Genomic DNA, 112453 nt, shown 5'->3' with positions numbered 1-112453 from the left:
CGGGCCAGCGAGGCGGCCAGTTCGCGGATGGAGTACCAGGTGACGCTGTCGGCGACTTCGAGGTCCCCGGTGGTCCGGGACCAGTAGAAGCTGTCGCCGCTGAAGCAGTACCGCTCGTCCGCGAGGTAGAGGACGCTGCCCTCGGTGTGGCCCGGCAGCGGGAAGGCCGTCACCCCGGTGGCGATCTCGGTCGGCTCGGTGCCGCGCAGCACCTGGTCGGCGTCGGGCGCGGCGGCGAGGTCGCCCTCGTGGATCCACAGCCGGGCGCCGAACTCGTCGGCGTAGCGGCGGCCGTGCGCGGCGTGGTCGCGGTGGGTGAGCAGCACGTCGGTGACGCGGCCGAGCGCCTGGTAGCGGGCGGTCAGCGCGGCGCTCCACCGCGGCGTGTCCACCATCATCGCGCTGCCGTCGGGGCGGGCCAGCAGGTAGGAGTTGGCCCCGGCGGTGCGCGGCGAGTTGTGGCCGCACAAGCGCACGCCCGCGTCCAGCGCCAGCGGGAACGGGTCCAGGACCGGGTCCAGCCGCCCCTCGGGCGGGCGGATCGACCGGGTGGGGCAGGCGTGCGCGGCGCTGTGCAGGGCCTCCCGCTCGGCCTGGTCGCGCGGCTGGCGCAGCACCACCGAGCGGCCCTCGGCCTCGCCGATCAGGCCCGGGGCCAACTGCCGCGCGACGTCGCAGTTGGTGCACCGCTCGTCGACCCGCCAGCCCTCCGTCAGCTGTTCCGTCCCCATGCTCTCGACCTCTCCCGTCGGCGGGCACCCGCGGTCGGGCGCCCGCCTCCAGAAGTACCGTGCGCCGAACGGAAACCGGAAGGGGGCGCGGATCTTGTGGTTACGCCGCGGGGCCGCTCTACGGGCCGGCCGCACGACCGGTCGCAGCGGCGTACGCCCCCGGCCGGGTCGCCCTCACCGCGGCGGGCGGCCGGTGGCGTGTCACCGGCCGGTCCCGGTCCCGTCCCAACCGTGCGCCCGGCCTTGGCCGGCCCCGGGCGGCGGCGGTAGCGTCCAGGGGCGAGGTGGCGTCGGACCGCCTTCGGCGGTACGCCGGGCGGCAGCGCCGCCCGGCAGGGGGAGGGGCTCGGGATGCGGGCGGTAGTCAAGGGCAGCACCATGCCGGTGCTGGAGGTCGAACTGGAGGCGGGCGAGAGCCTGGTCTCCGCCCACGGCGAGCTGTCGTGGATGTCGGCGAACATGCAGATGTCGCAGACCACCAACGCCGGTGGCGGGCGCGGCGGCCTGATGAACACGCTCAAGCGCGCGGTCGGCGGCGGTGGCATCTTCCTGACGCAGTACCAGGCGCACGGCGGCCCGGCCCTGGTGGCCTTCGCGGCCAAGGTGCCGGGGCACATCGTGCCGGTGGACATCGCGCCGGGGCGCACCATGCTGGTGCACCGGCACGGCTGGGTCTGCGGCACCCCCGGGGTCAGCCCCACCGTCGCCCTCCAGCAGTCCTTCCGGGGCGGCCTGTGGGGCGGCGAGGGCTTCGTGCTCCAGCGCCTGCAGGGGCAGGGGCTGGCCTGGGTGGAGCTCTCCGGTGAGCTCACCCAGTACACCCTGGGGCCCGGCCAGACGATGCTGGTCCACCCCGGGCACGTCGGGATGTTCGAGGAGTCGGTGCAGTTCAGCATCACCCGGGTGCCGGGCATCGCCAACAAGATCTTCGGCGGCGACGGCTACCACCTGGTGGCACTGACCGGACCGGGCCAGATCTGGCTGCAGAGCATGCCGCTGTCCAACCTGGCCCACGCGCTGGAGCCCTACCTGGCCCGTGACGCCGCCACCGCCGGTGCCGAGGGGGTCGGCCTCGGCGGCATCGTCGGCACCATGATGCGGAACTGACGGATCGTCAGGCGATCTGCGGCAGCAGGCGGGCGAGCGGGCGGGGCAGCCACCAGTTGAGGTTGCCCAGCAGCTCCATGATCGCGGGCACCAGCACCATCCGGACCACCGTGGCGTCCAGGAAGACCGCGACCGCCAGACCCAGGCCGAACTCCTTGACGGCGATGTCGGGTGTGGCGAGCACCGAGAGGAAGACGGTCACCATGATCGCGGCGGCGGCGGTGATCACCCGGGCGGTGCGGCCCAGGCCCTGGGCCACCGCCTCCCTGGTCGGCGCGCCGGCGTCGTACTCCTCGCGGATCCGGGAGACCAGGAAGACCTCGTAGTCGGTGGAGAGCCCGAACAGGATCGGGAAGATGAACAGCGGCACCCAGGCCGTGATGGGCGCCGTGGTCGGGAACCCGAGCAGGCCGCCGAGCCAGCCCCACTGGACGATGGCGACCAGCACGCCGAAGGCCGCGCCCACCGACAGCAGCGTCATCACCGCCGCCTTCAGCGCGATCGCCACCGAGCGGACCAGCACCAGCAGCAGGACCAGCGCCAGCCCGATCACGGTCGCGATCAGCCAGGGCAGCCGGGCCGACACCTCGGCGGCGAAGTCGGTGTCGCCCGCGGTGGGACCGCCGATGTGCACCACCAGCCCGGTGCCCCGGACGGCGTCGGGGATCACCTGGCCGCGCAGCCGGTCGAGCAGCTTCGGGGTGGCCGCGTTCTGGTGGGCGGTGGTCGGGTAGGCGATGAAGAGCGCGGCCATGCCGTCCTGGCTGGTCTGCGGGGGCGTGACCGCCGCGACCCCGGGCGTGCGGGCGACGGCGGCGACCACCGGGTCCAGCTGCGCGCCGCCGCCCGGTGCGCCCGGCGGGGGCGCGGCGGGCAGCGCGGCGACGATGACGAAAGGCGCGTCGAAGCCCGGCCCGAAGCCCTCGCTGAGGATCCGGTAGGAGGCGTAGCCGCTGGTGTCGTGCGGCTCGGTGCTGTTGTCCTCGAAGCTCAGCCGCATCGAGAAGGCGGGCACGGCGAGCACGATCATCAGCGCGGCGCCCGCCACCAGGCCGGTCACCGGGCGGCGCTGGATCACCCGGGCCCACCGCTCGGCCATCGGGCTGCGCGAGCCGGTCCGCCCGAAGTAGGGCAGCTTGAACCGGTCGATGCCGCGCCCGGCGAAGCCGAGCAGCGCGGGGAGCAGGGTGATCGCGGCGACCATCGTCATCAGCACCGTGACCGAGGCCGCCACGGCGGTGGCGTTGAGCAGCTTCTGCTGCACCACGAAGAGCCCGAGCATCGCGATCACCACGGTGGCCCCGGCGAAGAGCACCGAGCGTCCGGCCCGCGCGATCGCCACCACCACCGCGTCCTCGGGCGTCAGCCCGTCGGCCAGGCCCTCGCGGTAGCGGGTGACGATGAACAGCGCGTAGTCGATGCCCACGCCCAGGCCCAGCAGCGTGGAGACGATCGGACTGAACGACGGCGCGGGGAACAGGTGGCCGAGCAGGAAGATGAGGGCCAGCCCGGTGCCGATGCCGAACAGCGCGGCGAGCATCGTCAGACCCGTCGCCAGCAGTGAGCCGAACGCGACGAGGATGACCACCATCGCGGCAAGGCCGCCGATCGCGTCCGACGCACCGCCGTAGGGAGTCTCGGCCGCCACCACGTCGGCGCCGCCGAGCGCGAAGGTGACGCCGGTGCCGCCGGCCGCCTTCACCTGGTCGACGAGGTGGCCGACCTCGCTCGCCGGCAGCGGGGTGACGGCGGACTGCAGCGTCGCGAAGGCGATCGTGCCGTCCGCCGAGATCTGCCCCGGGCTGCTGTACGGCGAGTGCACCGTGGTGAGGTGCGGGGCGCCGGACAGCTGGGTCAGCAGGGCGTCCACCCGGTCGCGCACCGCCGGGGCCGCGACGCCCGCCGGGGCCTGGACCGCCAGCGTCAGACCGCTGCCCTGGCGCTCGGGGAAGTGCAGCTTGATCAGGTTCTGGGCCTGCGCGGACGGCGACCTCCCACCGGTGAAGTTGTTGTCGGCGGGGGCCTTGAAACCGAAGCCGACGAGCAGCAGCAGGACGGTACCGACCACCCAGAGCAGCAGCACGAACCGACGGCGGCGGTAGCAGAAGCGGCCGAGCCGAGCCATCCGTCCTTGACGGGCGACCGCTGATGCCATGCCGGGACCACCTCGTCCGCTGCCGAGCGCCTCGGTCGCGCCGGACTGGCGCAACCTCCTGATCAAAGCGCGCCGGCCAGGCGGGCGCACGCCCGGCGAGCCGATCGGCCGACGGGTGGGCGGACTGGGCACCGGTCAGCGTTGAACGCCGCGGCGGCCCCGATCCGTCCCACAGAATGCCGGAACCGAGACAGTGGAGAGAGGACGCACCCATGAACGACGTCGTCGAGGTGACCCAGCTGGTCCTGCACGAGCGCCAGGCGCGCGACCGCGGCTGGTGGGAGCAGATGCGCGCCTGCTTCGCGCCCACGGCCACGGTGCGACTGAGCTGGTTCCGCGGCAGTGCGGCGGACTTCGTCACCGCCTCCGAGCAGATGGTGGCGAGCGGCGACCTGGCCGCCCACCGCCTCGGCCCGCCGGTCGTCGACGTGCACGGCGCGCGGGCGGTGGTGGAGCTGCCGGCGGCGATCGAGCTGCGGGCCGAGCTGGACGGCGTCGAGGTGGACCTCACCTCCTACGCCAGGCTGGTCTACCGCGTGGCGCGGCACGAGGGGCGGTGGCTGGTCGAGTCCTTCGACCCGGTCTACGAGCGGGACACGCTGCTGCCCAGCCACCCCGGCGCCCGGCTGGTGGTGGACCCGGCGGAGCTGAGCGGGCTGCGGCCCGCCTACCGGCTGCTCGGCCACCTGCTCGGCCGCCGCGGCTACCGGATCGCGGACGACCTCTACGGCGACGACCGGCCGGAGCCGGTGGCCGCCTTCTACCGGGAGACCTTCGCCTGGCTGCACGCCTGAGCGGGCGTCAGCCAGGGAGTCAGGGACGGCCCAGCCGTCGCGCACCGCCCGGGGCGGTGTCGTAGGCCAGCTCGTAGTGGGCGAAGACCGCCGCCTCGTCCTCGGCCGGCAGCACGTCGTCGGTGCCGATTGACGGCGCGTCCTTGACCTGGTCACGCGGGTAGCGGACCTTCAGGTAGCCCGGCCCCACGCTCGCGCCGGCCAGCGGCACGAAGGTCAGCCGTCGCCGGGTCGGCATGCCGACCACGACGGTGGCGAAGGCGGGCTGGTCGCTGAGGGTGTCCACGTAGACGGCCTCCAGCTGGCCGATCCGGCGGCCCTCGACGTCGACCACGTCGTGGCCGCGCCACTCTCTGATGTCCTCGGGCTCGAACACTGCTCGACCTCCTCGCGCGTATCGCATTCCATGGTCTCGCGGGTCCGCCGGAGCGGCGCGTCCACCCGGGCTCCTGCGGAGACCGGTTCAGAACAGGCGGTTGGCGAACTCCTCGGCCGTTTCGGGCCAGCACAGCCGCTCGCTCTCGGTGCCCGGCGGCACCAGCCGGTAGCTCGCTGCCAGGAAGTCCTGCAGGTCGGACGCCTCCAGGTGGAAGGCCGCGAAGCCCTCCGCCGAGTGGAAGGTCAGGCGCACGGTGCCCGCCGACGGCAGCGGCCGCAACCGCAGGTCCCCGAGCCCCGCCGGGGTGTGGCTGCCCTCCGCCAGCAGCTCCCGGCCCACCGTCCAGGACAGGCCGCTGCCCGCGCCCGGCTCCTCGTCGAACCGGGCGCCGCTCGGGAAACAGAGGTGGACGGCGTACGGGTCGTCGGCCCGGTAGCGCAGGACGACCCGCAGGCGGCGTGGAAGTGGGCCGGTCAGCTCCCCCGAGGTGAGGAACTCCACGGTCTCTGGCATGCCCGGCCTCCTGCGGCGAACGGTGGTTCGTGTTGTCTCCAGAGTCGCGTCTGCCCGGAATCACGCGCTCCATGCCGGGCGTGTCGCGAGGCGCTGCCGCTGCCCCCCGGCGTGCATCCGGGCGGCGTCACGGGCGGGCGGCGGAGGTCGGGATCTCGTCCCAGGACCGAGCCGGTTTCGGAACAGAGCCGTTGCTGCGCCGGGCTCGTTCCCTAGGATCCTTGCCATGCTCGCCTATCTGCTGGCCGCCCTGCTGGGCGCCGCGTTCGTCGTCCGGACCCGCCGAGACCGCAGGCGGTTCGGCAACGGCGTGCTGCTCGGCCTGGCCCTGTGCTGCCTGGCGCTGGGCCTGCTCGGCGAGCTGAGCCGGTTCCCGCTCCGGGCGGCGCACGTGGTGCTGGCGGTGCTGCCCACGCTGGTCGGGCTCAGCGTGCTGGCGACCGCGATCCTGCTGGTGGCCAACGGGGTCACCATGGTCCGCCGGGAGGGCGGCCGGCTGCCCAACCTGCTCTCCGGGCTGGCGGGCCTGGGCATCTTCGCGCTGCTGGGCCTGCTGCTGGCCGCCGTGCACCTGGACAGCCGTCCGCTGCGGATGCTGGCGGTGGTGCTGCTCCTGCTCGCCGGCTACTTCGGTTTCCTGCTGCTCTGCTTCGTCGGCTACGCGCTCCTCTACAGCCGCCTGATCCGCCGGCGCCCGGTGGACTTCGTGGTGGTGCTGGGCGCCGGGCTGGTCGACGGCTCGCGGGTGCCGCCGCTGCTCGCGGCCCGGCTGGAGCGCGGGCTCGCCCTCTACCAGGCACAGGCGGGGCGCGGCTCGGCGCCGCTGCTGCTGGTCTCCGGCGGCAAGGGCTCCGACGAGTCCCGCTCCGAGGCCGACGCGATGGCCGACTACCTGATCGGTCGCGGGCTGCCCGCCGAGCGGATCAGGCGCGAGGGCCGTTCGGTCAGCACCGAGCAGAACCTGGAGTTCAGCCGGGCCCTGATGGAGGCCGAGCGGCCCGGCTACCGCTGTGCCGTCGTCACCAGCAGCTTCCACGTGCTGCGCGCGGCGGTGATCACCCGCCGCGCCGGGGTGCGGGGCCAGGTGCTCGGCGCGCCGACCGCGCCGTACTACTGGCCGAGCGCGACGCTGCGCGAGTTCGTCGCCGTCCTGGTCGGCCACCCCGTGACCAACCTGGGGGTCTGCGCGCTGCTCGTGCTGCTGGGCACGAGTGCCGGCTGGCACCGCTGAGGGCTGCCGACGGGCAGGCGCGGCGCGCGCGGGAAGCGCCTGCCCGCCGGCAGCCCTCAGCCGGCCGGCAGGTCGATCTCGGCCCAGACCGCCTTGCCGGGCCCGTCGGTGCGCGGGGTGTGGCCCCAGCGGCTGGCGAGCAGGGCGACCGTGTGCAGCCCGTGGCCGCCGGGCCGCCCGGGGGTGTGCGGCAGGCGGGGGACCGGTGGGGCGGCGACCGCGTCGAAGACCTCGATGTGGATGGTGCGGGCGCTCGCGCGCAGCACCAGCTGGTCCGCGCCGCCGGTGTGCTGGCAGGCGTTGGTGACCAGTTCGGAGACCACCAGCAGCAGGTCGTCCGCTCTGGCCTGCTGGTCCGGGTCCTCGGTGGGCAGCAGCCCCCAGTCGTTCAGGGCCTGGCGGGTGTGGTCGCGGCACCGCCCGACCGTGCCCTGGGTACCGGCCAGGGTCAGCCGGCGGATCTGCCCGGAGGCGGGCAGGCCGGGCAGCGTGGGCAGACCGGGCGGCGCGGTCCGGTCGCTGGTCCGGAACTCACTGGCGCTCATCTGTCCTCACTTCGGCGGCCTGGTGAAGTGGCGGTGGTCGACACTCGCTGTCTCGTGTGCCCGCTGGAACTCACCGGACACCTGGTGCTCCGGTGCCCGGTGCGAGCGTGGCGGCACGGCCGGCGGACGGTCATCCGCGGACGGCCGCGGGGACGTCGGGGCGGATGTCGAAGACCGCGTCGGTGCCGGTGAGCTCGAAGACCCGGGCGACGGTGGCCTGCAGGTCGGCCAGGACCAGGGTGAGGTTGGCCTGCTGGGCCTCGATGCGGGTGGTGAGCAGGAGGTTCAGGCCGGTGGAGTCGCAGAAGGACAGGCCGTGGCAGTCCACCACCACGCGTTCGGTCGCGGCACCGATGGCCTCGCGCAGCCGCTCGTGCAGCAGGCCGGCGCTGTCGAAGTCGAGCTCGCCGACCGGGGCGACGACCACGGCGCCGTCCGTGGCCCGCACCTCGGCGGTGAGCCGTGCTGCCGGCTGCCGCCCGTGGGGCGGTGTGCCGGCCCCGCCCTGGGCGGGGACGCTGTTGCGCATGGTGCTCCTTCGTCGGGCCTTCGCCGGGGCCACCGCCGTGCTGGAGCCGGCCGCGCGACGCACTGCTTTAGACCATACGGGTGTGGTCCCGCACGGGGTAGGCAACAGTAGCCCGGTCGGCGAGCCAGGCGCCTGCTCCGTGAAGTCCTCGGGTGGGATGTGAGGGAAGTGTGTCGTATTGGTGGAACATCGGAGAAGTTCGGAGCAATGAGGTCTGGCCTCGCCGAACCGGGGCACCCGACCCCCTGTTGCCAGCAGCGAGCGACTTCCAGCAGAGGAGAGAGAGCATGCCGACCATCGTGTCCGGCCCTTCGACCACTGCCCAGCGCGAGGGCGCCCGGCCGAGCGACCCCGCGCCCGCGGCGTCCGTGACCGGCCCGGCGGACCTGAGCAGGCTCGCGGCCGACCTCGGGATCGACACCGAAGACCTGGCGCGGGTCTGCCCGGCCGACGCGCGGGCGCTGTCGAAGGTGCTCTTCGACCGGCTGCGCGCGGCGGAGGAGGGCACCGCCGAGTACTCCTACGTGCGCGGCACCCTGATCGAGCTGAACATGGCGCTGGTCAGGTTCGCGGCCGGCCGGTTCTCCCACCGCAGGGAGCCGGTGGCCGACATCCTGCAGGTCGGCACGATCGGCCTGATCAAGGCGATCGACCGCTTCGACCCGGCGTACGAGGTGGAGTTCTCCACCTTCGCGCTGCCCACCATCAGCGGCGAGATGAAGCGCTTCTTCCGGGACACCGGCTGGATGGTGCACGTGCCGCGCCGGCTGCAGGAGCTGCGGCTGACGCTGGCCAAGGCCTCGGACGCGATGGAGCAGCTGCTGGACCGGGTGCCGACCGCGGCCGAGCTGGCCGCCCATCTCGATCTGACGGAGGAGGAGGTGCGGGAGGGCCTGACCGCCTCCCAGGCGCAGAGCACCAGCTCGCTGGACGCGCCGGCCGGTGCCGACGGGTCGGTGGACGGCTGCCCGCTGGGCGAGCGGCTGGCCGTGGAGGAGCGGGCCTTCGAGACGGTGCTCTGCCTGGAGGCGCTCAAGCCGCTGATCGCCGCGCTGCCCGAGCGCGACCGCACCATCCTGTCGCTGCGCTTCGGCACCGAGCTCACCCAGGCCGAGATCGGGCGCGAGCTGGGCATCTCGCAGATGCACGTGTCGCGGCTGCTCAACCGGATCCTGGCCCGGCTGCGCACCGCGCTGCTCGCCGAGAGCTGAGCCGCCGCTCGCCGGGGGCCGGGCCGCCGCTCGCCGGTGGCTCGGCCGCGTCCGTTCCCCGTTCGGGGTTCGGTGCCCGGGTTCGGTGCAACTCGTGGTGCTGGTGGCACGGTTGCGCCTATCGTTGCGCCATGGCGGGATTCGACGGTTATGGCGTGCTGGTCACCGGCGCCGGGCAGGGCATCGGCGCGGCGATCGCCCGGCGCTTCGCCGCGCAGGGTGCCGGGGTGCTGGTCACGGACCTCGACCCGGCGCGGGCCGAGCGGGTGGCCCGGGCGATCCGGCAGGACGGCGGCGCGGCCGAGGCGGCGGGCTGCGACGTCGGGGACGGCGCGGCGGTGACGGCGGCGGTGGACCGGGCCGTGCGGGCCTTCGGCGGCCTGGACGTGCTGGTCAACAACGCCTATGCCTGCCACCCGGATCCGGAGCTCTTCGAGGACCACCAGGACGCGCCCTGGTACCAGGACTTCGAGATCACCCTGCACGGCGCCTACCGCTGTGTGCGGGCCGCGCTGCCCAGCCTGGTGGCGGCCGGCGGGCGCGGCGCGATCGTCAACATCGGCTCGGTGAACGCCGAGCGCTGGTTCGGGGTGCACGCCTACAGCGCCGCCAAGGCCGCGCTCGCCTCGCTGACCCGCACGCTCGCGGTGGACTGCGCGCCGCGCCGGGTGCGGGTCAACCTGGTCGAGCCCGGCACCGTCGGCACCAGCGTCTGGGACGACCGCCCCGGGGTGCTGCAACGCGCCGCGACCCAGTACCCGCTGGGACGCGTCGGCCGGCCCGAGGACATCGCGGCGGCCGTGACCTTCCTGGCCTCGGCGGACGCCTCCTGGATCACCGGGGTGACGCTGCCGGTGGACGGCGGGCTGCTGGTGAGCAACCTGGGGCTGAACCGGGCGATGTCGCCGCCCTTCGACTGAGCCCGCTCCGGCCACAGGCCCTCGGGCCTGTCAGCACGCCCTATGGCCTGGCCCGGCCAGGGCGGCGCTCCGCCGCCGCCGGCGGGTCGGGGGTCAGCGTCCCGGGGCCGAGCGAGTCGGGCTGCGGGATCTCGCGGAGGTCGAACTCATCCATCTTGACCGGGAGTTGTTCGATCACGGCGGCCAGGGCCGGAGGCAGCTGGGGCGCCAGGCCGCGGTGGCAGCGGGCCAGGATGTCGCGGCGCACGGCGTCCGGCAGCAGCGGCTGGCTGGAGCGCAGCGGCCGCGGCGGCGGGGAGGCCTCGGCCAGCTCCGCGCGCTCGGCCAGGTCGCGGGACCAGGCCTGCCAGTAGTCGGCGTCGCTCAGCTCGCCCAGGTGCAGGTGGTGCAGGTGCAGGCAGTAGGCGGAGATCCGGCTGCCGGAGCCGGCGGCGAAGCGCCACCAGAACTCGGCCCCGTCGATCCGGCCGGTGGCGTACAGCAGCGCGGCGAACACCTCGGCGCCCTCGGGCTGGATCTGCTGACTGTTGACCAGCAGGTCCAGGCCGCTGGCCGCCTCCGGTGCGTCCAGCACCAGCGCGACCACCAGGCCGAGCTCGAACCGGGCCTGCTCGTGCTCGGAGTGCAGGTTGACCGGGGCCGCGGTCAGGCGGGCCTCGCGGGCGGTGGCGATCCGCTCGTCGTACGGGCGCGGCGGCGCCGGCACCACCAGCGGGCCGGCGCTCGCCGCCGCGTCCGCGCCGGGCCGTGCGCCCCGGTCCGGCGCCGCGGGCTCGGGCGGCTCGGCCGGGTCCAGGCCCAGCCAGCTCTCCAGCGCCTGCGGTTCGCCCGGGCTCCGGTGCGGGCCGCTCATCGCTCGGCCCTGCGATCCGGCAGGTCGGCGATCCCCAGCCGGCGCGCCAGGCGCTCGCGGGCGTGCCGCAGGCTGGAGCGGACGGTCTCCACCGGCCGGTCGAGATAGGCGGCGATCTCCTGGTCGTCCAGGTCCAGGACGTAGCGCAGGATCACCGCGTCGCGCTGGCGGTCGGGCAGCGCCAGGATCGAGCTGTAGAGCCCGATCTGGTCCTCCTCGGTCCGCAGGCTGTCGCCCGCCAGCTCCTTGAACCCGCCGATCACCGCCGCGAAGGTGGTGGCCTCGACGGCCAGCGCGTCCTCGTCCCAGGACCAGGAGTGCAGATGGGACTTGAGCAGCCGCCAGGCGTAGGCGGCCGGCAGCGGGTGGCGCAGCGCGTGCGACCACTGCTCGGCGAGGTCGGTGCGCATCGCCGTGACCACCAGCTCGGCGTCCGCGCGGTTGCCGATCCTGGTGCGGGCGAAGGCGAGCCAGGCCCGCCCGTGGATCTCGCAGAAGACCTGGTAGGACAGACGCAGCCGGGCACTGGCCGCGTCCTTGCCGGTGCTGTCCACCGCCTGCCCTCCCTGGCGTCCAGCGGTCTGGCCGCCCCTGTCGAACGTCATGGGTCCTGCCTTTGTCGGTCGTCGGCGCGGCCGGGCCGCTGCGGGAAGCCTCGGTCATACCCTCGCGGACCTATGGAACCAGAATGGACACGCTCTGGTGCAAGACAAGAACAGTTTGTGATGCTCAGACAGTCCTACAGTCCGAGAACTGGTCGGGCATCCCACTCTGACATATTGTCATATGCTTTTGGCACAAGCCTCCTTGGGGCCCCCGGTCCTGATGGTTGCGGCGCTCGGTCCCGGGAACCATGATGATCGGATCATGACGGAACGTCCGTCCGCGCTCACCTGGGGGGAAGCCGATGACCGACTACGACGGGGTCAACCTGGAACTGCACCGGGCGCACTCGGCCCGGATGTACGACTACTTCCTCGGCGGGGTCACCAACTTCGCGGCCGACCGGGAGGCCGCGGGCAAGGCCAAGGCGGTCATGCCGTGGATCGAGACCACGGCCCGGATCAACCGCGCCTTCATGCACCGCTCCACCCGCGCGCTGGCCGAGGCCGGAATCGACCAGTTCCTCGACGTCGGCACCGGTATCCCCACCTCGCCCAACCTGCACGAGGTCGCCCAGCAGGTGAACCCGGGGGCCACGGTCGTCTATGCCGACAACGACCCGATCGTGCTCGCGCACGCCAAGGCGCTGCTGGTCGGCACGCCCGAGGGGCGCACCGCTTACCTCCAGGCCGATGTGACCGATCCGGCCACGTTGCTCGACTCGGCCGAGCTGCGCGAGGTGCTCGACTTCTCCCGGCCGATCGGGCTGAGCCTCAACGCGCTGCTGCACTTCGTGCCCGACGAGCTGGGGACCTACGAGATCGTCGAGCACTTCAAGAGTGTGCTCGTCCCCGGCAGCACGCTCACGATGACCCATGTGACCTCGGACTTCGCGCCCACCGAGATCGCCCGCCTGGTGGAGATCTACCAGGCGGCCGGCACTCCGCTGCAGTCGCGCAGCGAGCAGGAGTTCACCCGGTTCTTCAGCGGCTGGGACGTGGTGGCGCCCGGTGTGGTGCCCACCCAGCGCTGGCGTCCGGGCACCCCCGAGGTGGCGGCGGCCAGCGACGTCGAGTCCTCGGTCTACGCCGCAGTGGCGCTCAAGCCCTGACGGTGCGTCCGCGGGGTCGGCGGTTCTCCGGCCCCGGCCGGCGCAGGGCCCGGAACGCGCCGGTCCGGTGCGGTCGGCAACCCGCCGACCGCACCGGACCCCCGGGGCGCGTGCGTCAGGCCGCCCCGGCCGCCGCAGGTGCGGCCGCCGCCGGCTCGCGTAGCGGGAAGTGGCAGGCGGCCAGGTGGTCGCCCGCACCGAAGGCCACCAGCGGCGGCTCGGTGCTCGCGCACAGGTCCTGCGCCGCCGCGCAGCGGGTGCGGAACCGGCAGCCGGACGGCGGGTCGATCGCGGACGGCAGCTCGCCGGCCACGCCCTGGCTGCTCTTGGCCTTCTCCAGCACCGGGTCGGCCACCGGGACGGTGTCCAGCAGACCGCGGGTGTAGTGGTGCACGGGGGAGGAGTAGACCGACTCCGCCGGGCCGACCTCCACCAGTTTGCCCAGGTACATCACGCCGATCCGGTCGGCCAGGTACCGCACCACCGACAGGTCGTGCGAGATGAACAGGTAGGACAGCCCGAACTCGCCGCGCAGGTCGCTCATCAGGTTGAGCACCTGGGACTGGATCGAGACGTCCAGCGCCGAGACCGGCTCGTCGGCCACGATCAGCCGCGGCTGCAGCACCAGCGCCCGGGCCAGCCCGATGCGTTGGCGCTGCCCGCCGGAGAACTCGTGCGGGTAGCGCTCCAGCGCGCTGGACGGCAGGCCGACCACGTCGAGGATCTCGCGCAGCCGCTTGTCCCGCTCGCTGTGGCTGCCGACCCGGTGGATGTCCAGCGGCTCGCGCATGATCGTGCGCACGGTCATCCGCGGGTTCATCGCCGCGTACGAGTCCTGGAACATCAACTGCAGTTCGCGGCGCAGCCGGCGGCGTTCCGGGCGCGCGGCCCGGGTCAGGTCCTTGCCGTCGAAGAGCAACTGGCCGCTGGTGGGCGCCTCCAGGCCGACGATGAGCTTGCCGAGGGTGGTCTTGCCGCAGCCGGACTCGCCGACCACGCCCACCGTCTCGCCGTGACGCACCGTCAGCGAAACGTCCGCCACCGCGCTGACCGCGCCCACCGCCCGTCGCAGCAGCAGGCCCGAGGTGATCGGGTACTCCTTGACCAGGTTGGCCACCCGCAGCAGCGGCTCGCCCTCGGCACCGTCGAGTTCGCGCACCGTCCTGGTCCGCTCGGTGGCCTGCGCCACCGCCTCCCGCGGCAGCGCGGCGGCCTCGCCGCTCTCCGGCGCGCCGACCGGATGGAAGCAGGCGAAGCGGTGTGCGGGCACCTCGCCGCCGAGCGGCGGCTCGGTGCTGCGGCACTCCTCGGTGGCGTAGCGGCAGCGCGGGGCGAACCGGCAGCCGGCCGGCGGCCGGGTCAGGTCCGGCGGCAGGCCGGGGATCGAGTACAGCCGTTCCCCGGACTCCGCGCCGCGCTCCGGCAGCGAGGCGAACAGCGCCTCGGTGTACGGGTGGCGCGGGTTGGCGTAGAGCGTCTCGGTGTCGGCGGTCTCCACCACCTTGCCCGCGTACATCACCGCGATCTGGTCGGCCCGGCCCGCGATCACCCCGAGGTCGTGGGTGACCAGGATGACGGCCATGCCCAGCCGGTGCTTCAACTGGTCGATCAGCTCCAGGATCTGCTTCTGGATGGTGACGTCCAGCGCCGTGGTCGGCTCGTCGGCGATCAGCAGCTTGGGCTCGTTGGCCAGCGCCATCGCGATCATGGCGCGCTGGCGCATCCCGCCGGAGAGCTCGTGCGGATAGGCGAGCGCGCGCTGCGCGGGACTGGGCATCCCCACCAGCGAGAGCGCCTCCACGGCGCGTTCGTGCGCCTCCTTGCGGGAGGCGTGGCGGTGGATCCGCACCGACTCGGAGATCTGCTTGCCGATGGTCATGGTCGGGTTCAGCGAGGTGGCCGGATCCTGGAAGATCATGCCGATCTCGTTGCCCCGGACGTGGTCCATCGCCGCGTCGTCCAGTTTCAGCAGGTCGCGCCCGTCCAGCAGCACCTGGCCGCCGACCACGTCACCGCCGTTGGGCAGCAGTTGCATGATCGACATGGCGGTCATGGTCTTGCCGCACCCCGACTCGCCGACGATGCCGAGGGTCTGCCCGGCATCGACGCGCAGGCTGACCCCGTCCAGTGCGTGCACCACCGAGCGCTTGAGCCGGATCTCGGTGCGCAGGTCGGTCAGTTCTAGAAGGGCCACGGCTCACCGCTTCTGTAGACGGGTCTCGAAGGCGTCGCGCAGGGCGTCGCCGATCACGTTGAAGCACAGGATGATCAGGATGATCACGACGGCCGGCGGATAGATCATCCACCAGTACCCCTGGCTGGCGAAGGTGGTGCCGATGTCGAGCATGCCGCCCAGGTCGTTGTTGGGCGCCTGCAGACCCAGGCCGATGTAGCTCAGGGTGGAGAGCGCGAAGACCGCGTCGGCGATCGAGAACGTGGTGTTGACGATCGTGGTGCCGATGGTGTTCGGCAGGATGTGCCGCAGCACGATCCGGCCGCCGTTCGCGCCCATCATTCGGGAGGCGGAGACGTAGTCGCGGACCTTGAGGGTCAGCGCCTCGCCGCGCACCAGACGGGTGATGCCGAACCAGGAGGTGAAGCCCACCTCCATGATCAGCATCGTCTTGCTCTTGCCGTAGACGCCGCTCAGGTAGATCAGCAGGAAGATCAGCGGGAAGGACATCAGCGAGTCGATCACGCGCATCATCAGCGCGTCGATCCAGCCGCCCAGGTAGCCGGCGATCGCGCCGTAGAGGGCGCCCGCCACCGCGGCGATCAGACCGGCGGCCAGACCGATCTCCATGCTGGTCTGCCCGCCGACCATCATCTTGCCGAGCTCGTCGATGCCGTCGTTGTCGGTGCCCAGCGGGTGTCCGGTACCGGGCGGCTGGGTGACGGCGTGCAGGTCGACCACGGTGGTGTTCGAGTGGTAGAAGAGCGGGCCCAGGAAGCAGAACCCGACGATGACCACCAGGATGCTCACCGCGGCCAGCGCCAGCTTGTTCTCCGCGAAGACCTCCCAGCCGCGCCGCAGCATCGAGCGGGGCCGCTCGATGGGCTCGGTGCCGGGCGCGGGGACCGGAGTGTCTGACGCCGTGTCAGTTGTCGTTGTCATCAGGCGAGCCTCACTCGGGGATCGAGCACGGCGTAGCTGAGGTCGGCGATCAGCGAACCGACGACCGTGACCACCGCGGTCAGCAGGGTTGCCGCCAGGGTGATGCTGTAGTCGTTCTGCTGGGCCGCGCGGGTGGTCAGCAGGCCGATCCCCTGGATGTTGAAGACGTACTCGACGATCAGCGAGCCGCCCACCAGGACCGGCAGCGACAGGCCCACCAGGGTGACCATCGGGATCAGCGCGTTGCGCAGCACGTGGGCGTAGAGGGTGCGCCGGCTGGAGGCGCCCTTGGCCTTGGCGGTGCGCACGTACTCCTGGGTGATCTGGTCCAGCACCCCCGAGCGCATGTAGCGGCTGTAGCCGGCCACCGTCGTGATGGTCAGGGTCAGCACCGGCAGCACGACCGCCTCGGGGTTGCTCAGCGCGTCGCCGAAGGTGGAGACCTGGTTCTGCACCGAGACCCACTTCAGGTCGTCCTCGAACCACTGCTGGATCAGGAAGCCGAGGAAGAAGGTCGGGACCCCGTAGGCCACGAAGGAGAAGACCGTGAAGCCGTGGTCCAGCGCGCTGTTGCGCTTGATCGCCTGCGCCATGCCGACCGGCACGGCGATCAGCAGGGCCAGGACCAGCGCGGCGCCGACGATGAAGGCGGAGGCGCCCAGTGCGTTGAACAGCAGGTCGGAGACCGGGCGTTGCTGGGCGTAGTCGAAGCCCAGGTTGCCGTGCAGCAGGCCGTCGAGCCAGTTCCAGTACTGCACGTAGACGGGGCGGTCCAGGCCCATCTGGTGGGTGAGGTGTTGGATGGTGGTCGGGGTGGCGCGTGCGCCGAGGATCGCTCGCACCGGGCCACCCGGCATGAGTTGCATCAGGCCGAAGGAGATGACGGTGACCATGAACACCGTGACCAGGGCCTGGAACAACCGACGGACGAGGTAGGCCGTCACTGCGACCCCCCGAAAAACAGGGGGGCCGCAGCGGGCAGTTCAGCGGTCAGAGTCATTTGGTGTAGTACCAGTACTCCGGCTCGTAACCCTGGAACGGGTCACCCGCGTCGATGTGCAGGTTCTTGCTCACCTCGCCGGCCGCCAGCAGGTTGGGGTTGTAGATCACCGGCTGGTCGTTGGCGATGTAGTCCTCGTAGGCGTACATGTCGTTCACGTCGTTGCTCGTGGTGACCTTGGCCGCGAGCGCGTCGAGCTTCGGGTCGGAGAAGCCCCAGATGTTCGGGCCGGCGCCGGTGGCGAAGAGCGCGTCGCCGGTCGGGTAGTAGTCGGGGTTGAAGACCCAGCCGCCGTAGAGCAGCGCCTGCCACTGGCAGCCCGCGGGCTGCGACGGGGAGCAGGCCACGCCCTCGTTGCCGATGGTGTTCTGCGCCTGGCTGACCGTGTTGATGCTGATCCCGGCCTTGGCCGCGTCCGAGCGCATGTCGGCCGCCATGGTGTCCAGGGCCGGCTCGCCGGAGGGGTAGTCCAGGGTGAAGGCGGCCTTGGTGCCCGCGGCGATGCCGGCGCCGCACTGGCTGTCGCCGGTGCCCGGCGAGGTGCACACGGCCGGGGACTGGCTGGTGTCCCAACCGTGGCTGGTCAGCGCCTGCTTGGCGGCCGAGGGGTCGTAGTTGACCTGCTCGGAGGCGCTCTTGGGCGACAGGGGGTTGCCGGACGGCTGGGAGGGCACCGCGCCGGTGGTCGGGTAGGCCCAGCCCTTGTAGATGCCGTTGATGATGCCCTGCTGGTCGACGGTCTGCTGCAGGGCCTTGGTGAAGTAGGACTGCTTGAAGAGCGGGCCCACGTTCGGGTTGGCGAAGTTGATCTGGTAGTACGAGATCGAGTCCAGGTAGGTCGGCGCCGGGATGTAGTAGCCCTGGCCGCTCAGCGGGTTGCCCGCGTCCGGGTTCTTGGCGTTGTACTGCGGGGTGTCCTGGGCCGGGAGGTAGCCGACGTTGATCGCGTTGGCGCCCGAGCTGCCGGCCTGCAGGTCCGCGAACTCCTTGGTGTCCGAGGTGTAGGGGACGAAGTCCACCTCGTCCAGGTAGGGCTTCTGCGGGCCCGAGTAAGTGGCATTGGGCGCCATGGCGTAGGCGCCGGAGGTGCCGTCGTAGCTCTTGAGCTTCCACGGGCCGTCGACCACGGACCAGAGCGGGCTGCCGACGTAGCTGCTGCCCTTGGTCGACTCACCGCTGAGGTAGGCGTAGTCGGCGGCGCAGTCGCTCTTCATCGCGTCCGAACCGTAGGTGTCCGTCGCGCACTTGCCCTGCTTGCCCGCGCCGGTGACGTCCCAGGCGAGCGGCATCGGGACGATCTGGCTGAGCTCGTTGTCCAGGAACCAGGTCTGGTTCACCTGGGTGTTCAGGGTCAGCGTCAGGGTCTGGCCGGAGGCGGTGGCCGAGGCGATGTTGTCCGGGAAGTACTTGGCACCGATCGCGGGGTTGGGCGGCGTGTAGTTGCCGCTGTTGCTGGTCTCCGCCGCCGACATGTTCACCCAGAACAGCGCGTCCTGGGCGGTGACGGTCTCACCGTTGGACCACTTCCAGTCCTTGAGCTGGATGGTGACCGTGTTCCCGTCCGCGCTCCAGCTGGGCGTCTGGCCGATCGACACGTCGGGGTCGAGCGAGATCTTGTCGTTCAGGCCCCAGTAGTACAGCGGGCGGTACATGAGCTGCTGGAACTGGGTGGTGTTCACCGTGGATTCCTGCGGAGCGGTGTCGAACGGCCAGATGGCGTTCGGGAAGGCGGAGGGCGTTTCGGCCACGCGCACCACGCCGCCCTGCTTCGGCGTCCCGGTGGGGCCGTTCGCGTTGTTGCCGCCACCGCCGCTGCCCCCACACGCGGCCGTGGTCGCAAGTGCCGCGATCAGCACCGCGGCCTTGGAGAGCCTGCGTGGCCCCACGGATTTCCTCATTGCGTGACACGCCCCTTATCCCCTTGGACATCAGCGGGTTGCCGCCCTGCGCGTCCGGCCGGGTCTCGGCGGGCGCGAGGTGATGTCTCCTCATAAATGGTTTGCTGCCGTGCGGTTGAGCGAAGTACAACTGACCCGGAGGGCCTGGTGCTCGCCGTGCTGGGCTGTGCGAGGTGCGAGTACGTACGGGCGCGTGCGCTGTCCCGGCGACGGGTCGCCCCCAGGTTCGAGGGCGCAGGCCGCCATCGGCCAAACAGCTGATGCGCCGTCAAGCCGCAGTGCCGCGAGTCGGGTACGACCGATCGTAGGCGTCGCAGCCCGGACTCCTCGCGGGCCCGATACTGCTGAGCCTGATCGCGAGTTGTGCTACCTAGTTAGACCGATTTCCGAACCGGAGAGAAGAGGCCGGAAGGACACGGCTGGTCACGTTTCCATCAAGGAGTGGACCATGAACCGGAACCTGCGGCGCCTGGCGTGAGCATGCCGGATGGCTGTCCCGCTCGCCATCCGGGCCTTGATCAGGTCGTCTTCACTGGTGGATCGTCCAGGGCCGGGGTGGATCACTGGTGCGGTGCACCACTGCCCGCCATCCGGACGCGTTGCTTCAATCCTTTCATCGATCTGGTGGAGGACGGTGAAGAGCGTGGACCTGAACACGGTGCTGGAGGTGCGCGATGCCCGCAGCCGCGGGGTGTGGCGGCCCGGTGATGCCTGGCTCGGTGGTGGGACCTATCTGTTCTCGGAGCCGCAGCCGCAGCTGCGCCGGCTGATCGACCTGAGCCGCACCGGCTGGCCGCCGCTGCGCATGACCGCCGAGGGCGACCTGGAGATCGCCGCGACCTGCACCATCGCGCAGCTGTCCCGGTATGCCGCGCAAGCGGGTTGGGCGGCCGCGCCGCTCTTCGAGCAGTGCTGCCGGGCCTTCCTCGCCTCGTGGAAGATCTGGAACATGGCCACCGTCGGCGGTAACCTGTGCAACTCGCTGCCCGCCGGGCCGATGATCTCGTTGACCGCGGCGCTGGACGGGCGCTGCCGGCTGCTCTCCCAGGGCGGCGGGGTGCGCGAGGTGCCGGTCGCGGACTTCGTCACCGGGGCGGGGCGCAACGTGCTGCGCCCCGGCGAGCTGCTGCGTGCGGTGACGCTGCCTGCCCGCGCGCTGGCCGCGCGCACCGCCTTCCGGCAGGCGTCGCTGTACGGGCTCGGCCGGTCCGGCGCGTTGCTGATCGGGGCGCTCGAACCGCCCGCGGCCTCCGGCCGTCACGGCATCCTGACGCTCACCGTCACCGCTGCCACCGTGCGTCCGATCCAGCTGCGGTTCCCGGTGCCGCCCAACGCCCGCGCGGTGCGCGAGGCGGTGGAGAACGCCGTCGAGCCGGGCGAGTACTTCGACGACATCCATGGACTCCCGGCCTGGCGACGCCACATGACGCTGCGTTATGCCGAGGAGATCCGCACCGAGTTGGGCGGGGAGGAGGATCGATGAGCTTCTCGATCCGGGTCAACGAGCAGTCGTTCGACAACGATCCGCGCCCCGGTCAGTGCCTGCGCACCTATCTGCGCGAGCGCGGCTGGTTCGGGGTGAAGAAGGGGTGCGACGCCGGGGACTGCGGCGCCTGCACCGTCCAGGTGGACGGCGAGCCGGTGCACAGCTGCCTCTATCCGGCGGTACGGGCCGACGGCCGCTCGGTGACCACCGTGGAGGGGCTGGCCGAGGACGGCGAGCTGCATCCGATGCAGCGCAGGTTCCTGGACGCGCAGGGCTTCCAGTGCGGTTTCTGCACGGCCGGCTTCCTGATGACCAGCTCGGCCCTGACGGAAGATCAGCTGACCGACCTGCCAAGGGCCTTGAAGGGAAACCTGTGCCGCTGCACCGGGTACCGGGCGATCGAGGACGCGATCCGCGGCGTCACGCACACCGAGCAGCCCTGCGCCGGGCAGGCGGTGGGCCGCAACCTGGGCGCGCCGGCCGGCCCGCAGGTGGTCACCGGAACCGCCCGCTACACCTTCGACCTCGAAGTCGAGGGCCTGCTGCACATGAAGCTGCTGCGCTCCCCGCACCCGCACGCCAGGATCGTCTCGATCGACACCTCGGCCGCACTGCGGGTGCCCGGGGTGCACGCCGTCCTCACCCACCGCGACGCCCCCGAGCGCCTCTACTCCTCGGCCCGGCACGAGCACCCCACCGAGGACCCGGACGACACCCGGGTGCTGGACGACGTGGTCCGCTTCGCCGGGCAACGGGTGGCCGCCGTGGTCGCCGACAGCGAGGGCGCCGCCGAGGAGGGCTGCCGGCGGATCGTCGTGGAGTACGAGCGACTCCCGCACGTCATCGACCCGGAGCTCGCGATGGCCCCCGGCGCGCCGGTGCTGCATCCCAAGGGCCCCGAGTCGAGGATCGCCCGCGCCGAGGCCAATGTGTGCGGCGAGGTGCACGGCGAGACCGGCAGCGTCGAGCAGGGCATCGCGGCGGCCGACCTGGTCTACGAGGAGACCTTCCGCACCCAGCGGGTGCAGCACGCCAGCCTGGAGACGCACGGCTGCGTGGTGTACTTCGAGCAGGACGAGGAGGGCACCGAGCGGATCGTGGTCCGCTCCAGCACCCAGGTGCCGTTCCTGACCCGGCGCGCCCTGTGCGACCTCTACGACCTGCCGCAGGAGTACGTCCGGGTGGTCGCGGGCCGGGTCGGCGGCGGGTTCGGCGGCAAGCAGGAGATGCTCACCGAGGACATCGCGGTGCTGGCCGCGCTGAAACTGCACCGCCCGGTGAAGCTGGAGTTCACCCGTGCCGAACAGTTCCACGGTGCCACCACCCGGCACCCGTTCACCATCGGGTTCAAGGCGGGGGCCACCAGGGCAGGGGTTCTGACGGCCCTTCAGCTGAGAGTGGTTGCCAACACGGGCGCCTACGGCAACCACGGCCCGGCCGTGATGTTCCACAGCGTCGGGGAGTCGATGGCCGTCTACCGGGCCCCGCACAAGAAGGTCGACGCCTACTCCGTCTACACCAACTGCGTGCCGGCCGGGGCCTTCCGCGGCTACGGCCTGGGCCAGGTGACCTTCGCCGTGGAGTCGGCGATGGACGAGATGGCGCGCCGGCTGGGCATCGACCCGCTGGTCTTCCGCGAGCGCAACATCATCGGCCCGGGCGAGCCGATGGTCAGCCCGGGCGGCGAGGAGGAGGACCTGCACATCGCCAGCTACGGCCTGGACCAGTGCCTGGGGGTGGTCCGCCGGGCCGTCGCCGAGGACCGCAGCACCGCCGACGCCCCCGAGGGCTGGCTGGTGGGCCACGGCGCCGCGCTGTCGATGATCGCCACCGGGCCGCCCGGCGGCCACTTCGCCGACGCCACCGTCAAGCTGCTGGAGGACGGCGGCTACGACATCGCGGTCGGCACCGCCGAGTTCGGCAACGGCACCACCACCGTGCACAAGCAGATCACCGCGGGCGCGCTGGGCACCACCGTCGACCGGATCACCATCCGGCAGTCGGACACCGACGTGGTCCGGCACGACACCGGCGCGTTCGGCTCGGCGGGCACGGTGGTGGCGGGCAAGGCGGTGATGAAGGCCGCGAACGCGCTGGCCGAGCGGATCCTCAGCTTCGCCGCCGAACACGCCCGCACCCCGCGCGCCCTGTGCCGGCTGCTGGCCGACGCGGTGGACTGCGAGGGGCGCCCGGTCACGCTCAAGGAGCTCTTCGAGGCCGCGCGCGAGCAGGGCGTGGCGCTCTCCGCGGACGGCCACTGGGGCGGCTCGCCGCGCTCGGTGGCGTTCAACGCCCAGTGGTTCAGCCTGGCCGTCGACCCCGACAGCGGGGAGATCAGGATCCTGCGCAGTGTGCACGCGGCCGACGCGGGCAAGGTGATGAACCCCATGCAGTGCCGCGGCCAGGTGGAGGGCGGCGTCGCGCAGGCGCTCGGTGCCACGCTCTTCGAACAGGTCCTGGTGGACGAGGCCGGCCAGGTCACCACCGCCGCGTTCCGTCGCTACCGGCTGCCGGCCTACGCGGACGTGCCGCGCACCGAGGTGCACTTCATGGAGACCTCCGACGCGATCGGGCCGCTGGGCGCCAAGTCGATGAGCGAGAGCCCGTTCAACCCGGTCGCACCCGCCTTCGCCAATGCGCTGCGCGACGCCACCGGAGTGCGGTTCACCGAGGTGCCGTTGCTGCGGGACCGGGTCTGGCAGGCGCTCGCCGAGCGGCGCGACCGGCCGTGACGCCGCACGCGCCCGCCCGGCCCGCGGTCTCAGTGCCCGAGCAGCGCGGCGAAGTCGGTGCCCAGGTTGGCCACCTTGGTGAGGTCGCCCAGGTCGGAGACGGCGCCGACCGGAATGCTGTAGGTGTGCTCCTGCTTGGACGGCGCCGGGTAGTTCGGGTCGCCGGCGGTCGCCGCGGCCGCGCCGCCGACGGCGGCGAGCACGGCGGTGCCGAGCAGGAGGGTGGTGACGGTGATTCGGGCGGCGGTGCGCATCGGGCCTCCGTGGTCAGGGACGGGCTGACCTGATCAACCGTCGGCGGCGCCGCAGGTTACGGGCGTGCCGCGGGGTACGACCGGCCGGTCGTACCCCGCGCTCTGTCCGGTGGTGGCGCGAATCAGCTGATCGGATGGGGCGAGTCGCCGGCCAGCAGCATCTGCGGCACCTGCGTGAAGCGCCAGCCGGTGCCGTCGGCGGTCAGCACCCAGACCACGTCGAACCGGTTGTCCGGCCAGTCGGTGGGCGGCGCCGGGGTGATGGTGCCGAGGCCGGCGAGGATGGCCGCGATGCTCTCGTGCTCCCAGGCGACCAGCTGGGGGCCGCTGGTGGCCAGCAGCGCCGCCGCGAGACCGGCCTCGTCGCCCTTGGCGTACCGGGTGTCGAGGGTCAGTCCGAGGGCCGCGGTGAGCGGGGTGGCGGTCTCGGCCGGGCGCTTGCTGCCGCCGGTGGTCGGGTCGGCCGCGTAGACCGTGGCGGGCCGGGTCAGGCCCGTCGGTACCGGCGCAGCCGCCCCGCCGGCGGTCCGCGGTGCGAAGAGCGAGATCAGCGCGCCGGCCCGGGTCCAGCCCTGGACGGTCAGCGACTCGGAGTCCTTCTTGCCCTGGTCGGTGACGCCGTCCGGGGCGCCGGAGCCGGTGGGCTTCTCGGCATGACGGATGATCATGATCACACTGGAGGCGTCGGCGGGTCTGGCGGGGGAGACCGCGGCGGCCTGGACGGCCCGGGTGGACCGGTGCTTGGGACTCTTCGTCTCCTCGGCGCCGCAGGCGCCCAGGGCGGGCACCGCGGCGGTGGCGAGGATGCCGAGGACGGCGCGACGGGCCGTCATGATGTTCTTCACCATTCTCCGAACGTCCTGTCCGATCACGGGGTGGCGGAGACTGCTGCCATTGCTGACAAGGTACTGAGCGAACCTGTGGATCGGATGAGAGCGGTGGGCGCAGCCCGTCGTACAGGCCCTATGCTGCCTCCCATGCGCGATCGAGCCCCGGACCAGCCCGAGGCGCTCCTGCCCGCCCCGGCGGACGAGGAGCGCCTGACCGTGCGCGTCACCTGCCGCGGCTGCGGCCGGGTGCTGCACGACCCCGAGTCCCGGATGCTGCGCCTGGGTCCCGGCTGCCGGCACCCCGCCGAGCCGGTGCGGCGCCACGAGGTCGACCAGGACACGCTGCCGGGCCTGTGAGGGCCAGGGCCTGACGGTCTGCCCGGCAGGCGCTAGCGCAGTCGCGGGTCGCAGGCGTCCCGGACGGCGTCGCCGAGCACCATGAAGCTCAGCACGGTGGCCGACAGGAAGAGTGCGGGAAACAGCAGCAGGTGCGGGAAGTCGAGGAAGTAGGCCTGCGCGGCGTTGAGTTCGAGCCCCCAGGAGACCGCCGGGTACTGCAGCCCGACGCCCAGGAAGTCCAGCGTCGCCTCGCCCGAGATGACGTTCCCGACGCCCAGCATCGCGACCACCAGCACCGGTGTCACCGCGTTGGGCAGGATGTGGCGGAGCATCAGACGGCCTCCGCCTGCGCCGGTGGCCCGCGCGGCCCGGACGTAGTCGGCCTCCTTCACCCCGATCACCTGGGCGCGCATCACCCGGGTCATGGTCGTCCAGCCGAGCACCACCAGCACCAGCGTCATGGCACCGAGCCCGTGGTCGGGGAAGGCCACCAGCACGACGGTGGCGCCGAGCACGAACGGCAGGCCGAAGAAGACGTCGGCGATCCGGGAGACCAGCCCGTCCACCCAGCCGCCGTAGAAGCCGGCCAGCAGCCCGAGCAGCACCGACAGGGCCAGCGCCCCGGCCGTCACCGCGAGGCCGATGAGCAGCGAGGGGCGGCTGCCGCGCACCGTCTGGGCGAGGTAGTCGCAGCCCTGCACATCGAAGCCGAACGGGTGCGAGAGGCTCGGCCCGACCCGGGAGTCGGCCAGCTCGCAGCGCCCGGTGTCGTGCGTCAGCAGCGCGATGAACGGGTCGGGGAAGGCCGCCATCAGGGCGACCAGCAGCAGCACCGCGGCGGCGGCCAGCGTGCCGGGACGGGCGCCGAGCACCGGCAGGGCGCGGGCCCGGAGCCGGGCCCGGGTGCGGGTCCCGCCCAGGCCGCCGGCCCGCTCGCGGCCTGCTCGGCCGGCGGGCGGCGGCGGCTCCTGGGGGCCGGGCGGCGCGGTCACGGGCGGGGGACTAGTCATGCCGGATCCTCGGGTCGAGCAGGCCGTACAGCAGGTCGACGGCCAGGTTGGCCAGGCAGAAGACCAGCACCAGCACGGTGGTGATGCCCACCACGGTGGGGCCCTCGCGCAGTTGGATGGCCTGGAAGACCTGCTGGCCGATGCCCGGCAGGTTGAAGATGTACTCGGTGACCACCGCCCCGGCCAGCAGCGAGCCCAGCTCGATCCCGAGGAAGGTCACCACCGGCACCAGCGAGTTGCGCAGCGCGTGCACCACCACCGTCCGGCGCCGGGACAGCCCCTTGGCGGTCGCCGTGCGCACGTAGTCGGCGCCCAGGCTCTCCAGTACCGAGGAGCGGGTGAGCCGGGCCACGTAGCCGGCGCCGAAGCAGGCCAGCACCAGGCCGGGCAGCAGGTAGGCACCCGGCCAGCCCGCCTCCGCGCCGGCCACCGGGAACCAGCCGAGCCGGACGCCGAGCACCAGTTGGGCGAGGTAGCCGAGGATGTAGACGGGTACGGCGGCGGCCAGCGTGGTGCCGCCGAGCACCGCGCGGTCGGCCCAGCGGCCGCGGCGCAGCGCGGCCCAGACGCCGAGGCCGATGCCCAGCACCGTCTCCAGGAACCAGGCGGTCAGGCCCAGGCGCAGGGTGACCAGCCAGTGCCCGGCGAGTGCGTCGGCCACCGGCTCCCCGGTGAAGGTCCGGCCGAGGTCGCCGCTGAGCAGGCCGCGCAGGTAGCGGGCGTACTGCACGAAGAGCGGGTCGTCGAGGTGGTAGCGCCGGTGCAGCTCGGCGACGACGGAGGGGGAGATCGGCCGGTCCCCGGCCAGCGCCTGGATCGGGTCGCCGGGCAGCACGAAGACGAGGGTGTGGATCAGGAAGGTGGTGGCCAGCAGGACGGGGATGGCGTACAGCAGGCGGCGGGCGAGGTAACGACCCATCGGGCAGGGCCCCTTGGTTCGGACGGCTGGGGAGTCTGGGCGGGAAGTGGTCAGTGCCGCACGGTCACCTGCTCCAGGTGCAGGCCCGCCACGTAGGGGTCGAACAGGACGTTGCCCACCCGGCTGCTCCAGGCGCTCTGGTCCTGCCAGTTCCACAGCGGGATCAGCGGCAGCTGCTGCAGCGCGAGGTCCTCTGCCTGCTGGTAGTAGGCGATGCCCTGGGCGGCGCTGGGGGCCGCGTCGCCGCGCGCGAGCAGGTCGTCGAAGGCGGGGCTGCTCCAGCCGGGGCGGTTGCCGTGGCCGAGCAGCCCGGCCAGGTAGTCCTGCTCGCTCGGGTAGTCGGCGACCCAGTTCTGCCGGTAAGGGCCGGTGGCCTTGCGGCTGTTGAGGATCGGTGCGAGGTCGGCGCCAGGCATGGTGCGGAACGCGACGTCCCGGATGCCGAGGTTCTGGCGCAGCTCGTTGGCCACCGCGGTCATCCACTGCAGGTAGCTGGGGTCGGAGTTGGCGAAGTACAGTTCGAGCCGTCCGCTGAAGCCGCCCGCCTGCCGGAGCAGCTCCCGTGCTCTGTCCGGCTGGTAGTCGCAGCTCTCGCCGCAGGCGCCGGCCCGGTGGCCCGGGATGGTGACGCCCACCAGCGAGTCGGCGGGCAGGTACACCTCGTTGTAGATGGCCCGGGTGATGCCCCGGCGGTCGATCGCCATCGACAGTGCCCGGCGGAGCTCGGGCTTGGCGTAGCGCGGATCCCACAGCGGCAGTCCGAGGTAGTCCATGGTGCCGCCGGGGCGCACGGCGTAGTGGTGGCCGAAGGTGCGCCGGGCCTCGTAGGCCCGGGCGGCGGGCACGTTGGTGACGAAGTCCACGTGCCCGGCGCTCAGTTCGGTGTATGCGGTGTCGGTGCTGGTGAAGATCTTGAAGTGGACGCCGTCGGCCATCGGCGGCCGGGGCCCGGTGTAGGCGGCGGCCCGGCGCAGGTCGATCCGCTGGTTGCGCTGCCAGTCGCCGGCCATCTCGAAGGGGCCGTTGCCGACCGGGTGCAGGTCGAAGTGGTCCGGGTCGCTGAACGCGGCCTGCGGCAGCGGGGCGAAGGCGGGGAACGCGAGCAGCATCGGGAACTGGCTGAACGGGGCCTTGAGGGTGACCCGCAGGGTGCTGTCGTCCAGCACGGTCAGGCCGCTCAGGTGCCGGCTCGCGGGCGGGCGGCCGTCGGTGGGGTTCAGCGCGTCGTAGCCCTCGATCTGGGCGAAGTAGGAGTTGGCGTCCCAGCCGTCCGGGCCGTAGGCGGCGGCCTCCCAGGCGGCGGCGAAGCTGTGGGCGGTGACCCGTTCGCCGTTGTGGAAGACGCCGTCCGGGCGCAGCGCGACGGTCCAGACCCGCTGGTCGTCACTGGTCACCGAGCGGGCCGCGAGCGGGACGGGGTGGCCGTCGTGCGGGTCCAGGGCGAGCGGGGTGTCGAACAGGCCCTCCAGGACCTGCAGTGCGTAGCTGCTGGTGGTGCGGCCCGGGGTCAGGTGGTCGGGCTCGGTCAGCGCGACGGAGTACGAGCCGCCCGGGACGGCCGGCACGGGCCGGTCGTCGTCGGCGCTGCCGCGCGCGCAGCCGGTGGCGGTCGCGGCGAGCAGCGCGAGGGCGGCAAGGGAGTGTCCGGCCAGCGCCACCGCGCTCCGGCGGAGCATCAGCATCGGCCCGCTGCCGCGCAGTCGCTCTCCCAGTCGTGGGCGATGCCCGGCGGGAGGCGCCGGGGGGTCGGTCCGGGGCCGGCGGCAGCGGCCGACGCATCGGTGCCGGCGAGCTGGGCGGCGAAGGCGTCGAGCACCGGACGCGGGCTCTCGCCCGTGAAGTCGTCGAGCAGCACGGCGAAGGCGAGGGTCCGCCCGTCCGCCCGGTCCAGGTAGCCGGCCAGCGCCTCCACGCCCGTCATCGACCCGGTCTTCGCGTGCACCCGCCCCTCGGCCGGGGTGCCGCGCATCCGGCCGCTCAGCGTGCCGCCGACCATCCGGCGCGGATCACCGGCCACCGGCAGCGCGTCGTACCAGGCCGCGAACCACGGCTGCTGCCGGGCGAAGTGCAGCAGCGCGGTCAGGTTCCGGGCGGTCGTCAGGTCCTTGCGGGACAGGCCGGAGCCGTCGGCCTGGCGAGTGCTGGCAGCGGTCAGACCGGCGCGCCGGGAGAAGTCCGCCAGCTGGGCGAGCCCTGCGGTCCAGCTGCCCGAGCCGGACCGCACCCGGCCGACCTCCTTGACCAGGTGTTCGGCGATCCCGTTGTTGCTCAGCTTGAGGAAGGGCGGCAGCAGTGCGGTGAGCGGCACCGAGTCGTGCTCGGCCAGCACGGCCGCGCCGCCCGGCGCCGGCTGCTCGCGCACCTCGCCGCGCACCGTGACCCCGTGCCGGGCCAGGGCCGCACGGAAGACGGTGCCGGCGAGCCGGGCCGGGTCGGTGACGGCGACCCACTCCTCGGTCGGCCCCGCGTCGGCCGGCAGGGTGCCGGAGAGCACGATCTCGTTGCCGCCCGGGCGCCGGTCCGCCTCGGCGGTGGTCTCACCGCCCGGTGCCCCGGTGTCGACGTGGCCGCTCAGGCGCACCGGCGCCTCGGCCGGGGTGACCCGCACCGCCGCCGGGTGGCCGGGCGCCGGGTCGGGGGTCAGGGTGAGCCGCACGCTGCCCACGTCGTCGTCGGCGTCGGTGGTGAGGGTGAGGGCGGAGATCTCCGGACTGTAGTAGGCGCCCTGGTCGTCCCAGGCCCAGCCGGCGCCGAGCGGAACGTCGTCGTAGCGCGAGGCATCGGCCAGGACGTCGCCCGACACTTCGCCGATCCCGGCGGCGGCGACCCGTGCCGCCAACGCGTCCAGGTCGGCCGGCAGCAGGCTGGGATCGCCGCCGCCGCGCAGCACCAGGTCGCCGGTCAGCACGGTGCCGGTGCGCCGGCCCGCAGCGAGCACGGTGGTGGTGAACCGGTGGTCCGGGCCGAGCAGGTCGAGCGCCGCCGCCGCCGTCACGGTCTTGAGCGTGGAAGCGGGCAGCAACTGGGCGTCGGGGGAGTGCTGGTAGAGCACCTCGCCGGTGGTCGCGTCGGTGACCAGCGCGGAGACCGCGGTGCCGGTCAGGCGGCGGTCGGCGAGCAGCCGGTCGAGTGCGGTGGCGGCGAGCGGTGCGGGGCTGGCGGGTGCCGCCTCGACCGCCCGCGGTGCGGTCCCGGGGGCCGGGCCCGACCCGGTCAGCAGCAGGGCGACGAGGGCGGCGGCCAGGGCACGCCCCAGGACAGGCCCTTGCGGCGCGGCCGACCGCCGCGGCGGGATGCAACGCACGGCGCCTCCAGGGCGGGCGGGCTGAGGGTGGGGCGGCCGGAGCCGGGCCGCGGTTCGCGACCCGGGCTGCTGCCCGGCCAACCACCCCACCTTCGCGCCGACCGACCGCCGGTGGCGGTTGTTGACACGCGCGCGCCGAGAAATCGCCCGCACGGCGCACAGGGTGACAGCTCATCAGTTCGACGGCGGTGCTGTCAGCCCGATTCGCGGGAGCGCTGGGCCGGCACCCTCGCGGCCGTCGTCTCCGGTGCCGAGCGCCGCCGGGCCCGGGAGCCGCCGCGTCCGCTCGCGGCGCGGCGGGCACGGCGGGAGCGGCGGCGGGCGAGGGCTGCCCGCAGCACGATGACGAGCAGGGCCGCGAGCAGGGCCGCCGCCATCACCGGGAACGCGTGCACCACCCAGCGCGCGGCGGCAGTGGCCAGCGCGCTGCCGTGGAGGCTGTCGTGGTGCTCGAGGTACTGCGCCCCCGACGCCACCGCCAGCACGATGACCGGAGCGCTGGTGCTCACCCACCACCAGCCCGCCCGGCTGCTCAGCGCGGCGGCGAGGGCCGCGCCGAGCACCGCGCAGACGGCGAACACCGGACCGGGCCCCGAGCGGGTCAGTTCGTCCACCAGTGCTCCGCACACGGGCAGTCCCAGGGCCGGCAGCGCGCTGGGCACCCGGCCTCGGCCCGACCTGGACCGGTGACCGGCTCGGGGGCCGGACTCGGCTTCAACTGCCGGACTCTGGCGATCCGTCAGCTGCTCGGACGGCGGCGGCCCGCCGACGGCGGCCACGCGATCAGTCCACGCAGGCGAGCGAGCCCGCCTGCGGCGTCGCACCGGCTCTGCCCGCGAGGCCCGCGGCATCCCCGCCGCCCCCGCCCCCGCCCCCGCCGCCGGTGTCCGGTGATCCCGTCCCCGTCCCCGTCCCCGTCCCCGCTGCCGTCTGCGGCGCGGCGAACCGCGCCTGGACGAACGCCTTCGCCGCCACTGGGTCGACCATGCTCACTTCCATTCCTCGTACCGTCTCGATTCCCTCGCTCGGCAGCGTGCTGTAACTCACGTCACCGCCGGTCAGGTTGGGCACCTGCCGGAGGAAGTCCAGGACACTCCACCGGTCGTCGATCACCACGTCGTCGTGCACCGCGGCCAGCAGCGACTGCAGCTTTCCGAGGTCGGCGAAGACACCGGCGTTCGCCAGCGTGCTGCGCAGCGACGCGAGGAAGGCCTGCTGACGGCGGATCCGGTCCAGGTCGCCGGCCGGCAGCCCGTGCCGCTGGCGGACGAAGGCGAGCGCCTGCGCCGGGCCCAGCGCGTTGATGCCTGCCTCGAGGTGGGCGCCCGACCCCTGTCCCTGGACCGACGGGTCCGAGACGGCGTGGTTGAGGCAGACCTGCACCGGGCCGATCGCCTCGACGATGTCGTAGAAGCTCGCCAGGTCGACCTCGGCGAAGTGGTCGATCCGCACGCCCAGCAGGTTCTGCACGGTGGCCAGCGTGGCGACCCGTCCGGCCTCGCGGCTCTGCTGCTCCAGCTGGCCCGCGGAGAGCCCGTGGCCGGTCAACTCGGCCTGGGCGGTGGCCATCGCGATGCCGTAGGCGCCCGCGATCCGGTCCATCGGGCCCTTCGCGTCGCCGGTGCCGCTCGTGCCGTCCACCCCGTAGGTCTGCACGTAGTCGTCGCGCGGGATGGAGACTCCGCTCACTCGCCCCCCGTCGGCCGGGATGTGCAGCAGGAGGAGGGTGTCGGTGTTGTAGCCGCCCGCCGCGCTGCTGCCGGCGTGCAGTTGATCCCGGACGAACGGCGCGGGCAGGTCGTTGCCGGCCAGGTCCTTGCGGCTGTCCAGGCCGATCAGCAGCAGGTTGACGGACTTGTCGGCCGGAGCGGTCACCGTCGGTGAGCTCTGCGCCGTCAGGTCCAGTGCCCGTGAGGTGGTGACCGGCGGGGTGCGGAGCTCGTTCACGAGCAGTCCGCCCGCCGTGGCCAGCGCGAGGGCCAGCGCCGCGCCGGTCAGCGCGATCCGCCGGCGCCGGCGCCGGGCCCGGCCGCGGGCCACGCCGCCGGCGATCATCGCCTCGGTCCTGACCGGCACCGTGTCGGCCGCGCGCTTGAAGATCTCGACGAGTTCGTCGGCGGACGGTGGTTCCGGCGTCGGATCGGTGGCCATGGTGTGCGATCGCTCTCTCTGCGGGCCGTGCGGTCGGCCGGTGCGGGGGGACGTGGGGTGGTGGTGGGGTGGTCGATGGGGGGTGCGCGTCAGCGGGCCGCGAGTTCGAACAGCGAGTCGCCGAGCAGCCCGCGCAGCTTGACCAGGGCCCGGCTGCTGCGCACCCGCACCGCACCGGAGCTGACCCGCAGGATCTCCGCGGTCTCCTCCACGCTGCGGTCCTCCCAGTAGCGCAGCACCAGGACCGCCCGGTCGGTGGGCTGGAGCTGGGCGAGCGCGTCGAGCAGCGCCACCCGCAACGTCGGGTCGGCCTCCTCGCCCGCCAGCTCGGGGAACTGGTGGGTGGGCCACTCGGTGCTGCTGCGCCGCCGCCGGTGCGACAGGAAGGTGCGGACCAGCACCTGCTGCGCGTAGGCGGCCGGATTGTCGATCTGCCCGCGCTGTCCGCGCCAGGACGTCCGGTGCCAGAGCGTGTACATCCGGCCGAGGGTCTCCTGCAGCAGGTCCTCGGCGAGGTGGCTGTCGCCGCCGGTGAGGAAGTAGGCGGAGCGGTACAGCTGCCCGGTGCGCCCGTTCGCGAACTCCAGGAACCCGGCGTCCACGCCCTCCCGCGCACCGCTGCTCTTGCCCAGCGCCACTCCTCGTACCCCCGCATCGATGATGTTCAGCTCTAAGACGTGCCGGGGTGGGGATGGTGTTACAGCTGTCGGGCGAAATCTTTTCCCGTCCGGCTGTCACGGGGCCCATGGGCGGAGCGCACGGGTGCCGGACGCGCAGGTGTCGGGCGCGCGGGAGGATGGAGGTCAGGAAGGGGGCAGCCCCATGGAGCCGACCGCAGCGATCCTCTTCGACCTGGACGGCACCCTGGTGGACAGCGGCTACCTGCACACCGTCTGCTGGTGGCAGGCGCTGGCGCAGCACGACCACCGGGTGCCGATGGCGCGGGTGCACGGCGCGCTCGGACTGAGCGGCGCGCGACTGCTCGACGAGCTGCTCGGCCCGGGCCGCGACCGGGCCGCGGACGAGCGGATCGAGGCCGCCCGTACCGTGCTCTGGGCCCGGTACTCGGCGGTGCTGCAGCCCTTCGAGGCCGCTGCCCCGCTGCTGCGCGAGTGCCTGGTACGCGGTTGGCAGGTGGTGCTGGTCAGCCCGGCCGGGCCGGTCGGCGCCCGGGAGCTGGCGGTGCTGGGCCGTGCGCTGGACGGCGCGGAGCTGCCGGTGGCCGCCGGTGAGCCGGGGCCCGGGCTGCTGCGGAGCGCGCTCGCCCTGGCCGGCGCCGCGGCCGAGCACTCCGCGCTGGTCGCCGACACCGTCTGGGACGCGCGGGCGGCCGGGCTGGTCGGGCTGCCCTGCGTCGCGGTCCGCAGCAGCGGCATCGCGGAGCAGGACCTGCTGGCGGCCGGCGCCGCCGAGGTGCACCCCGACGTGGGCGCGCTGCTGGCCCAGCTGGACGACAGCCTGCTGGCCCGGCCGCGGGTGTTCGGGCAGGCGCGGAGGTGACCGGCGCCCGGCGGGCGGCGGAGCTCAGCGGCCTGCTGGCCGGTCTGCCGCCCCACGAACAGCGCCTGCTCCGCCCGGCGCCTGCCGACCCGGGCACCCCGATGCTGGCGGTGTCCGGTACGGCCGGGGCCGCCGGAGCTGCCGGCTCCTTCGGCGACGGCTGGCTCTTCGAGCGCAAGCTCGACGGCATCCGCCTGCTCGCTGTCCGCGACCGGGAGCGGGTGCACCTGTTCTCACGCAGCGGCCGTGCGCTGGACACCGGCTACCCGGAGGTGCTGGCCGCGCTGGCAGCCCAGGCGTGCCAGGACTTCGTGGTGGACGGCGAGTTGGTCGCACTGAACGGCGGCCGGACCGACTTCTCGCTCCTGCAGCAGCGCATGCAGCTGACCCAACCCGCCGCCGTCCGCGCCAGTCCCGTCGTCGTCAGCTACTTCCTCTTCGACCTGCTGCGCCTGGACGCGCGCGACACCACCGGGCTGCCGCTGCGCACCCGCAAGGCCTTGCTGCGCGACGCCCTCGCCTTCCGTGCCCCGCTGCACTACACCGCGCACGATGAGCCCGGCGCCCGGGGCGGCCGGGACCTGCTGGACCAGGCGTGCGCCCGGGGCTGGGAGGGGCTCGTCGCCAAGCGGGCCGACGGCCGTTACCTGCACCGCCGCTCCACCGACTGGCAGAAGCTGAAGTGCGTCGGCGGACAGGAGTTCGTGATCGGCGGGTTCACCGAACCGGCCGCCGGCCGGACCGGCTTCGGCGCGCTGCTGCTCGGCTACTACGAGCAGGGGCGGCTGCGCTACGCCGGCAAGGTGGGGACCGGCTTCGATGCCGCCGCGCTGCGGGCGCTGCGCGGCGGGCTGGACACCATCGAGCAGCCCCGCTCACCGTTCCAGGACGAGCCCGCGGAGCGCCGGGCGCACTGGGTGCGCCCGGTGCTGGTCGCGCAGGTCGGCTTCTCCGAGTGGACCAGGGCGGGCCTGCTGCGCCACCCCCGCTTCCTGGGCCTGCGCGATGACAAGCGGCCCCAGGAGGTGGTCCGCGAATCCCGGTGAGGGTCAGGCCTCCACCGGGTGCTGCGTGGCCAGGAACTCCAGGATCAGCCGGTCGAGCTCGCCGGCCCGCACGGCGGGCATCGCGTGGTGCGAGACACCGGGCAGCACCACCGTCTCGGCCTGCGGCAGCAGCTCCCGTGCCGCTGCCTGGACCCGCCGGACGTCGTGCGCCCGGCTCGCCCCGGCGAGCACCACCAGCGTCGGCAGCGTGCAGGCCTGCAGCTGGGCGGCCGTCGGGCGCTTGCCCACCACGACCTTGCGGCGCGGGAACTCGGCGGCCAGCCCGTACAGCTCCAGGAAGCCCGGGTCGAGCTCGGCGCCGCCGGCCTCCCACCGCAGGAAGGCGCGGGCGCCGCGCGCCGTGGGCCGCAGCAGCATCGGCAGTGCGTGCAGCAGGTAGCCGGGGCGGAAGCCGGCGAAGCACTGGGTGGGGTCGAGCAGCACCAGCCGGCGGACGCGCCGCGGCGCGCGCAGCGCGTACGTCAGGGCCTGCCAGGCGCCGTAGGAGTGGCCGCACAGGTCGGTGCGGTCGAGGCCGAGGCCGTCGAGGACACCCTCCAGCCAGTCGAGCAGGTCCGGGACGGTGCGGATGGGGCGCTCGCCGCACCGGCTGCGGCCGGCCTCGCCGATCCGGTCGACGGCGTGGACGCGGCGCTCGCGGCTGAGGTCGGCGATGTTGGCGAACCACGAGGCCGCCGTGTTGCCGCCGCCATGCAGCAGGACCAGCGGCTCGCCGTCCGCGGGGCCGCGGACGAGGACCCGGGTCGTGCCGTACGCCGAGGCCAGGTCGATCCGCTCGACGCCGCCGGTGCCGGCGGCGCCCGGCGCGGGCCAGCGGTCGAGGAGGGTGTCGTACGCCGTGTGGAACGCAGTCGGATCCGCCGAAGGCATGAGAGCTCCCCGAAAATAAGTCGCTGAGCAACTATCTCGCTGAGCAAGATACTATGCCCCTCATGGACGAAAAGGAGCCCGGCCTGCAGACGGTGCATCAGCTGCGCGCGCTGACACTCGAACTCCATCTGCTGGGAGCGGAGTTCGCGCAGCGCAACGGCCTGCACCCGACCGACCTGCGCGCGCTGATCTGCCTGCTGGACGCGGCCCGGGCGCAGACCCCCGCCACGCCGGGCCGGCTCGGCCGTCAGCTCGGCCTGAACTCCGCGGGCACCACGGCCGTGATCGACCGGCTCGAACGGCTCGGCCATGTCCGCCGCACCCGGGACGACCGCGACCGGCGCCGGGTGCTGCTGGAGGTGGACGAGCGGGCGGTCGCGCTCGGCCGGTCCTTCTTCGGTCCGCTGATCGCGGACGTGGTCGCTGCCGCCCAAGCGCTCTCGGAGGCGGAGCTGGCGGCGGTTCAGCGCTTCCTGGGTGCGGTGCAGGAGTCCGTCGCCGCCCAGCGCGACCTGCGCTGACCTGGTCGGACGCGGGTCTCCGTGCGCCGGAATATATGAACGGTCATTCATTAACCGCCTGTATGATGAGACGCATGGGTCATGGAGCCGCATCCCCGCAGAACGCCGTCCCGCGCACGCGCCTGGACGCTGCCGCCGCCGCCCGGGTGGCCACCACCCTGCAGGCCCTGGCCACCCCGTCCCGGCTGCTGATCCTCTCCCGGCTGCGCGAAGGCCCCTGCGCCGCCACCGAACTCGCCACCGAGGTCGGCATGGAGCAGTCCGCCTGCTCCCACCAGCTCCGCCTGCTGCGCAACCTCGGCCTGGTGATCGGCCGCCGCAACGGCCGCTCGGTCGTCTACGCGCTCTACGACAACCACGTCGCCGAACTCCTCGACCAGGCCGTCTACCACATCGACCACCTGCGCCTGGGCCTGAGCGATGCGGCGGACCCGGTGGACCCGGCGGCCACCCCGGGCTGAGCCGTCCGTCCGCCGCCCCCGCAGCATCCGCGAACTCTGGGAGCCCTGTCGGCTTCGCCCCCAGCCACGACGTCGTCGAGTGGGCCCAGTGCTCCAGGCAGGCGATCGGCTCAGAAGAACGTGGGCTGGCGCGTGACGTAGGGCGCTTCGAGGGAGTCGATCTCCTCAGTGGTGAGCTTGATGTCGAGCGCGGCGACGGCGTCCGCGAGGTGGTGCGGCTTGGTCGCACCCACGATCGGGGCGGAGACCACCGGGTTCTTCAACACCCAGGCCAGCGCGACCTGAGCCATCGACACGCCGCGGGCCAGGGCGATGCGCTGGACGGCCTCGACGATGGCCCGGTCGCTGTCGAGGAAGATCGGCCGGTCCTGCTGGTCGGTTGTCCGGTTCAGCTCCGCGCGCGGCGTGGAGCGTTCGCCCCAGGGCCGGGTGACCAATCCCCCGCCCAGCGGGCTCCACGGAATGCTTCCCACGCCCTGGTGGGCGAGCAGGCCGAACATCTCGCGTTCCTCCTCGCGGTGGATCAGGCTGTACTGGTCCTGCATGGAGACGAACCTGGTCCACCCGTGGGCCTGCGCGGCATGCTGCATCGTGGCGAACTGCCAGGCCCACATGGACGAAGCACCGACGTAGCGGGCCTTACCCGCCTTGACCACATCGTGCAGCGCCTCCATCGTCTCCTCGACCGGCGTCTGCGGGTCGAAGCGATGGATCTGGTAGAGGTCGACGAAGTCGGTGCCCAGGCGCCGCAGCGAGGCGTCGATCTGCTCCATGACGGCCTTGCGGGACAGCCCAGCCCCGCCCGGGCCCTGGTGCATCGGCGCCCACAACTTGGTAGCCAGAACGATGTCGTCACGCTGGGTGTAATTGCGCAGCGCCCGCCCGACGACCTCCTCCGAGGTGCCCAGGCCGTAGATGTTCGCGGTGTCCCAGAAGGTGATGCCGAGTTCGACGGCCTGGCGGAAGACCGGCTCGGCCGCGTTGTCGTCGAGCGCCCAGGTCGTCCGCTGGGCGGGGTCGCCGAAGCTCATACAGCCCAAGGCGATCCGGCTGATCTTGAGTCCTGATGTTCCCAACCGCGTGTACTCCATGGCCTGCTCCTGCTCGGCGAGGTGGACTTGTGCACGTGCTCCAGAGAGCGGTTGCCTTCACTGCCCACCCTGGCACGAACTGCCGCGCATGGCGGATACATCAAGCGCGAACGCGGCACCGTGCGCGGCGGGGGCAGAAGTCGGCGGCCAGGTCGAACACGTGGGCGCGTGCGGCCTCGTCGAGCTGAAGGGAGGCGTTTGACGCCGCCGCGGTGCTGGAGGAGGTCGTGGGTGGCCCAGCGGGTGCGGAACAGCTCGCTCCGGGTGGAGAGTTCTCCGACCAGGTCGATCAGGCCCTTGTCGTGGGGGTCGCGTCCGGCTTCGGCGCGCGCAGGATCGCGACGGTGCCAGCGGCCATGCGTTCCCCGTCGTCGGCGAACTCACCCTCGGCTACGAAGCCCTGGCGCTCCCCGCCGACACCGGGCTGACCATCATGGCCGACAGCGCCGAACCCGGCACACCCGCATGCGACGCCCTGAACCTGCTGGCCGGTTGGGCCGCGACGATGGACCGGAACGACGGCTCCGATGCGGAGCCTCGTCCCATGTCCACCCCGTGGCCCGGCACCTCCGCCTGACGGCATGCCGATCGTCGCGTCGTCGGCGGGGCCGTCACGCGGCCGAGTCATCAAGGCCGACCCGGGCGCCCGCCCAGCCGGGCCCGCCCCAGGCTCTCGGGCCCGCCCCAGGCCCTCGGGCCTGTCCGGCCCTAGCCGTGTGCCGCCGCCAGCTCCAGGAAGCGGTGGCCCACCCGGGTGACCTCGTCCGGGGTCCAGTGGAGGGCCGGGGCGCCCAGGGTGACCTCGCCCATGGCCAGGCCCGGGGCGGCGTCGGACCAGTAGCCGATGAACCAGGTGCCCTCCTGCTCGGCGAGGGCGAGGTTGGCCGCCCGCAGGGCCTCGGCCGAGTGGGGGAGCCAGAGCTGGAACTCGTGGGTCGGCGGCGCGGCCGGGTTGATCCGGGCGCCGGGCAGGGCGGCCAGGGCGGGGATCAGGGTGGCGGCGTGCTCGGCGTAGCGCGGGATGTGCGGGAGGACGGTGTCCAGGCCGTGCAGCGCGGCGACGGCCGCGGGCCACTGCTGGAACAGGTCGCCGCCCATCCGGTGGCGCCAGGCGCGGGCGTAGCCGGCCAGCGCCGAGGTACCGGCCAGGGCGGCGCCGCTGATGCCGCCGAGGTCCTTGTAGAAGGAGACGTAGGTGCTGTCGGCCAGGGCTGCGATCTCGGCCAGGGAGCGGCCGAAGTGGGTGGTGGTGTTCCACAGCCGGGCGCCGTCGAAGTGCACCCGGGCGCCGACCGCCCGGGCCGCCTCGGTCAGCTCGACCAGCTCCGTCCAGCTCGGCAGCAGGTAGCCGGGGTCGCGCAGCGGGAGTTCCACGGCCAGGGTGCCCAGCGGCTCGCCCAGTTCGGCGATCTCGGCGGGGGTGGGCTGGCGCTGCTCGGTGGTGGGCCACAGCGCGCGCAGGCCGGTGAGCTGGTTGTAGGCCTGTCGCTCGTGCTGCTCCAGGTGGCTCAGCGGGTGCAGGGCGACGGTCCGGCGGCCGGTCAGCTCGGCGCCGTGGCGCAGCGCGACCTGCTGGGCCATGGTGCCGGTGGGGAAGAAGACGGCGTCCTCGGTGCCGAGCAGTTCCGCGGTGCGCTCCTCCAGCCGGCGCACCGGGCCGTCGGTGCCGTAGAAGTCCGGCACCTCGTCGAGCCCGTCGATGGCGGCGAGAGTGGTGAGCCGGTCGCGCATGGTGCGCAGCGGGCCGTCGGACAGGAAGCGCTTGCTGGAGAGGCGGGCTGCGCGGCGCCGCTGGACAGCGCTCTGATCATGGCTCATTCGGCGATTGTCTGATCATCGGCGAGAGCGGGCCAAGCGATTTTCGCCGGCGCTGCCCGCTGCAGCTGCCCGCCCGCGCTGCCTATGCCTGGGTGGACCCGAGGATGCGGCGGAGCACGTCCAGCAGCTCGCCGGGGCGGGACGGCCGGCCGGCCCGCCAGCCGATGTGGCCGTCGGGGCGGACCAGGAGGGCCCCGGTCGGAGGGAGGCCGCAGAGCCTGCCGACCGCGCCCGGCTCCGCCTCGCGCAGCGGCCCGCTGTCCAGCGCGTGCACGGTGACCGGGTGGCCGCCCGCCGCGGCGGCGTCGGCCTGCTGCCGCCAGGCCGGGTCGTCGTGCGGCGTCAGCAGGACGAACCCGGGGCCCACCAGGTCGAGCGTGGAGCCGACGCCGGGTGGCCCGGCGAGCCGCGCGTGCGGCAGCCGGCGCCCGGGCGCACCGCTCGGACGGTAGCCGGCGAGCCCCAACGGCAGCCACTCCGACGCCTCCGAAGCCTCCTGGGCCTCCTGGGCCTCCTGGGCGTCCTGGGCGTCCTGGGCCTCGTCGGCGAGGCCGCCGTCGTCGATCACGGCGCTCGACCGGTAGGCGGCGGTGAGCAGCAGCTCGTCGTCCATCCGGTAGCCGCCGCCCTGGGCCCGGGCCCGGGCGTTCTCGCTCGACAGCTCGATGACCTGACGCGCCACCGGCCGGCGCTCGGCCTGGTAGCTGTCCAGCAGCGCCGGGGCGCCGAGACCGGCGGTGACGGCGGCCAGCTTCCAGGCGAGGTTGTCCGCGTCGCCGATCCCGGTGTTCATGCCGTGCCCGCCGGTGGGCGGGGTGAGGTGGGCCGCGTCGCCCGCCAGCAGGACGCGTCCGCGGCGGTAGTCGTCGGCCAGCCGGGCGTCCATCCGCCAGGTCATGGTGGAGTGGATCGTCACGTCCAGCTCGGGCAACCCGGCCATGGTGCGGACGAGTTCGGCCAGTCGGCGGTGGTCGGTGAGGTCCTGGTGCGGCCCGGGCACGGCAGGGTCGAACGGGTACTGATAGACCCACCGGCGGTCGTTGTCGATGGCCAGGAAGCCGCCGAGCCCGGGCGGGGTGAGGAAGTACGACGTGCTGGCCCGGTCCGCCACCACCGCGCCCAGCGGTGCGTCGAAGCGGATGCTGAGGAAGTGCCGCAGGCCGGTCGGGCCCGTCATGGCCAGGCCGGCGCCGGTGCGCACCGTGCTCGCCGCGCCGTCGCACCCGATCAGCCAGTCGGCCGTCACCTGGTACGGCTCGCCGCCGTCCCGGTCCTGCAGGACGGCGCGCACGCCCGGTCCCGCGCCCTCGTCCGCCGTCTGCTCGAAGGAGAGCAGACGCACGCCGAGCCGGATCCGGTCCGCCGCCAGTTCGCGGGCCCGGTGGCGCAGCAGCGGCTCCAGCAGGTCCTGGGAGCAGACCACGCCGGGGGAGGGGGTGTGCTCGGGTCCCTCGGCCCGGTCGGCTGCGACCCCGGTACGGACGAAGTCCGGGTCGACCAGGTCCCGGCCGCGGTAGAAGGACACATGGGAGGCGGGGAGCGCGCGCTCGCGGATCGCCGCCTCGACGCCGCAGCGCCGGAAGATCTCCATCGAACGGGCCGAGATGCCACGGGCCTTGGGGTGCGGCGAGCTGTCCGTGCGCGCTTCGACCAGCAAGTGGTCCACGCCCTGCGCGGACAGCAGGATCGACAGGGTCAGGCCGACCGGCCCACCGCCCACGATCAGCACCGGGGTCGTCGTCGGTGACGGCATGGCTCTCCCATGGGGCGAAGGCAGCAATAGTTGGTAACGTCTAACATCTGATTTTGACGTTACCATGGAGTCATGCCCGAGAACCTCGCCGATGCCAACCCCCGCGGCCTGCACTTCATCGTCGAACTCGCCAACGCCGTCCAGGACACCGTCCAGAACACCGTCCAGGACGGCACCCGGGTCGGCGCTTCGGACCTGATGGAGCTGCTGGCCCGCCATGGCGGCCCGCCGTTCCGGCTCACCGAGGCCGATGCCAGTCGACTGTGCGATGCCACCGGCGAGTTGATCGGCATCCTGGCCGCCAAGGAGCCGGATGCGGCGGCCGAGGCCATCAACGCCCTGCTCCGCCGCCACCCCGCCCGGCCGCACCTGGTGCGCCTGCCCGGCCGCCCCTGGTCGCTGCACGCCCAGGCGGACCGGGAGGACGGCCCCGTCCCCTGGCTGCTCGCCACCGCCGCGCTGGCGCTGGGGCTCTGGTTCAGCGAGCGCGGCGGCTGCGCCTGGGGGCAGTGCGCCGCACCCGACTGCGCGCACTACTTCATCGACACCGGCCGCCGCACCCCGCAGCGCTACTGCTCGGCCCGCTGTGCGACCCGGGTCCGGGTGGCCGCCCACCGCGCCCAGCGCGGCAGCGCCGCCCCTGGTGGGGCAGGTGAGTGAGCGTCAGCGCCCGTGCGAGGGTGGCGGGCCGCCCGCCGCCAGCTGCTCGGCCAGCAGGGCGAAGGCGCGGATCTTGGCGCTCTCGGTGTCGGAACGCCAGATGAGCGCGCCGTTCGCGGGCGCCATCCCGCTCAGCGGGCGGCGTACCACCCCAGGGTGCTGGTAGAGCCGGAACAACCCCTGGTGGGTGGCCCACACCATCGCGCCGGCGGCGACCTGGTTGAACGCCTCCTGATAGGTCTGGCCGCCGGCCTCCCGCACCAGCGGCCGTCCGAGCGGGGTGAACGGCGGGAACAGGTACAGGCGCAGCGCCTGCGGCAGTTCAGCCGGGCCGTCCAGCAGGACCTGCCCGGCCAGGTCCTCGACGTCGATGCCCCGGCGGCGCGCCAGGGGATGCCCGCTGCCGACCGCCAGGACCCGGTCGTAGGAGACCAGGACCGGTCCCACCGTCAGGTCGGCTTCGGCCACCGGCAGCAGGGTGAGCACCAGGTCCACCTCGCCGGCGCGCAGCGGCCCGTACGGATCGGCCCAGGAGACCTCGACCGTGGCGATGTCGCAGGCCGGGTGCCGCCGCGCGAAGCCGGCCACCACGTCGGTCAGCGGCGGCCCGTTGAGGCAGCCGAGGAAGCCGACCCGCAGGGTGCCGACCACCCCCTGCGCGAGGCTGCGGGCCTGTTCGAAGGCGGTGCGCAGCGCCTCGTGCGCGGCAGCGAGGCCGCGCCGGGTGTGCTCGCCGAGCGGCGTCAGGGCGACCTGGCGGCTGGTGCGGGTGAAGAGCGGTGCACCGATCCGCCGTTCGAGCGACCGGATCTGCTGGCTGACCCTGGACTGGGACAGGTGGCGGCGTTCCGCGGTGCGGCCGAAGTGCAGTTCCTCGCAGAGCATGAGGAAGGTCTCTATCTCCGCCAGATCCATGTTCTCTCCCCCGGATCGATGAGCGTGGCTGATGGATTGTGCTGCAGATCGACCTTGATCGGCTACCGGCCGCGCTGCCAGGCTCCTGGTGACGGGGGATCAGCAGCAGGACGATCGAGCAGCAAGTGATGGGGAGTCATCTCGTGATTGTGGTCACTGGTGCGACCGGTACCGTGGGTTCGAAGGTGGTCGGCGGGTTGCGCGAGCGCGGCGCCGCCGTGCGGGCGCTGGTGCGTGACACCGGCGCCGCCCGGGGGACCTGGGACGAGGGGGTGGAGCTTGCCGCCGCCGACTTCGCGGATCCGGCCTCACTGGACGCCGCCCTGGCCGGCGCCGACGCGGTCTACCTCCTGGTGGCGGTCCACCCGGAGATGGGCACCCACGAGCGCAACGTGATCGACGCGGCGGTCCGCACCGGCCGCCGCCCGCACATCGTGCTGCACGCCGCCGCCGGCATCGAACAGCGGCCCGAGGGCGTGCGTTTCGTGGCCGCGCACGTCGCCGGCCACGACCACCTGGCGGCCAGCGGCCTGCCCTGGACGGTGCTGGCGCCGAACGGCTTCCACCAGAACTTCCTGGGCATGGCGCAGGCGGTGCGCGGTGGCGCGCTGGCGCTGCCGGGCGGCACCGGCGCGGTCTCCTACGTCGACGCCCGCGACGTGGCCGACGCCGCCGTCCGGGTGCTGACCACGGACGGGCACCAGGGCGCGACCTACACCCTCACCGGCCCCGCCGCGCTGGCGCACGACGAGATCGCCGCCGTGCTCGCCACCGCCGCCGGTACCCCCGTGGCGTACACCGCCGTGGCGCCCGAGGCGGCGCTGGCCGGCATGCTCGGCGCCGGCTGGGACGCCTGGCGGGCCGAGGGGATGGTCGAGCTGTACGGGCTCTACGCCGCCGGGCGGGCCGCCGCCGTCAGCTCGGACGTCGAGAAGCTCACCGGCCGCCCCGCACGCTCCTTCGCGGAGTTCGTCGCCGAGCACGCGCAGCTCTTCGCCTGACCGACCGCCGCACGTCCCCGCACCTCGCGCCGACGCTCCGGTCCGCACCCCGCCCCGACGCTCCGGTCCGCACCCCGCCCCGACGGCCCGTCCACCGGGGCGGTCGGCGCGGGGTGCGCCGGCGGGTGACCGCCGGTCAGCGGCTGAGGTCGAGCCACATGGTGACCTCGTCCCGCTCGTCGCCCGGCGCCACCCGGATCGCCCGGGGCGCCCGCCCGATCTCGGTGTACCCGCAGCGCCCGTAGAAGGTCTCCAGGCCGTGGCCGCCACGCGCGGTCAGCCGCAGGCCGCTGAGCTTCCAGTCCCGGGCGATCCGGGCCGCCTCGGCCATCAGCTCCCGGCCGTACCCGAGCCCCTGGAAGTCGGGGTGGACCATCACCGCCTTGAGCATCCGCCAGTGGTCCATCGGCGCGAAGCGCAGGTCCTCGAAGAAGAGGAAGCCCGCCAGCCGCCCGCTGTCCGCCTCGTGGGCGACCAGCAGCCGGTCCGGCAGGCCGGGCCCGACGCCCGCGAGGTTCTTCCCGGCGGCCGTGCGCACCTCGGCCGCCGTCACCGGGGCGACGAAGCCGACGGCGCCGCCGGCGTTACTGGCGTCCGTCCAGAGACGGACCATGGACTCGCGCAGCTCGTCGTCGATCCGGGGATCCAGCGTCATGGTCAATGTCATGGTCGAAGAGGCTAACTGACCATTACATGCCCGGACAACGGATTTTCACCGGAGAGTGAGCAGAAGTGGCGGGCCGTGACCTGCGCCCATAGCTTCGACTCAACGGACACGCGCAGCCGGGCGCCGAGCGCGGCGTCGCCGACGGACTGCCATCCGGTCCGCCGCTGAGCACGGAAACTCCTTGCCGGGGTCCTGGAAAGCAGGTTGGGACCATGCCCACACGACGGGCTCGCCAAGTGGCGGGCGCGACCGCCGGCCTTCTGCTGGGGCTGGGGGCCGCTTCGCCCGCCCACGCCAGTGCGACGCATCCCGCCGTCGTCCACGTCCATGCCGGCCACCCCGGCTCCACCGACCGGACCAGCCGCACCGCCCTGACCGGCCGCATCGCCCGTACGGTCCACACCGTCCGCCCCGGCCAGTCGATCCAGCAGGCCGTGGACGGCGCCCGGCCGGGGGACACCGTCCTCGTGCTGCCCGGCACCTACCGGGAGAGCGTGCAGATCACCACCTCCGACCTGACCCTGCGGGGCGCGGAGGGCCTGAGCGTGATCACCCCGGCGCCGGCCGGCGCCACCGGGTCGGCCGCCGCGTGCGCCCGGGCCGGTCACGGCATCTGCGTCACCGGCGCGGAGGGGAAGCGCCTCACCGGGGTGCGGATCGAGTCGCTCACCGTCTCCGGCTTCCCGAAGAACGGGCTCTCGGCCTCGCAGACCGACGGGATGACGGTGCGCCACGTGCTGGCCGAGAAGAACGGCGAGCAGGGCATCAGCCAGGAGAAGTCCATCCGCGGCCGGTTCCTGGACAACGAGTCCCGGGGCAACGGCCAGTCCGGCATCTTCCTGGCGAACATCGCCGATGGCAAGGGCGGGGCGATCGACACCGAGGGCGCGCAGGTCAGCGGCAACCGCCTGACCGGCAACCGGATCGGCGTGGTGGTCCGGCGGCTGCGCGACCTCGTGGTCGAGCACAACACCATCACCGGCAACTGCGGTGGCGTCTTCGTCGTCGGCGACGACGGCAGGCCCCGCGCGGGCGATCTGACCGTGCGGCAGAACACGGTGGACCGGAACAACCAGTACTGCGCGCCGAACGACCGCCTGCCCTACATCCAGGGCACCGGCATCGTGCTGACCGGCGTGGAGCAGACCCGGGTGACCGACAACGAGGTGCTGGACAACGTCGGCGCCTCGCCGCTGTCCGGCGGCATCGTGCTCTTCCGCAGCTACGTCGGCGGCCTGAGCGCGGACAACACCATCAGCGCCAACACGGCCAAGGGCAACGGGCCCGCCGACCTCGCCGACCGCGACGGCGGCCCCGACAACACCTTCAGCGGCAACACCTGCCGGGTCTCCGAGCCCGCGGGCCGGTGCTGAGCGGCCGGCAGCCGACGGCCCGGGGCCCCGGCCTCCCCAACCCCATCGAGAGAACGGCGGCGCTTATGACCACCACATCGTCCACTCCGACCACACCCACCACCACGCCCACCACCATGACCAGCAGCTCGGTCGCCGCCCCGGCGGCCATGCGGCTGCGTGAGCTCGTCTTCGGCGCCGCCTGCGCGGCCGCCGTGCGGGCGGCGGCCGGACTGCGCGTCGCCGACGCGCTCGGCGAGAGCCCGGCCACGGCCGACGAGCTGGCCGGCACGCTGGGGATCGAGCCCGGTCCGCTCGGCCGGCTGCTGCGCGCCCTGTCCTGCTACGGCATCTTCGCCGAGACCGGGGACGGCCGCTTCGTCCACACCGAGATGTCCCGGCTGCTCCAGGAGGACGCCCCCAACAGCCTGCGCTACATCGCGCTGTGGTGCACCGCCCCGTGGACCTGGGAGGCCTGGCCGCGCCTGGACGAGGCGGTCCGGTCCGGGGAGAGCGTCTTCCCCGACCTGTACGGCAAGGAGTTCTTCGACTACCTGCACGACGACGCGGCGGACACCGCCCGGGTCTTCGACAAGGCGATGACCCACTCCAGCCGTCAGTCCGCCGACGACATCGCCCGCTTCGTCGACCTGACGGGGGTCGACTCGGTGGTGGACATCGGCGGTGGCCAGGGTCACGTGCTGGCCAGCCTGCTGGAGCGCTACCCGCAGCTGCACGGCGCGCTGCTCGACCTGCCCACCGTGGTGGCGAACGCCGATCCGCGCCTGCGCGAGGGCGGCGCGCTCGCCTCGCGGGTCCGGCTGCTGCCGGGCGACTGCCGCAGCGAGGTCCCGATCCAGGCCGATCTCTACATCATCAAGAACATCCTGGAGTGGGACGACGACAGCACCCGCCGCACCCTGCGCAACGTGGTGGCGGCCGCCCGGCCGGGCGCCCGGGTCCTGGTGATCGAGAACCTGGTCGACGACAGTCCCTCGATGCGGTTCACCACCGCCATGGACCTGCTCCTGCTGCTCAACGTCGGCGGCGCCAAGCACTCCAAGGACAGCCTGGTCACCCTGATGACGGAGGCCGGCCTGGCGGTCGGCGACGTCCGCCCGGTCAACGCCTACCTGCACGCCTTCGACTGCACCGTGCTGGGCTGACGGCCCGGACACAGCAGGGCGCCGGCAGCGAAATCGCTGCCGGCGCCCTGCTGTGCGGGGTCGGAGGTCAGCCGGCCGGGACCGGGGCGGCGGGGGCCGGCGGCTCCTCGGCGGGCTGCTCCTCGGTCATCGCGGCGACCAGGCCGGTGGTGTGCCGGGCGGTCTGGAAGAGCGGGTGCGCGAGGGTCTCGCGCAGGAAGCCGATGGTGGTCCGCACACCCGGGCCGGCCACCCGGAACTCCTCCAGCGCCCGGTCCATCCTGACGATCGCCTGCTCCCGGTCCGGGGCCCAGACGGCCGCCTTGGCGAGCAGCGAGTCGTAGTCGGGGCCGACCCGCCAGCCGGGGTAGGCGTGCGTGTCGATCCGCACGAAGGGGCCGCCGGGCGGCACGAACTCGGTGAGCAGGCCCGGCGCGGGCGCGAAGTCACGGGCCGGGTCCTCGGCGTTGACCCGGCACTCCAGCGCCACGCCGCGGGTGCGGACCTCGTCCTGACGCACCGACAGCGGCAGGCCCGCGGCGATGGCGATCTGCTCGCGCACGATGTCCACCCCGGTCACCAGCTCGGTGATCGGATGCTCCACCTGCAGGCGGCAGTTGATCTCCATCAGGTAGAACTCGTGGTCCGGCGTCAGGACGAACTCGAAGGTGCCGGCCCCGACGAAGCCCACCGCGGCGGCGCCGCGCACCGCCGCCGCCCACATCGCCTCGCGCAGCTCGGTCGGCAGCTCGGGCGCGGGGGCCTCCTCGATGAGCTTCTGGTGCCGGCGCTGCACCGAGCAGTCGCGTTCGCCCAGGTGGATCACCGAGCCGTGCCGGTCGCACAGCACCTGCACCTCCACGTGGCGCGCGTCCTGGACGAAGCGCTCCAGATAGAGACGGTCGTCGCCGAAGACGGCCCGGGCGTGGGCCTGGGTCTCGACGTAGGCCAGCCGCAGGCCGTCGGCGTCCTCCACCACGGCCATGCCGCGACCGCCGCCGCCCGCGACCGCCTTGAGGATCACCGGATAGCCGACCTGCTGGGCGAGTTCCTTGGCCTCGGCCGAGGAGGCCAGCGCATCGGTGCTGCCGGGCAGCACGGGCAGCCCGGCCTGGGCCATCAGGGCCCGGGCCACCGCCTTGTCGCCGAGCTGCTGCATCACGTGCGCGGGCGGGCCGATGAAGACGATGCCGTTGGCCTCGCAGATCTCCGCGAAGTCCGGGTCCTCCGACAGGAAGCCGTACCCGGGGTGGATGGCCTGCGCCCCGGTCTGCAGCGCCGCCTCGATGATCGCGGGAACGCTGAGGTAGCTCGACTTCGCGGCGGGCGGGCCGATGTGCACCGCCTCGTCCGCGAAGCGGACCACGGCCGAGTCGCGGTCCACGGTCGAGTACACCGCCACCGTCCGGATGCCGAGTTCGCGGCAGGCGCGGGCCACCCGCAGCGCGATCTCCCCACGGTTGGCGATGAGAACGGTTGAGAACATGGAGATCACCTCGGTGGTCGGGGCACGCGGACGCACGCGCGAAAGGCCGAAGGGCCCGTCCGGCCGTGCCCGCGCACGGCGGGCACGGCCGGACGGGCCCCTAGTCCTCCTCGGCGGCGACGGGTTCGAGGGCGATCAGGCGCTGGTCGAACTCGACGGCCTGGCCGTTCGGCGCGATCAGCTCGACCACCCGGCCGCCGACGGCGGAGGTGATCGTGCTCATCATCTTCATCGCCTCCAGGACCCCCACCGGCTGGCCGGGCTGGACCAGGTCGCCGATGCCGACGAACGGTGCGGCCTCCGGCGAGCTGGCGTGGTAGAAGGTGCCGACCATCGGGGAGCGGACGTAGCTGAGGTCGTCCTGCTCCTCCGCCACCGGCCCGCCGGGCTGCTCACCGGCCGGCGTGCGGCCCGCGGGCTGCGCCGGGTCGCCCGGGTCGGGCCACTCGACCTCCACGCTGGTCTGCCCGTCCCTTATCCGGATCCGCCGCGGTGTCGCCGGTGCGGCCTTGGCCAGCTGCGCGACATTGCGGCAGACCGCGTCGAGCAGCTCGCCGGGGGCCGGCGCCGGGTGCTCGGCCCGGCTGCCGTTCGCAGCCTGGCCCGCGTGTCGCCCGTCCTCGGGGTCCAGCTTGCGGCGGTCCTCCTCGCGACGGGCGAGCTCTCGGCGTTCCCACTCCACACGGTCCGGCTTCACCGGGCACCTCCTTCAGCACTCAGGCCGCTGTCGAGTCCGAAACGGTGGAAGCGGTCGCGGCGCTCGCTCAGCAGCCGCTGCGGCTCCCATGGCTCCAGTTCGTCCAGGGCGGTGGTCACGGCGTTGCCCAGCAGGGCGGCGGCCTGCAGGTGGTCGGTGTGCGCACCACCCGGGGGCTCCGGCACGACGCCGTCGACGATACCCAGGCGCAGCAGTTCCCCGGCATCGACGCGCAGGGCCGCCGCCGCGGTCGGCGCGGCCTGCGCGTCCTTCCACAGAATGGCGGCGCAGCCCTCGGGGCTGATCACCGAGTAGATCCCGTTGGCGCAGATCAGCACCCGGTCGGCGACGGCCAGCGCGAGTGCGCCGCCGCTGCCGCCCTCGCCGGTGACCACGGCGACGATCGGCACCGGCAGCCGGGCCATCAGGCGCAGGTTCTCCGCGATCGCGACGGCCTGGCCGCCGCGCTCCGCGTCCGGCCCCGGGTTGGCCCCGGGGGTGTCGATCAGCGTGACCACCGGCAGGCCCAGCTTGGCCGCCATCCGCATCAGCCGGGCCGCCTTGCGGTAGCCGCCGGGGCTCGGCATGCCGAACTTGCGACGCTGGCGCTCGACCAGGTCGTTGCCGCCCTTCTGGTGCCCGATCAGCATGACGGGCCGTCCGTTCAGCCGGCCGGGGCCGCCCACCACGGCCGAGCAGTCCTCCGAGATCCGGTCGCCGTGCAGTTCCCGGAAGCCGTCCAGCAGGTGCGCGGCGTAGTCCAGCGTGGTGGGCCGCTCGGGATGGCGGGCGAGGCGCACCGCGCTCCAGGCGTCGCCGGTCGGCAACTCCTCGACGCTGCGCAGGATCCCGCCGCCCGGCCCGGCCGGCTCGGCGGTCTGCGCCGGTGCGGCGCGGGCCGCGGAGCCGTCCGGCGCGGGCTGCAGGCTCAGCAGCTGCGCGAGCGTGGCGCGCAGCGCGGCCCGTGGCACCACGCCGTCGACCAGCCCGTTGCGCAGCAGGAACTCCGCGGTCTGGAAACCGGCCGGCAGGCTCTCGCCGATGGTCTGCTCGATCACCCGCGGCCCGGCGAAGCCCAGCCGCGCGCCCGGCTCGGCGATGATCACGTCGGCGAGGGTGGCGAACGAGGCGGCCACGCCGCCGTAGGTCGGGTCGGTGACCAGCGACACCACCAGGATGCCGGCCTCGTCGAGTTCGGCCAGCGCCTGGGAGGTCTTGGCCATCTGCATCAGCGACAGCACGCCCTCCTGCATCCGGGCCCCGCCCGAGGCGGTGACCAGCAGCAGGGGAATCCGCAGCCGCAGGCTGGTCCGGGCGGCCTCGGTGATCAGCGCGCCGACCCCGCAGCCCAGACTGCCGCCGAGGAAGCGGAAGTCCATCGCCGCCACCACCACCGGGCGGCCCTCGACGGTGCCCCGCACGCAGAGCACCGCCTCGCGCAGCCCGGTGGTGGTCTGGGCGTCCAGCAGCCGCTCCGGGTAGGGCCGGGTGTCGGCGAAGCCGAGCGGGTCGCTGACGCACTCGACGTGGTCGAGCGGCTGGGCCGAGTCCGGGTCGAGCAACTGGTCCAGCCGCTCGCGCGCGGTGAGCCGGGCGTGTGATCCGCAGTCGGGGCACACGCGCAACGCCCGGCTGAAGCGCTTGCCGTAGATGAGAGTGACGCAGCGCTCGCACCGCACCCAGGAGGGTGCCTGTTCGGCCGCCGGGTTCCCTACCTCGACCATGGAGTTTCCTTCCAGCCTGTGCGTCCGCTACCGGCGGGCGCCGCGCGGACCTGTCCGGCGGATCTTCACGCGGTGGAGCCGCGCTCCCAGCGGTAGAACTCGCGGGCCATCGCGTCCTTCGGCTCCCGCCAGGTCTGCGGGTCGTACGCCTGGACGTAGGCGGCGAGCCGTTCGCTGACGTCGCGGAACTCCGGGTGGCCGGTCACTTTGGCCACCTCGGGGCCGGGGGGACGCTCGGCCTCGATCAGGTGCAGGTACAGGTCGCCGAACTGGAACAGGCTGCGGCCGGTCACCCCGATCAGCTGGGGCAGTTCGCCGCGGTCGGAGTCCGCGAAGGTCCTGGCGATGTCGGGGGCCGCGCCGGGCTTCATCCGGGCGACGATCAGAGCGCGGTGCATGGGTCGCGTGCCTTTCCTGAAGTGCTTCGCGGGCTGGGTCAGTTGGGCATGGCGGCCGGGGCGCCGCGGCCGGTCTCGCGGGCGTGGCGCTCGACCTTGTCGCGGATGAGCTCCATCTGGATCCTGGAGTTGCGGTTGATGTGGGCGGTCATCCCGGCGTCGTCCACCGGCGCGGTGGGCTTCATCGCGAAGTCCTGGATCCAGCGCATCGCGGTGCCGCCGTCGGCCTCCCGGTACTCCCAGCGGATCTCCATGAACTCGAAGGGGCCCGGCTCGACCCGGCGCGCCCGCACGCTGAGCGCGTCGCGGTCGGTCTCCCGCTCGGAGACCCAGCTCCACACCTGGCCGTTCTCGTCGGGGTGCATGGTCAGCCGGAAGGTGACCTTCTCGCCCTGCCGGTCGAGCACCTCGACGGAGGCGTACTCGCTGAACAGCTGCGGCCAGCCCTCGAGGTCGTTGGTCAGGTCCCAGGTCAGCCCGACGGGGGCGGCGATCAGGATCTCGTTCTCGGTGTGTCCGGTCATCTCAGGCTCCAACGGTGAGTTGGTCGTTGACGAGGGCGAGGAAGTCCTCGGGGGTCTTGCAGCTCTCCGGCTCGTTGCCGATCGGCTTGCCGTAGCGGTTCTCCAGCTCGGAGACGATGCCGAGCAGGCCGAGCGAGTCGAGCCCGAACTGCTCGAAGAGCGCGTCGGGCTGGCGCTCCAGGTCGGCGGCGTCGACCGACAGTCCGGCCCGGCCCTTCATGAGCGAGGCGAGTTCTTCGAAGGTCACGGGGTCGTTCATCTTGGTCTCCTTCAGGGTGGGGTGGAGCGGGATCACGGGCGGTCGTCGGTGCCGCGCCGCAGCACGAGCGCCGAGTTGCAGCCCATCAGGCCGCGGCTGAGCACCAGCGCGGTGCGCAGCGGCAGCTTGCGGGCGTGGCCGGTGACCAGGTCGAGGTCGTGCCGCACCTCGGTGATGTTCGGCGTCGGCGGCACCAGACCGTGTTCCAGCGCCAGCACGGCGGTGGCCACGTCCAGCGACGAGGCGGCCGAATAGGCCCGGCCGTAACCGGTCTTGGGCGCGGTCACCGGGACCTCGGCGCCGTGCGGGCCCAGCGCGTCGGCGATCGCCAGCGCCTCGGCCTGGTCGGCGGCGGGGACGCCGAGGGCGTCGGCGAAGACCACGTCGATCTCGTCGGGCGCGCAGCCCGCCTCCGCCAACGCGCCCTGGATCGCCCGTGCCAGGCCCTGCCGGGAGGCCTCCCAGCCGGCGGTGCCGGTGAAGGTCGCGGCGTGGCCGGCCACCATGGCCCGGACCCGGGCACCGCGCCGCTGCGCCGCGCCCGCCTCCTCGACGACGAACATCGCGCCGCCCTCGGCCGGGGAGAAGCCGCAGGCGTCGTCGGTGAACGGCAGATACGCCCGGTGCGGCTCCTCGGCCAGGCTGAGCTCCGGGTAGCCGAGCTGGCAGACCACCGAGTAGGGGGCCAGCGGTGCCTCGGTGGCGCCGGCCACCACCGCGTCGGTGCCGTGCCGGATGGTCCGGCAGGCGTGCGCGAAGACGTCGAGGCCGCCGGCCTCGTCGTTGGCCAGCACGCCGCACGGCCCCTGGAAGCCGCCGCGGATGGAGATCTGGCCGGTGCTCGCGGCGTAGAACCAGGCGATGGACTGGTAGGGGCCCACGAACTTGGGCCCCTGTCCCCACAGGTTCTGCAGCTCGCCCTGGCCGAACTCGCCGCCGCCGGAGCCGGCCGCCGTCACCACGCCGATCCCGAAGGGCTGCTGCGGGTCCTTCGCCAGCTGGGCGTCCTCCAGGGCGAGTTCGGCCGCGGCCATGGCGAAGTGGGTGAACCGGTCGGTCTGCACCAGGAAGCGGTTCTCGATCAGCCCGGCGGGGTCGAAGCCGCGCACCTCGCCGGCCACCCGCAGCGGCAGGTGGGTGCAGCCCTCGCGGGAGACCGGGCCGAGCACGGCGGTGCCCTGCTGAACCGCCTTCCAGAAGGCGTCGGTTCCCACCCCGCTCGGCGCGACCACGCCCAGGCCGGTGATCACCGCCCGGCGCTCGTCCGGTTGCCGTGCCGGGTCACGCTGTCGGGTCATTGCGTCCTCCCGTCGGAGCGGGTGAGCACCACCGCGGACTGGAAGCCGCCGAAGCCGCTGCCGACCGAGAGCACGGTGCGCAGGTGCGCGGCGCGAGCGGTGCGCGGCACGTAGTCCAGGTCGCACTCCGCGTCGGGCGTCTCGTAGTTGGCGGTCGGCGGCACCACCCCGTGGGTCAGGGCCAGTGCGCAGGCGGCCAGTTCGATCGCGCCGATGGCGCCGAGCGAGTGCCCGACCATCGACTTGATCGAGCTCATCGGCACGGTGTAGGCGTGCGCGCCCAGTGAGCGTTTGACGGCCGCCGTCTCGTGCCGGTCGTTCTGCTTGGTGCCCGAGCCGTGCGCGTTGACGTAGTCGACGTCGGTGGGGTCGAGCTGGGCCTCGGCCAGCGCGCGGTCGATCGCCTCCGACATCTCCCGGCCCTCCTGGGTGAGGCCGGTCATGTGGTACGCGTTGCCGAAGGTGGCGAAGCCGCGGATCTCGCAGTAGATCCGCGCACCGCGGGCGCGGGCGTGCTCCAGCTCCTCCAGCAGCAGCACGGCGGCGCCCTCGCCGAGCACGAAGCCGTCGCGGTCGGCGTCGAAGGGGCGCGAGGCGTGCGCGGGGTCGTCGTTACGGGTGGAGGTCGCCTTGATCGCGTCGAAGCAGGCGACCGTGATCGGGGAGATCGGCGAGTCCGAGGCGCCGGCCACCACGATGTCCGCCTTGCCCTCGGCGATGGCGTGGAAGGCGTGGCCCACCGCGTCCAGCCCCGAGGTGCAGCCGGTGGAGACGGTCTGCACCGGACCGTGCGCGCCGATGTCCTCGGCGACCTCGGAGGCCAGCGCGCTCGGCGAGAAGGCGCGGTGCAGGTGGGCGCCCGCGCCTTGGTGGTCCACGTCCCAGCGGCCACCGCCGGCGCTGACCGCCACGTAGTCGTGCTCCAGCCGGGTGGTGCCGCCGACGGCCGAGCCCAGCGAGACGCCGATCCGCCAGGGGTCCTGCACCCCGAGGTCGAGCCCCGAGTCGCGCAGCGCCTCGGCGGCGGCGGCCAGCGCGAACTGCACGTAGCGGTCGGCGCGTTCGGCCCGCTCCGGCTCCAGGCCGCAGGCCATTGCGTCGAAGTCGCACTCGGCCGCGATCCGGGAGCGGAACCCCGCGGGATCGAAGAGGGTGATCCCGCGGGTCGCGGTCTGGCCGGCCGTGAGCAGGTCCCAGAAGGCCCGCACGCCTATCCCGCCGGGGGCCACCACACCGAGGCCGGTGACCGCGACGCGGCGCATCACGCCGTCGCTCCGGTCGGGTCGGGCGGCATCGACAGGGCACCGGCCACCTGGGTGGTGTCCTCGGTGTCGACGTGGCCGAGTTCGGGCCGCGGCGCCAGCGGCCCGAGGTGGAAGACCATCCGGGCCTCGGTGCCGCCGGTGTTGCGGAAGCGGTGGCGCACGTCGCGCGGGATCATCAGGCCCTGGTCGGGCCGCAGCGGGTGCGTCGCCCCGTCCAGGTCCACCTCCAGCTCGCCGCTGACGACGAAGACGAACTCCTCGGAGTACGGGTGGTAGTGCTCACCGATCCGCTCGCCGGGCTGGATGATCGCCAGCCCCATGAAACCGCTGGTGGCGCCGACGGTGGTCGGCGTGAGCAGGGCGCGCAGGTCGCCGCCGCGCCGCCGGTTGGGCTGCGTCTCGTCGAGGTGCACGATGCGTACGGGCTTGGCGGTCACGGGTCACTCTCCGGTGGCGGCGGACGCCGGGACGGCGTGCGGGTCGGGGGACGGGGACTTGCGGTCGGTGACCAGGTCCATGGCACAGCCGTCCAGGAAGCGGGTGATCCCCGCCGCGGTCGTCAGGTCGGTGTCCGCGGGCAGGTCCAGGTGGCGGCTCAGCGCGGTCGGCGTGCTGCCGGGGGCCAGGCCCGCCGCCTGCGCGGGCGCCTGCCGGTAGGGCACCCGCAGGTCGACCAGGCGCACCAGCAGGCCGTCGCGCAGGAACATCGTGGCGGCGGCCAGCGGGTGCGTCGCGTCCCCGGTGGCCGACTTGTCCTGCTCGGCGAGGAGCTCGACGGCGGCGGCGCCGTGGCCGGGCCGCACCGGGTAGAGGAAGGCCAGACGGGTGAGTTCGCCCGTGGCGGACTCGCCGCCGGTGTGGTGCACCGCGGGCAGCGCCGCGCGGGCGAAGAAGGCCCGGGTGGAGGCCGGGTCGGCGAAGTCGCGGGCCTCCTCCAGGTACGGGTTGACCGCCTCCTCGACGGCCCGCACCTCGGGCTGCACCGCCACGTGCCGCAACGCGTTGCCCAGGTCGCCCTCCACCTCGACGGCCCGCACCACGCGGTTGCCGCGCATGAAGAGCGAGGTGCGGCAGAGCCGGGTGGTGCGGTCCACCTGGGCCTGCGGCGAGCGGTAGCCCGAGAGGATGTCGACGACGGCCGCTTCGCTGCCGGGCTTGACCGTGAAGGTGAGCGCGTGGCGCACCACGCCTCCGTTGGCCAGGGGCGGCGTCGGCAGCGGGTCGGTGCGCCGGGTGGGGGGCCCTGCGCTGACCGCCGCGGTCCTGCGCAGGGGTGCGCCGGTCGGTCCGGGCGTCGGCTCGGGGGTCTCCCGGGCGATGACGAACCGCAGCGAGCGGGTGTCGCTGACGCACTGGTGGAGCGGTTCGACCACCTTGCGGTGGGCGGCGCTGTCCACCCAGCTCAGGAAGGGCTCGGCGCCCTCCCACTCGCTGGTGATCAGCCACTGCGAGGCGTTGCCGAGGGACTGGCACAGCTGGTCGCTGATGTGGCCGGGGACCTTGGCCACCTGGTGGCGGATCTGCTCGTAGGCGGCCAGGAAGCGCTGCTCCTGGCCGTCGTGCACGTCGAGCAGCAGCACGACGCGCAGCCGGGAGTCGGTGGCCGGGGTGAAGGGTGGGATGTGCCTGTCGGACAGGGTTGTCACGGTGCTAGTTCCTCTCGCTCGATCCCGGCCCTTGCACACGTTCCGGGGCCTGATCGCATGCGTTCGATACTACGTACCGCAACGATTCCCGCACGATGCGTGAGTCGCTCGGGTGAAGATCCGCTTCCGGTCGGCCGCGGCTGGGAATACGTAGGCCCCGGGCCGATTCGGAGCGTCGCGACGGCGGCGGCCGGGCCCCTTCCCCGTACGGCTGGAGAGACCTCATGACCTCGCAGGTCGACGACCGCGTGCCGGTCCTGATCGTGGGCGGTTCCCTGGTGGGGCTGTCCGCCTCACTGTTCCTCGGGCGCCTGGGCATCGAACACCTGGTGGTGGAGCGACATGCGCGCACCTCGCACCACCCGCGCGGACGCGGCAACAACGTGCGCACGATGGAGCTCTACCGGACGGCGGGGGTGGAGCAGCAGATCCGGCAGGCCGCCGCCGTGCTGGCCGAGAACCACGGCATCCTGCAGGCCGGCACGCTGACCGGCGCCGACCAGGAGTGGCTGTTCCGGGAGATCGACCCGGGCGGCGCGCTCTCCCGGCTCAGCCCCTCCGGCTGGTGCCTGTGCAGCCAGAACGATCTGGAGCCGGTCCTGCTGCGCTGCGCCCAGGAGTTGGGCGGCCAGGTGCGCTTCGGCACCGAGCTGGACTCCTTCGAGCAGGACGGCGCCGGGGTGACGGCGCTCGTCCGGGACCGGGAGAGCGGTCAGCTGCGCACGGTGCGCGCCGACTATCTGATCGCGGCGGACGGTCCGCGCAGCCCGGTGCGGGAGAAGCTGGGCATCGGGCGCACCGGGCAGGGCGACCTGTTCCACAACGTCAGCATCACCTTCACCGCCAAGCGGTTGGCCGACGTTGTGGGCGAACGACGGTTCATCGTCTGCTACTTGACCAATCCCGAGGGCGCGGGAGCGCTGCTGCCGGTGGACAACCAGCAGCACTGGGTCTTCCACGCGCCCTGGCACCCGGACCGCGGCGAGGAGTTGGCGGACTTCACCGACGAGCGGTGCGTGGAGCTGATCCGGGCCGCCACCGGCGTCCCCGACCTGGAGGTGGAGGTGACCGGCAGGGCGCCCTGGCACGCCGCCGAACGGGTCGCCGAGCGCTACGGCGAGGGCCGGGTCTTCCTCGCCGGGGACTCGGCGCACGAGATGTCCCCGACCGGGGCGTTCGGGTCGAACACCGGGATCCAGGACGCGCACAACCTCGCCTGGAAGCTCGCGGCGGTGCTGCGCGGCTGGGCGGGCCCGGGGCTGCTGGAGACCTACGACGCCGAGCGGCGCCCGGTGGCGTCGGCGACCAGTGCCCGCGCCTCGGCGCGCTCCGCCGAGCACCGCCACCCCGGGTACGAGGTCAGCCCCGGCACCGGGCGGCAGGCCGGCATGATGGCGGTGGTGCTGGGCTACCGCTACGACTCGACTGCCGTGGTGGACAGTGCGGCTGACGGATCGCCGGTTCCGCAGGACTTCCGGCCGATCGCCGAACCGGGCGGCCGGGCGCCGCACCTGTGGGTGCGCCGGGGCGGGGCCCGGGTGTCGACGCTGGATCTCTACGAGGCCGCGCCGGTGCTGCTGAGCGGACCGGAGGGCGGGGCCTGGCACGCCGCCGGGCAGCGGGTGGCCGAGCGGCTGGGCGTGCCGCTCGCCTGCTACCGGGTCGGGCCGGATGCGCAGCACGACCTGGTGCCCGAGGACGGCGCCGACTGGGAGCGCCTGCACGGGGTGGCGGCGGACGGCGCGGTACTGGTGAGGCCCGACGGGTTCGTGGCCTGGCGGACGCGCGGCTCGGCGGCCGAGCCGGAGCTGCTGCTGGCCGAGGTGCTGGGCCGGGTGCTGGACGTGCGCGCCGGCTGACCGCCGGGCGCACGACGGCGGGGGCGTCCGGACCGGGCGCCCCCGCCGTCGTGTGCTGACGGAGCGTCAGGTCACTTGGTAGCGACCGACCATGCCGCCCATCATGTGGTGGATGACGTGGCAGTGGTAGAGCCAGTCGCCGGGGTTGTCCTCCAGGTACTCGATGGTCAGCGTGGTGGAGGGGCCGATCATCTGGGAGTCCACCCAGTCCTGGTGACCGGGACCGCCGCGCCAGCGGTGGCCGTGCAGGTGGAAGACGTGGAACTCCTGCCCCAGCGCGGCGATCCGCCACCGCACCCGGTCGCCCTCCCGCGCGGTGAAGGTCGGGGTGTTGCCGAGGAAGGCGCCGCCGTTGAAGAGGTTGAGGTTCTGGCCCAGGGAGGGGATGTCGGCCTTGTAGGCGTCGTGCAGGAAGAGCACGAACTCGCAGTCGACCTCGGGGGTCTGCTCGTCGGTGACCACCAGGACGCCGAACAGGCCGAGTTCGGCACCGATCTCCATCACCGGGTCGCCGGAGCTGAGCCGTTGGGACTCGTCCAGCCCGTACTCCTTGTGCGCGGGCCCTGTGCCCGCGCCGGCCGGCGCGGGGATCGACTGCGGGGTCGAGTGGTCGTGGTAGAGCCAGGTGCCCACCGAACTGGGCGGGCAGGCCCAGGTGTAGGTGTAGCTCTGGCCGAACGGGACGGCCGCGCCGGGCCGGTCGGGGTCGTCGGCCACCCAGCCGCCGTCGTTCTCCCGGTTGTAGCGCACACCGTGCGGGTGGATGCTGTGCGGCCAGCGGTAGTGCGCGTCGTTGTTGCGGAAGTGCACCCGGATCAGGTCGCCGACCTCGGCGCGCAGCACCGGCCCTGGGACGCCCTGGTTGGCACCGAGTCCGTCGGGGCCGAGGTCGGCGTCGAGCGGGTGCTCCCAGTTCGGCGTGTAGGCGCGGAAGCCGACCGCCCAGAACGTCAGCCTGTCGGCGTCGACATGATGGCCCATCATGGCGTCGTGGCCGGTGGGCACCGGGTTGTGCCGGAAGGACTCGGCCTGGATCCAGTACTCGCGCACCCGGCCGCTGGGCCGGAAGGTGTCGGCGGCGAACGGGTCGTGGGCCTCCTGGCGCCGGACCGGTGCCGGGGTGCCCGCGGGGGCCGGGGCGGCGGACGCGGGCCCGGCGGTGCCGGCCAGCGCGGCGGCGGCGCCGCCGCCCAGCAGGGTCCGCACCACGGACCGGCGGCCGTGTTCGGTCCTGTCGTCTCGCTTCTCGTCTTGGGCCTGATCAGCCGACATGGGTCCCTTTCGGGTGGGGACGTGGAGCTGGGTGGGGATGGGGAGCCGGCCGGTGGGCCCGGCCACCGCTCCGCGGATCAGCAGTCCCGCCGAGGTTAGGCACACTCCGGCGTCGGGGCGGGGAGCTGACCGGCTGCTATCGCCCAGTCGGCCGAGCCGGTTGCTCCGAGGGTGCCGGTTGCTCCGGGGGCGGTGGTGGTCCGGGGCCGGTCGGGGTCGGGCCCGCATCGATAAGACAACCTTTCAACCTGCCAAAACATCGCTTGGTGATCTTGTTATGCATGGAAAAAGCTCGATTTGAACTAGGAATCTAAGCGTGTAAGGCTGTGCTGCCAGCCGTTACCAAGAGGTAACCCGCCGTGGCCGCTGCCCCGCCGACCTCAGGTCCGTGGTGGGTGCCGCACGGCGCGGAACAGGCCGAGCTGGCGATTCCCAGGGCCCCGGTGCTGACCGGTGCGGCCCTACCTTCGAGCTGGAAAGCGTTGGTGTCATGCAGAGCCGGACTGCCGATGTGGCGACCCTGCGAACCGAGATCGAGGAGCTGTGGGAGCGGCGGGACGAGATCCCGCTGGACGGCGCCGAGGCGGCGGCCGCCGTGGACGCGGCGATCGGGCTGCTGGACACCGGGCGGGCCCGGGTGGCGGAGCTGGTGGACGGTGAGATCGTGGTCCACGACTGGCTGAAGGCCGCGATCCTGCTGCTCTACAAGCAGGCCCAGCCGCAGCCCTCGCAGTTCGGGCCCTTCGAGTGCGCCGACAAGATCCCGCTGAAGACCGGCATCGCCGGCTCCGGGGTCCAGGTCTCGCCCGGTGCGGTGATCCGGCGCGGCAGCTTCCAGGAGCCCGGCGCGGTGGTGATGCCCAGTCACATCGGCATCGGCTCCTACGTCGGCGAGGGCACCCTGGTCGACTCCTGGGTCGGTATCGGCTCCTGCGCCCAGATCGGGCGCAATGTGCACCTGTCGGGCGGGGTGGGGCTCGGCGGCATGATCGAGCCGCCGATGGCCAGGCCCGTGGTGATCGAGGACGACGCCTTCATCGGCGCCCGCTCGATGATCTACAGCGGCGCCCGGGTCGGCGAGGGCGCCCTGCTCGGCGCCGGCTCGCTGCTGACCGACACCATTCCGGTCATCGACGCCGCGACCGGCGAGGAGCTCAGTCGCGGCTCGGTGCCGCCGTGGACCGTCGCGGTGCCCGCCAGCCGGCCGCGCGAGTTCGCCGGCGGCACCTTCGGCCTGCCCTGCCTGCTGGTGATCAAGCACCTGAAGAAGGGCGAGCGCCACGACAAGGCCAAGCTCAACGACGTGGTGCGCACCCAGCCGCCGGTGCTGAACCTCTGACGCCCCGTCGTCTGCCGCCGCGTCACATCTGAACCGTTCGAGGAGAACTTTCCCGTGTCTGCCAACGGAATCCTGCCGATACTCAAGCGCCACCCGGAACTCGGGGAGCTGCACACCCGCCTGAGCGCCTTCCTGGACACCCATCTGCCCGTCCCGCTGTGCGAGGAGGCCGACCGGCCCGACTGGCTCGAGCTGCGCCGCAAGGCGGCCGCGGCCGGGCTCACCGGGGTCGACCTGGCGGACGCCGGTGCCGCCGTGCGGGAGGGGAGCGCGGCGGGCGGGCGGGTCGCCCAGGGGATGGCCATGTTCCTCGCGGGGGAGCGGGACTGCGACGCGCGCGAGGTCTTCAGCAGCGGGCACGGCGCGATGGCGCTGACCTACGGGACGCCCGAGCTGGCCCGGCTGGTCCACGAACAGGTGGTCGTCGACGGCAGGTTGGCCGGTGTCGCGTCCAGCGAGCCGCAGTCCGGATCGGACCTGCGCGGCTTTCGCGCCACGCTGGTCGACCACGGCGGCCACTACACGCTGTCGGGCTCCAAGGGGCTGATCAGCCGGGTCGAGGAGGCATGCGGGTTCGTCGTCTTCGCCAAGATCGTCACGGCCGCCCAGGCCGGCACCGTCGACCTGCGCGAGGTGCCGCTGTCCGCGGTCTGGCTGCCGATGGACACCAAGGGCGTGCTGACCGAGACCACCGACCCGCTGGGCATGCGGGGTTGGAGCTTCGGGCACCTGCACTTCGTGGACGCGCAGCTGCCCAAGGACCTGCTGCTCGGGGCGCCCGGCGAGGGCCGGCGGATCTTCGACGCGCACTTCTCCGCCTGGCGGCTGATGATGTCGCTGGTCTGCCTGGGAGCCGCCGCAGCCGCGATCCAGGAGGCCGCGGACCGCACCCGCCGGCGCACCGTCGGGCGGCTGTCGCTGGCCGCCATCCCGTCCGTCGCCGCCCGGCTGGGAACGGCCGCGGCCGAGGTCGAGGCCGCCACCGCCTGGTGCTTCGCGCTGCTGGAGCGGATCGACCAGGGGGACGTGGACGCCGCCGCCTGCTCGGCCGCCAAGGCCCTGGCCACCGACGCGGCCTACCGCGCGGTGGACCTGGCCCTGCAGCTGCACGGCAGCGAGGGCTACACCCGGCGGACCCCGATGGAGAAGCGGCTGCGGGACATCCGCGGGCTGCGGATCGCGGACGGCCCCAACGACACGCTCTACAGCGTGCTGGCGCACGCCATGCTGACGGAGAGTCAGGAGCCGTTGCAGGCCGTGCCGTCCGAGTCCCTGCGACCGCTGGCCAGCCGCTGACATGGAGAGCCAGCCGAACCCCACCAGCGCCCCCTTCCGGTCCGAAATCGTCCAGATCCTGGAGGTGTTGGCCGCCGACCGCGAGCGGGAGGCGATCCGCCACCAGGGGCAGGTCCTGACCGCCGGCGAACTGCTCGACCTGACCCACCGGTTGGCCCGGGCCATGCAGGCCCGGGGCATCGGGCGGGGCCGGACCGTCACCCTGCTGAGCGGGAACCTGCCGGCCGCGATCGCCGCGCGCTACGCCGCGGGCCTGCTCGGCTGCCGGGTCAACCAGCTCTACACCAAGCTGCCCGCCGAGACCCAGGCGGTCATGGTGCGCGACGTCGAGACGCACACCCTGATCGTCGACCCGCCGCACGCCGAACGCGCCGCCGAGCTCACCGCAGCGGCCCCGGTGGCCGGCGTCCTGGCCCTCGGGCCGGCGGCCGGCACGACCGACCTGCTGGCGCTGGCCGCCGAGCAGTCGGCCGGCCCGTTCGCCAGCCTGGCGCGCCCGCAGGACGTGCGGACCATCCGGCACTCCGGTGGCACCACCGGCCACTCCAAGGGCATCTGCGTCAGCTACGGGCAGGTCCGGCCGTTCGGTCCCGACCTGCCCGGCGAGCCGGGCCGGCCGCCGCGGCTGCTGGTCTGCACCACCATCGCGCACGCGGCCGGGCAGATGGCCGACAAGGTGCTGCGAGCCGGCGGCAGCGTGGTGCTGCTGCCGGAGTTCGACGCGGCCACCGTGCTGGCGGCGATCGAGAGCGAGCGGATCACCGACCTGTTCCTGATGCCGCCCCTGCTCTACCAGCTGATCGACCACCCGGCCGCGGCGCGGACCGACACCAGCAGCCTGCGACGGCTGAGCTACGGCGGCTGCCAGGCCTCCCCGGCACGGATCATCGACGCGCTGCGCCTGCTCGGGCCGGTCCTCGTCCAGCTCTACGGGCAGCACGAGGCGGGCATCATCAGCGTGCTGGCCGCCGAGGACCACGACCCGCTGCGCCCCGAGCGACTGCTCTCGGTGGGCCGGATCGCGCCCGGCTACCAGGTGGTGATCCGCGACGAGGCGGGCCGCGAGCTGCCCGCGGGCATGCCCGGCGAGGTCTGCGTGCGCTCCGACACCCTGATGCAGGGCTACTGGAAGCAGCCGGAGCTGACCGCCGAAGCGGTCCGGGACGGCTGGCTGCACACCGGCGACATCGGCCGGCTGGACCAGGACGGCTACCTGACCATCGTGGACCGGCTGAAGGACCTGATCAACACCGGGGGCGGGCACGTCTACACCTCCGAGGTGGAGGACCTGCTCAACTCCCACCCCCAGGTCCGCCAGAGCGCGGTCTTCGGTGTCCGGGACGCGGACCAGGTGGAGCGGGTGCACGCGGTGGTGGTGCCGGTGACGGGCGCCGCGGTCACGGCGGAGGAGCTGCGTGCCCTGGTGCGCGAGCGGCGCGGGGTGACGCACGAGCCGGCCCGGATCGGCTTCGCCGAGGCGCTGCCGCTGACCGACGCGGGCAAGCCGGACAAGAAGGTGCTGCGGAGCCTGGCCGAGCAGGCCTTGGCAGGTGCGGTGGACTAGTGCCGGCCCCGGCCCAGCCTCCGCCCGTTTCCGCATGGGGAGTGGGCCCCCATGTTCCTGGCGGACCAGTGGGGGTCGCGTGGTGGAAATATGGGGGCCGGCACCCGATGTGCGGGTCCGGGTCCGGGTCCATGCTGCTGACGGAAGGTCAGTGGCACATCGACCCAGGAGAAACCGATGGGTGAGCCCGTGCGAGTCAGCATCGTAGCCCTGGATCCGGTGCTGGAGGCCGGCACCAGGAGCACCTTGCAGAGCAGCGCCGATGTCGCGGTGGCGCTGCCGACCGAAGCGGCCGAGGTCGCCGTCGTCATTGTCGACCGAATCGCCCGGCAGGCACTGGACGTGGTGCGCGCGACCCGGAACGCACCGCACCGCCCCGAGGTCGTCCTGGTGGCCACCGACCTGGCGCCCACCGAGGCGGCGCAGGCGATCGCGGCGGGCGCCCGCGGGCTGCTGCGCCGCACCGAAGCGAGCGCGGACCGGCTGGCCAGGACCGTGCTCGCGGCGGCCGGCGGCGACTGTACGGTGCCGCCGGAACTGCTGGAGGGCCTGCTCGACCTGGGCGCCTGTCCGCCGGGGACGGGCGCCCGGGCCACGTCGGCCGGGGCCGCGGGCGCTCAGGGTGAGAAGGCCAGGGGCGGGCCCGGCGCGCAGCCGCCCCGCGGCGCCGCCGGCCTCAGCGAGCGCGAGCGGGCGGTGCTGCGGCTGGTCGCGGACGGGCGCGAAACAGGGGAGATCGCCCGCGAGTTGTGCTACTCGGCGAGGACGGTGACCGCCGTGGTGCACGACGTGACCCAGCGGTTCGGACTGCGCAACCGGGCCCACGCGGTGGCGTACGCGCTGCGAGCGGGGCTGCTGTGATCGGCGCCGCGCTGCTGGGGGGCGCGGCGCCGACGAGTGGCACGGTGCGGCTCGCGCCGGACGGGGCCGGGGCGGGCCGGTTGCGGGTCCGGGTGGACGCGAGCGATGCGGCCGTGCGTGAGGCCGTGGTCAGCAGGCTGCGGCACGGCGGCCTCGCGGCGCTGCCCGATCCCGGCCGGGGGCCCGGCACCGTGGTGGTGGCGGCGGGGTGCACGGTGGACGACGCGATCGACGCCTGCCGGGTGAGCCTGCGCGACGGCGAGGTGCGCCTGCTGGTCGTCGCGGACGTGCTGTCGCCCAGCGGGGTGCTGCGGGCCGTGCGGGTCGGGGCACGGGCGATGCTCCAGTTGACCCAGGCCACACCGGAGCGGCTGGTGGCCGCCGTGCACTCCGCGCACCAGGGGGACGGGCGGTTGCCGCACGGGGTGCTGGTCGCGCTGCTCGCCGGCGTCGCCGGGGCCGCCGGGGCGGGGGCGGCGGATCCGGCACCCGGGGCGGGCACCGTGCCGCTCACCGCCCGGCAGACCGAGGTGCTGGCGCTGATGGCCGAGGGGCACGGCAACGCGGCGATCGCCCGCGCGCTGTGCTGCTCGGAGCACACCGTGAAGAACGTGATCTACGAGCTGATGGCCCGGCTCCAGGTCCGCAACCGCTCGCACGCGGTGGCGCACGCCGTTCGTACCGGACTGATCTAGTGCCGCGTCAGGCAACCTTCGCCCCGTCAGGCACCCCGCGCTACCGATCCTGCTGCGCGTTTGTCCCTACCCCCGGTCGGTGCGGCCGGGCAGGCTGGGTCGACGTCAGCGCAGGGTCGTGGGGACGGCCCTGGCTGGCGTCACCTTTCCGGTCGCGCCCGGGCGTGGTGGGCCGGTTGCCGCCGTCGTCACCGGCGGCAACACGGCCACGGCGCTCAGCCTGACGAGCGCTGGAACAGGCGCAGCGGTATCGGCCCGCGGTGCAGCACGTGCGGGACGTCGCCCCAGGGCAGGCCGGGCTCGTCGGGGGCCAGGGTGCGCAGCCGGGCCAGCGCGCGGTCGGTCACCTGGGAGACCGCCCGCAGGGTCGCGGTGGTGAGCGGGAGGTAGTCGTCCTCGTCGGCCGGGTCCGCGCTGAGCCGGCCCCGGGTGAGCCGCATCAGCCGTACGCAGCATCGCCGCGGGTCAAGCAGGGCGGCGTCCAGAGTCCACATCCGCGGGTCCGCCACCGCCCGTCCGGCGCTGCGCATCGCGCCGAACAGGAGCGTGGAGTCGACCGGTGAGAGGAAGACGACGTCCGTCCACGCGCAGTCCAGTGGGAGCACCCGCTCGCGCAGCCGCTCCTCCCGGCCCTGGTACTTGGCGAGATGACGGGCGTACAGGTCCGGGTAGGGGGCCTTCAGGGCGGAGAGCGGCAGCAGGTCCTCGCCGCGGGGATCCTTGATCGCGGTGTGGAAGAGCGTGCCGCGAGCGGCTGGCACGGGGCCCTGGCCGGGCCGGGGGACGTCGAGTTCGGTGGGCATGAAAAAAGCGTCGCGCCACCTCGTGGTGACGGACGCCGCATAGGAATTATATCAGGTGCGGGGCGGCGCGGGCCAGGAAAGCGGTTGATCGGACCAGCTCGCCTGGTTAGGCTCGCGGAGATCATCTTCCGAAAACCGAAGGTCGTGCCATGGAACTGAGCAACCGTCACACCCTCCTGATCGGCGCCGCCACCGCCGCGCTCGCCGCCGCGGCCGTCGTGGGGGTGAGCGCGGGCGAGCAGTCGGGGAACACCCACAGCCTCGTGGTGGAGGCGCACATGGCGATATCGGCCCCGGTCGCGGGTGCCGCGCCCGCCGACGCCGCCGACGGCCTGGTCGTGCCCGACCATATGGCGCTGGCCGACCACATGGCGCTGGTGGTGCCCGACCACATCGCGATCTCCTGAAGGTACCGGCGCCCTGAACACCATGGTCGAGAAGCCGGGCGATCCCACGGCCCGGCTCATCGCCGAGACCGCCGAACGACTGGTGCGGCTCTGGGCCTCCCGGTCCGAGCTGCACCACCCGGGCTGGGGGCGCCCGTTCCGGCCGCTCGGTGAGCTGCTGCCCGAGCAGGACACCGAGTTCGCCGCGCAGAACCCACAGATGGTGCCGCTGCTCTGGTATCCCGCGCTCCGCCACGGCAGCAGCCGAGCGCCCGTGGTCGACGTCTTCGACCACCTGCCCGCGGAGCTGGGCCCTGCCCTGCCCCGGCGCCAGGAGCTCTCGCGCATCTACAGCTGGGCGCTGGCCTCGCGCACCGCGCTGGACTGGATCGCCGAGTGCCTGGACGGGCGCGGCCTGCTGGAGGTGGGCGCCGGCAGCGGCTACTGGGCGTGGCTGCTGCGGGCCCGGGGCATCGACGTGCTGGCCACCGACGCGGCGTCCGGTACCGAGCAGAACGGCTGGACCGACCGGTTCCAGTTCACCGCGGTGCGCCCGGGCGGGGCCGCCGAGGAGGCCGCCGCACACCCGGACCGGGTGCTGGCCCTGCTCTGGCCCCCGCACCGCGACCCGATGGCCGTCGATGCCCTGCGCGCCTACCGGGGACCCGGCGTGCTCTACCTCGGCGACCGCCCCGGCGGAATCTGCGCCGAGCGGTCCTTCTTCACCGAACTGGCCACCCACTGGCGCCCGTTGTCGCACTGCCCGCTGACCCTGCGCTGGCTCGGCAACCGGGACGTGGCCACCTTCTTCGTGCGGCGCTGACGGTCCGCCCTCGTCGTGCGGCGCCGACGGCCGGCGCCGCGCCGGTGCCGGGCCCTGGGCGAGGGGGCCCGGCTGCCGGGGCGCCGCCGGTCAGTCCAGTTCCACCTCGAAGTCCCAGGTGGCCAGCGGCTTGCCCGCCGCGTTCCAGGTCAGCGTCGAGTGGCCGGCCGCGAAGGTGCCCGACAGGTGGAGCACGCCGTCGTGGCCAGGATCCACGGTGACCGAGGCGTTGTCGGCGGTGAGCGGGATGCCGTGGCCGAGCTCGTCGGTGGCCGTCAGGTCCTGCGCGCTGAGCTGCTGCTGTCCGGCCGTCAGGTGCAGGGTGACGGTGAGGGAGCCGGCCGACTGGCTGGCCGGTGCCGCGCCCGGTGCGGGGTCGCTGTTCGCCAGCTCGGGCCCGGTCGCGGTGATCTCGCCCTGTTCGGCGCCCAGGTCCAGGTGGACCCGGTCGCCCATCGCGACCAACTGGGCGTGCCCGGGGGCGGCGGTCACCACGATCGGTGCGCCCGGGGCGCTGGGGATCGGCACCCGTCCCAGGTCCTGCTTCGTCGAACCGGCGCACCCCGCCGCACCGAGCAGCAGCGCGGTCAGCAGCAGGGGCAGCGCACGGCCTCGGCTGCTGGAGCGGTCGGTCACTTGCCGGCTCCGGGCTTCAGGCTGTCCTCGGCGGCCGAGGCCCCGGTGAAGTCGGGCGCGACCACGGCGGGCTGGTCCTTCGGCTGCTGGCCGGTGGCCGACCAGACGCCGTTGCTGCCCATGGCGGCGGGCTGCATCGCCTTGCCGCTCGGGTTGTTGTACACGTCGGGGCCGAAGGCGCGCAGGCCCGGCGTGGCGGCGTAGCCGAGGTGGCCGTGGCCGTCGGTGCCGCCCTTGGTGACGTGGAAGAGGTCCTCCATGCTGCGCAGCCAGGAGTAGTGGTTGTAGGGCTGGTCGCTGATCGTGCCGGGCTTGATGTAGCGCGAGATCAGCAGCGAGCCGGTGATCCCGCCGCCGGGGGTGGTGTCCTGGCCGAAGGCCTGGTCGCCGGGCTGCGGGGTGTTCGGCCCGGGCAGCTCGTTGCAGCAGGCGACCACGGACTGCGCCGTGTCGGTGGGGGTGTTGAGGGTGGGGTCGCTGTTGCCGGTGTAGTCGGCGCCGGAGTTCCCGTAGAGCTTGTAGGGCGGGAACGCCTCGTCGAAGGTGATGTCGATCATGCCGTTGTCCTGGAAGGCCGGCGAGGCCATGATCTGCGGGATCCACTTCTCCAGGAACAGGTCCGAGGCGTACAGGCCGCCCTGGTGGTTGTTCGGGTCGCCCGATCCGTTGTCGCCCTTGCAGGTGGAGTCGTGCGCGTCCGAGCAGTTGTCCGGGGTGATCCAGGAGAACTCGGGCGTGGTCGCCTCGCTCTTGAGGTCCTGGGCCAGACCGCTGAGGGCGGCGTGCCCCGGCTCGGCCGGGCGGCCGTCCAGCGGCACGACCTGGGCGCACTCCTGCGGGTCGTCGATCAGCGAGTGGAACCAGGCGGTCGGGTTGTGCTTGGGCACGTACTGGTCCTGGGCGGTGGCGCCGCCCGGGTCGACCACGCCGGCGCCGGACGGGTCGCCGGGGGTGCCGCACTTGTACGGGTCCTCGCGGCCCGGGGTGTTGCCCATGTCCTGCATGTACGCCTTCCAGCTGACGTTCTTGTCGTCGAGCTGGTTGAAGAGGGTGTAGACCGAGTCCGGGTAGACGCAGCCGGTGGCGGCGTGGGTCTGGCCGTCGGCGGCCGGGGTGCCGGGCGCGACGTCCTGGTACTGCGGGCAGTCGTTCTGGGTGGCCGGCGCCGGGGCCTGGCCGCTGACCGCGCTGATGTAGTTGTCGAGGCTGTAGTGGCCGGTGCCGTAGTACTGGCGCAGCAGTTCGCCGTACTGCGGCAGCGTCTTCCACAGGTAGCTGTTCTGGTTCAGGCCGGTGAACGAAGCCTCGTAGGATTTGTTCTCCAGCATGATCATCCAGACATGCTTGATCTTCGGCGGCTGGAAGTGGTGCGAGGCCGCGACCGCCGTGCCGCTGCCGCCGACCAGCCCCGCGGCTGCCAGTGCTCCCGCCACCAGCGTCGCGGCTATCCGCGGGCGTCGGCCCGTGCTCATCCGGCGCAGCCGGATTCCCCTGAGATTCATGGCCATATACTGGCATGAACATTGCATATAGGGGCAATTGAGGTCGCGTCAGTCCTGGGGGTCCGGGTCCGGGTCCGGGTCCGGCCGGCGGCGCGGCAGCGTGGTGGCCAGGGCCAGGACGGCGAAGGCCAGCAGGGTCAGCGCCGCGGTGCGGGCGCCGCCGGCGCCGGGCACCAGGTGCAGCGCGAGCGTGACGGCGGCCACGCCGATCGCGGTGCCGAGGCCGCGGGTCATGTTCACCATGCCGCCGCCGGTGCCCGCCGAGGTGCTCGGGACGGCCCGCATGACCAGGGTGTTGTTGGCGGGGATGAAGGTGCCCAGGGCCAGTCCCAGCAGCGCGAGCGGGTAGGGCAGCAGCGCGGCGTGCTGGGGCAGCACGGTGAGCAGCAGCAGGGCCGCCACGCAGCCCGCGGCGCCCAGGCGGCTGCGCCGGGTGTCGTCCCAGCCGGCCGGCAGCAGCCGGTCGGCGGTGGTGGCGGCGAGTGCGAAGCCGACCGGCAGCGCGGTGAGGACCAGGCCGGTGGCCAGCGGCGTGGCGCCGTGCCAGGAGAGCACCACCGGCACCAGGACCAGTGGCCCGAAGAGCACCAGGTAGCCGCAGAGCCCCGCCAGCAGCCCCGGGCCTATCCGCCCGGAGCGCAGCAGGGTCAGGTCGACCAGCGGGTTGGCGCAGCGGGCCTGCCGCCGGACGAAGGCCCAGCCGGCCAGCCCGGCGAGGCCCAGCAGCGCGGCCGTGCTCCAGCCGGGCAGGCCGAGGCCGGAGGCGACGGAGAGTGCGAGCAGCGCGCCGGTGGTGGCGGTGGCCAGCAGCAGCACCCCGGTGGTGTCGATCCGGCTGGTGCGCACACAGCCGCGGGTGCGGGGCAGCAGGTAGTGGCCGGCGACCAGTGCGGCGATCCCGATCGGGACGTTCACGCCGAAGACCCAGCGCCAGCCCAGGGTGGCGACCAGCGCCCCGCCCACGGTGGGGCCGAGCGCGAGGCCGATGGCCTGCCCGGCGGCCTGGATGCCGAGGGCGGCGCGCATCCGGCCGGGCGGCGCGCTGGTGGTGACCAGAGCGACGCTGTTGGCCTGCATCAGCGCGGCGCCGACGGCCTGGACGACGCGGAAGCCGACCAGGGCGGCCAGCGTGGGCGCGAGCCCGCAGGCGGCGGAGGCGGCGGTGAAGACGGCGAAGCCGTAGAGGTACATCAGCTTGCGGCCGTGCACGTCGGACAGCCGCCCGACCGGGACCAGCAGCGCGACCAGGGCCAGCAGGTAGGCGAGCGAGACCCACTCGACGCCGGCCAGCGAGCTGTGGAACTCGGTGCGCAGCGAGTGGTAGGTCAGCGTGACGATGCTGGCGTCGAGCTGGCCCATGAAGGCGCCGAAGCAGACGGTGCCCACGGCCAGCCGCCAGGCCCAGGGGTGCTCACGGACGGCGTCGGGACGTGGGCGTTCGGTGGTGAGCAGGGTGCGCAGGCGCGGCGCCGACGGGCGCGGCCGGTGCTGCCTGTGCTCGCTGAGCGCCATGGTGACGTCCCCCAGGGGGTGGGCCGGGCCGGAACGGCTCGGCTGGCTCGGCCTTCGAGCCTCGTGACCCACGCCCGCACACCCGAGCGGGCGCACCCGGACGTGGGCACGTCACCAGATTACATCTGCGGCAGACATATTCGGTAGGGGAGGTTGTCTGAGTGGGACGGACCGCTCAGTGCGCGGCCTCCGTGGGCTCGGTGGCCTCGGTGGGTTCGGCGGCGTCCGTGGGCTCGGTGGCCGCGGTGGCCGCGGTGGCTTCGGCGGCGTCCGTGGACTGCGCGACTTCGGCCGCCATGGGCTCGGATGCCGGCCGGTTGCGGGTGAGGACCAGGTAGGCCACCGCGCCGAGGAAGACGATCAGCGCCGTCCAGTCGTTCAGCCGCAGGCCCAGGATGTGGTTGGCGTGGTCGTCGCGCAGCGCCTCCACCCAGCCGCGGCCGACCGTGTAGGCGGCCACGTACAGCGCGAAGAGCCGTCCCGAGTGCAAGCTGAACCGGCGGTCGGCCCAGAGCAGCAGGGCGACCACGCCCAGGTCCCAGAGCGACTCGTAGAGGAAGGTCGGCTGGTAGGTGGCGATGTCCGGGGTGGCCGGCGGGCGGTGGGCCGGGTCGATCAGCAGGCCCCAGGGCAGGTGGGTGGGGTCGCCGTAAAGCTCCTGGTTGAAGTAGTTGCCCCAGCGGCCGATCGCCTGGGCCAGGATCAGGCCGGGTGCCAGCGCGTCCGCGTACGTCGCCAGCTTGATGCCCCGGCGCCGGCAGCCGATCCAGGCGCCGACCGCGCCGAGTGCCACCGCGCCCCAGATGCCCAGGCCGCCGTCCCAGATGTACAGCGCCCGGATCGGCTGCTCGCCGGCCTTGAAGTACAGCTCCGGGTCGGTGATCACGTGGTACAGCCGGCCGCCGACGATGCCGAACGGCACCGCCCAGACCGCGATGTCCGAGATGTCGTCCGGGTTGCCGCCCAGCACCGCCCACCGCTTGCGGGTCAGCCACACCGCGGCGGCGATGCCCGCGATGATGCACAGCGCGTAGGCGCGGATCGGAAAGGGGCCCAGGTGCCAGACGCCTTGGGAGGGGCTGGGCAGATACGCCAGGTGATGCATGCGGGGCCGTTTCCCTTGCCGGCTGGGGCGCGGTGGTGGTCCCGCCGCGCGAGGGGCACCACAGTACCTCGGGGCCCGAACGACTCCGGAGCAGCACTGTTCCCCTCCGGGTCTGTTGACTGATGAGCCATCATGTTTGAAAATGTTGGCATCGGATGCGGTGTGGCACTTCGGCCCCGGTCCGCGCGGGCCGACCCGGCGCCCGGAGCCCTCGGAGGAGCGTGAAGTGGGCATGCCCATCGGCGAGTTGGCCGGTCGCACGGGGTGCCGCATAGGGTTGACCGGGTGACCAGCCGCGACGGGATCGATCGCACCGTGGGCGAGTCCGGCGGGCGCAGGGGCGGAAAGGGAGCAGTACAGGTGTCTGAGAACAGCAACCTCCTGGCGGAGCAGCGCCGCGCGCTGATCGTCGACGAGGTGCGGCGGCAGGGCGGGGTGCGGGTCAACGAACTGACCCGCTGGTTGAACGTGTCGGACATGACCATCCGCCGGGACCTGGACGCGCTGGCCGGGCAGGGGATGCTGGCCAAGGTGCACGGCGGCGCCGTGCCGGTGCTGGAGGCCAGCACCCACGAGCCGGGCTTCGAGGCCAAGTCGGGGCTCGAGCCGACCGCCAAGGAGGCCATCGCCCGGGAGGCCGCCCGCCTGGTCGCACCGGGCAGCGCGATCGCGCTGTCGGCGGGCACCACCACCTACTCCCTGGTGCCGCACCTGCTGAAGGTGGCGGGGCTGACGGTGGTGACCAACTCGCTGCGGGTCGCCGACGCCTTCGAGCACGCGCTGCGCCAGGGCGGACCCGGCGTCCACCCGGCCACGGTGGTGCTGACCGGCGGGGTGCGCACGCCCTCGGACGCGCTGGTGGGTCCGCTGGCCGACCGCGCGATCAGATCGCTCCACTTCGACCTGCTCTTCCTCGGCTCGCACGGCATCTCGGTCACGGCCGGCCTGTCCACCCCGAACCTGGCGGAGGCCGAGACCAACCGCTGCTTCATCGCCTCGGCGCGCCGGGTGGTCGCGGTGGCCGACCATACCAAGTGGGGGACGGTGGGCCTGTCCAGCTTCGCCCGGCTCAGCGAGGTCGACACCCTGGTGACCGAGGCACCGCTGCCGGAGGAGATCCGCGCGGCGGTGGCCGAGCAGGTCCGCGAGATCGTCATCGCCCACGGGTGAACCCGGGCAGCGCGAGGCGCCCCGCCGGTGAACCGGCGGGGCGCTCTTTCGTCGGGCTCGGAAGGGGGTCAGCCCTTGTTGGCGCCCAGGGTCAGGCCCGAGACGAACTGCTTCTGGAGGGCGAAGAAGACCACCAGGGTGGGGATCGCCACGATCAGGGCGGCGGCGGAGATCAGGTTGTTGTTGACGAAGAACTCGCCCGTGAGGTTGTTGAGCGCGGCGGTGATCGGCCGGTTGTCGCCGGTCTGCATCAGCACGGTGGCCCAGAAGAAGTCGTTGTAGATCCAGGTGAACTCCAGCGTGGCCAGCGCCGCCAGCACCGGGCGGCACAGCGGGAGCACGATCTGCCAGTACTGCCGCCAGGCGGAGGCGCCGTCCACCAGCGCGGCCTCGCCGAGTTCGGCGGGGATGGTGCGCATGTAGTTGGAGAGCACGAAGGCGCAGAAGCCGGTCTGGAAGGCGACGTGGATCAGGATCAGGCCGATGAAGGAGTCGTCCAGCTTGCCGGAGGCGGCCAGCCAGTCGGGCAGCGGGATGAGCTGGTAGAGCTTGTAGAGCGGGGTGATGATCGCCTGCTGGGGGAGCAGGTTGCCGGCGGTGAAGATCATCAGCAGCGCGATGTTGATCCGGAAGTCGTACCGGGCAACCACGAAGGCCACCATGCTGGCCAGCGCCAGCGTGATGAGCAGCGCCGGCACGGTGATGATCATCGAGTTCCAGAAGTACCGCGGCAGGTCGGCCTGGGTCCAGGCGGCGGTGAAGTTGGCGAAGCCGTAGTGGCCGCCGACCGAGACGTAGCCGTGTTTCGCGGTGTCCTGGTAGGGGCGCAGCGCCGTGTAGAAGGCGTAGAGCAGGGGCGCCAGCCAGACCAGCGAGGTGCCGATCAGGAACACGTGCAGCAGGATTCGACCGGTGCGCGGCGGCCGGGCGGCCGTCCTGCCGTGCTCCGCCGCGGAGTTCGCGAGGCTGCCCCGGGACAGCGGGCCCCGGGGGTGTGGGCGCCGGTCCATGGCGGCGGTCATCCGCGCTGGTCCTTTCGGAAGACGGTGATCAGGTAGGGCACGATGAAGACCATCGAGATGAGCAGCAGGATGGTGGCCAGTGCGGAGCCGAAGCCGATCCGGCTGGCCTCGCCGATGATGTTGTCGGTCACCAGCACGGAGAGCAGTTGGAGTCCGTTGGTGCCCTTGTTGACCACGTAGACGATGTCGAAGGCGCGCAGCGACTCGATCACGGTGATCACCAGGACCACCACGTTGATCGAGCGCAGCGCCGGCCAGACCACGTGGCGGAAGGTCTGCCACTGGTTGGCGCCGTCGAGCGCGGCGGCCTCCTTCATGGCGGGGTCCACGCTCTTCAGACCGGCCAAGTACATGATCATGATGTAGCCGGTCTGCCGCCAGCAGGCCATCACCAGCACGGCCCAGATGTTGAGCTTGGGGTCGCCCAGCCAGTCGATCATGCCGTGCTGACCGGCGTGCCCGGTCAGGTTGTTGATCAGTCCCTGGGTGGGGGAGAAGATCAGCTCGGTCATGAAGCCGATCAGCGCGAGCGAGAGGACCACCGGGAGGAAGAGCACGTTCTGGTACAGCCGGGAGAAGCGGATCTGCTTGTCCAGCTGGACGGCGAGGAAGAGGCCGAAGGGCGCGGGCAGGCAGAAGAAGACCGCCAGCCAGAGCAGGTTGTGCTCGACGGCCGGGGTGAACTGCGGGTAGATGGTGAAGATGGTCCGGTAGTTCTGCAGCCCGATCCAGTGGATCGTGTCGATGCCACCGATCCCCGGCCAGCTGGAGAACGACAGGACGACGGACAGCAGCGCCGGGAGCCAGACGAAGCCGACCGTCAGCACGGTGGGCACGCCCGCCATCAGGGTGAGCGTCAGCCGGTCCCGCGGTGACAGGCGCCGTGGCCTGCTGCGTATGCGCTCGGTGGGTTTGCGGTCCGGTGCAGTCATGCGCGTCCTCGATGCTGTGCAGGTGTCGGTACGTGGCTGGCCGGGCGGGACCGGCCGGGTGGGTCAGCCGTTGGCGGCCCAGATGGTCTTGGCCTGCTTGTCGATGTTGGAGAGGATCCCGGCGGCGCCGTCGGGGCTGTTCAGGAACTGCTGGATGGCCGGCAGCATCACCGGGTCGGCGAAGTCCGGGCGGGTGTCGCGGTCCATGAACTGCGAGAGGTGCTTGGCCCCTTGGATCAGCTGCACCGAAGCGGCCTGCGGGGCGGTGTACTTGCTGGTGTCCACGCCGGCGGCGGTGGCGATGTCGGCGGGGTTGGAGCCGAGCCAGGTCTGCTGCGCGGCGGCGGTGCCCAGGTAGGAGAGCACGGTCTGGGCGCCGGACTTGTTCTTCGGCGACCTGGACATCATGAAGCCGTCGATCGGGGCCTCGACCGCGTCCTGGCCGTAGCTCGGGTTGATCTCGGGGAAGGCGAAGAAGCCGAGGTCGTCGGCCTGGGCGCCGGTGAAGATGGTGCCGATCTGGTCCAGGCCGAGCACCATCATGCCGGCCTGCTTGTTGAGCAGCTGCTGCGCGCCCTCCTGCCAGGTCAGGCCGAGGAAGCCGGGGGAGTAGTACGGGATCAGCTCGCGCCACTGGTCGAAGACGGCCTTGACCTGCGGGGTGTTCCACTTGGTGCCGTTGCGCATCAGGTCGATGTGGAAGTCGTACCCGTTGATCCGCATGTTGAGGTAGTCGAAGGTGCCCATCGCGGGCCAGCCGTCCTTGTCGGTGAAGGCCATCGGGATGAGCCCGTCGCCCTTCATCTTCTTGGCCAGGGCTATGAAGTCGTCCCAGGTGGTGGGCGCGGTGTAACCCTTGCTGGCCCACAGGCTCTTGCTGTAGTAGACGGCCCAGGGGTAGTAGTCGAACGGCACGAAGTAGTAGTGGCCGTCCGCTCCCTTGCTCTGCGCCTTCATCGCGTCGGTGTAGTTGGCGCCGATCTTCGCCCACACGTCGTCGACGTTGCTGAGCAGGCCCTGGGCGGCGAAGAACTGCATGCGCTCGCCGGCGAACCAGCTGAACACGTCCTGCGGGTTGCCCTGCAGGTAGGTGGTGATGTTCTGCTGGAAGGTGTTGTGGTCGACCCAGTTGACGTTGACGGTCAGTCCGGTGCTCTGCTGCACCTGGGTGAAGAGGGTCTGGTACGCGCCCTTGGGCTCGGGGATCGCGGCGTTGGAGCCGAGCGTGACGGTCTTGGGGTCGCCGGAGCCGCCGGAGGAGCTGCTGCACGCGGTGAGGAACGAGGGCACGGCGATCGCACCCGTGGCCATGAGAGCCCCGCGCAGCAGTGAGCGCCGTGTGAACGGCTGTGTGAACGTGTCGGGTGCTGCGGACGTGGACTGCCGGTTCTCGGCAGAGGGCTGGGCCATGGCCCCTCCTGGGGGTGCGAATGAAACAGAAACCAACGTGAGCGTTCAGATATCACCAACAGCGGGGGAGTGTGTCAAGGCTCTGGGCGCGACCAATCTGCGACCGCCCGGCTGCCGCCCGGCGCCCTCGGCGGCCCGGCTCGGCGGTGATCGGCGGGCGCTGCTCCCGGCGTAGGGGCTGACCTGGGCTGTTGTCAGCAGGTGGCGCGCGGCGCCGATCACGCGCGGGGAGTCGGGCCTCCGGTGCCGCGGTTCGGCGCGGGCATCGTGATCTAATCGCGACCCGAGCGCGGCGGCGGCCTGCCGAGGCTGCGGGATCCCTTGACACCCCTCCGGCGCTGCGTTCTTATGTGGGCAGATCCGTTTGGAAGTGTCCGATTCTGGTGTTCCTTGCGGATTCCACCGCCGGCTGACAGCCAGTCAGACCGGCTCCGCTGTGGCTCGGTCCCATCCGGTCCCCACCCCTGGAGACACCGTGTCCTTCACCTTCACCGCCCGGCTGAGCCGTCGGCTCGCCCGGGCGGCCCTCGCCGCGGCGCTGGCCGGCGCGGCGATCCCGGCCGCCCTCGCGGGCGCCGCGCCCGCGCACGCCGAGGCCAATGGCGTCGCGGCCACGCCCCCGATGGGCTGGAGCAGCTGGAGCTACCTGCGCAGGACTCCCACCGAGGCGAACATCGAGGCCCAGGCCAAGGCGATGTCCACCAGTGGCCTGGTCGCGCACGGCTACCGCTACGTCAACATCGACGACTTCTACTACCTCGACCCCACGACCACCGTGGACGCCAACGGGCGCTGGGTCACCGACCCGGCGAAGTTCCCGGACGGCATGGGCGCGGTCGGCGCCTACGTCCACAACCTGCACGAGCAGTTCGGGATGTACCTCACCCCGGGCATCCCGGTCGCCGCCTACAACCAGAACACCCCCATCCAGGGCACCGCTTACCACGCCCGGGACATCGTCTCCGACACCATCGACCACGAGACCAACTACAACTTCGGCAACGGCTCGATGTACTACATCGACTACGCCAAGAATCCGGCAGCCGCCCAGGCGTACCTCGACTCCTGGGCCGACCAGCTGGCCTCCTGGGGCGTGGACTACCTGAAGATCGACGGGGTCGGCGACTGGGACGTCCCCGACATCCAGCACTGGTCGCAGGCGCTGAACCAGACCGGACGGCCGATCCACCTGGAGCTGTCCAACAGCCTGGACGTCAACAACGCGAGCACCTGGCAGAGTGACGCCAACGGCTGGCGGATCGACGGCGACGTCGAGTGCTACTGCGGGGCCGGCGGCTCCTCCTACCCGCTGACCGACTGGAACAACGTCGCCGCCCGCTTCACCGACGCGCCCAAGTGGACCTCCTACGCCGGCCCCGGCGGCTGGAACGACCTGGACTCCGTCGAGGTCGGCAACGGCGACAACGACGGCCTGACCCCCGCCGAACGCCAGACCCAGCTCACCCTGTGGGCCATCGAGGGCGCACCGCTGCTGCTCGGCACCGACCTGACCGACCTGGACAGCGGTGACCTGGCGCTGCTCGGCAACGACGCGGTGATCGGCGTCGACCAGGCCGGCCACCCGGCCCGCCCTGTCGACCAGCTGACCCAGCAACAGGTGTGGACCGCCGCCAACGGCGACGGCAGCTACACGGTGGCCCTGTTCAACCTGGGCTCCGCCGCGGCCACCGTCACCGCGCACTTCTCCGACGTGGGCTTCAGCGGCACGGCCGACGTGCGCGACCTGTGGAGCGGCAGCGACCTCGGCAGCGCGACCGGCAGCGTCGCCGCCACCCTGGCCCCGCACGCCTCGCGCCTGTTCCGGGTCACCCCCGCCGCCGGCAGCCGGGCGGCGACCCTGCACTACAACATCGTCAACGCCGCCACCGGCCAGTACCTGGACGTCAGCGGCGGCTCCACCGCGGACGGCGCGGCCATCGTCCAGCAGCCCGCCGACGGCGGCGCGGACCAGCAGTGGCAGCTGGTGCCGACCGGCGACGGCAACGACACCCTGGCCAACGTGAACAGCGGTGACCTGCTCGGCATCCCGGGCAACAGCACGGTGGCCGGCACCCCGTTGGTGCAGCAGCACGAACAGGGCGCGGGCGACGCGCGCTGGAAGCTCAGCCCGAACGGCAGCGGCGCCTACACCATGACGGCACGCTCCGACGGTCAGGCCGTGGACGTCGTCGGCGGCTCCGGTGCGGCAGGGGCGGCCGTGGTCCAGGCCGTCGCAAACGGCGGCGCCAGCCAGAACTGGCGGCTCGTCCCGGTGCCGGTGCCCGGCGCGCAGTACAAGCTGGTCAACGGCGCCACCGGCGGCCGGATGGACGTCTTCACCGACTCCACCGCCGACCGCGCCCCGATCGTGCAGTTCAGTGACAACGGCGCCGGCGACCAGCTCTGGACCTTCAACCCCCAGGGCGGCGGTGTGTACACCGTGGCCAACGTCAACAGCGGCAAGCTGCTCAACATCCCCGGGCCCACCACCATCCAGGGCACCCAGCTGATCCAGTACTACGACGACGGGAACAGCAACTCGCGCTGGACCCTGGTCGACGCCGGGCCCAACCGGATCCAGCTGAAGAGCTCCTACGACGGCCAGCTCATCGACCTGGACAACAGCACGCTCAGCCTCGACGGGTCCGTGCTGCAGTGGCCCGCGGACGGCGGCGCCAACCAGACCTGGAGCCTGGTCCCGCCGTCCTCCTGAGGATCTGTTCGTTCACATTTGATCCTGTTTGATCCTGGTGGGTCCTGCCCCTGTGTACGGCGGGGCCCACCATCCCCCACCCTCACCCCTCCGGGAGCTCCCCCATGTCCATAACGCTGCCCCACCCGCCTCGGCGCAGAGCCCTCGGGCGGTTGCCCGGCGCCCTGCTCGCCCTCGCCCTGGCCGCCTCGGGCCTCGGCGCAGCCGCCCTGGGCACCGCCGCCCCGGCCGCCGCGCTCGGCAACGGCGTGGCCCTGACGCCGCCGATGGGCTGGAACTCCTGGAACTCGCTGGGCACCGGGGTGACCGAGCAGCAGATGGTCCAGACGATCGACTTCATGAGCGCCAACGGGCTGGTCGCCGCCGGCTACAACACCGTGACCATCGACGACGGCTGGTCGCTGGGCCACCGCAGCGGGCAGAGCAGCGACTTCGCCAAGGACGCCTACGGCTCGATGCAGCTCTACGACACCGCGGGCAACCCGGTCAGCGGCACCGACGGCACCGGCAACGACCCGACCTCGGGCGACCTGCTCCCCAACCCGGCGAACTTCCCGCCGCAGACCGTCAACGGACAGACCGTCAACGGCATCCAGTACCTGGCCTGGTACGCGCACAGCAAGGGCATGAAGTTCGGGCTCTACGCCACCGACACCTACACCACCTGCCAGGGCCACCCCGGCAGCCTCGGCCACGAGAGCACCGACGCGAGCGACTTCGTGGCCTGGGGCGTCGACTACGTGAAGTACGACGACTGTCCCTACGGCCCGGCGATCACCGGGCCCGACGGCCACAACTACGGTACCCAGGGCGAGGGCAAGGAGCTGACCGAGTCGATGTACGCCCGGGTGCAGGCCTTCCAGCACGCGCTGGACGCCGCCTCCACCGCGCAGGGGCGGCCCCGGGTGACGCTCAGCGTCTCCGCCCAGCCTGTGCACACCGGCGTGCCCTACCTGGAGTCGCCGAGCGACCCTGCCCGGACCGACCCCGTGGTGGTGGCGGCCGCCACCGCGCCGTACGACGCGCCCGGCTACTCGCCCACCGGCACCTGGTGCGGGCAGGTCGCCAACCTCTGCCGGATCGGCGGCGACCGCGACAGCGAACTGAGCGGCGTGCTCTACGGCGGCCAATTGCAGACCGCGCTGCAGTACGCGGGCAACGTGCGGCCCGGCAGCTGGAACGACATGGACATGATGTTCGCCGGCTGGAACGACGTCTACGGCGACTACGGCGTCACCGACACCTACCCCGGCCACAAGCCCTTCACCGACGACGAGTCGCGCACCGAGATGTCCGTCCTGTCGATGATGGCCGCCCCGCTGATCTCCGGCGCGGACTTCCGCACCGCCGCCGACTCCCAGCACAGCGCGAACGGCTACACCTGGTCCACCGGGATCAACGCCGACAGCCTGGCCGTCTACAAGAACACCGATGTGATCGGCATCGACCAGGACAGCCTCGGCCAGCCCGCCACCCTGGTCGGCAGCCCGCCGAACTCGCCGACCGCCCCGGTCGTCCTCAAGCGCCGGCTCGCCAACGGCGACACGGCCGTCCTGCTGGTCAACCAGGACCCGAACAACTGGCAGACCATCTCCACCAGCCTCGGCGCGCTCGGCCTCAGCGGCTCCGGCTACAACTACAAGGAGCTGTGGAGCGGCGCCACCGGCCAGTTCACCGGCACCGTCGGCGGCACCTGGGTCGCCCCGCACGGCGTCGCGCTCTACCGGCTCACCGCCCAGGCCACCAGTGGCCCGGCGGCCGTGATCGGCGACGGCCGGTACCACAGCCTCAGCCCCGGCGGCAGCGGCGGCCAGGCCCTGGAGGTGGCCGGCACCTGCAGTGCCGCGGACGGCGCGTCCACGGACGTCAACACCTGGTGGAACACCCACACCTCCGAGCAGTGGACCTTCGCCGCGAACGTCGACGGCACGGTGCGGATCACCGACAACTGCTACACCGGCACGCAGGTCCACGGCACCCTGACCGCGCCGGGCTCGCCGGGCAGCGCGGCGTACGTCACCAACGGCTACGACCCGGGCAACGCCGCGCAGAAGTGGACCGTGCGGCAGAACACCGCGACCGGGGCGCTGATCATCACCAACACCGCCACCGGGTTGGTGCTCGACGGCCCGGGCGGCAGCGGCGGCACGGCGACCGCGTCGGCGCTGAACCCGGCCTCCGGCGCGGCGAGCCAGAGCTGGACCACCCTCTCCTGACCATCTTCGCCCCCGTATCCCGACTCATTCTGGAGACCGTATGCGCAGGACCTGGGCGGCGTTAGTCGCCGCTGCCCTGACGGTGGCGCCACTGGCCACCGTCTCACTGACCGCCACGCCCGCCGCCGCCCTGGACAACGGGCTGGCCCTCACCCCGCCGATGGGCTGGAACGACTGGAACGCCTTCGGCTGCAACGTCAGCGCCAAGCTGGTGGAGCAGACCGCCGACAAGATCGTCTCCAGCGGCCTGCGAGCCGCCGGCTACCAGTACGTCAACATCGACGACTGCTGGATGAGTTCGAGCCGCGACGCGGGCGGCCACCTCGTCCCTGACCCGGTGAAGTTCCCCGGCGGCATCAAGGCCGTCGCCGACTACGTGCACGCCAAGGGCCTCAAGCTCGGGATCTACGAGAGCGCCGGCACCCAGACCTGCGCCGGCTACCCGGGCAGCCTCGGCCACGAGACCACCGACGCGGGCGACTTCGCCGCCTGGGGCGTCGACTACCTGAAGTACGACAACTGCTACAACCAGGGCGTCCCGGCCCCGCAGCGCTACCAGGCGATGGGCACGGCGCTGGCCGCCACCGGGCGGCCCATCGTCTACAGCCTCTGTGACTGGGGCCTGGAGTCCGTGCCCAGTTGGGGCCCGGGCGTCGGCAACCTGTGGCGCACCACCGGTGACATCAACGCCTCCTTCGGCAGCCTGCTGTCCAACTTCCACCAGAACGTCCAACTCGCCTCCGCCGCCGGGCCCGGCGCCTGGAACGACCCGGACATGCTGGAGGTCGGCAACGGCATGACGGCGACCGAGGACCGCTCCGAGTTCTCGCTCTGGGCCGAGATGGCCGCCCCGCTGATCTCCGGCACCGACCTGACCACCGCGAGCACCGACACGCTGGCCGACTACGGCAACCGCGAGGTGATCGCGGTCGACCAGGACAAACTGGGCCGCCAGGGCACCCCGGTGACGCTGGCCGGCGGTCTGGACGTGCTGGCCAAGCCGCTGGCGGACGGCAGCGTGGCGGTGACCCTCTTCAACGAGAACGCCGCCCCGGCCGTCATCTCCACCACGGCCGCCGCCGTCGGCCTGCCCGGCGCCCACGGCTACACGCTGCGGGACCTGTGGGCGCACCGGACCACCGAGAGCGCGGGCACCATCAGTGCCTCCGTCCCGGCCCACGGCACGGTCATGTACCGCGTGGCGAGGACCAGTTCGCCGGGCACGTACGCGCCGAGCGTCCAACTGGCCACCACTGTGCCGAACCAGACGCCCGGTCAGAGCAGCACCGTCACCGCGACGTTCACCAACAACGGTGCCCAGGCCGTCGGTGACCTGCGGCTGGGGCTGAACGCTCCGGCCGGGTGGCAGGTCAGGCCGCTGACCGGCACCGCTTTCGGCAAGGTGCCCAGCGGCCATGAGGCGATCGCGGCCTTCCAGGTCACGGCGCCGGCCACGCTGCCCGCCCCGATCACCCACGCCACCCTCACCGGCACCGCCTCGGCCCACTGGAGCGGCGGAAGTGTGAGCGCCGACTCGGCGAACCCGGTCGAGGTCGCCGCCCCGGTGGCGGCGCCGTTCAAGACCTTCACCGACAACAGCGCCGTCTTCGGCAAGCAGGGCGACGCGATCGCCGTCGACGGCGCGGGCGCGGATCTGTGGGGCAGCACCGACCAGTACAGCACGGTCTACCAGTCGGGTGCCGAGCACGACGGCTCCACGACGGTCGTCAAGGTCACCGGCCAGGCCGACACCAGTGACTGGGCCAAGTCCGGGATCATGGTGCGCAACGACCTGACCCAGCCCGGCGCCTCGGCGGGCTACGTGATCCTGGCCGAGGCCCCGGGCAAGGGCTACGTGCTGCAGTGGGACAGCACCGGCAGCGGGCAGTTGGACTCCAACAGTGCCCCGGCCAACCAGGGCACCGGCACCGCCGCGTACCCGAGCTGGCTCAAGCTGGTGCGCAGCGGCTCCGTCTTCACCGGCTACTACTCGACGGACGGCAGCACCTGGACCCAGGTCGGCAGCGCCACGGTGCCCGGCGTGCACCCGACCCAGGACGTGGGCGTCTTCACCAGCTCGCACAGTGACGGGACCTCGGGCGAGGCGGACTTCTCGGGCTTCAGCCAGAGCTGAGCCGGTCCGCAGCGTGGAACGGGGCCCGGCCGGGGCGATCTCGGCCGGGCCCCTCGGGTTGGTGCTGTTGCTGCCGCCGCTGTTGCTGCTGCGGCGTTGCCTGCTACCGCTGCGTGGCCTGCTTCTGCTACTTCGCCGCAAGCACGTCCACCGGCACGATCTCCGGGGCGCTCGCCAGCAGTCGGGGTGCCTCGGCCATCAGGGCGGCGGCGATCGGTCCGTCCAGGTGGGCCTTGCGGCCCGCGTCGTCGCCGAAGGTGTCGAAGATGCCGAAGGTGGTCGGGCCCAGGCGCAGCGCGAACCAGGCGTTGGTGCCGGGCTCCGCCTGGGCCAGCGGGAGGGCGCCGGCCAGGAACTCGCCGAGCTCCTCGGCGTGCTCCGGCTTGGCCTCGAGGCGGACGAGCAGGCCGACGCGGTGGGTGGCGGAGGTGGTCATGAGGAGGTGGTCCCTTCAGGTGCTTGGCTTGATGTGACCAACCTATGAGCGGGATGGGTGTCCCGCTCAGTGGCGGAAACGACACATCCCTTACCGTTTCCGCCATGAAGATCTCGGTCCTGGTCCTCGACGGCGTGTTCGACTCCGGTCTCGCCTCGGTGCTCGACGTCTTCCAGACGGCCAACGAGCTGCGCGGCGAGCTCCCGCAGCCACCGCCGCGCTGGGAGCTGACCTGCGTCAGCCCGCAGGCGGGCTCCTGTCGCGGCGGTGACGGCGGTGACGGCGGTGGGGGCGGCGCGACGGTGCGCACCGCGGCCGGGCACGCCGTGGCGGTGCGCCGGCCCGAGGAGGCCGACCCGCCCGAGCTGCTGATCGTCCCCGGCGTCGCCCACAAGCAGCCGGGCCCGCTCGTCGACTGGCTGGCGGCGCCCGAGCGGCGCGCCGACCGCGAGCTGGTCGAGCGGACCCACGCCGGCGGCACGGAGCTGGCCGCCGCCTGCACCGGCACCTTCCTGCTGGCCGACGCCGGCGTGCTCAACGGGCTTCCCGCGACAACCAGTTGGTGGCTGTCCCCGCTCTTCCGACAGCGCTATCCGGCGGTGGCACTGGACGAGAGCAGCATGCTCACCCGCGCCGCCGGCATCACCACCGCCGGTGCCGCGCTGGCCCACCTGGACCTCGCGCTCGCCCTGGTCCGCGACCGCAGCCCCGCCCTGGCCGATCTCGCCGCCCGCTACCTCGTGGTCGACTCCCGCCCCAGCCAGGCCAGTTACGCCATCCCTGAGCACCTCGCCCGCACCGACCCGACCGTCGCCGCCTTCGAGCGCTGGGTCCGCGAGCACCTCGATCAGCCACTGCGCATCGCGGACGCGGCCCGCACCCTCGCCACCAGCGAGCGCACCCTGCAACGCGCGCTGGACCGGGTCCTCGGCATCTCCCCGCTGCGCTTCGCCCAGCGCATCCGCCTCGAACAGGCCGCCCACCTGCTGCGCACGACCGACCTGCCGATCGAGACCGTCGCCCGCCGGGTCGGCTACGAGAACGCCACCACCTTGGCCACCCTGCTCCGTGACCGCCTCGGCACCACGGCGGGCCGGCTGCGCCGCGAGGTCGGGGGCTGAGACCCGGGTCCTGCGCCAGAGATGGACGGCGGCGGGGAGCACGAGCAGTCTGGAGTGGGGGACACGGACCGCTCGGCAGGCGGGAGGCTACTGATGGGGCTCAGACAGTGGTGGGAGCGCCGTTCGACGGCGGGGAAGGTCGCGGTGGTCAGCGTTCCGCTGGTCGCCATCGGTGTCGGCACGGCGCTGGCCACCATCAGCGGCGGCGGTGGCCACCCCACCGCGGTCTCCTCCCCGACGGCGTCCGGCCCGCCCTCCGGCGCCCCGACGGCGCCGCCGTCCGGCTCGCCGAACGGGGTCGCCCCGCTCACCGGGCTCGACCAGCCGGAGGGCCGGATCGTCGCGGTGAAGATCGACAACATCGTCAACGCCCGCCCGCAGACCGGGATCAACTCCGCCGACGTGGTCTACACGATCGAGGTGGAGGGCGGCATCACCCGCTTCCTGGCGGTCTTCGACGCCAACCACTTCCCCTCGGTGGTCGGACCCGTGCGCAGCGCCCGCGAGTCGGATCTGCCGATCCTCGAACAGTACGGGAAGGTGGCCTTCGCCTACTCCGGCGCGCTGACCAGGTTCCTGCCCGTGCTGGCGGACGCGAACATCTTCAACGCCTCGGCCACACAGGCCGGTTCCTCGTACTTCCGGGGCCCTGGAGTGGCGCCGTACAACCTCTTCGTGCGCCCGAGCAGCATCCTGGCGGCCTACCCCGACTCCGCGCAGGCCCAGGACATCGGCTTCCGGTTCGGTCCCGCGCCGGCCGGCGGGCAGGCCGAGAGCACCGTCAACGTCGGCTTCCCGGCTGCGAAGTTCAGCTTCGACTGGTCGCAGCAGGAGCAGAAGTGGCTGGTCTCGATGGACGGCAAACCGGCCCGGACGACCGACGCCGGGCAGATGGGCGCACCGACCGTGGTGATCCAGCACGTCGCCGAGACCACCTCGCCGCGCGGCTTCGAGGACTCCCCGGGCGTCCCGTCGCCCTACGCCCCGACGGTGGGCAGCGGCAGCGCCACGGTGCTGCGGGACGGCAAGGCCTACGACGCCAGTTGGTCGCGGCCCACCGACGCCAGCCCGACCACCTTCACCCAGCCCGACGGGCAGCCGATGGACTTCCATCCGGGCCAGGTCTGGGTGGTGCTCGCGCCCTCCTGAACGCTCCGGGGCGCGTGGACGCTTCGGGGCCTGGGCGCTTCGGCTCCCGGACGCTTTGGCTCAGCCCGCGGTGTCCCGTGGGACGACGTGCCAGCCGTTCGCGGCCCGCCGCCGGATCTGGGTGACCACGTACTCGCCGCCGCTGCCGCCCTCCACCCGCTCGGCGTGCGCCCGGGCCCGGGCGCACGCCATGGGGTCCAGGCCGATCCACTCGACGTCCAGGACGCCGTCCGGGGCGGAGAACTCGTAGGTGCCGGGGGTGCCGATGCGTGGGTCGTCGCTCATCTCGCCCTCCAGGTTCGTCGGGGCGCTGCCGGTGCGGCTCACCTCTCCCTTCATCCTCGCCCCTTCGCCCGACGGCCGCCCGCGCCCGCGCTCGCGCTCGCCTGTCCGCCCGTCCGCCCGCTCGTCCACGCCTGCCCGCATGCCCGCCTGCCCGCCTGCTCGTGCCCGTCCGCTCGTCCGCTGCCCCGGGACGGCGCACAGTGGAAGACATGGGTCTGCGGCAGCGCCTCGCCGGCGGCGGGCAGCCATGGCGGTCGAGCCATGCGCTGGTGGCCATTCCGCTCGTGCTGATCGCGGTGATCACCCTGGTCGACCTCGCGGTGCCAGCGGACGTGCACCTGGGCCCGCTGCTGGTGATCGCGCCCGCGATCACCGCCTCCTTCGCCGGGCCCCGGCTCACGGCGCTGATCGGCCTCCTGGCGGTGGGGGCGCAGGCCTGGATCGGTCTGCACTTCGGGGTGCTCACCTCGCGCAACGTGATGGTGCAGATCGCCGCCCTCGCGGTGCTCTCCGCCTTCATCGTCTTCTTCTGCCGGGTCCGCGAGCGACGCCGGGAGGAGCTGGCCCGGGTGCGCTCGGTGGCCGAGGCCGCACAGGCCGTGCTGCTGCGCCCGCTCCCGCACCGGCTCGGCCCGCTGCGGATCGCCAGTCGCTACCTGGCCGCCGAGCACGAGGCGCGGATCGGCGGCGACCTGTACGCGGCGACCCGCACCGGGAGCACGGTCCGGGTCATCATCGGCGACGTCCGGGGCAAGGGCCTGGCCGCCATCGGTGAGGCCTCCGCGCTGCTCGGCGCCTTCCGCGAGGCCGTGTACCAGTACGGCACCCTGCCCGAGCTGGCCGCCGCCCTGGACCGCAGCGTGCGCCGCTACTTCGCCGAGGCCGCCGAGGTGGACGGCGAGTTGGTGGAGCACTTCATCACCGCGCTGCTGCTGGACATCCCCGAGGAGGAGCCGGTGCTGCGGCTGACCAGTTGCGGCCACCCGGTACCGCTGCTGCTGCGCCGGGACAGGGCCGCGCCCGTCGCCGGGCTCTACCCCTCGCCGCCGCTGGGGATCGGTCCGCTGGGGCCGGCCGACCACAGCGTGCACACTGCCGCCTTCGAATCCGGCGACACCCTGCTGCTGTTCACCGACGGCGTGGTGGAGGCCCGCGACCGGGACGGGCGCTTCTACCCCCTGGCCGAGCGGGCCGCCCAGTGGACCGGGCTCGGCACCGAGGCCCTGCTGCACCACCTGCGCCGCGACCTGCTCGCGCACGCCGGCGGTCACCTGGGCGACGACGCCGCCCTGATCGCGCTCCACCGCGCCGCCGGGCCCGAACTGGGCCGCCAGCTCGGCCGGATCGTGCACCACCAGGGGCATGACCACCGCGCACCGCCCGGGGCGTGACCTCGGTGACCGCGCACCACTGAGGGGCATGACCTCGGTGCCGCCGCCGTGTCCGTCGGCGACCGATCGGCTACCGTACGGAGCGACCCCGACCCACCTGGGAGGCCCGGCATGCCGGCGACCGGAACCACCCACGCCCGCACCCGCACCGTCGGCGAGGGTGCGCTCACGCTGGGCACGCTGCCGGTGGCGGCGGCCGTGCTGACCGCGACGGTGGCGCTCTACCTGCTCCTGGTGGTCTTCGGCAACATCACCGATTTCGGCACCAACCAGCAGTTCGTCCACCACGTGCTCGCGATGGACACCACCTTCCACGACCGGAACCTGATGTGGCGGGCCATCACCTCGCCCGCGCTGCAGGACGCCGGGTACGTCCTGATCATCGTCTGGGAGGCGCTGGCCGCGCTGCTGCTCCTGGTGGCGACGGCCTGGTGGGTGCCCGCGCTGCGGCGGCGGGAGTTCACCCGGGTGCGGCGGGTGAGCACGCTGGGGCTGCTGATGATGCTGGTGCTCTTCGGGGTCGGATTCATCGCGATCGGCGGCGAGTGGTTCGCGATGTGGCAGTCCAAGGCCTGGAACGGGCTGGACGCCGCGATCCGCAACGTGACGCTCGCGGGGCTGGCGCTGCTCGTGCTGCACCTGCCCTCGACGCACTGGTCGACCGACTGAGCCGGGCGTTCGGGGGGTAGGGCTGGGGGAGGCCGACGTTCGGGAGGGGGTCGCATGTCTCAGCCGCTGGCTCAGCCAATGTCTCAGCCGCTGCCGCTGCCGCTGCCGCTGCCGCAGCCGCAGTCGCTGCCGTTGGCGGGCGTCACGGTGGTCGCGTTGGAGCAGGCGGTGGCCGCGCCGCTGGCCACCCGGCACCTGGCCGACCTCGGCGCCCGGGTGGTGAAGATCGAGCGGCCCGACGGCGGCGACTTCGCACGCGGCTACGACCGCAGCGTCGGGGGACTGGCCAGCCACTTCGTCTGGCTCAACCGGGGCAAGGAGTCGATCACCCTCGACCTGCGGACACCCGGGGGCCGGGCCGTGCTCGCCGACCTGGTGGCGGGCGCGGACGTCTTCGTGCAGAACCTGGCTCCCGGGGCCGCCGCCCGACTCGGCTTCGGCGCCGTCGAGTTGCGCGCCCGGCACCCGCGGCTGATCACGGTGGACCTCTCCGGCTACGGCTCCGGCGGGCCCTACCAGGACAAACGCGCCTACGACATGCTGATCCAGGGCGAGGTGGGGCTGGTCTCGCTCACCGGTACGCCCGAGCAGCCGGCCAAGACCGGCGTGCCCAGTTCGGACATCGCCGCCGGCATGTACGCCCTGTCGGGCACGCTGGCCGCGCTGGTCGGCCGGGCCGGCAGTGGGCAGGGCAGCGCGGTCGGGATCTCGATGTTCGAGGCGACGGCGGAGTGGATGGGCCACCAACTGCACCACACCCAGGGGACCGGCCGCTCGCCGGGCCGGGCGGGCCTGTCCCACCCGGGCATCGCGCCCTACGACGCGTTCCCCACGGCCGACGAGCAGGAGGTGCTGATCGGCATTCAGAACGACCGCGAGTGGGCCAGGTTCGCCGAGCACTTTCTGGCCCGCCCCGAACTCGCGGAGCACCCCGACTGGGCGACCAACGTCGAGCGGGTGCGCCGCCGGCGGCAGGTCGACGCGCTGGTGGCCGGGCGGACCGTGACGATGACCGTGCCGGAGGTGATCAAGCTCCTGGACGCACTGGCCATCGCCTCGGCCCGGCTGAACGACGTCGGCGACCTGCTGGAACACCCGCAACTGGCCGCCCGGGACCGCTGGCGCCCGGTGGCGACCCCGGCCGGGGAGATCCGCGGGCTGCTGCCGCCGTTCGACTTCGCCGGCGTCGAGCTGCCGATGGGCCCGGTACCGGCGCTGGGCGAGCACACCGAGCCGGTGCTGCGCGGACTCGGCTACCCGCCCGAGCGGATCACCGCCCTGCGTGCGGCCGGGGCGCTCGGGGGGTCGTCGGCTACTGCGGGGTGACCTCGCGGGTCAGCTTCGAGCCCCAGTCACACCAGGTGGAGCCGGGCAGGAAGGCGCCGCCCACCTCGTTGAGGTGCTGGCCCAGGTAGACCATGTTCGAGTCGCACGCCTCGACGGCCATCCCGAAGAAGGAGACCGAGTCCGGGTCGAGCTGGTACTTCCAGGGCTTGTTGTAGGGGGCGGGGGTCTTGACGACCTTCCCGATGACCTGGGTCCGCTCCGTCTCCGTGCCGGCCAGGATGTTCCGGGCCTGCTGGATCTTGCCCTGGTCGGTGAGCTTGAAGACGAAGGTCTGCTGCGTGCTGTCGGTGAACTCGAAGTAGGCCGGCGCCGCGCTCGCCTGGGCCGCCTGGGCCGGCTGGGCCACGGCCAGGGCGAGCATCGAGATCGCCGCGAGACCACTGAACTTGGTGAGGATCCGTCGCATGAGTCAGCACCTCCAGTGCCTGTCGGGTCGCGTTCTGCGACCGCTCCCACGAACGTAATCGAGAAGGCAAAGGAATGGTCTTGTCGTGGCAAAGTCTGCCCCATGGGGCTTTTGTTCCCGATCCGCCCATTGCGTTGAGTCGGGCCGTCGCTGCGGCTCCTCGGGCGGGCGGCGGTAAATCGGTTGCGCCCCGCTGGTGGCCCGATAGCATCGTGGCGTTCCTGCGAGGTGAGAGAGCGAGGTGAGGTGCTGATGGTCGCCGCCGTGACGCGGCGCGCCTCTGCGTGCGCGCCCTACGCCCTCTCTCGTTTCCTGCCCGCCGGCTGACGCCGCGTCCGCTGACGCACCCTCCGGTGGGCCCACCTCCACCAGGAGCACATCAGTCATGCGCAAGCGCTTTGCCGACGACGAGTCCTTCAGCCGTATCCGCAGCAAGGGCGCGGGTCGCCGTGCTTTCGACGACGACGCCTACGAGCAGGCGTTCGCCCAGTACCAGGGCTACGAGGCCCAGAGCGACGAGGCCTGGGGCCACGAGGCCCGGGGATTCGAGTTCGGCGACGACACCACCGGGGACGTCGACGGCGACCAGCGCCACGACACCGTCCCGGCGGGGGACGGGCCGGCCGAGGGCGACCGCTGGTCCACCTGGGACCAGTCCACCCCCACCGAGAAGGGCCCCGAGCCGCGCCCCGACTGGGTGGTCACCGAACTCGCCGCGGTCGACACCGAGTTCGGCATCGTGAGGACCGGCAAGGAGGCCGACGTCTTCCTGCTGGAGCGCGCGGTGCCGGGCACCGGGCGCCGCACCCTGATGGCCGCCAAGCGCTACCGCGACGGCCAGCACCGGATGTTCCACCGCGACTCCGGCTATCTGGAGGGCCGGGCCCACAAGGAGTCCCGGGTCAGCCGCGCGATGGCCAAGCGCACCGACTTCGGCAAGCAGGCGATCGCCGGCCAGTGGGCCGCCGCGGAGTTCACCGCGCTGTGCCGGTTCTGGTCGGCCGGCGTGGCCGTGCCCTACCCCGTCCAGATCCTCGGCACCGAGATCCTGATGGAGTTCATCGGCGACCCCTCCGGTGCCGCCGCCCCGCGGCTGGCCCAACTGCGGCCCGAGGAGGCCGACCTGGACGACCTCTGGCAGCAACTCGGCGCCAGCCTGGCCGTGCTCGCCCGGGACGGCTACGCGCACGGCGACCTGTCCGCCTACAACATCCTGGTGCACCAGGGCCGCCTGGTGATCATCGACGTGCCGCAGATCGTCGACGTCATCGCCAACCCGCGCGGACGCTCCTTCCTGGAGCGCGACGTGCGCAACGTCGGCGCCTGGTTCACCTCCCGGGGGCTGGCCGAGCGGCGGGTCGAGGAGCTGGCCCGGGAGCTGGCCTTCGAGGCGAGGCTCGACTGATCTGTCGACTGGTCTGTGGACTGATCTGTCGACTGATCTATTGTCGATCGCCAGGAGCAGACCGCGCAGCCGAGGGGGCCGCACCAGATGACCGGTGGTTCACCGCACCAGCCCGAGTCCTTCTACCTGGACCTGGGGGAGGGCCGGTTCGAGAGCACCAGGTCCACCGCCGGACCGTGGAGTCCGAAGGCCCAGCACGCCGGCCCGCCGTCGGCGCTGCTGGGCCGGGCGCTGGAGCGCCACCAGGCGCGCGAGGGGTTCCGGATCGCGCGGGTGACGCTGGAGATCCCGCGCCCTGTCCCGGTCGGCGAACTCACGGTGGCCGTGCGCACGGTCCGTTCGGGCGCGCGCACCGAGCTGCTCGAAGGCGAGATCACCGCGGACGGCCAGGTGGTGATGCTGGCCCGGGCCTGGCGCCTGGCCGCGAGCCCGTCGGACACCCCGGAGCTGCGCCCGGAGCCCACCCCGCCGCCACTGCCCGGGCCGCAGCCGCCGCACGGCCTGCGCGGCGCCAACCTGGACGGCTACGTCTCGGCGATGGAGTGGCGCTTCCCGCCCGGCACCGGCTTCGACCGGCCGGGCCCCGGGACGGCGTGGGCCCGCCAGCGGATCCCGTTGGTGGCGGGCAGCGCCGACACCCCGCTCACCCGCGCGCTCACCCTCGCCGACAGCAACTGGGCGGTGGCCTTCGAGCTCGACCACGTCCGGCAGATGGTCATCAACACCGACGTCACCCTCGCCCTGCACCGCGACCCGGTCGGCGAGTGGCTCTGCCTGAGCGCGGCCACCACCGCGAGCCCGCTCGGCTCGGGCCTGGCCCTCGGCCGGCTGGACGACGCCTCGGGTGCCTGCGGCCAGGTGCTGCAGACCCTGTTCGTCGCGGAGCGCTGACGGCTCGTCGGGCCTCGCGGCGCGTGGACGCACGTGGGCCGCGGCCACCCGATCCGGGTGACCGCGGCCGCTCGACCAGCGATTCGGCCTCAGGGCTTGCGCGCCACGCCCACCGCCGCCAGGCGCAGCACCGGGTTGGCGCTCAGCGGCGGGGTGTCGGCGTCCGGGCGCCACTCGGCGACGGTGACCACGCCGGGGTCGACCAGGTCCAGGCCGTCCAGGAAGGCGGCGACGGCGGCCGGGGTGCGGAACTGCGCGCGGCCCACGCCTTGGCGCAGCACCGCCTCCGCGGCAGCCGCCTCGGCGTCCTCACCGGCGACCAGCAGGTGGTGGATGAAGACGTAGCTGCCCGAGGGCAGGGCGTCGACCAGCTGGCGGACGATGAGCGCGGGCTCCTCCTCGTCCAGGACGTAGTGCAGGATGCCGCAGAGCAGCAGCCCCACCGGCTGGTCGAAGTCGATGTGGCCGCGCAGCACCGGATCCGCGAGCAGCGCGGCGGGCTCGCGCAGATCGCCCGCGAGGACCGTCGTCTCCTTGTTGTCGGCCAGCAGCGCCCGGGCGTGGGTGAGCACCACCGGGTCGTTGTCGACGTACACCACGCGGGTGGACCGGTCGACGGCGTGCGCCACCTGGTGCACGTTGTCCGCGGTCGGCAGCCCCGACCCGAGGTCCACCAACTGCCGAAGCCCCGCCTCGCCCACCAGGTACCGCACCACCCGCCGCAGCACGGCCCGCTGCTGCTGCACCCCGAGGTGGACGGCGGGGAGCGTCTGCTCGATCCGCTCGCCGACGGCCCGGTCGGCCGCGTAGTTGTCCTTGCCGCCGAGCAGGTAGTCGTACACCCGGGCGATGTTCGGCGGCGGCGGGTCGTACGCGCCGGCGACGGCCGGTGCGGTGCGGGTGTCCTGGTCCGACACGGCGGGGGCTCCTCTGGTGCGACGCGGCTGCGATGGGCGGTGGGGTGCCCGGGAACGACGGGGCGCGTGGGGCGGGCCGCCGTGCAGACTCATCGCGAATGATGGCCGATCATGCTCCGACTTTCAATGCCGAGTTGACGCGACAAGGCACGATCAGCTGATCCGGCTCCGACTGGAGGTGGACGAGGACCTGCTCTGGATCACGGTGGAGGACGCCTCCGACACGCTGCCACAGCAGCGTGGGGACGCTGACGGGGAGTCGGGTCGGGGGCTGCTGCTGGTGGATGCGCTGTCCGAGGCGTGGGGCTGGGGGCCTCGGGAGGGCATTGGCAAGCAGGTCTGGTGTGTCTGCGAGCCCGATCCGGTCGTGGGCCAGGGGCGAATCACGGCGTCGGATCGACCAGGCGGAACTGTTGGGCGACCACGAGGGTGGAGTCGTCGATGACTGGGGTGTGGCCCAGGTACTCGCTCACGCCCGTGCTCTGGAAGAACTCCGTGTGGGCGGCCCGCCAGTGGGCCGCGTCCTCGTAGCCGCGGCCTTCGGCGAGGGCGAAGGCGTCGTCGATCTCCGCCATGGGAACCACGCGGACGTCGACGAGTTCGATGGTGGCGACCGGGCGGTTGGCGGAGTCCAGCACGGACAGCCGCTGTCCGGCGGTCGGCAGCTCCTCACCGGCGTGCCGGTAGAGCGCCAGGAGGCCGGTCAGGGCGGTCTTGTGGCCGCTGAGGATCGCGGCCACGCCGCTGTCGCGCTCCGGGCCGGGGAAGGCGAGTTCGAGGGGCGGCAGGTCGTCGTGGTCCATCGGGTGAGGGTACGAAGGGTGTTGTGCTGGGGCAACGGGATTTTCACCACAGCTGAGGGCGTCAACTGACTGCGAGGCGCTTCCAGAGGGTGACCAGCCCGCCTGCGGCGGAGATCCGTCAGGCGCCGAGCAGTTGGGCCTCCTGCTCCGGCGACAGCCCTTCCGCCAGCGGCGGCTCGCCCCGCTCGCGGTCCCAGGCGAGCACGTCCGCGACGGTGGTCGCGAGCGGTGTCGCGGGCAGGCCGGCGGCCCGGGCGCGGGCCGGGCTGCGCTGCTGGGCCGTCCACTGCGCGGTGGGTCGGATCAGCGGGAAGAACGGCGGCGCCGCCTCCGCGGGCACCGGCACGATCTCGACCTCGCTGCCCGCCACCCGCGCGCAGGTGCCGATCAGCCCGGCCAGGGTGATCGGCTCGGCCGGACCGACGGCGTGGAACGCGCCGGGCCGGTCGTCCCGCAGCAGCCGCACCACCAAGGTGGCCAGGTCGCGCGAATCGACCAGCTGGATGGGCTGTTCGGGCCTGCCGGGCAGCGCCACCCGGCCGCCGCGCGCGGCCCGGCGCACCCAGTAGGTGAGCCCGGCCTGCGGGTCGTGCGGGCCGACCACCTTGCCCGGCCGCACGATCGTGGCCCGCTCGCCGTAGCGCGCCAGTACGTCGTCCTCGCAGGCTGCCTTGAGCGGCCCGTAGGTGGCCTCGCTCAGCTCCTCGGTGTCCCGCACCGATGGGCGGCGCGGGGTGTCCTCGTCCGAGCCGGGACCGACGCCGGTCCGTGCGTAGACGGCGTGGCTGGAGACGAACAGGTAGCGCCCGGCCCGGTCACCGAGCGCCGCCATCGCCTGGCCGACGTGACGCGGCACGTAGCCGCTGACGTCCACCACGGCGTCCCAGTCGCCCGCCCGGCCGAGGGCGTGGTAGTCGCCGCTGTCCCGGTCGCCGATCAACCGGGGCACGGCGGGGAAGAGTTCGGCTCCGGTGCGGCCACGGCCGAACACGGTCACCTCCGCGCCCGTCCGCAACGCTTCGTCGACGATCGCGCGGCCCACGAACACGGTGCCGCCAAGTACCAGAATGCGCATGAGGGGTGACGCTACCTCAGATCGGCGCGTCAGGGCTGGATCCGGCGGGCGAGCCAGTCGAGGGCGAGCGGGTAGCGGTAGTCGATGCCGCCGTGGCCGCCGTCGAACAGCTCGAAGCGGACCGCCTGTTCGGGCAGTCCGGCGGCGCGGACCGCCCGGTGGAAGGCCTCGGCGCCGACGTCCAGGAAGAAGTCGTCCCGGGTGCCGGCGTCGATCCACACCGCGCGCAACGACCGTACCGCTTCCGCGTGTCGGGGGACCATCCGGACCGGGTCGAGGTCGAGCCAGCGCTGCCACAGCTCCGGGATCAGCTCACCCGTGCCGGTGTCGAACGGAAGCCGCGGCGTGCCGTCCGGGTCCGCCGAGAAGCAGGCGGCCACGCCGAGCGCGCTCAGCGTGACGTCGTCGCCGGGCCTGGTCATGGCGGGCCGCTGCCGGAAGTCGTCCCACCATGCGCCGATGTCACCGCCCCAGGGCCGTAGGGTGCGCACCACCTGCGGGAACTCGGGTACGTAGCAGTACTCGTAGAGCGCGTCCCCGGCGTGCGTGGCCAGCGCCCCGAAGAGGTCCGGACGCAGCATCGGCGTGATCATCGCACCGAACCCGCCGCTCGACTTGCCGGCTATCGCCCGGTGTTCACGCCCGGCGAGGGTGCGGTAGCGGGCGTCGACGTACGGGACGACCTCCTCGCACAGGTACGCGTGGTAGCGGCCCGTCCCGGGCGAGTCGACGAACTGGCTGCCGCCGTAGGACGTCCAGGCGTCGACCAGGACCAGGACGACGGGCGGCGTACCGCCGGCGAACAGCGCGTCGGCGGTCTCCGGGAAGGGCCGGCGGAACGGGGTGCGGTTGTACCACATGCCCAGATGGCCGCTGAAGCCCTGGATCACGTAGACCGCGGGGTAGCGCCGTCTTGGCTCGTCGTCGTACCCCGGCGGCAGGTAGACGTGCAGCGGCCGTTCGAACGGGTCGCCCAGCGGGTTGCCGCGCAGCAGCTCGCTGGTGATGACCTGCCGGTCCATCCGGCCCGCGAGGTCGGCCGACCACGGGAGCATGGGGTGCCCCTTCCGTTGGCGTGTGGCGTGTGGCGTGTGGCGTATGGAGCGTGGCGCGCTCAGCGTAGGGCGGTAGGGGGCTCGCCGGGAACACGGCCGCGCGAGCCTCCCGCACCGGCGGTGAGCGCCCGGTCGGCGGCTGCCAGGATCCGGCCGAAGACGTGGCCGATGACGGGGGCGCCCACCACGCGGGCGAAGGCGTCCCCGAACGGGGCGGGGAGCCGGAAGGCGGTCTCCCAGACCACCAGGGTGCCTCCGCCGACCTCGGTGAAGGTCATCCGGCCCAGTTCGTGACGGGCCGGCGGGAAGCTGCGGTCCACGGTGTAGTCGAAGTCGTACGGCGGGTGGTAGCTGGTGATCCGCTCGCGGAACCAGCCGATCAGCCAGGTGTGCACCCGGACGGCCCCCACCCCGTAGGCCGCGCCCGCCCCCGGCCGGGCCAGGCGCGCCCGCAGGACGAACCGGGTGCGGGTGTAGTTCGTGGTGGTGGCGCACCAGTCGAAGACCTCGCCGATCGGCGCCGCGATGACCCGTCGTACCGTCACGGTTGCCATGTCTCTTCCCTCCTGCGGAGCGGGCGGTGAAGCCGTCCTGACACCTGCTGGACAGGGGAGGGGCGCGGAACGTGACATGCCGGCCCGGTGGCCGTCCCCGCACGGCGGCGCCCAGGCCGGTCACCTCACCCGGGCAGCCCCGTCAGCCACTCCAGCAGCAGCCGGTTCGTCTCCGCCGCCCGCTCCTGCTGGATCCAGTGGCCGCAGCCCTCCAGCAGGTGCGAGGAGACCAGGCCCGGCAGCGTGGTGGGGAAGGCCGCGATCGCGTCGGCCAGCCAGGTGGTGGAGGCGTCCAGCGCACCGCCCAGGAACAGGGACGGCTGGTCGATCGCCGCACCGTCGAAGGCGGCGAGGTCGGCCCAGTCGCGGTCCATGGCGCGGTAGCGGTTGAGTGCCCCGGTCAGGCCGGTGCGCTCGAACTCGCCGGCGTAGACGTCGAGATCGTGCTCGCTGAGCCAGCCGGGCAGGGCCCCGGCCGGGAAGCGGTCGCGCAGGGTGCCTCCGGGGGTGACGAAGTGCGGGTCCGGGGCGCCGGGGGCGGGCATGGTGTCGGCGGACAGCGCGGCGTAGAAGCCGGCCAGCCAGCCGCGGACATCGGGCTCGATCTCACGCTCGGCGCGGCCGGGCTGCTGGAAGTAGGAGACGTAGAACTCCTCGCCGGAGCCGGAGCCGGAGCCGGAGCCGGAGCCGGAGCCCGAGCCCGAGCCCGCCCCGAGCCGGGCGAAGACCTCGCTGGGCCGCGGCCCGCCGCGCGGGGTGTACGGGACGCTCAGCAGGCCCACCGCGCGGAAGACGTCCGGCCGCAGCAGGGCCGAGTTCGCCGCGATGGCCGCTCCCCAGTCGTGCCCCACGATCACCGCCGACCGCTCGCCCAGGGCGTGCACCACGGCGGTGTTGTCCGCCACCAGGTCGAGCATGCCGTAGGCCGCAGCCTCGGTGGGACGGGAGGAGCGGCCGTAGCCGCGCACGTCGACGGCGACCGCGCGGAAGCCGGCCGCGGCCAGCACCGGCAACTGGTGGCGCCACGAGTACCAGGACTCCGGGAAGCCGTGCACGAGCAGCACCAGCGGGCCGGTGCCCTGCTCGACCAGGTGGATCCGGCCGGCGGGGGAGGGGACCAGACGGTGGCGCGGCTCGGTGGTCCGCGGTGGCCTGGTGGTCTGCTGGGACATGCGTCCTCCAGAGGATCGGGGCTCTCGGAGCTCTCAGCAGTGATCATCCGGCGGGCGGCCCGGGAACGCCGAGGCTTGTTGCCGTTTCGGCAAGTCCGGAGCCGCAGCCGCCCGCGCCCGCCCGCGTCTGGCGGTGAACCCGTGCCCGGCGGTGAACCCGCGCCTGTCCGAGCGCCGTCAACCCAGGCGTCGGCCATCCGGCCGACCCGGTCCGACGACGCGCGCCCGAGGCGCGTGCCGGACGACGGCTCGGTTGGGTCAGCTGGTCTGACCATCCATCAGGAGGTCCCGCCATGGTTCCGCGGAAGCCCGCGAAGGTCCTGCTCGGAAGCACGACACTCGCCTGTCTGAGCGCCGGTCTGCTCGCGCTCGGGTGCACGGGAGGCGGGACGACGTCGGTGGCCGTGGCGGCGGCGCCGGCCTCGGCGGCGCCGAGCGCGCACCCGGTGATGAAGCTCAGCAGCCTGACCGGCCCGGTCACGCCGGCCGAGATCAGCTCGTTCGACTCCTACATCCGCACGCTCACCCCGGCCGGGGACAACATCGGCAACCAGTGGGCGCAGGGGCACAGCGGCGAGGACACCAAGGCCATGGGCATGGTGTACGAGATCTCCGGCGACCAGGCGATCCTGGACCGGATGATCGGCTACTGCGACACCGTGCTGTCCGAGCGCGACGACCTGGCGCCGGCGCCGGTCGGGCAGCACGTGCTCTGGACCGGCGACATCGGCCCGGCGTGGCCCAACAACGTCACCACCGACCCGATCGGCACCGGTGGCGAACAGGGCGACCCGGTGGGCCACCTGGCCAACTGCGCCCGGCTGATCCTGCAGACGCCCGCGATCTGGAACAAGCCGGTGGCCGACGGCGACCCGCACGGCTACGGCGCCACCTACCTCGACCGGGCCAAGAAGTTCGTCGCCGAGGCCGACACCTCCGTCGACCAGCACATCCTGTCCCGGCTGCTGGACGTCTCCCAGGGCAACCGGATGTACTTCGCGTCGGACTCGCCTTACAAGGGCGGTCAGCCGGTGCCGTGGAACCAGCAGATGATGTTCGACTACGGCTTCCAGAACCTGGCGGTCGCCCACCAGTTGCTGGGCGACGACCCGCAGCGGGTCACCAAGTACGACTCGCTGGTGCAGACCAGCGTCGACTGGTTCTTCTCGCAGGCGCAGAAGTACACCGACCACGCCGGCAAGACGGCCTACACGTGGATGTACGCCCCGGCGGGCGGCGACACGGAGGACAACGACCACGGCAGCCTGGACACCGCGGGCCTGTACCGGGCCTACCTGTCCGGCCGCTACCACATCACCCCGGCCATGATGGCTCCGTTCGCCAACACCTTCGTGGACGTGATGAGCACGGGGGCGGGCCACTACGCGGGCCGCGTGGACGGGACGGACGGCGCCGGTAACAGCGCCCCCACCAGCTACGTGCGCAGCGGCTGGCTGCTGATGACCGAGTTCCGCCCCGACGCCTACCAGAAGCTGATGAAGGTCGACTTCCCCAAGGGGACGACCACGGCCGACGACCAGTTCTCGCGCGCCCTGGAGCTGAAGAGCCGGTTCGCCAAGGCGAAGAGCTGAGCCTTCGCGGCCTTCGCGGCCTTCGCGGCTGCCACGGCTCCCACGGCTGTCACGGCTGTCGCCGGCAGTGTGTCGACTCCATCATGCCTGCTCCGGGGCCTCGGCGGTAGGACGGAGCGCACGCTCGTCCGCCCTTGTCCGCGCACCCCGCGGCCCGCAGACTCGACGTCATCCACCTCCCGGCTCACGTGCCGGCGTCCGTCACCGGGCGCCGGCGCGGACGTCGTGCTGCCCCGCCGCCGGCGGGGACCGGCCCGGGAGGTGCTGGGACGACGAGGGGGCGACGATGGATCGCGAGACCGTACTTCGGGCGCGGATGAAGCTGCTGAGCACCGACCGGCCGGTGCTGCACGGGCCGGACGCGCTGTGGGTGTACCGGGTGCTGGCCCAGGTCAGCCCGGCGGCCTACGGCTCCAAGCTCGCCGTTGTGCTGCTGCGGCTGAGCGACTCGCACCGCCTTCGTGAACTTCCGGACGCGCGAAGGGGGTTGCTGGAGGAGGCGCTGGCGGTCGCCAAGGCGCTGGACGCCGCGGACCCGTACCGCGACATGGTGCTCAGCTGGGCGCTTCGGGCACTGCGGTGGGAGGAGACGCCGGTGCCGGCCGAAAAACCCGGTGCCCCGGCGGACCGGCTTCACTAGGCTCGCCACTGATCGCGCGCCGCACCGTCATCGTGGCGCGCACCGGGACGAGTTGAGGGGAGAGTGGCCATGCGGTACCGCACCGCCGTCGTCGTTCCCCCGTCCCGGTACGAGGTGATCCTGGTGTCTTCGTGCGCCCGGTGCCCGCTGCGCGGCCGGCACCGGACTCCGTGACGAACTCCTGACCCCGCCGCGCCCGGTGGTGACCCGCCCGGGCACGCACGTCGCACCGCGGCGGGGGCAGGGGGCCAAGTCGGCCCGGCCACGGGCCGTTTCGTCCGGCAATCGCGCTGACCCGTTCGGGAACCACCCTGAAAGGCCATGGGCCATGCGCAGCAACCCGCACACTCAGCACGTCGACGACCTCGGCACGGTTCGCAACCTGGGCATTCTGGCCCACGTCGACGCCGGCAAGACCACCGTCACCGAGCGGATCCTCTACCGCACCGGCGCCACCTACAAGCGCGGCGAGGTGCACGACGGCACCACCGTCACCGACTTCGACTCCCAGGAGCGCGACCGCGGCATCACCATCTTCGCCGCCGCGGTGAGTTGTGCCTGGGACGGCCATCGGATCAACCTGATCGACACCCCGGGCCACGTCGACTTCGCCGACGAGGTGGAGCGCTCGCTGCGGGTGCTCGACGGTGCGGTCGCGGTGTTCGACGCCGTCGCGGGCGTGGAGCCGCAGAGCGAGTCGGTGTGGCGTCAGGCCGACCGGCACGGTGTGCCCCGGATCGCCTTCGTCAACAAGCTCGACCGGGCCGGCGCGGACCTCGACACGGCGGTCGCCTCGATCCGCGAGCGGCTGCATCCGGCGCCGCTGGTGGTGCAGCTGCCGATCGGTACGGAGGACGGCTTCACCGGCGTGGTGGACCTGCTGCGGATGCGCGCGCTGGTCTGGGCCGACGGGGGCGACGGCGACGGCTTCGCCGAGGGGCCGGTCCCGGAGGCGGTGCTGCCGCAGGCGCAGCACCGCCGCCGGCTGCTGGTGGAGGCGGTGGCGGAGCTCCACCCGGGCGCGCTGGAGGAGTTCTGCGCGACCGGCACCGTCGAGGCGCCGACGCTGGCCGCCGCGCTGCGCGCCCTCACCCGCACGGGCGAGGGCGTGGTGGTGCTGTGCGGCTCGGCCTACCGCAACCGCGGCATCGAGCCGCTGCTGGAGGCCGTGGTGGCCTACCTGCCCTCGCCGCTGGACGTACCGCCGGTGCGTGGTGCCAACGGGGCCGGCGGGGCGGGCGGCAGCGGGGCGGACGACGCGGTGCAGGAGCGAGCCGCCGACCCGGCGGCTCCGTTCGCGGCCCTGGTGTTCAAGGTGAACTCCACCAGCACCGGGCGCCTGACCTTCCTGCGGGTCTACTCCGGCACGATCGACAAGGGAGCGGCGGTGCTGGACGTGGGCGCGCGGCGGACCGAGCGGATCAGCCGGATCCTGCGGGTGCAGGCCGACCGGCACGCGGAGGTGGACCGGGCGGTGGCCGGGGACATCGTCGCGGTGATCGGGCCGAAGGCCGCCCGGGCCGGCGCCACGCTGTGCGCGCCGGCGGCCCCGCTGCTCCTCGAACCGCCCTCGGTGGCCGTCCCGGTGGTCTCGGTGGCCGTCGAGGCCCGGCGCCGCACCGAGACCGAGCGGCTGGTCTCGGCGCTGGCGCGGCTGGTCGAGGAGGACCCCTCGCTGGCGGTGCGCACCGACTCCGAGACCGGCCAGACGGTCCTGTCGGGGATGGGCGAGCTGCACCTGGAGGTGGCGGTGGAGAAGGTCCGCCGCGACCACGGGCTGGAGGTCAACGTCGGGCGGCCGAAGGTGGCCTACCGGGAGACGGTGCTGCGCGGGGTGTCGGGCCTGGTCCACCGGCACGTCAAACAGGACGGCGGCGCCGGGCAGTTCGCCCATGTGGTGCTCGATGTGGCGCCGCTGACGGCACCGGCCGGGCAGGAGCAGGAGTCGGGCAGCGCGCAGGGCTTCGTCTTCCGTTCGACCGTCGTCGGCGGGCGGGTGCCGCAGGAGTACGTCCGGGCGGTGGAGGCCGGCTGCCGGGACGCGCTGGCGGACGGGCCGCTCGGCGGGCACCCGGTGACCGGGCTGCTGGTCACCCTGACCGATGGTGCCACCCATCCCAAGGACTCCTCGGAGCTGGCGTTCCGCACCGCCGGGCGGCAGGGGCTGCGCGAGGCACTGCGTGCCTGCGTGCTGGCGCTGCTCGAACCGGTGGTGGAGGTCACCGTCACCGTGCCCGAGGACGCGGTGGGCGGGGTGCTCGGCGACCTGGCGGCACGGCGCGGGCGGGTCTCGGGCTCGACCGCGCGGGGCGGCACGGCCACGGTCACGGCCACCGTGCCGTTGGCCGAACTGTTCGGCTACGCAACCCGGTTGCGCAGCCGCACCCAGGGCCGGGGCACCTTCACGGCCCGACCCACCGGCTACGCCCCGGCCCCGGCCGACGCGGGGACGGCAGCCCGGTAGGCGGGTGGCCGGACAGGGCGCCGACCCGGTGGCACGGCCTCTCAGGAGGCCGTGCCACCGGGCGCCGCCGCAGGCCCCGCGCCTGCCGGGCCGGCGCTTGCTGGCCCGGCACCCGCACGTCCCGCGCCCGCACGACGCCCCGCGCCCGGCAGCGCCCGGCCGAGCAGCGGCTGCACGGCGGCGAGCAGCAGGCAGCCGGCGGCCAGCACGCTCCACAGGCAGGTCACGCCGCCGTGCGCCAGCAGCTGGGTGCCGAGGATCGGCGCCGCGACGGTCGCCACGCCCCAACTGGTCCCGTAGACGGCGAGGTAGCGGCCACGGGCCTCGGCCGGTGCCAGGTCGACCACCACGGCGTAGCTGCGTCCCATCATCAGCAGGTCGCCCAGGCTCCACACGACGGTGGCGGCCAGATACCCCGGCAGGGTGCGCGCCGCCGCGTAGCCGGCCAGGCCGCCCGCGAGCAGCAGGTAGCCGAGGGCGAGCGCGGCGGGTGCGGGGAGCGCGGCCAGGCGGCGCAGGCGTACCAACGGCTGCCCGGCCACCACTGTGACGGCGGAGACGGTGAGCAGCAGGCCGGCCTGCGAGGCACCCAGACCGCGCCGGAGCAGCGAGAGCGGCAGCGAGACCATGACCTGGAGGTAGACCACCGCGAACAGGGTGCCGCAGCCGAGCATCGCCAGCAGGGCCCGGTCGCGCCAGGCGGACGGCCCGTCCGCTTGGTCGCGGCCACCGTCGGCGGCGGGGCGCGGGCGGTCGGCCGGCAGCACGGCGCGCACCACGAGGGCGCAGGCCAGGCTGGTCAGCGCGTCGGCGACGAAGAGCCAGCGCAGGTCCCAGCGCCCGACGGTGGCGGCGATCAGTCCGGCGCCCATGCCCGCGCCGGCCAGCGCGGCGCTCAGCGCCCCGTAGGCGCGGACGTGTTCGGCGGGCTCGACGGCATCGGCGATCATCGCCTGGCTCGGCGGTTCGTAGAGCTCGAAGACCAGGCCGAGCAGCACGGCGAAGAGCGCGACGGTGGCCAGTGAGCCCGCCGCCGCGATCCCCAGCTCGGTGACGGCGCAGCCGCCGAGGCCGAGCAGGATCGTGCGGCGGCGGCCCAGCCGGTCGGCGAGCCGGCCGCCGGCCAGCCGGGAGGGGATCGTGGCGAGTCCGAAGGTGGCCGAGACGAGTCCGGCGGTGCCGAGGCTCGCGCCGAACTCGGTGCTGACCAGCACCGTCAGGAAGGGCAGCGAGAAGGCGCCGAGCCGGTTGACGGCCCGCGCGACGATCAGCAGTCGCACCCCGCGTGGCAGTCGTCCGCTGGTTCCGGGCATGGGAGACCCCCACCTTTCGTCACTGGCTAAACTGATATCGTCAGTGACGAACGCTAGAGCTGGAAGGAGTGACTGGTCAAGTGATGTTCGACAGTCATGTGGCCACGCTGCTGGAGGCGGCGGTCTCGCTCGTCAACTCCCTGACCGACGGGGAGGCACGCGGCCGGCCGTACCTCGCGCCGCACGGCGCCGAGCTGCCGGCGGCGGTCGACGCGGCGCTGCCGCGCACCGGTCCGGGCGCTGGCCCGCGTGCGATCGATCCGGCGCAGGCGGCCCGACTCGCGCAGACGGCGCAGCAGCTGCGCCGGATCTTCGAGGCTGCGGGCGCGGGGCGGATCGACGAGGCGGCCCAGGTGTTGAACGGCCTGCTGCTCTCGACCGGGGCCCGCCCGCAGCTCAACCAGGTGCCCGGCGAGCCCTGGCAGGTCCACTTCCACGGCGCGGACGACTCGTTGGCCGTGGGCTGGAGCGCGGGCTGCGCGGCCGGCCTGGCGCTGGCCGTCGGCAGCGACCTCGCGGGCCGGCTCGGCGTCTGCCAGGCCGCGCACTGCGACCGGGTGTACGTCGACACGTCGCGCAACAGCGTGCGCCAGTTCTGTTCGACGGCATGTCAGAACCGCACCAAGGCTGCGGCCTTCCGGGCCCGCCGGTCGCGCCAGGCCTAACCCGGCGGTCCACCGCCCGGCGGTCTACGGCCCGGCGGTCCACCGCCCGGCGGTCCACGGCCCGGCGCGCCGCCGGGCCCTTTAGCATGCCCCATATCGATTACGGAGTGTGATCGGATAGTTCCAGCCAGAATCCACTCCCTGCTGCCGGTGATCTTCCTGCCGTACGTCCCCGCAGGGCGCGCGGCCTGCGGAGCGACAACTGGCCCGGCATCGCCCGGACATGGATGCCGGTGCGGCCCGGCGTGCTGTTGACGGGGTGTCCCACAAGGGGCTGCCGTGGCCAAGAGCGACGCCTGTGTCAGGTGTTGGCGAGTTCGCGTCGAAATTCCGTTCTCGTTGTTCGGATTTCGGTAGCGTCGGCTGCCGTCGAACCGGAATTCCTCTCTCCATTTATGGCAGACGGATGTGTGGCTGATGGTCCGACACCCGCCAAGCGCAGCAGGCCGAGCACCCGGCCCGTCCCCCAGGAGAACCCCGATGTCGATAGCCGCCGATCCGGACTTCGCCCAGGGCCTCGTGCCCGGCCCCACCCCCGCACAGCTCAGCCTGAGCACCGCCGCCGCCCGCAACCTGGCGACCACCACCAAGTCCGCTCCGCAGATGCGCGGCATCACCTCGCGCTGGCTGCTGCGGCAGCTCCCCTGGGTGCAGGTCTCCGGCGGCACCTACCGGGTCAACCGCCGGCTCTCGCTGGCCGTCGGCCGCGGGCGGGTCGGCTTCGTGCAGGCCGGGGCCGACGACGTGCGGATCGTCCCCGAGACGCTGCGCGAGATCCCGGCGCTGCGCGGCTTCGAGGACGACGCGCTGCTCGCCGAGCTGGCCGGCCGCTTCACGCCCCGCGACGTGCGGAGCGGCGAGGTGCTGGTCGAGGAGGGCCGGCCGGTCGAGGAGGTGTTCATCGTCGCGCACGGCCGGGTCGAGCGGATCGCCACCGGCAAGTACGGCGACAGCAAGACCCTCGGCGTGCTCTCCGACGGCGACCACCTCGGCGACGAGGCGCTGCTGCGCCCCGACCCGCGCTGGACGGCCACCGTACGGGCCGCCACCGCCGGCACCGTCATGGTGCTGCCCTGGGCGACCTTCCTGGAGCTGTTCGACCGCTCCGAGAACCTGCGCGACCACGTGGACCGGTTCCTGGCCAGCTCCGCGCGGAAGGTCAACTCCAAGGGCGAGGTGGAGGTCGCCATCGCTGCGGGCCACCAGGGCGAGCCCGACGTCCCCACCTCCTTCGTCGACTACGACCTCGCGCCGCGCGAGTACGAGCTGTCGCTGACCCAGACCATCCTGCGGGTGCACTCGCGGGTCGCCGACCTCTACAACGAGCCGATGAACCAGCTGGAGCAGCAGCTGCGGCTCACCGTCGAGGAGATCCGCGAGCGCCAGGAGTGGGAGCTGCTGAACAACCGCGAGTTCGGCCTGCTCCACAACGCCGACTACGACCAGCGGATCAACACCTGGTCCGGGCCGCCGACCCCGGACGACATGGACGAGCTGCTGTCGATGCGCCGCGGCACCGACCTCTTCCTCGCCCACCCCAAGGCCATCACCGCGTTCTTCCGCGAGTGCACCAAGCGCGGCATCTACCCGGACAGCGCGGACGTGGGCGGCCACCAGGTGCCCGCCTGGCGCGGCGTGCCGATCTTCCCGTGTGGCAAGATCCCGATCACCGGGCACACCTCCTCGATCCTCGCGATGCGCACCGGCGAGCAGGACCAGGGTGTCATCGGGCTGCACCAGACCGGGATCCCCGACGAGTTCGACCCCAGCCTGAACGTCCGGTTCATGGGCATCGACGACAAGGCGATCATGAAGTACCTGGTCACCGCCTACTACTCGGCGGCGATCCTGGTGGGCGACGCCGTCGGCATCCTGGAGAACGTCGACATCGCCGCGCCGCGGTCCTGAGCCGGCGGTCAGGAGAAGAGCCGATGGCAGCCTTCGACACCGGCGCCGGAGCGGGCCGGGCGTTCGTGACCGGCCCGACCGGCCTGGGCACCTCAGCCGCCCGGATCACCGAGCTGCTGCGCCCGCGCACCGCAGCCGCCCCCACCCCACCGACCATTGTCCCACCGACCGTTGTCCCACCGACGGTCGCCCCAGCGACCGTTGCCCCGACCGCCGTTGCCCCGCGGGCCGCGGCGCCGCAGCCGCTCGCGCCGCAGGGCACCGGCCGCGCCGTCCCCGGTCTGTACTGCCCGCCCCACCTGCGCGACGACCGCGCGCTGGCCGAGGAGGTCAACGAGCGCCTGGTCGACTGGACCAGGCAGGTGGGCATCTACGCCGGCCGGACCGAGAAGTTCCGGCAGGCCGACTTCGGCCGGCTGCTGATGCTGACCCACCCCGACACCGACGACCCGGACCGGCTGCTGGCCGCCGGCCGCTGCCTGGCCGCCGAGTTCGCGGTCGACGACTACTTCTGCGAGGACGCCACCACCGGCGACCACCCCGAGCGCCTGGGGCCGCAGTTGATGCTCGCCCAGTCGGCGATCGACCCGCCCCGGCTGCCCGGCCGCTACCAGGAGCGCTACGAGCGCTCGATGCGCGAGAACCCCGTGCTCAACGCGCTGCGCTGCTCGGTGCGGGACCTGGCCGGCTACGCCAGCGGCGCGCAGATCAACCGGCTCCGGCAGGAGATCGCCGGGCTCTTCCTCGGCATGGACGCCGAGGCGGGCTGGCGGATCGGCGGCAGCGCGCCCTCGGTCGCCGAGTACCTGGCGAACCGTCAGATGAACAGCTTCCTGCCGTGCATGACCCTGGTCGACGCGGTCGGCGGCTACGAACTGCCCGCCGACGTCTACGGCCGGCCCGACGTGCGCCGTGCGACCCTGCAGGCCGCGCTCGCCTCCGTGCTGCTCAACGACATCTACTCGATGCACAAGGAGGGCGACGCCCAGGGCGTCGAGTACAACCTGCCCACCGTGCTGGCGGCGGAGGAGGGTTGCCCGCTCGCCGAGGCGACCCGGCGCTCCGTCGAACTCCACAACGAACTCGTGCGCTCCTTCGAGGCCTCCTCGGCCGCCCTCACACTGACCGGCGACCCGATCCTGACCCGCTACCTGGGCGCCCTGTGGGCCTGGCTCGGCGGCAACCGGGAGTGGCACGCCGGCAGCCCCCGCTACAACGACCACCAAGGACAGTGACAGCCATGACGATCACCGACACCACCGCCCCGGTCCTGGCCACCAAGTACCAGCAGTCCGTGGCCGACTACTGGAACCAGGAGAAGGACCCGGTCAACATCCGGCTCGGCGAGGTCTCCGGCACCTTCCACCACCACTACGGCATCGGTGACGTGGACTGGTCCGTGCTGGAGGGCGACGAGGCCACCCGCGACGAGCGGATCATCAAGGAGCTGCACCGGCTGGAGGCCGCCCAGGCCGACTTCCTGGTGGAGCAGTTGGGGGCCCTCGGCCCGGCCGACCGGATCCTCGACGCCGGCTCGGGCCGCGGCGGCACCAGCTTCGTGGCCAACCAGCGGTTCGGCTGCCAGGTGGACGGCATCTCGATCTCCGAGGAGCAGGTGAAGTTCGCCAACAACCAGGCCCAGCAGCGGGGCGTGGCCGACAAGGTGGCCTTCCACTTCCGTAACATGCTCGGCAACGGGTTCCCCGACGCCACCTTCCAGGCGATCTGGAACAACGAGAGCACCATGTACGTGGACCTGCACGAGCTCTTCGCCGAGCACGCCCGGGTCCTGAAGCCCGGCGGCCGGTACGTCACCATCACCGGCTGCTTCAACGACGTGCACGGCCGCCAGCCCTCCCGGGCCGTCAGCCAGATCGACGCGCACTACATCTGCGACATCCACCCGCGCAGCGCCTACTTCGCCGCCATGTCGGCCAACGACCTGATCCCGATCAGCGTGGTCGACCTGACCGCCGCGACCATCCCGTACTGGGAGCTGCGCGCCAAGTCCTCGGTGGCGACCGGCGTGGAGGACCCGTTCCTCACCGCCTACAAGGAGGGCAGCTTCCACTACCTGATGATCGCCGCCGACCGCATCTGAGACCCGGCCGGCCGCTGCCGTCCCCGCTCGTGCGGGGGCGGCAGCAGCCACCGCACGCTCAGTCGGACCCGGACGACCGGGGCGGCGGCCCGAAGACCGCGACCTCCCAGCCGAAGCCGACGGCCAGCCGGCCGTCCGGCGCCACGGCCAGCGCCTCGATCCCCAGCGGCAGCACCAGGTCGGGCCGGAGCCGGGCCCGGGTGGCCAGGTCCCAGCTGCGCACCGTGCCGTCCTCGCCGCCCGCGACCAGGACCGGACGGCCGTCGAGCACCCCTGCGGTCAGCGCCGTCAGCCAGTCCTCGGCGACGGTGACGGGCTCGCCGAGCGGGGCTGCGGTGGCCAGGTCCCAGACCTGCAGCAGGCCGTCGGTGGTGCCGGTGACCGCGACCGGGCGGCCGTCGAGCTGCACGGTGGCCACACCCGCGACGGTGGGCAGGTCCTCGTCGTCCTCGTCGCCCTCGTCCGCCGCACCACCACCTTGCAGCGGCGCGCCGATCGCGGCGCCGGTGGCCAGGTCCCAGATCCGCGCGGTGCCGTCGATGCTGCCGCTGACGACGACCGGGCGGCCGTCCGCCACCGCGACGGCCAGCGTGTCCACATGGCTCTCGTGGCCGGTCAGCGGCTCGTACAGGGGCTGCCGGGTGGCCAGGTCCCACGCCTCGACGGTGCCGCCCCAGCTGCCGGTGACCACGATCGGCCGGCCGTCCAGCAGCGCGGTGGCAACGGCGGCCACGCCGGTGTCGTGCTCCAACGGCTCGCCCACCTGTGCGCCGGTCCCCGGGTCCCAGATCCGCACCTTCCGGTCGCGCCCGCCGGTGACCACCACGGGACGGTCGTCGAGCACCGCCGTCGCCGCTCCGTACACCAGGTCGTGGTGGCCGCCGAAGGGTTCGCCGACGGCGGCGCCGGTGACGAGGTCCCACAGCCGGGCCGTGCCGTCCGAACTCACGCTGACCACGAAGGGGTTGGCGTCGGCGACGCCGTCCGGTGCCGCGATCGCCAGCGCGTTCACCGAGTCGCCGTGACCGGGCCGCGGAGCACCCGGGGGAGGGGTGCCGGTCAGGTCCCATCGGCGGACCGTGCCGTCCCCGCAGCCGACGATCGCCACCGGCTGCCCGTCGACCACGCTCGTGGCCACCGCCGCCACGCCCTCTGGCCCGGCGAAGCACCGCGCGGTCTCCTCCCCGGTGTTCGGGTCCCACAGCCGTAGCATGCCGTTGACGTTGCCGGTGACCACCAGATGGCGGTTGCCGACCTCCGCCGTCGCCACCGCCCGCGTCGAGGTGTCGTCGCCGCTGAGGCTCTCGCCCACCGGGGCCCCGGTCGCCAGGTCCCACAGCGTGGTCACCCCGCCGAAGGTGCTGACGACCACGGTCGGCCGGCCGCCGGCCACCACGATGCTGAGCGCCTCCACACTGCCGGCCACCCGGGCCACGGGCGAGGCCAGTTGGCGTCCCTTGGTGAGGTCCCAGGCCCGGACGACGCCATCGTTGTCACCGGTGACCGCGATGGTCCGCCGGCCCAGTTCCGTGGTCGCCACCGCGCGCAGCCTGCCCCCCAACGGGCTGCCCGGCCCGCTCCGGTCGTACAGCGGTTCGCCGACCGGGGCGCCGGTGGCCAGGTCCCAGACCCGCACGGTCCGGTCGTCGCCGCAGCTCACCACCACGGGGCGGCGGCGCACCTCCGCCATGGCCAGCCCGGTCACCCAGTCGCGGTGGCCGGTCAGCGGCTGGTGCAGCAACTGATGGGTCGTCAGATCCCAGATGCGCACCGCCTCGTCGCTGCCGCCGCTGATCGCCACCGGCCGGCCGGCGGGCTCGGCCGCCGCCACCGCCAGGACCATGCCGGTGTGGCCGGTCATGGGTTCGCCGATCGGTGCGCCGGTGGCCAGGTCCCAGAGCCGGACGGTGCCGTCGCCACCGCCGGTGACCGCGACCGGCCGGTCGTCCGGGGCCGTGACGGCGATGGACCGGACGCCCTCCTCGTGGCCGGTCGCCGTCCACCGGAACCCGCCGAGCTGGCTGCCGCTGGATCCCCCGACCTGCCAGTGCGCCGGGGGCTCGTCCGGCACCGGTACGGCGGCGATCCGCGCGGCCAGTTCCGGCGATCCGTACCGGGCCGCGTCCAGTGCCAGCAGCTGGCGGCGCACCGCCGGCCCGGCGGTGCGGTGCCGCTCGGCCGAGGCCTGGTACACCGCCGCCCCCAGCCTGCCCGCGCCCCAGGCGCCGGGCAGCAGTGGCAGCACGATCGCCGGGTCGGCGTGCACCAGGAACCCGGCGTCGACGAAGGGCGTGAAACCCAACTGGTCGGCGACGGCCCGCCGTAGCTGCGGATCCGGGCCGTCGGCCGCCTTGAGCCACTGGGTGACGGCTTCCGGCACCCGCCCGGTCTCGCTGAGCAGCCCGCCGAGCCGCACCTCGGCCAACTGGCGGTAGGGGACGACGGACGAGCCGACGGCGGTGCGCAGCAGGCGCTCGGCCTCCTGCTGATCGCCCCTGGTCCGGGCCTGGTCCGCCAGTTCGATCATCGCCGTGACTGCGGCCAGGGAGTCCGCGACGCCCGCCGACCCGCCCGCGGGGACGGCGTCCGCCACCGCGTCCCGCTGCTCGTCGAGTTCGTCGAGTTCGTCGAGTTCGGCGAGCAGTGCGGTCAGTCGCCCCCGGGCCTCGGCGGCCAGCTCCCGGCCGCCCCCGCGCACCGCCTCGCGGTACAGCTCGCGGGCCTCCTCACGGGCACCCGAGCGCTGCTTCAGCATGGCCAGTTCGAAGGCGGCCCGCGGGCGTTCGGCGTCCCGGCCGTCCTCGTAGGCGGTGCGCAGCAGCGGCAGTGCGGCCTCGTCGTCCTGCGCCGCCACGAGGAGGTGGCCCAGCGTGAGCGCCGCGGAGGTGGCTATCGCGGGGACGGGGGAGGTGACGGCGATCGTGAACTGCTCGATCGCGCGTGGCTGGTCGTCCAGCTGGAAGTGGACCAGGCCGCGGCAGTAGGCGGCCTCGGGCGCCGCCTCGGCACCGGCGAGGGCCACGATCCGGTCGGCGCCCGCCAGCACCTCGGCGTACCGCTCCTCGGCCATCCCCATCAGACAGCTCATGACCTCGGCGGCCGCCTGCTTGGCCGGCTCCCGGCTGTCGCGCGCCTTCCGGGCGAGTTGGACGGCCTCGTCGGCCCGGCCCTCGTCGATCAGCGCGAGCAGGCGTGCCACCAGGTCCCGATAGCCCATGCCGATGGTGGCGAGGGTGCCCTGCAGGGCGTCGAGGTTCTCCAGCGCGCGCCGCTCCCGCCGCCCGCCGCCGAACACCCGCCGTGCCCAGCCCTGCCGATCCCGCGCGTCCGTCATGCGTCTCTCCTCGTACCCGTCCCCACCCGAGTTCGCGCTACCGGTCATGCCGCCGGGGGCGGTTGGGGCCGGATCACGTGACGTTCCGGTCAAGGATGGCGTACGGCTTGGATCGTGCCAATAGCAGCCTGGGACGCACCGTGCGGCGGTGGGTGGCTCCGCTGGGGTCGGCGGTCTTCCGGCCGGCTGCCTTGGTGAACGCTCGCAGGCTGGAGCGGCTGGTGGATCGGCGGCGATCCCCGGTCACCGGTCACGGGCCAGGGACAGCAGGAACTGCAATGCGCGGGCGTCGACGCGCGGGTCGTAGGCCAGGCCGAGGCCGACCGTGGGTGTCGGGGCGGTGAGCCGGCGCAGTCGGATGCCCGGGACGCGCAGAGCGTGCGCGCGGCCCTCGGGGATCGGGGCGACGCCGTGGCCGGCGGCCACGGCGAGCAGCAGCTGTTCGTCGTCGGGTTCCTCGCGCACGATGCGCGGCCCGTGGTCGGGCCAGAGCTGACGGATGATCAGATCGTGCATGCCGGGGCCGTTTTCGCGCGGCCACAGGATCACCGGTTCGGTGGCGATCCGGCGGCGGCTGATCCGGGAGCGGGTCGCGGCGAGCGGGTGGTCGGCGGGGACGGCCAGGAGCAGCTCCTCCTCCCCGAGTGGCAGGCAGGTCAGCTCGGGGGCGTC

101 protein-coding genes and 1 pseudogene (2 of these 102 running past the window's edge) are annotated in these 112453 nt (G+C 73.1%); 43 read left to right on the top strand and 59 right to left on the bottom strand.

The genetic code is table 11. The features are described from left to right. Positions 1 to 731 carry the 5' portion of an MBL fold metallo-hydrolase gene (locus OG500_RS05850; protein ID WP_329577345.1) on the bottom strand. The gene continues 157 nt to the left of window position 1, outside the view, so the window shows 731 of its 888 coding nt (coding positions 1-731); it begins with the start codon at positions 729 to 731; its stop codon lies off the left edge, out of view. Between the two features lie 351 nt (positions 732 to 1082). On the opposite strand from OG500_RS05850, the gene OG500_RS05845 reads away from it, so the two are divergent. Further along, complete coding sequence (locus OG500_RS05845) at positions 1083 to 1838, top strand: AIM24 family protein (protein WP_329577342.1); 756 nt, start codon at positions 1083 to 1085, stop codon at positions 1836 to 1838. A 7-nt stretch (positions 1839 to 1845) separates the two neighbouring features. Here OG500_RS05845 and OG500_RS05840 read toward each other — a convergent pair whose 3' ends face one another. Then, complete coding sequence (locus OG500_RS05840; RefSeq protein ID WP_329577339.1) at positions 1846 to 3993, bottom strand: MMPL family transporter; 2148 nt, start codon at positions 3991 to 3993, stop codon at positions 1846 to 1848. A gap of 212 nt (positions 3994 to 4205) precedes the next feature. Here OG500_RS05840 and OG500_RS05835 point away from each other — a divergent pair, with 212 nt between their 5' ends. Continuing rightward, the gene (locus OG500_RS05835) at positions 4206 to 4787 is read left to right on the top strand and encodes a nuclear transport factor 2 family protein (protein ID WP_329577336.1); all 582 of its coding nucleotides are present in this window, start codon (positions 4206 to 4208) and stop codon (positions 4785 to 4787) included. Between the two features lie 19 nt (positions 4788 to 4806). Here the strand turns inward: OG500_RS05835 and OG500_RS05830 are convergent, their stop codons facing one another. Further along, entirely contained in the window at positions 4807 to 5163 is a 357-nt protein-coding gene (locus tag OG500_RS05830; RefSeq protein WP_327065300.1) for a PRC-barrel domain-containing protein, read from the bottom strand. Between the two features lie 87 nt (positions 5164 to 5250). Continuing rightward, entirely contained in the window at positions 5251 to 5679 is a 429-nt protein-coding gene (locus OG500_RS05825) for an SsgA family sporulation/cell division regulator (RefSeq protein ID WP_327065299.1), read from the bottom strand. A gap of 226 nt (positions 5680 to 5905) precedes the next feature. On the opposite strand from OG500_RS05825, the gene OG500_RS05820 reads away from it, so the two are divergent. After that, positions 5906 to 6910 carry a YdcF family protein gene (locus tag OG500_RS05820; RefSeq protein WP_327065298.1) on the top strand — a complete coding sequence of 335 codons (1005 nt, stop codon included), beginning with the start codon at positions 5906 to 5908 and terminating at the stop codon, positions 6908 to 6910. A gap of 56 nt (positions 6911 to 6966) precedes the next feature. Here OG500_RS05820 and OG500_RS05815 read toward each other — a convergent pair whose 3' ends face one another. Next, positions 6967 to 7455 carry an ATP-binding protein gene (locus OG500_RS05815; protein ID WP_329577332.1) on the bottom strand — a complete coding sequence of 163 codons (489 nt, stop codon included), beginning with the start codon at positions 7453 to 7455 and terminating at the stop codon, positions 6967 to 6969. A 130-nt stretch (positions 7456 to 7585) separates the two neighbouring features. After that, positions 7586 to 7984: an STAS domain-containing protein gene (locus OG500_RS05810; protein WP_327065296.1), complete on the bottom strand. Its 399-nt coding sequence runs from the start codon at positions 7982 to 7984 to the stop codon at positions 7586 to 7588. Positions 7985 to 8271: 287 nt separating this feature from the next. On the opposite strand from OG500_RS05810, the gene OG500_RS05805 reads away from it, so the two are divergent. Beyond that, complete coding sequence (locus OG500_RS05805) at positions 8272 to 9195, top strand: SigB/SigF/SigG family RNA polymerase sigma factor (RefSeq protein ID WP_329577329.1); 924 nt, start codon at positions 8272 to 8274, stop codon at positions 9193 to 9195. Positions 9196 to 9326: 131 nt separating this feature from the next. Beyond that, a complete protein-coding gene (locus OG500_RS05800; RefSeq protein WP_329577325.1) occupies positions 9327 to 10115 on the top strand; it encodes an SDR family NAD(P)-dependent oxidoreductase in 789 nt (262 codons plus the stop codon). 40 nt (positions 10116 to 10155) lie between these two features. On the opposite strand, the gene OG500_RS05795 is transcribed toward OG500_RS05800, so the two are convergent. After that, entirely contained in the window at positions 10156 to 10968 is an 813-nt protein-coding gene (locus OG500_RS05795) for a glycoprotein (RefSeq protein ID WP_329577322.1), read from the bottom strand. Beyond that, positions 10965 to 11573, bottom strand: a complete 609-nt coding sequence (locus tag OG500_RS05790) for an RNA polymerase sigma factor (RefSeq protein WP_327065292.1) — start codon at positions 11571 to 11573, stop codon at positions 10965 to 10967. Before OG500_RS05790 ends, OG500_RS05795 begins: the two co-directional genes overlap by 4 nt. Before the next feature lie 302 nt (positions 11574 to 11875). Here OG500_RS05790 and OG500_RS05785 point away from each other — a divergent pair, with 302 nt between their 5' ends. Continuing rightward, entirely contained in the window at positions 11876 to 12682 is an 807-nt protein-coding gene (locus OG500_RS05785) for an SAM-dependent methyltransferase (protein WP_329577318.1), read from the top strand. A 115-nt stretch (positions 12683 to 12797) separates the two neighbouring features. Here the strand turns inward: OG500_RS05785 and OG500_RS05780 are convergent, their stop codons facing one another. Genes OG500_RS05780 through OG500_RS05765 form a run of 4 tightly spaced genes read right to left on the bottom strand, consistent with a single transcriptional unit; the run spans position 12798 to position 18683 of the window. After that, positions 12798 to 14876 carry an ABC transporter ATP-binding protein gene (locus OG500_RS05780; RefSeq protein ID WP_327065290.1) on the bottom strand — a complete coding sequence of 693 codons (2079 nt, stop codon included), beginning with the start codon at positions 14874 to 14876 and terminating at the stop codon, positions 12798 to 12800. A gap of 3 nt (positions 14877 to 14879) precedes the next feature. Next, positions 14880 to 15797, bottom strand: a complete 918-nt coding sequence (locus OG500_RS05775; RefSeq protein WP_327065289.1) for an ABC transporter permease — start codon at positions 15795 to 15797, stop codon at positions 14880 to 14882. Beyond that, positions 15797 to 16741: an ABC transporter permease gene (locus OG500_RS05770; RefSeq protein ID WP_327065288.1), complete on the bottom strand. Its 945-nt coding sequence runs from the start codon at positions 16739 to 16741 to the stop codon at positions 15797 to 15799. Before OG500_RS05770 ends, OG500_RS05775 begins: the two co-directional genes overlap by 1 nt. A gap of 52 nt (positions 16742 to 16793) precedes the next feature. Beyond that, positions 16794 to 18683: an ABC transporter substrate-binding protein gene (locus tag OG500_RS05765; RefSeq protein WP_327065287.1), complete on the bottom strand. Its 1890-nt coding sequence runs from the start codon at positions 18681 to 18683 to the stop codon at positions 16794 to 16796. A 655-nt stretch (positions 18684 to 19338) separates the two neighbouring features. Between OG500_RS05765 and OG500_RS05760 the strand changes: the two genes are divergently transcribed. Together OG500_RS05760 and OG500_RS05755 are read left to right on the top strand one after the other, a co-directional pair. Then, on the top strand, positions 19339 to 20178 hold the full coding sequence (locus OG500_RS05760; RefSeq protein WP_329577312.1) for an FAD binding domain-containing protein: 840 nt from the start codon (positions 19339 to 19341) through the stop codon (positions 20176 to 20178). Next, entirely contained in the window at positions 20175 to 22913 is a 2739-nt protein-coding gene (locus tag OG500_RS05755) for a molybdopterin-dependent oxidoreductase (RefSeq protein WP_329577308.1), read from the top strand. Before OG500_RS05760 ends, OG500_RS05755 begins: the two co-directional genes overlap by 4 nt. A 29-nt stretch (positions 22914 to 22942) precedes the next feature. On the opposite strand, the gene OG500_RS05750 is transcribed toward OG500_RS05755, so the two are convergent. Beyond that, a complete protein-coding gene (locus tag OG500_RS05750; RefSeq protein WP_329577305.1) occupies positions 22943 to 23167 on the bottom strand; it encodes a hypothetical protein in 225 nt (74 codons plus the stop codon). 122 nt (positions 23168 to 23289) lie between these two features. Continuing rightward, positions 23290 to 24015, bottom strand: a complete 726-nt coding sequence (locus OG500_RS05745) for a hypothetical protein (RefSeq protein ID WP_329577302.1) — start codon at positions 24013 to 24015, stop codon at positions 23290 to 23292. Between the two features lie 129 nt (positions 24016 to 24144). Between OG500_RS05745 and OG500_RS05740 the strand changes: the two genes are divergently transcribed. Then, complete coding sequence (locus tag OG500_RS05740; protein ID WP_327065282.1) at positions 24145 to 24354, top strand: DUF6011 domain-containing protein; 210 nt, start codon at positions 24145 to 24147, stop codon at positions 24352 to 24354. A 32-nt stretch (positions 24355 to 24386) separates the two neighbouring features. Here OG500_RS05740 and OG500_RS05735 read toward each other — a convergent pair whose 3' ends face one another. From OG500_RS05735 to OG500_RS05705, 7 genes are all read right to left on the bottom strand, one after another. Next, entirely contained in the window at positions 24387 to 25346 is a 960-nt protein-coding gene (locus tag OG500_RS05735; protein WP_329577298.1) for an ABC transporter permease, read from the bottom strand. After that, on the bottom strand, positions 25339 to 26265 hold the full coding sequence (locus tag OG500_RS05730) for an ABC transporter permease (protein ID WP_327065276.1): 927 nt from the start codon (positions 26263 to 26265) through the stop codon (positions 25339 to 25341). Before OG500_RS05730 ends, OG500_RS05735 begins: the two co-directional genes overlap by 8 nt. 50 nt (positions 26266 to 26315) lie before the next feature. Further along, entirely contained in the window at positions 26316 to 27947 is a 1632-nt protein-coding gene (locus OG500_RS05725; protein WP_327065275.1) for a peptide ABC transporter substrate-binding protein, read from the bottom strand. Beyond that, positions 27941 to 29569 (bottom strand): D-alanyl-D-alanine carboxypeptidase/D-alanyl-D-alanine endopeptidase, encoded by a 1629-nt coding sequence (gene dacB / locus OG500_RS05720; protein ID WP_329577295.1) that lies wholly within the window; start codon positions 29567 to 29569, stop codon positions 27941 to 27943. Before dacB ends, OG500_RS05725 begins: the two co-directional genes overlap by 7 nt. A 194-nt stretch (positions 29570 to 29763) precedes the next feature. Beyond that, complete coding sequence (locus OG500_RS05715) at positions 29764 to 30420, bottom strand: DUF6542 domain-containing protein (protein WP_327065273.1); 657 nt, start codon at positions 30418 to 30420, stop codon at positions 29764 to 29766. Continuing rightward, entirely contained in the window at positions 30353 to 31720 is a 1368-nt protein-coding gene (locus OG500_RS05710) for an LCP family protein (RefSeq protein WP_329577292.1), read from the bottom strand. The genes OG500_RS05715 and OG500_RS05710 overlap by 68 nt, the downstream gene beginning before the upstream one ends. A gap of 89 nt (positions 31721 to 31809) precedes the next feature. After that, entirely contained in the window at positions 31810 to 32358 is a 549-nt protein-coding gene (locus OG500_RS05705; RefSeq protein ID WP_327065271.1) for a SigE family RNA polymerase sigma factor, read from the bottom strand. Between the two features lie 184 nt (positions 32359 to 32542). Here OG500_RS05705 and OG500_RS05700 point away from each other — a divergent pair, with 184 nt between their 5' ends. Together OG500_RS05700 and ligD are read left to right on the top strand one after the other, a co-directional pair. After that, positions 32543 to 33220 carry an HAD family hydrolase gene (locus OG500_RS05700; protein WP_329577289.1) on the top strand — a complete coding sequence of 226 codons (678 nt, stop codon included), beginning with the start codon at positions 32543 to 32545 and terminating at the stop codon, positions 33218 to 33220. Further along, on the top strand, positions 33217 to 34266 hold the full coding sequence (ligD, locus tag OG500_RS05695) for a non-homologous end-joining DNA ligase (RefSeq protein ID WP_329577286.1): 1050 nt from the start codon (positions 33217 to 33219) through the stop codon (positions 34264 to 34266). Before OG500_RS05700 ends, ligD begins: the two co-directional genes overlap by 4 nt. A 3-nt stretch (positions 34267 to 34269) precedes the next feature. Here ligD and OG500_RS05690 read toward each other — a convergent pair whose 3' ends face one another. After that, the gene (locus OG500_RS05690) at positions 34270 to 35157 is read right to left on the bottom strand and encodes an alpha/beta fold hydrolase (RefSeq protein ID WP_329577283.1); all 888 of its coding nucleotides are present in this window, start codon (positions 35155 to 35157) and stop codon (positions 34270 to 34272) included. Positions 35158 to 35219: 62 nt separating this feature from the next. On the opposite strand from OG500_RS05690, the gene OG500_RS05685 reads away from it, so the two are divergent. After that, positions 35220 to 35678, top strand: a complete 459-nt coding sequence (locus OG500_RS05685; RefSeq protein ID WP_329577280.1) for a MarR family winged helix-turn-helix transcriptional regulator — start codon at positions 35220 to 35222, stop codon at positions 35676 to 35678. A gap of 74 nt (positions 35679 to 35752) precedes the next feature. Continuing rightward, positions 35753 to 36139, top strand: a complete 387-nt coding sequence (locus OG500_RS05680) for an ArsR/SmtB family transcription factor (RefSeq protein WP_329577277.1) — start codon at positions 35753 to 35755, stop codon at positions 36137 to 36139. Positions 36140 to 36249: 110 nt separating this feature from the next. On the opposite strand, the gene OG500_RS05675 is transcribed toward OG500_RS05680, so the two are convergent. From OG500_RS05675 to OG500_RS05660, 4 genes and pseudogenes are all read right to left on the bottom strand, one after another. Beyond that, on the bottom strand, positions 36250 to 37230 hold the full coding sequence (locus tag OG500_RS05675) for an aldo/keto reductase (protein WP_329577274.1): 981 nt from the start codon (positions 37228 to 37230) through the stop codon (positions 36250 to 36252). Positions 37231 to 37424: 194 nt separating this feature from the next. Continuing rightward, a pseudogene (locus OG500_RS38050) lies at positions 37425 to 37621 on the bottom strand (MmyB family transcriptional regulator); the annotation flags it as partial. Positions 37622 to 37938: 317 nt separating this feature from the next. Continuing rightward, positions 37939 to 39048, bottom strand: coding sequence for a threonine aldolase family protein (locus tag OG500_RS05665; RefSeq protein ID WP_329577271.1), 1110 nt, complete (start codon positions 39046 to 39048; stop codon positions 37939 to 37941). 82 nt (positions 39049 to 39130) lie between these two features. Beyond that, complete coding sequence (locus tag OG500_RS05660; RefSeq protein WP_329577267.1) at positions 39131 to 40801, bottom strand: FAD-dependent monooxygenase; 1671 nt, start codon at positions 40799 to 40801, stop codon at positions 39131 to 39133. A gap of 72 nt (positions 40802 to 40873) precedes the next feature. Between OG500_RS05660 and OG500_RS05655 the strand changes: the two genes are divergently transcribed. Continuing rightward, positions 40874 to 41461, top strand: a complete 588-nt coding sequence (locus OG500_RS05655; protein WP_329577264.1) for a CGNR zinc finger domain-containing protein — start codon at positions 40874 to 40876, stop codon at positions 41459 to 41461. A 3-nt stretch (positions 41462 to 41464) separates the two neighbouring features. Here the strand turns inward: OG500_RS05655 and OG500_RS05650 are convergent, their stop codons facing one another. After that, entirely contained in the window at positions 41465 to 42376 is a 912-nt protein-coding gene (locus tag OG500_RS05650) for a LysR family transcriptional regulator (RefSeq protein ID WP_329577261.1), read from the bottom strand. Positions 42377 to 42519: 143 nt separating this feature from the next. On the opposite strand from OG500_RS05650, the gene OG500_RS05645 reads away from it, so the two are divergent. Further along, on the top strand, positions 42520 to 43377 hold the full coding sequence (locus tag OG500_RS05645) for an NmrA family NAD(P)-binding protein (protein ID WP_329577254.1): 858 nt from the start codon (positions 42520 to 42522) through the stop codon (positions 43375 to 43377). Between the two features lie 136 nt (positions 43378 to 43513). Here the strand turns inward: OG500_RS05645 and OG500_RS05640 are convergent, their stop codons facing one another. After that, on the bottom strand, positions 43514 to 44044 hold the full coding sequence (locus tag OG500_RS05640) for a GNAT family N-acetyltransferase (protein ID WP_329577252.1): 531 nt from the start codon (positions 44042 to 44044) through the stop codon (positions 43514 to 43516). 212 nt (positions 44045 to 44256) lie between these two features. Between OG500_RS05640 and OG500_RS05635 the strand changes: the two genes are divergently transcribed. Beyond that, positions 44257 to 45417, top strand: coding sequence for a right-handed parallel beta-helix repeat-containing protein (locus OG500_RS05635; RefSeq protein WP_329577249.1), 1161 nt, complete (start codon positions 44257 to 44259; stop codon positions 45415 to 45417). 65 nt (positions 45418 to 45482) lie between these two features. Further along, on the top strand, positions 45483 to 46562 hold the full coding sequence (locus OG500_RS05630) for a methyltransferase (protein ID WP_442907000.1): 1080 nt from the start codon (positions 45483 to 45485) through the stop codon (positions 46560 to 46562). A 67-nt stretch (positions 46563 to 46629) separates the two neighbouring features. Here the strand turns inward: OG500_RS05630 and OG500_RS05625 are convergent, their stop codons facing one another. The 10 genes from OG500_RS05625 to OG500_RS05580 form a co-directional block, all read right to left on the bottom strand. After that, positions 46630 to 48027 (bottom strand): acetyl-CoA carboxylase biotin carboxylase subunit, encoded by a 1398-nt coding sequence (locus tag OG500_RS05625; RefSeq protein ID WP_329577246.1) that lies wholly within the window; start codon positions 48025 to 48027, stop codon positions 46630 to 46632. A 100-nt stretch (positions 48028 to 48127) separates the two neighbouring features. Beyond that, positions 48128 to 48724 (bottom strand): acetyl-CoA carboxylase biotin carboxyl carrier protein, encoded by a 597-nt coding sequence (locus tag OG500_RS05620; RefSeq protein WP_327065256.1) that lies wholly within the window; start codon positions 48722 to 48724, stop codon positions 48128 to 48130. Beyond that, positions 48721 to 50448, bottom strand: coding sequence for an acetyl-CoA carboxylase, carboxyltransferase subunit beta (accD, locus tag OG500_RS05615; RefSeq protein ID WP_329577243.1), 1728 nt, complete (start codon positions 50446 to 50448; stop codon positions 48721 to 48723). The genes OG500_RS05620 and accD overlap by 4 nt, the downstream gene beginning before the upstream one ends. Positions 50449 to 50513: 65 nt before the next feature. Continuing rightward, positions 50514 to 50846: a TcmI family type II polyketide cyclase gene (locus OG500_RS05610; RefSeq protein ID WP_327065254.1), complete on the bottom strand. Its 333-nt coding sequence runs from the start codon at positions 50844 to 50846 to the stop codon at positions 50514 to 50516. A gap of 38 nt (positions 50847 to 50884) precedes the next feature. Beyond that, positions 50885 to 51370, bottom strand: coding sequence for an SRPBCC family protein (locus OG500_RS05605; protein WP_327065253.1), 486 nt, complete (start codon positions 51368 to 51370; stop codon positions 50885 to 50887). Between the two features lies 1 nt (position 51371). Further along, the gene (locus tag OG500_RS05600) at positions 51372 to 51629 is read right to left on the bottom strand and encodes an acyl carrier protein (RefSeq protein ID WP_327065252.1); all 258 of its coding nucleotides are present in this window, start codon (positions 51627 to 51629) and stop codon (positions 51372 to 51374) included. A gap of 32 nt (positions 51630 to 51661) precedes the next feature. Continuing rightward, positions 51662 to 52927, bottom strand: coding sequence for a beta-ketoacyl synthase N-terminal-like domain-containing protein (locus OG500_RS05595; protein WP_327065251.1), 1266 nt, complete (start codon positions 52925 to 52927; stop codon positions 51662 to 51664). Further along, positions 52924 to 54192: a beta-ketoacyl-[acyl-carrier-protein] synthase family protein gene (locus OG500_RS05590; RefSeq protein ID WP_327065250.1), complete on the bottom strand. Its 1269-nt coding sequence runs from the start codon at positions 54190 to 54192 to the stop codon at positions 52924 to 52926. The genes OG500_RS05595 and OG500_RS05590 overlap by 4 nt, the downstream gene beginning before the upstream one ends. Beyond that, positions 54189 to 54629 (bottom strand): cupin domain-containing protein, encoded by a 441-nt coding sequence (locus OG500_RS05585; protein WP_327065249.1) that lies wholly within the window; start codon positions 54627 to 54629, stop codon positions 54189 to 54191. The genes OG500_RS05590 and OG500_RS05585 overlap by 4 nt, the downstream gene beginning before the upstream one ends. A gap of 3 nt (positions 54630 to 54632) precedes the next feature. Continuing rightward, complete coding sequence (locus OG500_RS05580; protein WP_329577237.1) at positions 54633 to 55838, bottom strand: SchA/CurD-like domain-containing protein; 1206 nt, start codon at positions 55836 to 55838, stop codon at positions 54633 to 54635. A gap of 224 nt (positions 55839 to 56062) precedes the next feature. On the opposite strand from OG500_RS05580, the gene OG500_RS05575 reads away from it, so the two are divergent. Beyond that, complete coding sequence (locus tag OG500_RS05575; protein WP_329577234.1) at positions 56063 to 57697, top strand: FAD-dependent oxidoreductase; 1635 nt, start codon at positions 56063 to 56065, stop codon at positions 57695 to 57697. 66 nt (positions 57698 to 57763) lie between these two features. Here OG500_RS05575 and OG500_RS05570 read toward each other — a convergent pair whose 3' ends face one another. Further along, entirely contained in the window at positions 57764 to 58969 is a 1206-nt protein-coding gene (locus tag OG500_RS05570; RefSeq protein WP_329577231.1) for a multicopper oxidase domain-containing protein, read from the bottom strand. A 490-nt stretch (positions 58970 to 59459) separates the two neighbouring features. On the opposite strand from OG500_RS05570, the gene OG500_RS05565 reads away from it, so the two are divergent. From OG500_RS05565 to OG500_RS05545, 5 genes are all read left to right on the top strand, one after another. After that, positions 59460 to 60308, top strand: coding sequence for a 2,3,4,5-tetrahydropyridine-2,6-dicarboxylate N-succinyltransferase (locus OG500_RS05565; RefSeq protein ID WP_327065245.1), 849 nt, complete (start codon positions 59460 to 59462; stop codon positions 60306 to 60308). 54 nt (positions 60309 to 60362) lie between these two features. Continuing rightward, the gene (locus OG500_RS05560) at positions 60363 to 61604 is read left to right on the top strand and encodes an acyl-CoA dehydrogenase family protein (protein WP_329577226.1); all 1242 of its coding nucleotides are present in this window, start codon (positions 60363 to 60365) and stop codon (positions 61602 to 61604) included. A gap of 1 nt (position 61605) precedes the next feature. Further along, on the top strand, positions 61606 to 63168 hold the full coding sequence (locus tag OG500_RS05555; protein ID WP_329577223.1) for an AMP-binding protein: 1563 nt from the start codon (positions 61606 to 61608) through the stop codon (positions 63166 to 63168). Positions 63169 to 63345: 177 nt separating this feature from the next. Continuing rightward, the gene (locus OG500_RS05550; protein WP_327065242.1) at positions 63346 to 64029 is read left to right on the top strand and encodes a helix-turn-helix transcriptional regulator; all 684 of its coding nucleotides are present in this window, start codon (positions 63346 to 63348) and stop codon (positions 64027 to 64029) included. After that, a complete protein-coding gene (locus OG500_RS05545; protein ID WP_329577219.1) occupies positions 64026 to 64724 on the top strand; it encodes a helix-turn-helix transcriptional regulator in 699 nt (232 codons plus the stop codon). Before OG500_RS05550 ends, OG500_RS05545 begins: the two co-directional genes overlap by 4 nt. A 215-nt stretch (positions 64725 to 64939) precedes the next feature. On the opposite strand, the gene OG500_RS05540 is transcribed toward OG500_RS05545, so the two are convergent. Beyond that, the gene (locus OG500_RS05540) at positions 64940 to 65527 is read right to left on the bottom strand and encodes a hypothetical protein (RefSeq protein ID WP_329577216.1); all 588 of its coding nucleotides are present in this window, start codon (positions 65525 to 65527) and stop codon (positions 64940 to 64942) included. A gap of 149 nt (positions 65528 to 65676) precedes the next feature. Here OG500_RS05540 and OG500_RS05535 point away from each other — a divergent pair, with 149 nt between their 5' ends. Beyond that, positions 65677 to 65934 carry a hypothetical protein gene (locus OG500_RS05535; protein ID WP_329577214.1) on the top strand — a complete coding sequence of 86 codons (258 nt, stop codon included), beginning with the start codon at positions 65677 to 65679 and terminating at the stop codon, positions 65932 to 65934. 22 nt (positions 65935 to 65956) lie between these two features. Continuing rightward, entirely contained in the window at positions 65957 to 66736 is a 780-nt protein-coding gene (locus tag OG500_RS05530) for a hypothetical protein (protein ID WP_329577212.1), read from the top strand. A 90-nt stretch (positions 66737 to 66826) separates the two neighbouring features. Here the strand turns inward: OG500_RS05530 and OG500_RS05525 are convergent, their stop codons facing one another. The 4 genes from OG500_RS05525 to lgt form a co-directional block, all read right to left on the bottom strand. Next, a complete protein-coding gene (locus OG500_RS05525) occupies positions 66827 to 67372 on the bottom strand; it encodes a hypothetical protein (RefSeq protein ID WP_327065237.1) in 546 nt (181 codons plus the stop codon). Further along, positions 67369 to 68874: an alkaline phosphatase family protein gene (locus OG500_RS05520; RefSeq protein WP_327065236.1), complete on the bottom strand. Its 1506-nt coding sequence runs from the start codon at positions 68872 to 68874 to the stop codon at positions 67369 to 67371. The genes OG500_RS05525 and OG500_RS05520 overlap by 4 nt, the downstream gene beginning before the upstream one ends. Positions 68875 to 68922: 48 nt before the next feature. Then, the gene (locus OG500_RS05515) at positions 68923 to 70386 is read right to left on the bottom strand and encodes an MFS transporter (protein ID WP_329577208.1); all 1464 of its coding nucleotides are present in this window, start codon (positions 70384 to 70386) and stop codon (positions 68923 to 68925) included. Positions 70387 to 70561: 175 nt separating this feature from the next. Further along, entirely contained in the window at positions 70562 to 71491 is a 930-nt protein-coding gene (gene lgt, locus OG500_RS05510; protein ID WP_329577205.1) for a prolipoprotein diacylglyceryl transferase, read from the bottom strand. 360 nt (positions 71492 to 71851) lie between these two features. On the opposite strand from lgt, the gene OG500_RS05505 reads away from it, so the two are divergent. Then, on the top strand, positions 71852 to 72661 hold the full coding sequence (locus tag OG500_RS05505) for a DeoR/GlpR family DNA-binding transcription regulator (RefSeq protein WP_327065233.1): 810 nt from the start codon (positions 71852 to 71854) through the stop codon (positions 72659 to 72661). A 68-nt stretch (positions 72662 to 72729) separates the two neighbouring features. Here OG500_RS05505 and OG500_RS05500 read toward each other — a convergent pair whose 3' ends face one another. From OG500_RS05500 to OG500_RS05490, 3 genes are all read right to left on the bottom strand, one after another. Beyond that, a complete protein-coding gene (locus OG500_RS05500) occupies positions 72730 to 73683 on the bottom strand; it encodes a carbohydrate ABC transporter permease (protein ID WP_329577202.1) in 954 nt (317 codons plus the stop codon). After that, complete coding sequence (locus OG500_RS05495) at positions 73680 to 74615, bottom strand: carbohydrate ABC transporter permease (RefSeq protein WP_327065231.1); 936 nt, start codon at positions 74613 to 74615, stop codon at positions 73680 to 73682. The genes OG500_RS05500 and OG500_RS05495 overlap by 4 nt, the downstream gene beginning before the upstream one ends. A 63-nt stretch (positions 74616 to 74678) precedes the next feature. After that, on the bottom strand, positions 74679 to 76025 hold the full coding sequence (locus OG500_RS05490; RefSeq protein ID WP_329577198.1) for an ABC transporter substrate-binding protein: 1347 nt from the start codon (positions 76023 to 76025) through the stop codon (positions 74679 to 74681). Positions 76026 to 76500: 475 nt separating this feature from the next. Here OG500_RS05490 and OG500_RS05485 point away from each other — a divergent pair, with 475 nt between their 5' ends. From OG500_RS05485 to OG500_RS05475, 3 genes are all read left to right on the top strand, one after another. Next, positions 76501 to 78738, top strand: a complete 2238-nt coding sequence (locus OG500_RS05485; RefSeq protein ID WP_329577195.1) for an alpha-galactosidase — start codon at positions 76501 to 76503, stop codon at positions 78736 to 78738. A 104-nt stretch (positions 78739 to 78842) separates the two neighbouring features. Then, a complete protein-coding gene (locus OG500_RS05480; RefSeq protein ID WP_329577192.1) occupies positions 78843 to 80954 on the top strand; it encodes an alpha-galactosidase in 2112 nt (703 codons plus the stop codon). A 40-nt stretch (positions 80955 to 80994) separates the two neighbouring features. Further along, positions 80995 to 83088 carry an NEW3 domain-containing protein gene (locus OG500_RS05475; protein ID WP_329577190.1) on the top strand — a complete coding sequence of 698 codons (2094 nt, stop codon included), beginning with the start codon at positions 80995 to 80997 and terminating at the stop codon, positions 83086 to 83088. A gap of 127 nt (positions 83089 to 83215) precedes the next feature. Here OG500_RS05475 and OG500_RS05470 read toward each other — a convergent pair whose 3' ends face one another. Next, positions 83216 to 83524 carry a putative quinol monooxygenase gene (locus tag OG500_RS05470; protein WP_327065226.1) on the bottom strand — a complete coding sequence of 103 codons (309 nt, stop codon included), beginning with the start codon at positions 83522 to 83524 and terminating at the stop codon, positions 83216 to 83218. Between the two features lie 104 nt (positions 83525 to 83628). On the opposite strand from OG500_RS05470, the gene OG500_RS05465 reads away from it, so the two are divergent. Next, positions 83629 to 84645, top strand: coding sequence for a GlxA family transcriptional regulator (locus tag OG500_RS05465; protein ID WP_329577186.1), 1017 nt, complete (start codon positions 83629 to 83631; stop codon positions 84643 to 84645). A 93-nt stretch (positions 84646 to 84738) separates the two neighbouring features. Continuing rightward, the gene (locus OG500_RS05460; RefSeq protein WP_327065224.1) at positions 84739 to 85794 is read left to right on the top strand and encodes a DUF3048 domain-containing protein; all 1056 of its coding nucleotides are present in this window, start codon (positions 84739 to 84741) and stop codon (positions 85792 to 85794) included. 60 nt (positions 85795 to 85854) lie between these two features. On the opposite strand, the gene OG500_RS05455 is transcribed toward OG500_RS05460, so the two are convergent. Next, a complete protein-coding gene (locus OG500_RS05455) occupies positions 85855 to 86133 on the bottom strand; it encodes a hypothetical protein (RefSeq protein ID WP_329577180.1) in 279 nt (92 codons plus the stop codon). A gap of 155 nt (positions 86134 to 86288) precedes the next feature. Here OG500_RS05455 and OG500_RS05450 point away from each other — a divergent pair, with 155 nt between their 5' ends. The 3 genes from OG500_RS05450 to OG500_RS05440 all read left to right on the top strand — a co-directional run bounded on the left by OG500_RS05450 (position 86289) and on the right by OG500_RS05440 (position 89465). Further along, on the top strand, positions 86289 to 87470 hold the full coding sequence (locus OG500_RS05450; protein WP_329577177.1) for a PP2C family protein-serine/threonine phosphatase: 1182 nt from the start codon (positions 86289 to 86291) through the stop codon (positions 87468 to 87470). 111 nt (positions 87471 to 87581) lie between these two features. Further along, a complete protein-coding gene (locus OG500_RS05445) occupies positions 87582 to 88139 on the top strand; it encodes a DUF2165 domain-containing protein (protein ID WP_327065221.1) in 558 nt (185 codons plus the stop codon). Between the two features lie 78 nt (positions 88140 to 88217). Continuing rightward, a complete protein-coding gene (locus tag OG500_RS05440) occupies positions 88218 to 89465 on the top strand; it encodes a CaiB/BaiF CoA transferase family protein (protein ID WP_329577173.1) in 1248 nt (415 codons plus the stop codon). On the opposite strand, the gene OG500_RS05435 is transcribed toward OG500_RS05440, so the two are convergent. Continuing rightward, complete coding sequence (locus OG500_RS05435) at positions 89452 to 89892, bottom strand: BP74-related protein (protein ID WP_329577172.1); 441 nt, start codon at positions 89890 to 89892, stop codon at positions 89452 to 89454. The genes OG500_RS05440 and OG500_RS05435 overlap by 14 nt on opposite strands. A gap of 385 nt (positions 89893 to 90277) precedes the next feature. On the opposite strand from OG500_RS05435, the gene OG500_RS05430 reads away from it, so the two are divergent. Beyond that, positions 90278 to 91297 carry a serine protein kinase RIO gene (locus OG500_RS05430; protein WP_329577169.1) on the top strand — a complete coding sequence of 340 codons (1020 nt, stop codon included), beginning with the start codon at positions 90278 to 90280 and terminating at the stop codon, positions 91295 to 91297. 87 nt (positions 91298 to 91384) lie between these two features. Continuing rightward, positions 91385 to 92188, top strand: coding sequence for a thioesterase family protein (locus tag OG500_RS05425; RefSeq protein WP_329577167.1), 804 nt, complete (start codon positions 91385 to 91387; stop codon positions 92186 to 92188). Between the two features lie 89 nt (positions 92189 to 92277). Here the strand turns inward: OG500_RS05425 and OG500_RS05420 are convergent, their stop codons facing one another. The 6 genes from OG500_RS05420 to OG500_RS05395 all read right to left on the bottom strand — a co-directional run bounded on the left by OG500_RS05420 (position 92278) and on the right by OG500_RS05395 (position 97764). Further along, positions 92278 to 93105, bottom strand: a complete 828-nt coding sequence (locus tag OG500_RS05420; RefSeq protein WP_329577164.1) for an SAM-dependent methyltransferase — start codon at positions 93103 to 93105, stop codon at positions 92278 to 92280. A gap of 383 nt (positions 93106 to 93488) precedes the next feature. After that, positions 93489 to 93908: an ASCH domain-containing protein gene (locus tag OG500_RS05415; protein WP_329577161.1), complete on the bottom strand. Its 420-nt coding sequence runs from the start codon at positions 93906 to 93908 to the stop codon at positions 93489 to 93491. Between the two features lie 118 nt (positions 93909 to 94026). Then, a complete protein-coding gene (locus tag OG500_RS05410) occupies positions 94027 to 94983 on the bottom strand; it encodes an NAD-dependent epimerase/dehydratase family protein (RefSeq protein WP_329577158.1) in 957 nt (318 codons plus the stop codon). A gap of 29 nt (positions 94984 to 95012) precedes the next feature. Beyond that, entirely contained in the window at positions 95013 to 96038 is a 1026-nt protein-coding gene (locus OG500_RS05405) for an alpha/beta hydrolase (protein ID WP_327065211.1), read from the bottom strand. A gap of 59 nt (positions 96039 to 96097) precedes the next feature. Continuing rightward, positions 96098 to 96592, bottom strand: coding sequence for an SRPBCC family protein (locus OG500_RS05400; protein ID WP_329577155.1), 495 nt, complete (start codon positions 96590 to 96592; stop codon positions 96098 to 96100). Between the two features lie 125 nt (positions 96593 to 96717). Then, positions 96718 to 97764 (bottom strand): alpha/beta hydrolase, encoded by a 1047-nt coding sequence (locus tag OG500_RS05395; protein WP_329577153.1) that lies wholly within the window; start codon positions 97762 to 97764, stop codon positions 96718 to 96720. 293 nt (positions 97765 to 98057) lie between these two features. Between OG500_RS05395 and OG500_RS05390 the strand changes: the two genes are divergently transcribed. The 3 genes from OG500_RS05390 to fusA all read left to right on the top strand — a co-directional run bounded on the left by OG500_RS05390 (position 98058) and on the right by fusA (position 102460). Next, entirely contained in the window at positions 98058 to 99356 is a 1299-nt protein-coding gene (locus tag OG500_RS05390; protein WP_327065208.1) for a hypothetical protein, read from the top strand. A 286-nt stretch (positions 99357 to 99642) separates the two neighbouring features. Further along, positions 99643 to 99996, top strand: coding sequence for a hypothetical protein (locus tag OG500_RS05385; protein ID WP_327065207.1), 354 nt, complete (start codon positions 99643 to 99645; stop codon positions 99994 to 99996). 328 nt (positions 99997 to 100324) lie between these two features. Continuing rightward, the gene (fusA, locus tag OG500_RS05380) at positions 100325 to 102460 is read left to right on the top strand and encodes an elongation factor G (RefSeq protein WP_329577148.1); all 2136 of its coding nucleotides are present in this window, start codon (positions 100325 to 100327) and stop codon (positions 102458 to 102460) included. 41 nt (positions 102461 to 102501) lie between these two features. Here fusA and OG500_RS05375 read toward each other — a convergent pair whose 3' ends face one another. Next, a complete protein-coding gene (locus OG500_RS05375; RefSeq protein ID WP_329577145.1) occupies positions 102502 to 103773 on the bottom strand; it encodes an MFS transporter in 1272 nt (423 codons plus the stop codon). A gap of 83 nt (positions 103774 to 103856) precedes the next feature. Between OG500_RS05375 and OG500_RS05370 the strand changes: the two genes are divergently transcribed. The 4 genes from OG500_RS05370 (at position 103857) to OG500_RS05355 (ending at position 108447) form a co-directional block, all read left to right on the top strand. Beyond that, positions 103857 to 104438, top strand: coding sequence for a CGNR zinc finger domain-containing protein (locus OG500_RS05370; RefSeq protein ID WP_327065204.1), 582 nt, complete (start codon positions 103857 to 103859; stop codon positions 104436 to 104438). 480 nt (positions 104439 to 104918) lie between these two features. Then, complete coding sequence (locus tag OG500_RS05365) at positions 104919 to 106346, top strand: family 2B encapsulin nanocompartment shell protein (protein WP_327065203.1); 1428 nt, start codon at positions 104919 to 104921, stop codon at positions 106344 to 106346. A gap of 23 nt (positions 106347 to 106369) precedes the next feature. Further along, the gene (locus tag OG500_RS05360; RefSeq protein WP_329577141.1) at positions 106370 to 107581 is read left to right on the top strand and encodes a family 2 encapsulin nanocompartment cargo protein terpene cyclase; all 1212 of its coding nucleotides are present in this window, start codon (positions 106370 to 106372) and stop codon (positions 107579 to 107581) included. 5 nt (positions 107582 to 107586) lie between these two features. Next, the gene (locus OG500_RS05355; protein WP_327065201.1) at positions 107587 to 108447 is read left to right on the top strand and encodes a geranyl diphosphate 2-C-methyltransferase; all 861 of its coding nucleotides are present in this window, start codon (positions 107587 to 107589) and stop codon (positions 108445 to 108447) included. A gap of 58 nt (positions 108448 to 108505) precedes the next feature. Here OG500_RS05355 and OG500_RS05350 read toward each other — a convergent pair whose 3' ends face one another. Beyond that, positions 108506 to 111781, bottom strand: coding sequence for a hypothetical protein (locus tag OG500_RS05350; protein WP_329577137.1), 3276 nt, complete (start codon positions 111779 to 111781; stop codon positions 108506 to 108508). Positions 111782 to 112024: 243 nt separating this feature from the next. Then, positions 112025 to 112453 carry the end of a LysR family transcriptional regulator gene (locus OG500_RS05345; RefSeq protein ID WP_329577133.1) on the bottom strand. 450 nt of this gene lie beyond the right edge of the window, so the window shows 429 of its 879 coding nt (coding positions 451-879); the start codon falls outside the window, past its right edge; the stop codon is at positions 112025 to 112027.

The sequence above is a fragment of the Kitasatospora sp. NBC_01250 genome (assembly GCF_036226465.1).
Lineage (GTDB): Bacteria > Actinomycetota > Actinomycetes > Streptomycetales > Streptomycetaceae > Kitasatospora.
This window is presented reverse-complemented; position numbering and strand designations above follow the sequence as displayed.

Bases quoted from the DNA above. Each gene is read 5' to 3' on its own strand.
- OG500_RS05845 (WP_329577342.1), top strand. From the start codon at position 1,083: ATGCGGGCGGTAGTCAAGGGCAGCACCATGCCGGTGCTGGAGGTCGAA.
- OG500_RS05840 (WP_329577339.1), bottom strand. From the start codon at position 3,993: ATGGCATCAGCGGTCGCCCGTCAAGGACGGATGGCTCGGCTCGGCCGC.
- OG500_RS05835 (WP_329577336.1), top strand. From the start codon at position 4,206: ATGAACGACGTCGTCGAGGTGACCCAGCTGGTCCTGCACGAGCGCCAG.
- OG500_RS05825 (WP_327065299.1), bottom strand. From the start codon at position 5,679: ATGCCAGAGACCGTGGAGTTCCTCACCTCGGGGGAGCTGACCGGCCCA.
- OG500_RS05820 (WP_327065298.1), top strand. From the start codon at position 5,906: ATGCTCGCCTATCTGCTGGCCGCCCTGCTGGGCGCCGCGTTCGTCGTC.
- OG500_RS05815 (WP_329577332.1), bottom strand. From the start codon at position 7,455: ATGAGCGCCAGTGAGTTCCGGACCAGCGACCGGACCGCGCCGCCCGGT.
- OG500_RS05810 (WP_327065296.1), bottom strand. From the start codon at position 7,984: ATGCGCAACAGCGTCCCCGCCCAGGGCGGGGCCGGCACACCGCCCCAC.
- OG500_RS05805 (WP_329577329.1), top strand. From the start codon at position 8,272: ATGCCGACCATCGTGTCCGGCCCTTCGACCACTGCCCAGCGCGAGGGC.
- OG500_RS05800 (WP_329577325.1), top strand. From the start codon at position 9,327: ATGGCGGGATTCGACGGTTATGGCGTGCTGGTCACCGGCGCCGGGCAG.
- OG500_RS05795 (WP_329577322.1), bottom strand. From the start codon at position 10,968: ATGAGCGGCCCGCACCGGAGCCCGGGCGAACCGCAGGCGCTGGAGAGC.
- OG500_RS05790 (WP_327065292.1), bottom strand. From the start codon at position 11,573: ATGACGTTCGACAGGGGCGGCCAGACCGCTGGACGCCAGGGAGGGCAG.
- OG500_RS05785 (WP_329577318.1), top strand. From the start codon at position 11,876: ATGACCGACTACGACGGGGTCAACCTGGAACTGCACCGGGCGCACTCG.
- OG500_RS05775 (WP_327065289.1), bottom strand. From the start codon at position 15,797: ATGACAACGACAACTGACACGGCGTCAGACACTCCGGTCCCCGCGCCC.
- OG500_RS05755 (WP_329577308.1), top strand. From the start codon at position 20,175: ATGAGCTTCTCGATCCGGGTCAACGAGCAGTCGTTCGACAACGATCCG.
- OG500_RS05750 (WP_329577305.1), bottom strand. From the start codon at position 23,167: ATGCGCACCGCCGCCCGAATCACCGTCACCACCCTCCTGCTCGGCACC.
- OG500_RS05745 (WP_329577302.1), bottom strand. From the start codon at position 24,015: ATGGTGAAGAACATCATGACGGCCCGTCGCGCCGTCCTCGGCATCCTC.
- OG500_RS05740 (WP_327065282.1), top strand. From the start codon at position 24,145: ATGCGCGATCGAGCCCCGGACCAGCCCGAGGCGCTCCTGCCCGCCCCG.
- OG500_RS05735 (WP_329577298.1), bottom strand. From the start codon at position 25,346: ATGACTAGTCCCCCGCCCGTGACCGCGCCGCCCGGCCCCCAGGAGCCG.
- OG500_RS05730 (WP_327065276.1), bottom strand. From the start codon at position 26,265: ATGGGTCGTTACCTCGCCCGCCGCCTGCTGTACGCCATCCCCGTCCTG.
- OG500_RS05725 (WP_327065275.1), bottom strand. From the start codon at position 27,947: ATGCTGATGCTCCGCCGGAGCGCGGTGGCGCTGGCCGGACACTCCCTT.
- OG500_RS05715 (WP_327065273.1), bottom strand. From the start codon at position 30,420: ATGCCGCGGGCCTCGCGGGCAGAGCCGGTGCGACGCCGCAGGCGGGCT.
- OG500_RS05710 (WP_329577292.1), bottom strand. From the start codon at position 31,720: ATGGCCACCGATCCGACGCCGGAACCACCGTCCGCCGACGAACTCGTC.
- OG500_RS05700 (WP_329577289.1), top strand. From the start codon at position 32,543: ATGGAGCCGACCGCAGCGATCCTCTTCGACCTGGACGGCACCCTGGTG.
- OG500_RS05690 (WP_329577283.1), bottom strand. From the start codon at position 35,157: ATGCCTTCGGCGGATCCGACTGCGTTCCACACGGCGTACGACACCCTC.
- OG500_RS05685 (WP_329577280.1), top strand. From the start codon at position 35,220: ATGGACGAAAAGGAGCCCGGCCTGCAGACGGTGCATCAGCTGCGCGCG.
- OG500_RS05680 (WP_329577277.1), top strand. From the start codon at position 35,753: ATGGGTCATGGAGCCGCATCCCCGCAGAACGCCGTCCCGCGCACGCGC.
- OG500_RS05675 (WP_329577274.1), bottom strand. From the start codon at position 37,230: ATGGAGTACACGCGGTTGGGAACATCAGGACTCAAGATCAGCCGGATC.
- OG500_RS05665 (WP_329577271.1), bottom strand. From the start codon at position 39,048: ATGAGCCATGATCAGAGCGCTGTCCAGCGGCGCCGCGCAGCCCGCCTC.
- OG500_RS05660 (WP_329577267.1), bottom strand. From the start codon at position 40,801: ATGCCGTCACCGACGACGACCCCGGTGCTGATCGTGGGCGGTGGGCCG.
- OG500_RS05655 (WP_329577264.1), top strand. From the start codon at position 40,874: ATGCCCGAGAACCTCGCCGATGCCAACCCCCGCGGCCTGCACTTCATC.
- OG500_RS05650 (WP_329577261.1), bottom strand. From the start codon at position 42,376: ATGGATCTGGCGGAGATAGAGACCTTCCTCATGCTCTGCGAGGAACTG.
- OG500_RS05640 (WP_329577252.1), bottom strand. From the start codon at position 44,044: ATGACATTGACCATGACGCTGGATCCCCGGATCGACGACGAGCTGCGC.
- OG500_RS05635 (WP_329577249.1), top strand. From the start codon at position 44,257: ATGCCCACACGACGGGCTCGCCAAGTGGCGGGCGCGACCGCCGGCCTT.
- OG500_RS05630 (WP_442907000.1), top strand. From the start codon at position 45,483: ATGACCACCACATCGTCCACTCCGACCACACCCACCACCACGCCCACC.
- OG500_RS05625 (WP_329577246.1), bottom strand. From the start codon at position 48,027: ATGTTCTCAACCGTTCTCATCGCCAACCGTGGGGAGATCGCGCTGCGG.
- accD (WP_329577243.1), bottom strand. From the start codon at position 50,448: ATGGTCGAGGTAGGGAACCCGGCGGCCGAACAGGCACCCTCCTGGGTG.
- OG500_RS05610 (WP_327065254.1), bottom strand. From the start codon at position 50,846: ATGCACCGCGCTCTGATCGTCGCCCGGATGAAGCCCGGCGCGGCCCCC.
- OG500_RS05605 (WP_327065253.1), bottom strand. From the start codon at position 51,370: ATGACCGGACACACCGAGAACGAGATCCTGATCGCCGCCCCCGTCGGG.
- OG500_RS05600 (WP_327065252.1), bottom strand. From the start codon at position 51,629: ATGAACGACCCCGTGACCTTCGAAGAACTCGCCTCGCTCATGAAGGGC.
- OG500_RS05595 (WP_327065251.1), bottom strand. From the start codon at position 52,927: ATGACCCGACAGCGTGACCCGGCACGGCAACCGGACGAGCGCCGGGCG.
- OG500_RS05575 (WP_329577234.1), top strand. From the start codon at position 56,063: ATGACCTCGCAGGTCGACGACCGCGTGCCGGTCCTGATCGTGGGCGGT.
- OG500_RS05570 (WP_329577231.1), bottom strand. From the start codon at position 58,969: ATGTCGGCTGATCAGGCCCAAGACGAGAAGCGAGACGACAGGACCGAA.
- OG500_RS05565 (WP_327065245.1), top strand. From the start codon at position 59,460: ATGCAGAGCCGGACTGCCGATGTGGCGACCCTGCGAACCGAGATCGAG.
- OG500_RS05555 (WP_329577223.1), top strand. From the start codon at position 61,606: ATGGAGAGCCAGCCGAACCCCACCAGCGCCCCCTTCCGGTCCGAAATC.
- OG500_RS05550 (WP_327065242.1), top strand. From the start codon at position 63,346: ATGGGTGAGCCCGTGCGAGTCAGCATCGTAGCCCTGGATCCGGTGCTG.
- OG500_RS05540 (WP_329577216.1), bottom strand. From the start codon at position 65,527: ATGCCCACCGAACTCGACGTCCCCCGGCCCGGCCAGGGCCCCGTGCCA.
- OG500_RS05535 (WP_329577214.1), top strand. From the start codon at position 65,677: ATGGAACTGAGCAACCGTCACACCCTCCTGATCGGCGCCGCCACCGCC.
- OG500_RS05530 (WP_329577212.1), top strand. From the start codon at position 65,957: ATGGTCGAGAAGCCGGGCGATCCCACGGCCCGGCTCATCGCCGAGACC.
- OG500_RS05520 (WP_327065236.1), bottom strand. From the start codon at position 68,874: ATGAATCTCAGGGGAATCCGGCTGCGCCGGATGAGCACGGGCCGACGC.
- OG500_RS05515 (WP_329577208.1), bottom strand. From the start codon at position 70,386: ATGGCGCTCAGCGAGCACAGGCAGCACCGGCCGCGCCCGTCGGCGCCG.
- lgt (WP_329577205.1), bottom strand. From the start codon at position 71,491: ATGCATCACCTGGCGTATCTGCCCAGCCCCTCCCAAGGCGTCTGGCAC.
- OG500_RS05500 (WP_329577202.1), bottom strand. From the start codon at position 73,683: ATGACCGCCGCCATGGACCGGCGCCCACACCCCCGGGGCCCGCTGTCC.
- OG500_RS05495 (WP_327065231.1), bottom strand. From the start codon at position 74,615: ATGACTGCACCGGACCGCAAACCCACCGAGCGCATACGCAGCAGGCCA.
- OG500_RS05490 (WP_329577198.1), bottom strand. From the start codon at position 76,025: ATGGCCCAGCCCTCTGCCGAGAACCGGCAGTCCACGTCCGCAGCACCC.
- OG500_RS05480 (WP_329577192.1), top strand. From the start codon at position 78,843: ATGTCCATAACGCTGCCCCACCCGCCTCGGCGCAGAGCCCTCGGGCGG.
- OG500_RS05475 (WP_329577190.1), top strand. From the start codon at position 80,995: ATGCGCAGGACCTGGGCGGCGTTAGTCGCCGCTGCCCTGACGGTGGCG.
- OG500_RS05470 (WP_327065226.1), bottom strand. From the start codon at position 83,524: ATGACCACCTCCGCCACCCACCGCGTCGGCCTGCTCGTCCGCCTCGAG.
- OG500_RS05465 (WP_329577186.1), top strand. From the start codon at position 83,629: ATGAAGATCTCGGTCCTGGTCCTCGACGGCGTGTTCGACTCCGGTCTC.
- OG500_RS05460 (WP_327065224.1), top strand. From the start codon at position 84,739: ATGGGGCTCAGACAGTGGTGGGAGCGCCGTTCGACGGCGGGGAAGGTC.
- OG500_RS05455 (WP_329577180.1), bottom strand. From the start codon at position 86,133: ATGAAGGGAGAGGTGAGCCGCACCGGCAGCGCCCCGACGAACCTGGAG.
- OG500_RS05450 (WP_329577177.1), top strand. From the start codon at position 86,289: ATGGGTCTGCGGCAGCGCCTCGCCGGCGGCGGGCAGCCATGGCGGTCG.
- OG500_RS05445 (WP_327065221.1), top strand. From the start codon at position 87,582: ATGCCGGCGACCGGAACCACCCACGCCCGCACCCGCACCGTCGGCGAG.
- OG500_RS05440 (WP_329577173.1), top strand. From the start codon at position 88,218: ATGTCTCAGCCGCTGCCGCTGCCGCTGCCGCTGCCGCAGCCGCAGTCG.
- OG500_RS05435 (WP_329577172.1), bottom strand. From the start codon at position 89,892: ATGCGACGGATCCTCACCAAGTTCAGTGGTCTCGCGGCGATCTCGATG.
- OG500_RS05430 (WP_329577169.1), top strand. From the start codon at position 90,278: ATGCGCAAGCGCTTTGCCGACGACGAGTCCTTCAGCCGTATCCGCAGC.
- OG500_RS05425 (WP_329577167.1), top strand. From the start codon at position 91,385: ATGACCGGTGGTTCACCGCACCAGCCCGAGTCCTTCTACCTGGACCTG.
- OG500_RS05415 (WP_329577161.1), bottom strand. From the start codon at position 93,908: ATGGACCACGACGACCTGCCGCCCCTCGAACTCGCCTTCCCCGGCCCG.
- OG500_RS05410 (WP_329577158.1), bottom strand. From the start codon at position 94,983: ATGCGCATTCTGGTACTTGGCGGCACCGTGTTCGTGGGCCGCGCGATC.
- OG500_RS05405 (WP_327065211.1), bottom strand. From the start codon at position 96,038: ATGCTCCCGTGGTCGGCCGACCTCGCGGGCCGGATGGACCGGCAGGTC.
- OG500_RS05400 (WP_329577155.1), bottom strand. From the start codon at position 96,592: ATGGCAACCGTGACGGTACGACGGGTCATCGCGGCGCCGATCGGCGAG.
- OG500_RS05395 (WP_329577153.1), bottom strand. From the start codon at position 97,764: ATGTCCCAGCAGACCACCAGGCCACCGCGGACCACCGAGCCGCGCCAC.
- OG500_RS05390 (WP_327065208.1), top strand. From the start codon at position 98,058: ATGGTTCCGCGGAAGCCCGCGAAGGTCCTGCTCGGAAGCACGACACTC.
- OG500_RS05385 (WP_327065207.1), top strand. From the start codon at position 99,643: ATGGATCGCGAGACCGTACTTCGGGCGCGGATGAAGCTGCTGAGCACC.
- fusA (WP_329577148.1), top strand. From the start codon at position 100,325: ATGCGCAGCAACCCGCACACTCAGCACGTCGACGACCTCGGCACGGTT.
- OG500_RS05375 (WP_329577145.1), bottom strand. From the start codon at position 103,773: ATGCCCGGAACCAGCGGACGACTGCCACGCGGGGTGCGACTGCTGATC.
- OG500_RS05370 (WP_327065204.1), top strand. From the start codon at position 103,857: ATGTTCGACAGTCATGTGGCCACGCTGCTGGAGGCGGCGGTCTCGCTC.
- OG500_RS05365 (WP_327065203.1), top strand. From the start codon at position 104,919: ATGTCGATAGCCGCCGATCCGGACTTCGCCCAGGGCCTCGTGCCCGGC.
- OG500_RS05360 (WP_329577141.1), top strand. From the start codon at position 106,370: ATGGCAGCCTTCGACACCGGCGCCGGAGCGGGCCGGGCGTTCGTGACC.
- OG500_RS05355 (WP_327065201.1), top strand. From the start codon at position 107,587: ATGACGATCACCGACACCACCGCCCCGGTCCTGGCCACCAAGTACCAG.
- OG500_RS05350 (WP_329577137.1), bottom strand. From the start codon at position 111,781: ATGACGGACGCGCGGGATCGGCAGGGCTGGGCACGGCGGGTGTTCGGC.